At 33.5% G+C, this 115,343-nt stretch carries 93 protein-coding genes (2 of these 93 running past the window's edge); 38 read left to right on the top strand and 55 right to left on the bottom strand.

Going from position 1 to position 115,343, the window contains the following annotated elements:
- From OLM57_RS17475 to ychF, 4 genes are all read right to left on the bottom strand, one after another.
- Nucleotides 1-708: the 5' end (the start) of a DNA topoisomerase IV subunit B gene (locus OLM57_RS17475; RefSeq protein WP_264564971.1), read on the bottom strand. The gene continues 1,158 nt to the left of window position 1, outside the view; the window shows 708 of its 1,866 coding nt (coding positions 1-708); it begins with the start codon at nt 706-708; its stop codon lies off the left edge, out of view.
- A 153-nt stretch (nt 709-861) separates the two neighbouring features.
- Entirely contained in the window at nt 862-1,383 is a 522-nt protein-coding gene (locus tag OLM57_RS17480; protein ID WP_264564972.1) for an NADPH-dependent FMN reductase, read from the bottom strand.
- A gap of 11 nt (nt 1,384-1,394) precedes the next feature.
- Nucleotides 1,395-2,312 carry a YihY/virulence factor BrkB family protein gene (locus OLM57_RS17485; protein WP_264564973.1) on the bottom strand — a complete coding sequence of 306 codons (918 nt, stop codon included), beginning with the start codon at nt 2,310-2,312 and terminating at the stop codon, nt 1,395-1,397.
- A gap of 229 nt (nt 2,313-2,541) precedes the next feature.
- Nucleotides 2,542-3,636: a redox-regulated ATPase YchF gene (gene ychF / locus OLM57_RS17490; RefSeq protein WP_264564974.1), complete on the bottom strand. Its 1,095-nt coding sequence runs from the start codon at nt 3,634-3,636 to the stop codon at nt 2,542-2,544.
- 368 nt (nt 3,637-4,004) lie between these two features.
- On the opposite strand from ychF, the gene OLM57_RS17495 reads away from it, so the two are divergent.
- On the top strand, nt 4,005-4,751 hold the full coding sequence (locus tag OLM57_RS17495) for a class I SAM-dependent DNA methyltransferase (RefSeq protein ID WP_264564975.1): 747 nt from the start codon (nt 4,005-4,007) through the stop codon (nt 4,749-4,751).
- Nucleotides 4,752-4,804: 53 nt separating this feature from the next.
- On the opposite strand, the gene OLM57_RS17500 is transcribed toward OLM57_RS17495, so the two are convergent.
- Complete coding sequence (locus OLM57_RS17500) at nt 4,805-5,155, bottom strand: 4Fe-4S dicluster domain-containing protein (protein ID WP_264564976.1); 351 nt, start codon at nt 5,153-5,155, stop codon at nt 4,805-4,807.
- Nucleotides 5,156-5,301: 146 nt separating this feature from the next.
- Here OLM57_RS17500 and OLM57_RS17505 point away from each other — a divergent pair, with 146 nt between their 5' ends.
- The 7 genes from OLM57_RS17505 to OLM57_RS17535 all read left to right on the top strand — a co-directional run bounded on the left by OLM57_RS17505 (nt 5,302) and on the right by OLM57_RS17535 (nt 14,413).
- Entirely contained in the window at nt 5,302-6,360 is a 1,059-nt protein-coding gene (locus OLM57_RS17505; protein ID WP_264564977.1) for an acyl-CoA reductase, read from the top strand.
- A gap of 160 nt (nt 6,361-6,520) precedes the next feature.
- Entirely contained in the window at nt 6,521-7,591 is a 1,071-nt protein-coding gene (gene serC, locus OLM57_RS17510) for a 3-phosphoserine/phosphohydroxythreonine transaminase (protein ID WP_264564978.1), read from the top strand.
- A 118-nt stretch (nt 7,592-7,709) separates the two neighbouring features.
- Complete coding sequence (locus tag OLM57_RS17515) at nt 7,710-8,675, top strand: D-2-hydroxyacid dehydrogenase (protein WP_264564979.1); 966 nt, start codon at nt 7,710-7,712, stop codon at nt 8,673-8,675.
- Nucleotides 8,676-8,781: 106 nt separating this feature from the next.
- Entirely contained in the window at nt 8,782-9,339 is a 558-nt protein-coding gene (locus OLM57_RS17520) for a DUF937 domain-containing protein (protein ID WP_264564980.1), read from the top strand.
- A 272-nt stretch (nt 9,340-9,611) separates the two neighbouring features.
- The gene (locus tag OLM57_RS17525; RefSeq protein ID WP_264564981.1) at nt 9,612-11,732 is read left to right on the top strand and encodes a hybrid sensor histidine kinase/response regulator; all 2,121 of its coding nucleotides are present in this window, start codon (nt 9,612-9,614) and stop codon (nt 11,730-11,732) included.
- 167 nt (nt 11,733-11,899) lie between these two features.
- The gene (locus tag OLM57_RS17530; RefSeq protein ID WP_264564982.1) at nt 11,900-14,002 is read left to right on the top strand and encodes an ATP-binding protein; all 2,103 of its coding nucleotides are present in this window, start codon (nt 11,900-11,902) and stop codon (nt 14,000-14,002) included.
- A 108-nt stretch (nt 14,003-14,110) separates the two neighbouring features.
- A complete protein-coding gene (locus OLM57_RS17535; protein WP_264566924.1) occupies nt 14,111-14,413 on the top strand; it encodes a DUF6787 family protein in 303 nt (100 codons plus the stop codon).
- Nucleotides 14,414-14,431: 18 nt separating this feature from the next.
- Here OLM57_RS17535 and OLM57_RS17540 read toward each other — a convergent pair whose 3' ends face one another.
- Nucleotides 14,432-14,767: a hypothetical protein gene (locus tag OLM57_RS17540; RefSeq protein ID WP_264564983.1), complete on the bottom strand. Its 336-nt coding sequence runs from the start codon at nt 14,765-14,767 to the stop codon at nt 14,432-14,434.
- A 42-nt stretch (nt 14,768-14,809) separates the two neighbouring features.
- Nucleotides 14,810-15,481: a GTP cyclohydrolase I FolE gene (gene folE, locus OLM57_RS17545; protein ID WP_264564984.1), complete on the bottom strand. Its 672-nt coding sequence runs from the start codon at nt 15,479-15,481 to the stop codon at nt 14,810-14,812.
- Nucleotides 15,482-15,630: 149 nt separating this feature from the next.
- On the opposite strand from folE, the gene OLM57_RS17550 reads away from it, so the two are divergent.
- The 8 genes from OLM57_RS17550 (at nt 15,631) to OLM57_RS17585 (ending at nt 25,841) form a co-directional block, all read left to right on the top strand.
- Nucleotides 15,631-16,329, top strand: a complete 699-nt coding sequence (locus OLM57_RS17550; protein ID WP_264564985.1) for an ABC transporter ATP-binding protein — start codon at nt 15,631-15,633, stop codon at nt 16,327-16,329.
- A 65-nt stretch (nt 16,330-16,394) separates the two neighbouring features.
- Nucleotides 16,395-17,159 carry a TIGR02757 family protein gene (locus tag OLM57_RS17555; RefSeq protein ID WP_264564986.1) on the top strand — a complete coding sequence of 255 codons (765 nt, stop codon included), beginning with the start codon at nt 16,395-16,397 and terminating at the stop codon, nt 17,157-17,159.
- A 227-nt stretch (nt 17,160-17,386) separates the two neighbouring features.
- Nucleotides 17,387-18,451 (top strand): HEAT repeat domain-containing protein, encoded by a 1,065-nt coding sequence (locus OLM57_RS17560; protein ID WP_264564987.1) that lies wholly within the window; start codon nt 17,387-17,389, stop codon nt 18,449-18,451.
- A gap of 32 nt (nt 18,452-18,483) precedes the next feature.
- The gene (locus tag OLM57_RS17565; protein ID WP_264564988.1) at nt 18,484-19,872 is read left to right on the top strand and encodes a glycosyltransferase family 2 protein; all 1,389 of its coding nucleotides are present in this window, start codon (nt 18,484-18,486) and stop codon (nt 19,870-19,872) included.
- 60 nt (nt 19,873-19,932) lie between these two features.
- On the top strand, nt 19,933-21,204 hold the full coding sequence (locus OLM57_RS17570) for a YaiO family outer membrane beta-barrel protein (RefSeq protein ID WP_264564989.1): 1,272 nt from the start codon (nt 19,933-19,935) through the stop codon (nt 21,202-21,204).
- 69 nt (nt 21,205-21,273) lie between these two features.
- Nucleotides 21,274-23,433 (top strand): DUF4838 domain-containing protein, encoded by a 2,160-nt coding sequence (locus tag OLM57_RS17575; RefSeq protein WP_264564990.1) that lies wholly within the window; start codon nt 21,274-21,276, stop codon nt 23,431-23,433.
- Between the two features lie 442 nt (nt 23,434-23,875).
- The gene (locus OLM57_RS17580) at nt 23,876-24,298 is read left to right on the top strand and encodes a response regulator transcription factor (RefSeq protein WP_264564991.1); all 423 of its coding nucleotides are present in this window, start codon (nt 23,876-23,878) and stop codon (nt 24,296-24,298) included.
- Between the two features lie 190 nt (nt 24,299-24,488).
- Nucleotides 24,489-25,841 carry a DEAD/DEAH box helicase gene (locus OLM57_RS17585; RefSeq protein WP_264564992.1) on the top strand — a complete coding sequence of 451 codons (1,353 nt, stop codon included), beginning with the start codon at nt 24,489-24,491 and terminating at the stop codon, nt 25,839-25,841.
- Nucleotides 25,842-25,973: 132 nt separating this feature from the next.
- On the opposite strand, the gene OLM57_RS17590 is transcribed toward OLM57_RS17585, so the two are convergent.
- Nucleotides 25,974-27,083: a lactonase family protein gene (locus OLM57_RS17590; RefSeq protein WP_264564993.1), complete on the bottom strand. Its 1,110-nt coding sequence runs from the start codon at nt 27,081-27,083 to the stop codon at nt 25,974-25,976.
- Nucleotides 27,084-27,264: 181 nt separating this feature from the next.
- Here OLM57_RS17590 and OLM57_RS17595 point away from each other — a divergent pair, with 181 nt between their 5' ends.
- The 4 genes from OLM57_RS17595 to OLM57_RS17610 are packed head-to-tail and all read left to right on the top strand — an operon-like array spanning nt 27,265 to nt 31,503.
- Nucleotides 27,265-29,193 (top strand): vWA domain-containing protein, encoded by a 1,929-nt coding sequence (locus tag OLM57_RS17595; RefSeq protein ID WP_264564994.1) that lies wholly within the window; start codon nt 27,265-27,267, stop codon nt 29,191-29,193.
- 31 nt (nt 29,194-29,224) lie between these two features.
- Nucleotides 29,225-30,478: a dihydroorotase gene (locus tag OLM57_RS17600; protein ID WP_264564995.1), complete on the top strand. Its 1,254-nt coding sequence runs from the start codon at nt 29,225-29,227 to the stop codon at nt 30,476-30,478.
- Nucleotides 30,479-30,483: 5 nt separating this feature from the next.
- Nucleotides 30,484-30,810, top strand: coding sequence for a hypothetical protein (locus tag OLM57_RS17605; RefSeq protein WP_219316580.1), 327 nt, complete (start codon nt 30,484-30,486; stop codon nt 30,808-30,810).
- A gap of 45 nt (nt 30,811-30,855) precedes the next feature.
- Nucleotides 30,856-31,503: an alpha/beta hydrolase gene (locus OLM57_RS17610; RefSeq protein ID WP_264564996.1), complete on the top strand. Its 648-nt coding sequence runs from the start codon at nt 30,856-30,858 to the stop codon at nt 31,501-31,503.
- Between the two features lie 115 nt (nt 31,504-31,618).
- On the opposite strand, the gene OLM57_RS17615 is transcribed toward OLM57_RS17610, so the two are convergent.
- Together OLM57_RS17615 and OLM57_RS17620 are read right to left on the bottom strand one after the other, a co-directional pair.
- Nucleotides 31,619-32,119: a hypothetical protein gene (locus OLM57_RS17615; RefSeq protein ID WP_264564997.1), complete on the bottom strand. Its 501-nt coding sequence runs from the start codon at nt 32,117-32,119 to the stop codon at nt 31,619-31,621.
- 11 nt (nt 32,120-32,130) lie between these two features.
- Complete coding sequence (locus tag OLM57_RS17620) at nt 32,131-32,895, bottom strand: MBL fold metallo-hydrolase (protein WP_264564998.1); 765 nt, start codon at nt 32,893-32,895, stop codon at nt 32,131-32,133.
- A 99-nt stretch (nt 32,896-32,994) separates the two neighbouring features.
- Here OLM57_RS17620 and OLM57_RS17625 point away from each other — a divergent pair, with 99 nt between their 5' ends.
- Nucleotides 32,995-34,458: a TonB-dependent receptor gene (locus OLM57_RS17625; RefSeq protein WP_264564999.1), complete on the top strand. Its 1,464-nt coding sequence runs from the start codon at nt 32,995-32,997 to the stop codon at nt 34,456-34,458.
- A gap of 102 nt (nt 34,459-34,560) precedes the next feature.
- Here the strand turns inward: OLM57_RS17625 and bcp are convergent, their stop codons facing one another.
- Nucleotides 34,561-35,013: a thioredoxin-dependent thiol peroxidase gene (gene bcp, locus OLM57_RS17630; protein WP_264565000.1), complete on the bottom strand. Its 453-nt coding sequence runs from the start codon at nt 35,011-35,013 to the stop codon at nt 34,561-34,563.
- 107 nt (nt 35,014-35,120) lie between these two features.
- Here bcp and OLM57_RS17635 point away from each other — a divergent pair, with 107 nt between their 5' ends.
- Entirely contained in the window at nt 35,121-35,777 is a 657-nt protein-coding gene (locus OLM57_RS17635; protein WP_264566925.1) for an endonuclease III domain-containing protein, read from the top strand.
- A 102-nt stretch (nt 35,778-35,879) separates the two neighbouring features.
- On the opposite strand, the gene OLM57_RS17640 is transcribed toward OLM57_RS17635, so the two are convergent.
- From OLM57_RS17640 to OLM57_RS17700, 13 genes are all read right to left on the bottom strand, one after another.
- The gene (locus OLM57_RS17640; protein ID WP_264565001.1) at nt 35,880-36,023 is read right to left on the bottom strand and encodes a hypothetical protein; all 144 of its coding nucleotides are present in this window, start codon (nt 36,021-36,023) and stop codon (nt 35,880-35,882) included.
- A 52-nt stretch (nt 36,024-36,075) separates the two neighbouring features.
- Nucleotides 36,076-36,660 carry an RNA polymerase sigma factor gene (locus OLM57_RS17645; protein WP_264565002.1) on the bottom strand — a complete coding sequence of 195 codons (585 nt, stop codon included), beginning with the start codon at nt 36,658-36,660 and terminating at the stop codon, nt 36,076-36,078.
- A gap of 508 nt (nt 36,661-37,168) precedes the next feature.
- A complete protein-coding gene (locus tag OLM57_RS17650; RefSeq protein ID WP_264565003.1) occupies nt 37,169-38,620 on the bottom strand; it encodes an MFS transporter in 1,452 nt (483 codons plus the stop codon).
- Nucleotides 38,621-38,778: 158 nt separating this feature from the next.
- Nucleotides 38,779-40,053: a glycosyl hydrolase family 17 gene (locus tag OLM57_RS17655; protein ID WP_264565004.1), complete on the bottom strand. Its 1,275-nt coding sequence runs from the start codon at nt 40,051-40,053 to the stop codon at nt 38,779-38,781.
- 7 nt (nt 40,054-40,060) lie between these two features.
- On the bottom strand, nt 40,061-43,456 hold the full coding sequence (locus OLM57_RS17660; protein ID WP_264565005.1) for a hypothetical protein: 3,396 nt from the start codon (nt 43,454-43,456) through the stop codon (nt 40,061-40,063).
- 55 nt (nt 43,457-43,511) lie between these two features.
- On the bottom strand, nt 43,512-44,771 hold the full coding sequence (locus OLM57_RS17665) for a glycoside hydrolase family 2 TIM barrel-domain containing protein (protein WP_264565006.1): 1,260 nt from the start codon (nt 44,769-44,771) through the stop codon (nt 43,512-43,514).
- Nucleotides 44,772-45,037: 266 nt separating this feature from the next.
- On the bottom strand, nt 45,038-46,684 hold the full coding sequence (locus OLM57_RS17670; protein ID WP_264565007.1) for a glycoside hydrolase family 16 protein: 1,647 nt from the start codon (nt 46,682-46,684) through the stop codon (nt 45,038-45,040).
- A 12-nt stretch (nt 46,685-46,696) separates the two neighbouring features.
- Nucleotides 46,697-48,325 (bottom strand): hypothetical protein, encoded by a 1,629-nt coding sequence (locus tag OLM57_RS17675; RefSeq protein ID WP_264565008.1) that lies wholly within the window; start codon nt 48,323-48,325, stop codon nt 46,697-46,699.
- 12 nt (nt 48,326-48,337) lie between these two features.
- A complete protein-coding gene (locus OLM57_RS17680) occupies nt 48,338-49,816 on the bottom strand; it encodes a RagB/SusD family nutrient uptake outer membrane protein (protein WP_264565009.1) in 1,479 nt (492 codons plus the stop codon).
- A gap of 10 nt (nt 49,817-49,826) precedes the next feature.
- A complete protein-coding gene (locus tag OLM57_RS17685; RefSeq protein WP_264565010.1) occupies nt 49,827-52,871 on the bottom strand; it encodes a SusC/RagA family TonB-linked outer membrane protein in 3,045 nt (1,014 codons plus the stop codon).
- Nucleotides 52,872-53,115: 244 nt separating this feature from the next.
- Nucleotides 53,116-55,917 (bottom strand): triple tyrosine motif-containing protein, encoded by a 2,802-nt coding sequence (locus OLM57_RS17690; RefSeq protein ID WP_264565011.1) that lies wholly within the window; start codon nt 55,915-55,917, stop codon nt 53,116-53,118.
- Between the two features lie 254 nt (nt 55,918-56,171).
- Entirely contained in the window at nt 56,172-56,858 is a 687-nt protein-coding gene (locus OLM57_RS17695; protein WP_264565012.1) for a DUF4962 domain-containing protein, read from the bottom strand.
- Nucleotides 56,859-56,860: 2 nt separating this feature from the next.
- Nucleotides 56,861-63,664, bottom strand: a complete 6,804-nt coding sequence (locus tag OLM57_RS17700; protein WP_264565013.1) for a putative Ig domain-containing protein — start codon at nt 63,662-63,664, stop codon at nt 56,861-56,863.
- Between the two features lie 599 nt (nt 63,665-64,263).
- Between OLM57_RS17700 and uvrA the strand changes: the two genes are divergently transcribed.
- Nucleotides 64,264-67,059 (top strand): excinuclease ABC subunit UvrA, encoded by a 2,796-nt coding sequence (gene uvrA / locus OLM57_RS17705; protein WP_264565014.1) that lies wholly within the window; start codon nt 64,264-64,266, stop codon nt 67,057-67,059.
- Between the two features lie 89 nt (nt 67,060-67,148).
- On the opposite strand, the gene OLM57_RS17710 is transcribed toward uvrA, so the two are convergent.
- From OLM57_RS17710 to OLM57_RS17745, 8 genes are all read right to left on the bottom strand, one after another.
- Nucleotides 67,149-67,448 (bottom strand): hypothetical protein, encoded by a 300-nt coding sequence (locus tag OLM57_RS17710; protein WP_264565015.1) that lies wholly within the window; start codon nt 67,446-67,448, stop codon nt 67,149-67,151.
- Between the two features lie 272 nt (nt 67,449-67,720).
- The gene (locus OLM57_RS17715) at nt 67,721-69,409 is read right to left on the bottom strand and encodes a mechanosensitive ion channel family protein (protein ID WP_264565016.1); all 1,689 of its coding nucleotides are present in this window, start codon (nt 69,407-69,409) and stop codon (nt 67,721-67,723) included.
- Between the two features lie 132 nt (nt 69,410-69,541).
- Nucleotides 69,542-71,008 carry an oligosaccharide flippase family protein gene (locus tag OLM57_RS17720; protein WP_264565017.1) on the bottom strand — a complete coding sequence of 489 codons (1,467 nt, stop codon included), beginning with the start codon at nt 71,006-71,008 and terminating at the stop codon, nt 69,542-69,544.
- Between the two features lie 50 nt (nt 71,009-71,058).
- Nucleotides 71,059-72,351, bottom strand: a complete 1,293-nt coding sequence (locus tag OLM57_RS17725; RefSeq protein ID WP_264565018.1) for a glycosyltransferase family 4 protein — start codon at nt 72,349-72,351, stop codon at nt 71,059-71,061.
- Nucleotides 72,352-72,375: 24 nt separating this feature from the next.
- The gene (locus OLM57_RS17730; RefSeq protein ID WP_264565019.1) at nt 72,376-72,837 is read right to left on the bottom strand and encodes a nucleotidyltransferase; all 462 of its coding nucleotides are present in this window, start codon (nt 72,835-72,837) and stop codon (nt 72,376-72,378) included.
- A 9-nt stretch (nt 72,838-72,846) separates the two neighbouring features.
- Nucleotides 72,847-72,999 (bottom strand): hypothetical protein, encoded by a 153-nt coding sequence (locus OLM57_RS17735; protein ID WP_264565020.1) that lies wholly within the window; start codon nt 72,997-72,999, stop codon nt 72,847-72,849.
- A 146-nt stretch (nt 73,000-73,145) separates the two neighbouring features.
- Nucleotides 73,146-75,575 carry a YfhO family protein gene (locus tag OLM57_RS17740; RefSeq protein ID WP_264565021.1) on the bottom strand — a complete coding sequence of 810 codons (2,430 nt, stop codon included), beginning with the start codon at nt 75,573-75,575 and terminating at the stop codon, nt 73,146-73,148.
- Nucleotides 75,576-75,716: 141 nt separating this feature from the next.
- Nucleotides 75,717-75,998, bottom strand: a complete 282-nt coding sequence (locus OLM57_RS17745; RefSeq protein WP_264565022.1) for a DUF4834 family protein — start codon at nt 75,996-75,998, stop codon at nt 75,717-75,719.
- A 136-nt stretch (nt 75,999-76,134) separates the two neighbouring features.
- Here OLM57_RS17745 and OLM57_RS17750 point away from each other — a divergent pair, with 136 nt between their 5' ends.
- Nucleotides 76,135-77,088, top strand: a complete 954-nt coding sequence (locus OLM57_RS17750; protein ID WP_264565023.1) for a transporter — start codon at nt 76,135-76,137, stop codon at nt 77,086-77,088.
- A gap of 18 nt (nt 77,089-77,106) precedes the next feature.
- Complete coding sequence (locus tag OLM57_RS17755) at nt 77,107-78,225, top strand: GTP cyclohydrolase (RefSeq protein ID WP_264565024.1); 1,119 nt, start codon at nt 77,107-77,109, stop codon at nt 78,223-78,225.
- Between the two features lie 84 nt (nt 78,226-78,309).
- On the opposite strand, the gene OLM57_RS17760 is transcribed toward OLM57_RS17755, so the two are convergent.
- Complete coding sequence (locus tag OLM57_RS17760) at nt 78,310-78,690, bottom strand: PUR family DNA/RNA-binding protein (protein ID WP_264565025.1); 381 nt, start codon at nt 78,688-78,690, stop codon at nt 78,310-78,312.
- Nucleotides 78,691-78,757: 67 nt separating this feature from the next.
- Nucleotides 78,758-80,518 (bottom strand): ABC transporter ATP-binding protein, encoded by a 1,761-nt coding sequence (locus OLM57_RS17765; RefSeq protein ID WP_264565026.1) that lies wholly within the window; start codon nt 80,516-80,518, stop codon nt 78,758-78,760.
- Between the two features lie 199 nt (nt 80,519-80,717).
- Here OLM57_RS17765 and OLM57_RS17770 point away from each other — a divergent pair, with 199 nt between their 5' ends.
- From OLM57_RS17770 to yajC, 4 genes are all read left to right on the top strand, one after another.
- Nucleotides 80,718-81,824, top strand: coding sequence for a Glu/Leu/Phe/Val dehydrogenase (locus OLM57_RS17770; protein ID WP_319800255.1), 1,107 nt, complete (start codon nt 80,718-80,720; stop codon nt 81,822-81,824).
- Between the two features lie 232 nt (nt 81,825-82,056).
- Nucleotides 82,057-82,968 carry a transcription antitermination factor NusB gene (gene nusB / locus OLM57_RS17775; RefSeq protein ID WP_264566927.1) on the top strand — a complete coding sequence of 304 codons (912 nt, stop codon included), beginning with the start codon at nt 82,057-82,059 and terminating at the stop codon, nt 82,966-82,968.
- 9 nt (nt 82,969-82,977) lie between these two features.
- On the top strand, nt 82,978-83,403 hold the full coding sequence (locus tag OLM57_RS17780; protein ID WP_264565027.1) for a DUF1573 domain-containing protein: 426 nt from the start codon (nt 82,978-82,980) through the stop codon (nt 83,401-83,403).
- Nucleotides 83,404-83,434: 31 nt separating this feature from the next.
- Complete coding sequence (yajC, locus tag OLM57_RS17785) at nt 83,435-83,707, top strand: preprotein translocase subunit YajC (RefSeq protein WP_264565028.1); 273 nt, start codon at nt 83,435-83,437, stop codon at nt 83,705-83,707.
- Nucleotides 83,708-83,782: 75 nt separating this feature from the next.
- Here yajC and OLM57_RS17790 read toward each other — a convergent pair whose 3' ends face one another.
- The 5 genes from OLM57_RS17790 to OLM57_RS17810 form a co-directional block, all read right to left on the bottom strand.
- Complete coding sequence (locus OLM57_RS17790; RefSeq protein WP_264565029.1) at nt 83,783-84,337, bottom strand: hypothetical protein; 555 nt, start codon at nt 84,335-84,337, stop codon at nt 83,783-83,785.
- Nucleotides 84,338-84,616: 279 nt separating this feature from the next.
- Entirely contained in the window at nt 84,617-84,952 is a 336-nt protein-coding gene (locus OLM57_RS17795) for a DUF1801 domain-containing protein (protein ID WP_264565030.1), read from the bottom strand.
- 17 nt (nt 84,953-84,969) lie between these two features.
- Nucleotides 84,970-86,244 carry a peptidase T gene (gene pepT, locus OLM57_RS17800; RefSeq protein ID WP_264565031.1) on the bottom strand — a complete coding sequence of 425 codons (1,275 nt, stop codon included), beginning with the start codon at nt 86,242-86,244 and terminating at the stop codon, nt 84,970-84,972.
- 163 nt (nt 86,245-86,407) lie between these two features.
- Nucleotides 86,408-87,163 carry a hypothetical protein gene (locus OLM57_RS17805; protein ID WP_264565032.1) on the bottom strand — a complete coding sequence of 252 codons (756 nt, stop codon included), beginning with the start codon at nt 87,161-87,163 and terminating at the stop codon, nt 86,408-86,410.
- 290 nt (nt 87,164-87,453) lie between these two features.
- Nucleotides 87,454-89,367 (bottom strand): SPFH domain-containing protein, encoded by a 1,914-nt coding sequence (locus OLM57_RS17810; RefSeq protein ID WP_264565033.1) that lies wholly within the window; start codon nt 89,365-89,367, stop codon nt 87,454-87,456.
- Nucleotides 89,368-89,600: 233 nt separating this feature from the next.
- On the opposite strand from OLM57_RS17810, the gene OLM57_RS17815 reads away from it, so the two are divergent.
- Nucleotides 89,601-91,673 carry a CotH kinase family protein gene (locus OLM57_RS17815; protein ID WP_264565034.1) on the top strand — a complete coding sequence of 691 codons (2,073 nt, stop codon included), beginning with the start codon at nt 89,601-89,603 and terminating at the stop codon, nt 91,671-91,673.
- Nucleotides 91,674-91,688: 15 nt separating this feature from the next.
- Nucleotides 91,689-92,651 (top strand): ion channel, encoded by a 963-nt coding sequence (locus tag OLM57_RS17820; protein ID WP_264565035.1) that lies wholly within the window; start codon nt 91,689-91,691, stop codon nt 92,649-92,651.
- Here OLM57_RS17820 and OLM57_RS17825 read toward each other — a convergent pair.
- Nucleotides 92,641-93,333, bottom strand: coding sequence for an SIR2 family NAD-dependent protein deacylase (locus tag OLM57_RS17825; RefSeq protein ID WP_264565036.1), 693 nt, complete (start codon nt 93,331-93,333; stop codon nt 92,641-92,643). The two genes, OLM57_RS17820 and OLM57_RS17825, sit on opposite strands and share 11 nt — an antisense overlap.
- 63 nt (nt 93,334-93,396) lie before the next feature.
- Between OLM57_RS17825 and OLM57_RS17830 the strand changes: the two genes are divergently transcribed.
- The gene (locus OLM57_RS17830) at nt 93,397-94,056 is read left to right on the top strand and encodes a TrmH family RNA methyltransferase (RefSeq protein WP_264565037.1); all 660 of its coding nucleotides are present in this window, start codon (nt 93,397-93,399) and stop codon (nt 94,054-94,056) included.
- Nucleotides 94,057-94,083: 27 nt separating this feature from the next.
- Entirely contained in the window at nt 94,084-95,076 is a 993-nt protein-coding gene (locus OLM57_RS17835) for a phosphotransferase (RefSeq protein WP_264565038.1), read from the top strand.
- Between the two features lie 257 nt (nt 95,077-95,333).
- Here OLM57_RS17835 and OLM57_RS17840 read toward each other — a convergent pair whose 3' ends face one another.
- From OLM57_RS17840 to OLM57_RS17875, 8 genes are all read right to left on the bottom strand, one after another.
- Nucleotides 95,334-96,101, bottom strand: a complete 768-nt coding sequence (locus tag OLM57_RS17840) for a carboxypeptidase-like regulatory domain-containing protein (RefSeq protein ID WP_264565039.1) — start codon at nt 96,099-96,101, stop codon at nt 95,334-95,336.
- An 89-nt stretch (nt 96,102-96,190) separates the two neighbouring features.
- Entirely contained in the window at nt 96,191-98,131 is a 1,941-nt protein-coding gene (locus OLM57_RS17845) for a DEAD/DEAH box helicase (RefSeq protein ID WP_264565040.1), read from the bottom strand.
- Nucleotides 98,132-98,335: 204 nt separating this feature from the next.
- Nucleotides 98,336-98,914, bottom strand: coding sequence for a non-canonical purine NTP diphosphatase (locus OLM57_RS17850; protein WP_264565041.1), 579 nt, complete (start codon nt 98,912-98,914; stop codon nt 98,336-98,338).
- 408 nt (nt 98,915-99,322) lie between these two features.
- Entirely contained in the window at nt 99,323-100,831 is a 1,509-nt protein-coding gene (locus tag OLM57_RS17855; protein WP_264565042.1) for an FMN-binding glutamate synthase family protein, read from the bottom strand.
- A 55-nt stretch (nt 100,832-100,886) separates the two neighbouring features.
- On the bottom strand, nt 100,887-101,675 hold the full coding sequence (locus OLM57_RS17860; RefSeq protein ID WP_264565043.1) for an NYN domain-containing protein: 789 nt from the start codon (nt 101,673-101,675) through the stop codon (nt 100,887-100,889).
- Nucleotides 101,676-101,890: 215 nt separating this feature from the next.
- A complete protein-coding gene (locus tag OLM57_RS17865) occupies nt 101,891-102,289 on the bottom strand; it encodes a hypothetical protein (protein WP_264565044.1) in 399 nt (132 codons plus the stop codon).
- Between the two features lie 213 nt (nt 102,290-102,502).
- Nucleotides 102,503-103,105, bottom strand: coding sequence for a hypothetical protein (locus OLM57_RS17870; protein WP_264565045.1), 603 nt, complete (start codon nt 103,103-103,105; stop codon nt 102,503-102,505).
- 372 nt (nt 103,106-103,477) lie between these two features.
- Nucleotides 103,478-104,740: an aminotransferase class I/II-fold pyridoxal phosphate-dependent enzyme gene (locus OLM57_RS17875; RefSeq protein ID WP_264565046.1), complete on the bottom strand. Its 1,263-nt coding sequence runs from the start codon at nt 104,738-104,740 to the stop codon at nt 103,478-103,480.
- 329 nt (nt 104,741-105,069) lie between these two features.
- Between OLM57_RS17875 and OLM57_RS17880 the strand changes: the two genes are divergently transcribed.
- The 3 genes from OLM57_RS17880 to OLM57_RS17890 are packed head-to-tail and all read left to right on the top strand — an operon-like array spanning nt 105,070 to nt 107,265.
- Nucleotides 105,070-105,894: an alpha/beta hydrolase gene (locus OLM57_RS17880; RefSeq protein ID WP_264565047.1), complete on the top strand. Its 825-nt coding sequence runs from the start codon at nt 105,070-105,072 to the stop codon at nt 105,892-105,894.
- Nucleotides 105,895-105,896: 2 nt separating this feature from the next.
- On the top strand, nt 105,897-106,445 hold the full coding sequence (locus tag OLM57_RS17885) for an RBBP9/YdeN family alpha/beta hydrolase (RefSeq protein ID WP_264565048.1): 549 nt from the start codon (nt 105,897-105,899) through the stop codon (nt 106,443-106,445).
- Between the two features lies 1 nt (nt 106,446).
- Nucleotides 106,447-107,265: a sulfurtransferase gene (locus tag OLM57_RS17890; protein ID WP_264565049.1), complete on the top strand. Its 819-nt coding sequence runs from the start codon at nt 106,447-106,449 to the stop codon at nt 107,263-107,265.
- A gap of 48 nt (nt 107,266-107,313) precedes the next feature.
- On the opposite strand, the gene OLM57_RS17895 is transcribed toward OLM57_RS17890, so the two are convergent.
- Complete coding sequence (locus OLM57_RS17895) at nt 107,314-107,649, bottom strand: tRNA-binding protein (RefSeq protein WP_264565050.1); 336 nt, start codon at nt 107,647-107,649, stop codon at nt 107,314-107,316.
- 129 nt (nt 107,650-107,778) lie between these two features.
- Between OLM57_RS17895 and OLM57_RS17900 the strand changes: the two genes are divergently transcribed.
- The gene (locus OLM57_RS17900; protein WP_264565051.1) at nt 107,779-108,693 is read left to right on the top strand and encodes an alpha/beta fold hydrolase; all 915 of its coding nucleotides are present in this window, start codon (nt 107,779-107,781) and stop codon (nt 108,691-108,693) included.
- 91 nt (nt 108,694-108,784) lie between these two features.
- Here the strand turns inward: OLM57_RS17900 and OLM57_RS17905 are convergent, their stop codons facing one another.
- The 6 genes from OLM57_RS17905 to OLM57_RS17930 all read right to left on the bottom strand — a co-directional run bounded on the left by OLM57_RS17905 (nt 108,785) and on the right by OLM57_RS17930 (nt 114,939).
- Nucleotides 108,785-109,717 (bottom strand): peptidylprolyl isomerase, encoded by a 933-nt coding sequence (locus OLM57_RS17905; protein WP_264565052.1) that lies wholly within the window; start codon nt 109,715-109,717, stop codon nt 108,785-108,787.
- A gap of 129 nt (nt 109,718-109,846) precedes the next feature.
- Entirely contained in the window at nt 109,847-111,016 is a 1,170-nt protein-coding gene (locus tag OLM57_RS17910) for a dipeptidase (RefSeq protein ID WP_264565053.1), read from the bottom strand.
- 56 nt (nt 111,017-111,072) lie between these two features.
- The gene (locus OLM57_RS17915) at nt 111,073-111,606 is read right to left on the bottom strand and encodes a GNAT family N-acetyltransferase (RefSeq protein WP_264565054.1); all 534 of its coding nucleotides are present in this window, start codon (nt 111,604-111,606) and stop codon (nt 111,073-111,075) included.
- A gap of 76 nt (nt 111,607-111,682) precedes the next feature.
- The gene (locus tag OLM57_RS17920) at nt 111,683-112,534 is read right to left on the bottom strand and encodes an alpha/beta fold hydrolase (protein ID WP_264565055.1); all 852 of its coding nucleotides are present in this window, start codon (nt 112,532-112,534) and stop codon (nt 111,683-111,685) included.
- Nucleotides 112,535-112,929: 395 nt separating this feature from the next.
- Nucleotides 112,930-113,493 (bottom strand): DUF4256 domain-containing protein, encoded by a 564-nt coding sequence (locus OLM57_RS17925; RefSeq protein WP_264566928.1) that lies wholly within the window; start codon nt 113,491-113,493, stop codon nt 112,930-112,932.
- Between the two features lie 123 nt (nt 113,494-113,616).
- Nucleotides 113,617-114,939, bottom strand: a complete 1,323-nt coding sequence (locus tag OLM57_RS17930) for a metal-dependent hydrolase family protein (RefSeq protein ID WP_264565056.1) — start codon at nt 114,937-114,939, stop codon at nt 113,617-113,619.
- A gap of 321 nt (nt 114,940-115,260) precedes the next feature.
- On the opposite strand from OLM57_RS17930, the gene OLM57_RS17935 reads away from it, so the two are divergent.
- Nucleotides 115,261-115,343, top strand: the start of a protein-coding gene (locus OLM57_RS17935; protein ID WP_264565057.1) for a class I SAM-dependent methyltransferase. 745 nt of this gene lie beyond the right edge of the window; 83 of the gene's 828 nt are visible here — the first part of the coding sequence; its start codon is at nt 115,261-115,263; its stop codon lies beyond the right edge, outside the window.

Raw genomic sequence — 115,343 nt, forward strand, 5'->3', positions numbered from 1 at the left:
ATCATCCCCTTTGAGGTGAATAATCGGATACTCTAAATCATCAGCGTGTATGGTTTCTTCCAGTAAATCTTTTAACCCGTTTTCGGAATAATATTTTTCACCATTAAAAATTATCGTCAAACCATTGTTTAAGTAACAATAGTTTTTGAGCATTTTGATTACATACTCATACCTGAATTTATAGTTCTTAAAAATAGCTTCATCCGGTATAAAAGATACTTTAGTACCTTTTCTCTTTGTAGTTTCAATTACATCTTCTTCGAGAACTAAATTCCCGCCCGAAAACTCGGCCGCTTTTTGTTTGTCATCACGAACGGATTCCACACGAAAAAAATGAGACAATGCATTCACTGCTTTTGTCCCCACTCCATTCAAACCAACTGATTTCTTGAAGGCCAATGAATCGTATTTTCCACCGGTATTCATTTTGGAAACCACATCAATCACTTTCCCTAATGGAATTCCACGCCCATAATCACGAACAGTAACTGTTTTATCTTTAATGGTCACTTCGATGGTTTTACCAGCCCCCATTACAAATTCATCAATACAGTTGTCGAGAACCTCTTTTAATAAAATATAAATACCATCATCTGGTGAAGATCCGTCTCCGAGTTTTCCAATGTACATCCCAGGACGCATACGGATGTGTTCTTTCCAGTCGAGAGAACGGATATTATCTTCGGTGTATTGATTTTGATCTGACATTTTGGAATTTTATCGAATTTGCGCTAATGTAGTGTAATTCGATAAAATTTAAAAGAAGTAGTTCGCAAAGTTATTAAGAATGATATTGACAGCAGGAAATAAACTTTAGATTGCAGAATTTAGATTTTAGATTTTTTGAACTGACATTGCTATTTAAAAATTACAAACAATCTCTTTAAGTTGTTTATCTAATTCAACGTTTGAAATAACATTAGCTTCAATATCAAAATTAGCCTCAAAACTAGGCAATGAGAAAACAGCTTTAATATTGGCCGCAAATCGGGGAAAATTGTTTTTGGCAATCTCCAGAACACTTGCTCCACCTCTAGCACCAGGTGATGTAGCCATCAATAACATTGGTTTGTGTTGAAATAGTTTTCCGTTTATTCTAGAGCACCAATCCACTGTGTTTTTGAAAGCGGCGCTGTAATTTCCATTATTTTCGGCAAGAGAAACTACCAAAAGATCGGCAGTGGTTATTTTTTCAAGAAATGCTTTCGCCAATGGATGCTGACCTATTATTTCCTCTTTGTCAACGCTGAATAATGGCATTTCATAATCGTTTAAATCCAAAACCTCAACTTGACCATTTTCAAACAAACCCGCAGCATAAGTGGCCAATTTTTTATTGATGGACTTTTTGCTTGGACTTCCAGCAAAGGCTATGATTTTCATATATTCTTTTTTTAGGATTTATCTATTTCAAAAATTTCTTTTTTAATTTCAACCGAGTATTCGTTTGGAAAAATTTTACCTCCATACGTTTTTGCATACACTTTGGTAAATTCGGCTCCAAAGTAAAGAATTATAGACGAATAATACACCCAAACCAAAATAATTATTACCGATCCTGCAGCACCATATATTGAAGCAATCGTAGAATTCCCCAAATAATAACCAATGGCAAATTTTCCTATCATAAACAGTATTGCTGTACAAGAAGCTCCAAGACAAGCATCCCGCCACTTTATAATCCCATCCGGCAATGTTCTGAAAATAATTGCAAATAATAATGTGATTATAGAAAACACAATTACCGAGTTAATAACATAAAATAAGTAAATCGTACTTTCTGGAAAATATAATTTTAACCTAGAATTTGCTATATCCAATATGACATTGACCAATAAGCTTACTATCATCAAAAAACCTAATGAAACAATCATCGAAAAAGACATCAATCGGTTTTGAATGAACTTTTTAAATCCTTTATTGGGTTTTGCTCGTAAACCCCAAATATAATTGATAGAACTTTGAATCTCCGCAAAAACTCCTGAAGCACCAATTAATAACATAGTTACACCAAATATAGTGACAAAAACATTATTTCCAGAAAGTTCAACATTTTTTATAGCACCTTGAATCTGAATGGCGGCATCGCTACCAACCAAGGAATTAATTTGCCCATAAAGTTGTCCTGTTACTGCTTCTTCACCAAAGAAAAAACCACATATTGTGATAATAATGATTAAAAGTGGTGGTAAAGCAAAAATAGTATAATAAGCCAAGGCTGCGCTCAGTTTTATAGCATTATCATCGATAAATTCTAAAGTTGTAATTTTGAGCAAAAACCAAGATTTAGACAAAAAGTCCTTGTTTAGCATAATCTGTTTATTGAAAATTTAAACCAAAGTTATGCAATGCTTTTCTCAAAGTTTTATATAATTAATTTTTGTTTTTATAACTTTAAAATTTCTTTTTAGATTAAAATTCAATGTTAAATTAATTATTAATCTAACAGAAATCTATAAAAATTCTTCAATAAAAAACCTGCAAAATGGCTCTTGCAGGTTTCTTCGATTCTCTTTATTATTTTCTCTATTTTTTTAGAAACTATACATTAAATCTAAAGTGCATCACGTCTCCGTCTTTTACGATATATTCTTTTCCTTCTACTTTGAATTTTCCAGCCTCTTTACATTTTGCTTCTGATCCGTAGTGAACGAAATCTTCATACGAAATCACTTCGGCGCGGATGAAACCTTTTTCAAAATCGGTATGAATAACTCCTGCTGCTTGTGGTGCTGTCGCTCCGATATTTATGGTCCAAGCACGAACTTCTTTGACACCGCAGGTAAAATAAGTTTGTTGCTTCAATAATTTGTAAGCGGTACGAATCAAAACTGATGCTCCTGGCTCAGTAAGTCCCATATCTTCAAGAAAAACTTGACGCTCTTCGTAACTTTCTAATTCGGTAATATCTGCTTCGGCTCCAACAGAAAGAACGATAACTTCAGCATCTTCATCTTTTACCAATTCGCGAACCTGATCTACATATTTATTTCCGGTAACTGCAGAATTCTCATCCACATTACAAACGTACAATACCGGTTTTGCTGTAATCAATTGAAAACCTTCCAACAATACTTCCTCGTCATTATTTTGAGGAATTATGGTTCTGGCTGATTTTGCCTGCAACAGTGTTTCTCTGATTCTATCTAAAAGCGCTTTCTCGGTTTGTGCTTCTTTGTTACCGGTTTTGGCAGCACGATTTACCTTTTCCAAACGTTTTTCTACATTTTCAAGATCTTTCAATTGCAATTCGATATCAATGGTTTCTTTGTCACGAATAGGATTTACATTTCCGTCAACGTGAACAATATTATCATTATCAAAACAACGCAATACGTGAATGATAGCGTTACACTCTCTAATGTTTCCTAAAAATTGATTCCCTAAACCTTCACCTTTGCTAGCACCTTTTACCAATCCGGCGATATCAACGATATCAACCGTCGCCATCTGAACTCGTTCTGGTTTGACCAACAATTCTAATTTTTCAATTCTTGGATCGGGTACATTTACTACACCAATATTAGGTTCGATTGTACAAAAAGGAAAGTTGGCACTTTGCGCTTTTGCATTCGATAAACAATTGAATAATGTTGATTTTCCAACATTTGGTAACCCTACAATTCCTGCTTTCATGTTATATGTGTTTACAAATAACAGTTGCCCGCTATCTGCTTTTTAGTAATTCCTTTTTTAAAGTTTGCAAATATAAGATATAATGCTCGTAATTGACAAGTTTTCAGTCGGTGTTTTCGGTTGGTGTATTTATAAAATAATTAATATCAATTCTTCGGCCATCCTGTTCTATTTCTTAATAGATATCCTAAACTAAACTGTTATTATAAATAAGTAAGTGTATTAAGAAATTACTGTGGAGCATTTTATTATGCTCGATTAGGTTTTTCTTTCTAAAAAAATTAACCACAAAAAAAAAGGGCTATCGTTTTGATAGCTCTTTTTTTATTCCCTTTATTTTCCTAAATTTAAACTCTAATAACATTCTTATGGCAAATTTGTTTAAAGGAAAAATGGCAGCCATTTTTGATGCCATGTACCAAACCTTCATCGATTATGATGAAGAATATGAGTTCTATAATAGATTAATTCAAGAAAACAATTGCAATTCCATACTCGAAATAGGCAGTGGCACTGGTAATCTAGCCAAACGCTTTCAGGAAAACAATCACAATTATATTGGTCTGGATTATAGTCTAAGTATGATTGCCATAGCTCAGGAAAGAAATAAAGACAGCCACTTTATTCACGGTGATATGCGCGAATTCGAACTTGAAACTGCTGTCGATGCCATTTTGATTACTGGCCGTTCTACCAGCTATCTGATTAATAATGAAGACATAAACAACACTTTTACCTCACTTTATAAAAATTTAAACGATAATGGTGTCATTATTTTTGATTTCATAGATGCCAACCGTTTTATTCCTTTTATCAAAAAGAATGAAAACATAATACACGAAGCTTCATACGAAGGCGTAAATTATATTAGAGAAAGTCATTGGGACACAACTCCTTTAGAAAATTTTATGCTCGAATGGAGTGCCCAATACTACACATTAGTAAATGGTGAAAAGGAAATTATTTTAGATGATCTCTCGACTGTTCGCGTATTTACTTTAAATGAAATTGAATTGTTTTTGTATTTAAATAATTTCGAAATCATCAAAACTATTGATCGAAAAACCTATGCTTATGATACCTATGTAATTGTAGCAAGAAAAAAATTGACATAAAAAAAATCCTAAGCTTACTTAGGATTTTGTTTTTATTACTAATGCTTTTTAAACTATTCGTTATGCAAAAAAGCTTGTCTGTTCAATAAAGTCTCTTCAGATTCAACATGATTATCATCTGGTATACAACAATCTACAGGACATACGGCAGCACATTGTGGCTCATCATGAAATCCTTTACACTCTGTACATTTCCCTGGAACAATATAATATACTTCGTCTGAAATTGGTGTTTGGGCAGCCTCAGAATCTACTTCACTACCATCTGGCAAAATTACTTTCCCCTTTAGTTTTGTTCCGTCTTTATATCTCCAATCATCAGCTCCTTCATATATTGCTGTATTTGGGCACTCAGGTTCGCAAGCCCCACAATTAATGCATTCATCGGTTATTATAATTGCCATTCTTTGTCTAGTTTTAAGGTTGAAAGTTCAAAAGTCTAAAGTTCAATTAAACGAAATACGAATACTGAACCCAACTTTTGCCTAAAGCTTATAAAAAGCTTATTTTTGTGCAAAATTACAATCAAAACATTTCATAAACAAACATTATGACATTAGATACAAAAAAAAGCGCATTTGTTAAATTAGGGCAATTCCTGGCCCAGTTCAAAGAAGGGAACTGCACAAAGGATGAAACGGTATTTGGAAATGATGTGTTTTTTGAAAAATTTATCGCTTTAATTCAGCTTTCTCAGTCGCATAATGGTTGGTACACTCCAGAACAAGTCTATTTTTCTATTCAATCTTGGGCAGAAGCATTGACCGATGAAAATTTGTCCAAATGGCTTTCTAACTATGATTTTAGCGAAGTGAAACCAAAAAAAGTAGCTTTAATATTGGCCGGAAATATTCCGCTTGTTGGCTTTCATGATTTCTTATCGGTTTTGATTACGGGACATGATGTCCTGGTAAAAACATCTTCCAATGACCAACATCTTTTGCCATTCTTAGCCAATTATCTTATTGCTTGTGAGCCTGAATTCAAAAATAAAATCACATTTGTAGAAGGAAAATTAGAAAATTTTGATGCCGTTATTGCAACAGGAAGCAACAATACTGCGCGCTATTTTGAATATTATTTTAAAGAGAAACCTTCCATTATAAGAAAAAACAGAAATTCGATTGCCGTATTGAATGGAAAAGAATCCAAAGAACAATTAACTGCATTAGGTGAAGATATCTTTAGGTATTTTGGTTTAGGATGTCGAAATGTTTCCAAACTTTTTGTTCCGAAAGGCTATTCCTTTGAACCCTTTTTTGAAGCAATTTTTGAATACCAGGATGTGATTCATTACGAGAAATATGCCAATAATTACGATTACAATAAAGCCGTTTTTTTAATGAGTAATTTCAAATTGTTGGACAATGGTTTCCTGACTTTAAAAGAAGATTCAAGTCACGCCTCTCCAATTACCAGTGTATTTTATGAATTTTACGACGATATAAACGATTTACAAAATCGATTGGATTCAGAAAGCGAGCAAATTCAATGCATTGTAAGCAATAATCTTGTAAAAAACAGTATTCCTTTTGGACAATCACAATTGCCTAAATTATGGGATTACGCTGATAATATTGATACTATATCGTTTTTGTTAATAAGATAGCATCAAAAAAACATATTAATGCGAATAATTCAATGCTTTTTTATTAACTATTCCCGAAATTTGCAAACTTAAATTTTGACCAAAATACAGCATGAAATAGCTATAAAACGGAATAAAAATAGCTCAATACGTGTCACTTATTAAAAAAATTAACTACACCATGAAAAAACACAACTACAGCGCAGGACCATGTATTTTACCACAAGAAGTTTTCGAAAAATCAGCACAAGCCATTTTAAATTTTAACGATTCCGGCTTATCGCTTTTAGAAATTTCACATCGTAGTAAAGATTTTGTTGCTGTAATGGAAGAGGCCAGAGCATTGGTTTTAGAACTTTTAGATCTAAAAGGAAAAGGATATCAAGTCTTATTTTTAGGAGGTGGTGCCAGCTTAGAATTTTTAATGGTTCCTTATAATATTCTAAAAGAAGGTGGAAAAGCCGCCTACTTAGATACAGGTACTTGGGCGTCTGCAGCTATAAAAGAAGCACAAACGTTTGGCAACACAGTGGTTGTTGCTTCATCAAAAGAACAAAACTACAATCATATTCCAAAAGGATATGCTATACCTAATGATGCAGATTATTTTCACTGCACGAGCAACAATACTATTTTTGGAACTCAAATGAAAGAGTTTCCTTCAACAAATATACCTGTTGTATGCGATATGAGTTCAGATATTTTTTCTAGAAAATTGGACTTTTCAAAATTCGATATTATTTATGCTGGTGCTCAAAAAAATATGGGGCCAGCCGGTACAACTTTGGTAGTTATCAAAGAGGAAGTTCTTGGTAAAACAGGACGCACAATACCTAGTATGTTGGATTATGCCAAACATATCAAAGCAGAAAGCATGTACAACACACCTCCTGTTTTCCCCGTTTACGCATCACTATTGACCTTACAATGGTTGAAAAACTTAGGCGGAATTGAGGCTATCGAAAAAATAAATGATACCAAAGCAGCTTTGCTTTATAACGAAATTGACAGAAACCCATTATTCAGAGGAACGGCAGCCGTTGAAGACCGTTCTAATATGAATGCAACCTTTTTATTGAATGATGAATCACATACTGCCAAATTTGACGAATTATGGAAAGCAGCCGGGATTTCTGGACTGCCGGGACATCGTTCTGTTGGCGGTTACAGAGCATCAATGTACAATGCACTTCCATTAGAAAGCGTGCAAGTACTTGTTGATGTGATGAAAGCTTTGGAAAAAGAGATTTAAAAATTAAATATTGAATGATTGAAAAAAAATCAATTGTAAATCATTCTATTTCTCAATTTAAAAAAAACAGATTGAATCTTTAAATAATTAAATATTTCAATCTTTAAATAAAAAATTAATGAAAATATTAGCAAACGACGGAATTTCAAAAAGTGGTATTAATGCTTTAGAAAAAGCCGGTTTTGAAGTTATAACTACAAAAGTAGCACAGGAACAAGTAGCTAATTTTGTAAACAAAAATGACATAAGCGTTATATTGGTTCGTAGCGCCACAAAAGTTCGCAAAGATATAATTGATGCTTGCCCAAGCCTCAAAATCATTGGTCGCGGCGGAGTAGGAATGGACAATATTGATGTAGACTATGCTAAAAGCAAAGGAATTCATATTATAAATACCCCAGCTTCCTCATCAGAATCTGTGGCCGAATTGGTTTTTGCCCATTTATTTAGTGGAGTACGATTTTTGCATGATTCCAATAGAAATATGCCCCTTGAAGGTGATACCAACTTTAACGGTTTGAAAAAAGCGTATGCGGATGGTCTTGAGTTAAGAGGAAAAACTCTTGGAATTATCGGCATGGGCCGAATTGGAAAAGCTACCGCAAAAATAGCAATCGGACTCGGAATGAAAGTTATTTATAGTGATACCCATATCCCCAAGAAAGATATAAAAATTTCTTTTTTTGACGGACAAACGATCACCATATCAATTCATTCCCAATCCTTAGAATCTTTATTTAAAGAAGCAGATTTCATTTCGCTACACGTTCCAGCGCAAGACGGTTATGTCATTGGTAAAAAAGAATTGGACTTGATGAAAGACGGTGTAGGAATTGTAAACTGTGCTCGCGGTGGAGCTATCGATGAAGTTGCATTAATAAAAGCATTGGATAATGGAAAAGTTTTATTCGCCGGATTAGATGTTTATGAAAATGAACCAAATCCAGAAATAACTATTTTAATGAATCCGAAAATTTCATTGACACCACATATTGGCGCTGCTACTATAGAAGCACAAGATAGAATAGGCATTGAGCTTGCACATCAAATAATTAGTTTATTTAACAAATCACTAGTCAACTAAAACAACTAACTGATTTTAAACAACATAAGTGGTGATTTATTAATTGAAGTTAATAAATTACCACTTTTTTTTAATTAAATTTGATTTCACTTTTAATCAAAAGCCTATGTTTGAGCAATTAACACAATTAGTGCAACAATTTGGACAAGAAGCAGTTGTAAACAACAATGCAATTCCAAATGAAAATAATGAAGCGGTAATGGAAGAAGCGGGAAATTCTATTTTTTCCAGTTTGCAAAAAATGGCTTCCGACGGAGGTGTCGAGAAACTGGCTGGACTACTGCAAGGTAACAACGCTCAAAATCCTTCGAACCCAGCGGTTCAACAAATCACCGAGCAACTTACTGGAAGTTTGGGAGAAAAATTTGGTTTAAACAGTACTGCAGCAGCTGGAGTAGCCAATAGTATGATTCCTAAAATTCTAGGAGGATTAGTAAACAAAACCAATGATCCCAATGACAGTTTTCAATTAACAGATTTAATTGGAGCTATTTCGGGAGGCGGTGCCCAAACTTCCGGAATCATGGATACAATTTCAAAATACGGAACACAGTTTGGGTTAGACCAAAACGCAGATGGAAAATTAGATTTGAATGATGCTATAGCAGTATCCAAAAGTAGTGGTGGTATAAGTGGTTTTTTAGGGAAACTATTTGGAAAGTAACTTCAAAAATTAGCTTTTAAAAAAAGTCATTCACGAGTTGTGAATGACTTTTTTATATTTATTAAATACCTAATTGATTTGTAATCTACTTTTTTGGTATATTTAGAATAGATTTCAATTATTTAAAATGAGATACTAATTTAAAAAAACACTTCAAAATACAAATTACGGCACACTATTTGACTATGAGACAAGAAAACTATTCTTATTTTGATTAAAAGCCAATAACAGGACCCAGTTTTTTTTAATAAAATCTTTTTGATATTTTTTTTATGAAAAAAGTAGAATCCAAAAAATCAAATCCAAAAATAATATTGCTTGTGATAGCAATGAATGTTTTTGCGATAGTTTTATTAATCGCTTTTTTATTTTATGTCCAAAATATAAAAAGAATAATCTATACCAATTTTAATACTCAATTTCAAGATGAAATAACTCGTATGATAGATCTTGAATCCAAACAGATTATTACTGCAATGGAAAGCGATGCCAGTTGGAATGATTTTGTGGATTATACTAAAACTAAAGATAAAAATTGGTTTTTTGAAATGTACTCAAATCCTAAAACTTACAAATCAGATTACATTGGAGTCTATGGTATTGACAACAAAATCATTGATCATTCTAATGATTCTAAAATAAAAGTTCCTGATTTTATTCCCGAAAAAGCATTACTCTTTTTAAAAAAGGTAAAAAAAGCCCGGTTTTATTTAAAAACCAACGATGGATTAGTTGAAGTTTTTGGTGCTACAATAACTGGCGCAAGCGACAGTAAAAAATTAAAACCAGCTGGTTACTTTATTTTGGCCCGATTAATTGATAATCAATTAAAACAAAGTGTAGAAAAAATAACCAATTCAAAGATTTCATTTTCTACAAATCCAAGCCTACAAAAAAAACAGGAGTATCAACTTTATTTCAATGCAGATTTAAAAGATTACCAAGGAAAATTCATCACCCGTATAAATTTCGAAAGACCTTTTGGACTATTTATTAAAACCATTTTTAATACTCTATTTGGGATGCTTTTTGTTGTATTAGTATTTTTTACAATAGGAATAATCTACACAAAAAAATGGGTATACAACCCAATAAAATCTATTACTAAAGCCTTAGAAACTGGAGATAAAAAATCTATTGAGACATTAAAAAACACTGAAGGTGATTTTAAAAATATTGGTCAACTTTTCGAAGAAAGTTCTAGACAAAAAAAAGAGCTTGTAAATGCTAAATTAAAAGCCGAAGAAAGCGATAAGCTGAAATCCTCATTTTTAGCCAATTTATCACATGAGATACGAACTCCTATGAATGCCATTGTTGGTTTTACCGATTTATTATTGCATACTGAAGTTCCCAAAGAAGAACAACAGGAATATCTTAGCGTAATTGACAAAAGCGGAAAAAATTTAATTTCGATTATTGATGATCTAATTGAAATGTCAAAAATTGAATCCCAAAAAATTATTCCCAATTACACCGCAGTTAATATAGAAACGTGCATTCATGATTTATATGAAAGCATACAAATAGCTATTAAAAAAACAAAAAAAATAGATTTCAAGATAATCGAAACTAAGAATCCCGCACGACATCCTATAAAAACGGATGAAGTTAAACTGAAACAAATAATAGTAAACCTGGTTACCAATGCAATCAAATTTACAGAGAAAGGTTCTGTCTCATTCGGTTATGAGATTGATGAACTAAACAAAGCAATCAAATTTAGTGTCAAAGACACCGGATTTGGTATAGAAGAAAAAAATCAGAAATACATATTTGACCGCTTTAGAAGAGTTGGTGGTGACCAATCTATAAAAGCAGGAGGTTTGGGATTGGGTCTAGCTATATCAAAAGCGTATGTCGAAATGCTAAATGGTACAATAGAACTAGACTCAAAATTGAATCAAGGGTCAGTTTTTACTTTTACGATTCCTTTAGAATATATAAAAACTAAAAAAATAACAGTTCAATCCATAAATCAAATCAAGGCTCACAAAGGAGCTGAAGAAGGTACAATTTTGATTGCCGAAGATGATAATATTAATTTTTTGCTATTTCAAAAAATCATGAAAACAAAAAATTTTAAAATAATTCGTGCAGAAAATGGTCAAGTGGCGGTAGATATTTGTTTAAGTAATCCAAATATTGATTTAGTTCTTATGGACATAAAAATGCCCATTATGGACGGCTATGAAGCTTTTGACAAAATACACCCAATAAGGCCTAATCTTCCTATAATAGCACAAACTGCATTTTCATCTAATGAGGATAAAGAGAAAATTTACAAAGTTGGATTCAATAATTACATTACAAAACCCATCAATCGAGAAAAATTGTTTGAAATTATTGACGAAATTTATAAAAACAAAAAAACTAACCGTCTTGAATTCTAATAATAAAGACAGAATTTAGATTAAATTTTGTAACAAAAAAACATAATATTGATAGCAAATGATGCTCACAATATGATACATTACCTAGTACAAATGTTTTCAACTTTTTTATGAATTACAAAACTCCTATTTGAAACATTTATCAAAAAATAGTAAAACATTTTATAATGAAAAAAGCAAAAAGTCTTAACGTACATACCAAATTATTAATTGTAATTGCTGTAATTGCAGTTCTCTTTGCATTATTTCATGCCCAACTCTACTATCAAATCTATTTAAACAAAAAAGAAATCCATAAAAACAACACTGAAACTTTCATCAAAGAAGTGAATTCTATAATGGATCAAAACACAAAAGAAAATTTTGAATATCTGACCGCTATATCACAAACTGATGGAATTATTGATTTTGTAAAAAAACCTAACAAAGACTGGTTTGTAAAAAAAGTAGAGAACCTTTATGAAGACAATACATTTGAACGAATCGAATTTTTTGACAGAAATCACAAATCTATTTCCGTAACAAATTATCCCTCAACACTTCCAGAAAATTTAATCTCAGATGAAGCTATAAATAACCTTTCAAGAACTAAATTCATTCATTTTTATACCAACAGTCCCAAAGGAATTGTTGAAATATTTGGAACCACTATTCAATCCGAAAACAGCAAAAATTCACAGGCTTTAGGAACTGTTTTTATCACTAGATTATTAGATAAAAAATACATATCTTTTTTAAAGAAAACTACACAATCGGATACAATTCGAATTCAGACAAATAACCAAAAAAATGAAAATAACACATTAATAACTGCTACACTAAATTTAAAAAATTGGAAAGGAGTTTCCCAATCACAACTTATATTTGCAAGAAAAAATTTATTAGAACTAAAAAGCATCAAACAAACTGTAGATTTAAGTGCTGTTGCATTGACATTAAGCATTTTAATCTGTCTGTATTTTAGCAAAAAATGGTTTTATACACCACTTCTAACAATTACAAGGATCCTTGAAACGGGCAACAAAAAATACATTAAAGATTTAAAAAAATCAACAGGAGAATTTAAATATATTGGAGCCATTTTTGAAGATAAAAGCAAAAGAGAAACGGAGTTGGTCACTGCCAAATTAAAGGCCGAAGAGAGCGATCGTCTTAAAACCTCATTTTTATCTAATTTATCACACGAAATTCGAACTCCAATGAATGCAATCGTTGGTTTCACAGACTTACTTTTGAATACTGAAGTTGATAAAGTTGAGCAAATTGAATATTTATCGGTAATTGAAAAAAGTGGTAAAAATCTAATCTCAATTATTGATGATCTTATAGAAATGTCAAAAATAGATTCTCAACAAATCAAACCAAACTTCAATGCAGTAAATCTAGAATCTTGCATTAATGAATTGTACGATACCATAAAAATCACAATAAAAAAATCTAAAAAAATTGATTTTTACATATTGAAAAACAATGAACCTGCAAAATTCAACATCAAAACAGATGAAGTCAAACTGAAACAAATCATTGTCAATTTAGTCAATAATGCTATTAAATTTACTGATGATGGTTATGTAGCTTTTGGTTACGAAATTGACGAACAAAACACTACAATTAAATTTACTGTAAAAGATACAGGCTTTGGAATAGAGAAAAAAAGCCAGCCTTATATTTTTGATCGTTTTAGAAGAGTTGGTGGCGAAAAATCTATTAAAGCCGGAGGATTAGGATTGGGGTTATCCATATCCAAAGCTTATGTAGAAATGCTTGGTGGCCAAATAGAATTGAAATCAGAAATAGGTAAAGGTTCCATATTTACTTTTACAATCCCTTTACAATATATTGATAGTAAAAACATTACAGTTAAGCAAGTCATCAAACCAATTGGATTAAAAAAAGGCGAAGAAGAAGGAACTATATTGATTGCGGAAGATGACAACATAAACTTTTTGTTGTTTCAAAAAATTATGAAAACCAAGAATTACAAAATTATTCGAGCGGTAAATGGACAAGAAGCAGTAGATATTTGCTTAAATAATCCAAATATTGATTTGGTTCTAATGGATATAAAAATGCCCATTATGGATGGTTTCGAAGCGTTAGAAAAAATACAGCCTTTTCGCCCAGATTTACCCATTGTAGCACAAACTGCATTCTCATCGAATGCGGATAAGAAAAAAATATTCAAAATGGGATTTAATGATTATATAACAAAACCAATCAATAGAGAAAATTTATTTGAAATAATTGACCGTGTTTTTAATAAACCATAATTTTTTTTAAATGAAATAGTAATTCCATAAAATAGGAAAACAACACTCTAAAAATACAAGTTCAACCATTAAAACCTGTTATATTTGCAAAAAAGCAATAAATTAAAAATCATGGGATTAAAACAACGTTGGGGACTTACATCCAATTGGCAATTGGCCATTATTTTTGTTGTTTTTGCCATTACAGGATCAGCTTCAGCTTATTTATCCAGACCTTTTTGTGTGTGGTTGGGAATTGCTAAAGACGAATTGGGACACTGGTACACTCCTATTCGACTGCTTTTAATTTTTCCTATTTATCAAGTTTTATTGGTTGCAATAGGTTTTCTTTTTGGTCAATTTAAATTCTTTTGGGCTTTTGAAAAAAAAATGCTTAAAAGTATGGGATTGGGATTTTTATTTAAAGAATAGAAGAAGTTTTAAGTTCTTTTATTTTTTATTTTCTATTTTCTTATTGCCGTTTTTAAAACTGACATTATTGACCTTGCTTTTTATCCAATAGGTATAAACCCAAGTCAATGTAAAGGAAGGAATAACATCGGTAAACGGCAAAATTTCTTCAACAAAAGTCAAAACACCCGCTACTCTACCTACCCTGCCTTCGTACATTTTGGTCATTAAAAATCCCGCTAACGGCGCCCAAACCACATCCGAAAAATCACCAATAACGGGGATAGTAAACGACAACATTCCAATAGCATCAAACAAAATACCTAAAATTAGCTTTCTGTTTTTAGTATTTTTATCTTCTATTTCGTTTTCCATTTTCAAAAATTAGATTTGCCTAAATATACAAATCTAATCGTTTCATTTTTCAAATTTTATCATATTAAAAAAATCATTTCTATTTTCCTTTTGGTCAAATATTCCTCCATATTGAATAGTAGATGTAAAACTGGATTCATCTTTAATGCCTCTACTCGATACACACAGATGTTTTGCTTCCATAATAACAATGACATTATCGGTCTCTAAAACGGTTTTCAGTTCATTAAAAATTTGCATAATCAATCGTTCCTGAACTTGCGGTCTTCTCGAATAATAATCAACAATTCTATTCAGCTTGGACAAACCAATAACTTTGCCGCTGGAAACATAACCAATATGTGCTTTCCCTATTATAGGCAAAAAGTGATGTTCACAAGTTGAATTAAAACTAATATTGGCTTCGACCAACATTTTATCATAATTGTAGCTATTCTCAAAAACGGAAATTTTAGGTTTATTTTTTGGATTCAATCCTGAAAATATTTCCTGAATAAACATTTTTGCAACTCTATGAGGTGTTCCCTGCAAACTATCATCAGTCATATCCATACCCATTTCTTCCATGATTCCATGAAAAAGCTTCTCGATGGATTGCATTTTTTGCTCATCAGATTTATCAAAAGCATCAGTTCGCATTGGTGTATCGGCAGACGTCATTTGATGATTATCTCCAATCAAATCGTAAATTTCTTTTTCTAATAGCATGGACATGATTATTTATTTTTTTGTTTAACAAATTTACTATTTAATTAAACAAAAAATACATGTTAACATTAATTTATAATTTATTACATTATAAAAAAATTCTATGACAAGAATAATCAACAAAATACTTTGTTTCTTTGTAAAAACAGATTGAAATGATACACGCAAAAAACATCCATAAATATTACGATCAATTAGAGGTATTAAAAGGAGTAGATTTACACATTGAAAAAGGCGAAATTGTTTCGATTGTAGGAGCTTCGGGCGCTGGAAAAACAACACTCTTGCAAATTCTTGGAACATTAGATAAACCAAGTAGCCCTCTAACCCAAAAAAGGGAAATAAAAATCAGTGAGAACGAAGCATCTTTAACTATCAATGGAGAAGATATTTTAAAAATGAATGATAAATTATTATCGAAGTTCAGAAACCTAAATCTTGGATTCATATTTCAATTTCACCAGTTATTGCCTGAGTTTACTGCATTAGAAAATGTTTGCATACCGGCTTTCATAGCTAATAAATCCAAAGCTGAAACCGAAAAAGATGCCCGAAAATTATTAGAATATTTAGGCTTGTCCCATAGAATTAATCACAAACCCAATGAACTTTCGGGAGGAGAACAACAACGAGTAGCTGTTGCGAGAGCATTGATCAACAAACCCGATGTTATATTTGCAGATGAACCTTCTGGAAATCTGGACACCCACTCTGCCGAAAATTTGCATCAATTGTTTTTTCAGCTTCGAGATGAATTTGGACAAACATTTGTAATTGTAACACACAACGAAGAATTGGCTAATATGGCTGATAGAAAATTGGTTATGGTAGATGGACAAATTAGCGGTCAATAATCGGATTGTCGTTGTAAAAAAGCACATCAAAATTGGATTAAATCTATCTTATCAATTTTCAAATCATGACATTTGCCGAACTCAAATCCTTCCTTGACGAAAAAGTCATACAATACAATACACTAGATTTTATAGACAGTGATCCCGTACAAATTCCGCATTTATTTACTCAAAAGGAAGATATTGAAATTGCAGGATTCTTGAGTGCTACAATTTCATGGGGGAATCGAAAAATGATAATCAAGAACGCTCATAAAATGATGGATTTAATGGGTAATGCACCATATGATTTTGTAATGTCACATCAAGCAACTGACTTAGAGCGATTAGACACTTTTGTACACAGAACCTTCAACGGACAAGATTTTATGGGGTTCATAAAAGGATTGAAACACATTTACACCACCCATGGCGGTTTGGAAAACGTGTTTACAACAAGCATTGAAGAAGGCAATTTGCAAAAAAGTATACATGAATTCAAAAAAACATTTTTTGAAACTCCCCATCTTTATCGAACCCAAAAACATATTTCGGATCCGTTAAAAGGATCCGCAGCCAAAAGAATTAACATGTACCTAAGATGGATGGTTCGCCAAGACAATAAAGGAGTAGACTTAGGAATTTGGAAATCCATTTCACCCTCAATTCTATCTTGTCCACTGGATGTGCACTCAGGAAACGTTGCTCGAAAACTAGGTTTGTTGGAAAGAAAACAAAATGATGGAAAAGCATTGGCCGAATTGGATGCAAAACTTAGAAACCTAGATCCATTAGACCCTGTAAAATATGATTTTGCTTTATTTGGTTTGGGCGTGTTTGAAGGTTTTTAGTCAAAATATCGAAAGTTATTTTAAATTGATTTCAACAAATCCATATTATTTTATTAGTAAAAAAATGAATAAACACTGCAATTTTCATATGGAATGAATTATCTTTATGTTATGCTTATTTTTCTGTAACAAATAGACAATAAGACAAATAAAACTTATCTTACCAAAAGATCAGATTTTATTTCGTAACATTTCCAAAATACCACAACATAATTAATTCTTTTTGAATGGACGTATTTATTAATTATTTTATCGTCATAGTATTACCTATATTAATAGTTGTTTTTATACTATTGATTATAATTTTAGTACTAAATAGATTTAAATACGATTTATTTAAACCCAAATTAGAAAATGCCAAAAGTAAAATTGATAGTTTTTTAACTAATTTAATTTTTTCTCCCTTCGACGAAAAAGTCTTTGATATAGAAATCAAACATTTCAAAAAAGAAATTCCTTTTGAAAAAACCTGGTGCAAAAAATTATTGCTAAATGAAATCGTTTTTTTAAAATTAAACTTAAAAGGAGATGTTACCCATACTTTTCATTTTTTATACGAAAAATTCGATTTGTTTGAATACACCAAAAGACTTTTAAATAGTAATCGCTATTATTTTAAATCTCTTGGGATGTACCAGCTGGAAGCATTGGAATATAAAAAAGGAAAAAAATACGTCACACCTTTATTAAATCATAAAAACAGAAGTGTAAAATCAAGTGCTTTTTTGACCTTAATTTCTTTAGAACCGGATCAACTTGAAACTTTAATTGATTTTTCGGATCAAATTACTATTGCCGAAGAAATAAATATTATGGACATTTTACATCAGAAAAAAACAAAAATGCCGACTAATTTAAGCAAATTGATTGTCTCTGAAAACACTTCCATAATAAAATTAGGTCTAAAATTAATGGTTTTTTACAATTATACAAATGAGAATGAAACCATTATTGAATTGTTAAAACACCCCGACACGACTGTCCGTTTTGAAGCTATTTTGGCTGTTAAGTTTTTGTTTATTTATGAAGCTGAACCTTTTTTGATTGAACAATTTAAGTATGAAGATACCGAAAATAAATTAGAAATTTTCAATACCCTTTCTGGAATAGGAACGACAGACTCCGAGAATTTTATTGCTAATTTATTAGAAAACAAATCAGACGAAAATATAAAACTTGATGCGGTATATTGCTTAAATAAAATAAATCCAGATTATTTTAAAAATCATTTTGTTGATAATGAAGATGTACGAAAAATGGTGAAACACGTTAATACTCCTTATTTGAAATGATAGAAAACATTATAGAAATTTACACGAAATTTATGGGTTTATTTTCAGTAACCTATATACTATTCTATTGCACATTGGCAATGTTATCCTATTATGCTATAAAAAAACACTTAAATACAAAGTATTTTATCCCAAACAATGTCATCTTAAAATCCAATTACTTGCCCGGTGTTTCTGTTGTTGCTCCAGCATTTAATGAAGGAGCCACTGTGGTGTATAACGTCAAATCATTGCTCTCCCTAACATATCCAAAATTTGAAGTAGTATTAGTCAATGATGGCAGCACAGACGATACTTTACAAAAATTGATAGATGAATTTGAATTGGTAAAAGTTGACTTTTATTATCAGGAAAAAATCAAAACAAAAACAGTAAGGGGGCATTACAAATCAAAAAACCCACTATATTCTAAGTTACTTGTTGTTGACAAAGAAAATGCCAAAAGCAAGGCTGATGCTGCCAATGCTGGAATAAATTCAACAAAATATCCATTGTTTTTGTGTACCGATGTGGATTGTATTTTAAAAAACGACACGATAATAAAATTGGCTAAACCCTTTATAGAAAGCAAATCGAAAAGAGTAATTGCAACTGGCGCAGGAATTCGAATTTCAAATTCTTGTGAAGTAAAAGATGGTTTTTTAGTTAAAATACACTTCCCAAAAGAATGGTATCCGAGATTTCAGGAACTCGAATATGTTCGTGCATTTCTTTTTGGCAGAATGGCATGGAGTCAAATCAATGGTTTGCTATTGGTTTCTGGAGGCCTAGGTATGTTTGACAAAGAGATTGCTGTAGCAGCAGGTGGATATTGGCACAAATCATTAGGAGAAGACATGGAACTTATCACCCGAATGAGAAAATACATGTACGATCACAAACTTCCTTTTTCGATAAAATATATCCCAGAATCGCTATGTTGGACAGAAGTACCCGCGACAAGAGACGTGTTAATTAGGCAACGGGTACGTTGGGCAAGAGGATTGGTACAAACGCTGTATTTACATAAAAATATCTTTTTTAACCCAAAATACGGTAAAACAGGATTCTTAATATTTCCCTATTTCTTTTTCTTTGAGTTTTTGATTCCTATTATAGAATTGATGGGGGTTTTGGTACTGATAGCAGGCCTTTTTTTAATTAATGTCAATTATATAAATTTTCTTTATCTTTCATTGACAGTCTATGTTTTCTATCTCATTATTACTCTTGTTTCAATTTTAATAGATGAAATAATTTATAAAAATTATGCAAATACAAAGGAAGTTGCAGTATTAATTCTGATGGCAATCATAGAGCCTTTTTACTATCACCCAGTAAACGTATATGCATCACTAAAAGGATATTATAATTTTTTTAGACAAAAAGAACAATCTTGGGGAAATATGCAACGTCAAGGTTTTAATACAACACCAAAATGAGTATTCTGTTTAAAAAATTATACTTTTTAGACAGTAAATAACAGATAAAAACAGATTGAAATGAGATACAGAAATTACATAAAAACCCTTTTTATTCTTTTTCTAATACTTGGAATGTCAATAAATAATACTGTTTGGGCCCAAAAAATAGATGTTGACAGCCTATTAAATGTTGCCATCCGCGAAGTCAATAAAGATAAAAACTATGAATCGGCTTTGAAGAAAACAGAGCTTGGAATAAAGCTTGCCCCAGATTATTTGGATTTTTATTTGCTGAAAGGCAGAATATATCAATTGACAAAAGTAACTGATAGTGCTAGATACTATTATAATTATGTAATTGACAAAAATCCAGTTTATGAAGATGCTTTCAATTATCTGATCAATATGGATATCGATGAAAAAAACTATACCGATGCCGAAATTGTCGTTAATAAAGCCATAAAAGCGCATCCAGAGAAAAGAGAATTTCGATACAAAAAACTTATCATATACGAATTACAAGGAGATACAAACAAAAAAGATGAGTATCTAAAAGAAATGCAAGCTATGTATCCAAAGGATTCCGATTTTAAACTTCATTATTTTATAGTGGACACCCGTTTAAAATCAGACAGGATAGGAGTCAATTACAATTATACCACTTTTGACCGTTCTGGATACGGTCCCTGGAATTACGGAAGTTTACAATATATCCGAGAAAGGAAATGGGGTTCTGTAATTGGCAGGATAAATTTTGCCAATCGATTAGCAGCAGATGTCAGCTCCACAAACGGAATACAATATGAAGTGGAATCATATATATTCAATGGCAAAAAAAGTTATTCTTATATAGGTGCCGGTTACAGTCCTGAACCCGTTTTTCCTGAATGGAGACTTGGTTATTCCTTTTTTCATAACTTTGAGAAAGGTTGGGAAATTGATTTGGGGGCACGATACTTACAGACAGAAAATACCGATTTTGCTACTGCAGTTGTTGGAGTCGGAAAATATTTGGGCAACTATTGGATAAATCTCAGATCTTATTTTCAATTTGACAACAGCACCGTTTATCCTGCATTTACTTTGACGAGTCGTTATTATTTCAATACCCGATTTGATTACTTAACACTTATTGCTGGTTATGGAACCTCTCCAGATGAGCGAACAACAATTGGACAAATTCAACAACGCCTAGCTCTTGATTCCTATAGAATCGGTGGAGGATATTATAAACTATTTGGAGACCATTATATAACGGGTGCTCAGATTTCTTATAACAATCAAGAATACACTCTGGGCTTAAAGCAAAACGAAATCGAATTTGCTTTGATGTTCCAATATAAATTGTAAAAAAATGACTCTAAAACATTTATATACTTTAACTACTGTTTTTTTTTGTTCCATTTTAATATTAAAATCATGGCGCAATCCACTCTTTATTTCTACAATGCAACAGGACAAGAAAATAACATAATTGTCTCTAATCAGGAGACACGAAAAACTGCAATACTTTTAAAATCATATTTGGATCAAGCTTTTGAGAACTCTTTTCGAATTGAATCAGAAAATAAAACCAACAATAATCCAAAAATAATTCTCACAATCACAGCAAATCAAAATGAAGAAAATGATAATGCTTTTGTAATTAAGAGTGACGAAAACAATCTGTATCTGATTGCTTCAAGTGAAAAAAATCTGCGATACGCGGTGTATACATTACTGGAAACTTGGGGCTTTAGAAAATATACTGCAAAAGAAAGCTTTATTCCTAAGTTAACTCAGGCGACGTTTCCAAAAAACACGACTCAAGTCCACAAACCTTCATTTGAATATCGGGTGTTATTTTATCCGGATTCTTATGATGAAGCTTTCAGGGATTGGCATAAACTCGACTGGCATATTGATGATTTTGGCCTTTGGGGACATTCCTTTTATAAATTAGTAAGTGCTAAAGAATATTTCAAAACAAATCCTGAATTTTTTGCTTATTACGAAGGAAACCGAAACAGCGAATCTTTGTGTATGTCAAATGATACGGTGGTTGACATCATTTCTGAAAAGATGAAGCAACTCATCCTCGAAAACCCAAAAGCCAAATTCTTTTCCGTAAGTCAAAATGATGATGTTATATATTGCGAATGCGACCGATGTAAAGTTCTAAACAAAAAATATGGTGGTCCTCAAGGCTCTTTTTATTATTTTCTAAATAAAATTGCAGCCCGATTTCCAGATACAAAAATCACCACATTAGCTTATCTTCATACGTATCGCGCTCCAGTAAATTTAAAAATTGAACCCAATATTTATACGCTTTTCTGCCCCATCGAAATGAATCGCGGCAAATCCATTATAGAAGCACCAAACAACAAAGCTTTTCTTAGTATACTCAGTAATTGGAGTGCAACCTCACCACATTTATACTTATGGGACTATACGGTAGAATTTACAAACTACCTCTCCCCTTTTCCGAATTTTCAAACTTTTTCAAAAAACTACAAACTCTTTGAGCAAAATCAGGTCAAAGGACTTTTTGTACAAGGATATGCAGATGTTCCTGGTGATTTGTACGAATTAAGGCAATACATTTTAGCCAAAATAATATGGGATACCCAAACTGATGTTGATGCTGTAACCACTGATTTTCTAAATGGTTTTTATGGAAATGCTGCACCTTTCGTTAAAAAATATATTGATTTGCTTTCCCAATATCAGGAAAAAACAAATCGGTATCTAGATATATATTCAGATCCTATACAAAGTAGAAATTCCTTTCTGACTCCTGAAGCTATGGATCAATACGATCAAATAATTGATCAAGCTGAAAAGGCTGTCAATAAAAATCCTGTTCTGACCAAACGCATTTTAAAACTAAGACTAGCCCTTGAATATGTATATTTTGAGCAATCCAAGTTTTATGGTAAAGACAAACATGGAATGTTTGCAGGAAAAAACAAAGACGATGGCGGCAAAAAGCTAAGAGAACGGGTTTTAAACTTTACAAAGAATTGTAACGAATTTGGAATATATGAGCTCAGCGAAGGTGGGCTGACTCCTGATCAATATTATGAAGAATGGCTGAGTATTGAAAAAAACAACTGCAATCATTTAGGAGAAAATCTCGAAGTCCGTTTTTTGACTCCCCCAGCAGAAGAATACAAAGGCAAAGGAAGTTATGGATTGGTTGACGGTGTAAGAGGATACAAAAATCCTGCAATAAACTGGATTGGTTGGTATGGCATTAATCCAGAAATTGGACTATATGTCCAAAAATTGGATTTTAACACCATTATAATCAATTCCTTGAGCGATCAAAGACATTGGATTTTTACACCCAAAACAATTAGCCTCTATGGACTTAAAAAAAACAAATGGGAACTTATAACCCAGTTGAAAAGTGGAAAACTTACAGAAAATACGGAAGTAAATATAAAAAAATGGGAATTTAAATCAGAGAACTTCATCCAATACGAAGTCCTAAAAATTGAAGTCGAAAACCAAAAAGAATTGCCTTATTGGAGAAAACGAAAAAACAAAAAGCCAATGGTAATGATCGATGAAATTGAGCTTTATAAAAAATAGCGAATTAAATTTATGATTCTAAATTCAAACCAAATCCCAATGACAGCAAGCAATAAAGCTCTTTTTTAGAGTTTTATTATTCAATAAAAAAGTAAAAACATACAACTTACAAAATCGTTTTTACGAAGAGTTACATCCAACGTAAGCATAGCAAACTGACAAAAAAAATAAAACACATTGTTTTATTTTTTTACAATTAATCGTAATTAATTATTCTTTTTGCGCCCCCAAGCAAAACTTTTATTTTTTTCACTTCGCCCTTAAAAAATTTGAGAATAAATTAAGATTCTTTAGCAAAATTTTATGCTTTTTAAAAATCCCACAAAAAATCTTGGCACAGTTGTTGGTAGTACAGTAGAAATGTATTTTAACAGATTTAAATGCATTTTATCGAAGTTATGAAAATAGTGAATCAACTGAAGGACAATAAAAAATAAAAAACATGAATAATTCAAATTTTAAAATATTAATAGCAGAGGACGATGTTCTAATGGTTAAAATCTTGGAGTTCATTCTAAAAAAAGAAGGGTACCAAGTAACATCATGCAAAGATGGTTTGAGCGCAATTGAAAAAATTCCGATACTCATACCCGATTTGATTATTACCGATATAATGCTACCATTTCGTTCTGGATTAGAAATTATTGGTTATACGAAAGAAAATTTTGAAAGCATTCCTGTAATTGTTGTCTCTTCACTAGGAGAAGAAGAAGGAACAGTTGTAGAAGCCTTTAATCTTGGTGCTGATGATTTTGTTTCAAAACCATTTAACCCCAACGAACTATTGCTTAGAGTTAAAAGATTATTTGCAAAAAAGAATTACAGTTTAAAACCTAAAGAATTCGAAGTTAGCATTAGTGCTTAGCAATAACATGTTATTGTTTTGAAACCTCTAATTATTATTTCCCCAAGTAATTTTTTAGAGGTTTTCTCTTTATAAATGCCTTCTAATTAATTGAAAGAGTAACATCTAAAAACCTTCTTCGGGCAAAATTGATAGATCATTTTCTTGCTTACTTTCAAAAAACCTATCTTTGCACAAAATTAAAACACAAATGAGCACTTTCGAACAATTCAATCTTCCTAAATCAGTCCAAAAAGCAATAGACGATTTAGGTTTTACGTCCCCAACTCCTATTCAGGAAAAAACTTTTTCTGTGATAATGTCTGGTCGTGATATGATGGGAATTGCACAAACAGGTACCGGTAAAACATTTGCCTATTTATTACCTTTATTAAAATTATACAAATTTACTCCAGGTCATACTCCAAAAATAGTAATCCTCGTTCCAACCCGTGAACTAGTAGTTCAGGTTGTTGAAGAAGTGGAGAAACTAACAAAATACATGTCGGTTCGTACTGTTGGTATTTTTGGTGGAGTAAACATCAATACCCAAAAAACAACAGTTTATCAAGGTTGTGATATCTTGGTGGGAACTCCCGGAAGAATCATGGATTTAACATTAGACAATGTAATCCGTTTTGAAGAAATGCAAAAATTGGTTATCGATGAGTTTGACGAAATGTTGAATTTAGGTTTCCGTACCCAATTGACAGCGATTTTGGCTATGATGCCAAAAAAACGTCAAAACATATTATTCTCTGCAACAATGACCGATGAAGTAGATGCCATTTTGAATGATTATTTTGATTATCCAGAAGAAGTTACGCTATCAGCATCAGGAACTCCTTTGGAAAATATTGCACAGATTTCTTATCAAGCACCAAATTTCAATACCAAAATCAATCTTTTAAAGCATTTATTGGAAACCAACGAATACATGAGTCGTGTTTTGGTTTTTGTGAATAACAAAAAGATATCGGATATGGTTCACGAACGCATCGAAGAAGATTTTGAAGGTCAATTTGGGGTAATTCACTCCAACAAATCCCAAAATTACCGTTTGAGTACAATGGCCTCCTTTCAGGAAGGGACTCTTCGTGGTTTGATTACTACCGATATCATGGCAAGAGGTTTGGATATCTCGAATATTACACACGTAATCAACTTCGAAATGCCCGAATTACCCGAATTATATATGCACCGTATTGGTAGAACAGGACGTGCCGATGCTACAGGAACGGCAATCAGTTTTATTGCACCTAGAGAAGAAGAATCAAAAGTAGCTATTGAAATTTTAATGAATACTGAACTTGTTGTTGAAACTTTTCCTGAAGAAGTAGAAGTTTCTGCAAAATTAATCGAACCTGAAAAAGACAGACAGCCGATAAAGTTTTTGATGAAAAAACAAAAACTGGAAGGTGATGGTGCTTTTCAGGAAAAAAGCAAAAAGAACAAGAAAGTCAATTTGGGTGGACCAGGAGTAACCAAGAAAAAAACACATGGATCTGTAAATAGAAACATGTTGAAAACAAGAGACAAAAAAAGGAAAGACAAAAACAAATAGAAGACAGTGAGCAGTATTCAGTAATAAGTCTATTAAACAAATAGCCCATGTTTGAACATGGGCTATTTGTTTTTTAAGAGTAAAATTAAAACCTAACTTGATTTATTGCGATTAGCAAAACTCACAACAGATTTACTTTGCAAACACCAAACAAACCGGTGAACATAATTCTATTTTTTTTCCGGTGTCCGTAAGAGCTCCCGTCAATTTATCAATTTTAAAAATTATAATATCACTGGTGTATTGATGTGCTACCAAAAGAAATTTTCCTGTGGGGTCAATCGCAAAATTTCTCGGTCCTTTACCCAAAGTGCTCGTTTGCCCTTTTGCTTCCAATTTTCCATTTTTTAAAATTTTAAAAATAGAAATAGTATTAGCTTCCCCTCTGTTGGTCGCATACAAAAATCTACCATCAGGAGAAATATGGATGTCGGCAGAACTAAAAGTGCCGGTAAAACCATCGGCCAAAATAGTGTTATCAGCTACTTTTTTTAAGGCTCCATTGGCATAACTAAAAGTAGTCAATGACCCATCTAGTTCATGCAATAAATACACGAATTTGCCATCATTACTAAATATTAAATGTCGTGGTCCACTCCCTGGAGTTACTGCAACACTGTCTTTTATTTTTAAAATTTCGCTTGAAGAATTTGGAAAATAACTATACAAATAGACTTTATCATTCCCCAAATCATTAGCCAAAACATATTTTTTGTCTGGCGAAAAATAAACCATGTGAACATGTGGCTTTTCTTGTCTTTGCTCATTTATCCCTTTACCATAATGCTGAATTACCTGCTTAGCTTCCGTTAAACTTCCATCAGATTTTTTACCAAAAACAGAAATATTACCTCCAGAATAATTAGCAACTATCACATTCTTATCATCATTGATAAGATAACATGGGTCGGCACCTTTGGAACTTTCTTTATTAATGAAACTAATTTTTCCACTTTTGGATTCAAATCCAAAAGAACTTACAGTACTTTCCCCTCCGTTTTCATTTACTGCATATATAAATTTCTCATCTTTTGAAAGCGACAAATAACTAGGATTTACAGAGCTTTCTGAAGTACTTTTAAGTTTAATTTCTGCAGTATTGGTATCAAAATCAAACACATAAATCCCTTTACTTTCGCAAGGTTTGGTATATGTACCTACAAGAAGATTAATTTTATTGTTTTGTGCTTGCATCGAAGTTACCGTAGCGATTAATAGGAGAAAAAGATGGGATTTTTTCATGTTTTTATATTTTTCAGAACAGCTAAATTACTTATTAAATTCTTAACTACCCTTATTTGCTTTCAATTTTGAAAAATTATAACAACATTATAATAAACTGTCAACAAATTTGTATTTTTGACTCTCAAAATTCAATGAACTCCATTGTTATAAAATCCTGTGAAGCAAACAAAATCTCAGAATGCACTTTAAACAACCCGAAATTCTATACTTTCTATTCTTACTGATTGTTCCAATTTTGGTGCATTTATTTCAATTAAGACGTTTCAAAAAAGAATATTTTACCAATGTACGATTCCTAAAAGCACTTTCGATTCAAACCCGGAAAAGCTCCAAAATCAAAAAATGGTTGCTTTTAGCTTGTAGAATGCTATTGCTAACCTGCATTATTCTTGCCTTTGCCCAGCCTTTTTTTGAGTCAAAAGACAACAAAAATGCCAACAATGAAATGTACATTATTCTTGACAATTCTTTTAGTATGCAAGCCAAAGGAAAGAAAGGAGAATTGTTAAAACGTGCGATTCAAGAATTATTGGAGGAAACTCCTGAAAATGTCAATTTCTCTTTATTGACCAATACTGATAATTACTGGAATACAGACATAAAAACCATTCGAAGTGAATTGCAAAATTTAAAATACAGTGCAACTCCTTTTCTATTGGACAACATTATAGCCAAAGTTAAAGCCCATAAATCAGCTTTCAAAAAAGACATTGTAATTATTACAGATGCGGTGGGCCTAACTCCAAATCAATTGAAAAATATTGGCACCGAAAATATTCCGTATTTTATTATTCCAAAAGCAGAGCAAAAAAACAACGTAGCTATTGACAGTGTTTTTATTCGTCAGACATTAGATGATTTTTACGAACTGAGTGTCACTACCACAAATTACAGTACAGACTTCAAACCCGTTCCTGTTGCTTTGTACAATCAAAACAAACTGATTGCCAAAACTATCATTAATTTTAAAAACAAAAAAGAAACCATCAATTTCACCATTCCGAAGCAAGCTTTTCATGGCTATGTTTCCATAGAAGACAACGATTTAGCTTACGACAACAAGTTATTTTTTAGCATTTCAAAAATAAAAAAGGTAAATGTTGTCAGTATTGGAACCGCAGAAAAAAGCAATTTCCTAGCTCGAATTTACACAAATGATGAATTTAATTATCAAAATTACACTTTAGGAACTTTGGATTACAACAGCATTGACCAACAAGATGCAATTGTTTTGAACGAACTGGATGAAATCCCTCAAGCATTACAAACTACTTTAAAATCTTTTGTAAACAAAGGCGGAAACCTCATTGTAATTCCGTCCGAAAAGGCTTCAATTTCTGATTTAAATGCATTACTGAATCAATTTGGCTCCACACAATTCCAATCGTTAGAATCGAATGAAAAATTAATTACCAAAATCAATTTTAGTCATCCATTATTCGCCGGTGTTTTCGAAAATAAAATCAATAATTTTCAATATCCAAAGACCAAAAAAGATTTTACTATTTCTAATAGCAGTCCGGCAATTTTAAATTTTGAGGATCAATCCCCATTTTTAATAGGGGTACGAAATGCTGTTTCCTCAGTTTATGTGTTTTCGGCACCATTAAACACTTTGAATTCAAACTTTCAACAGTCTCCGTTGATTGTTCCTGTATTTTACAAAATGGCTTTAAGCAAGCAAAACAGTGGTATTAATGCCAATACTATTGGGAATAACACTTCCTATCTTGTTCCTGTTTTGTTGTCTAAAGATGAAATTCTAACGGTAAAAAATACAGAAGAACAATTCATTCCGGTGCAGCAACAATTAAACAATAAAGTTCAATTATTTTTTAATGATCTGCCAGAAAAAGCAGGTAATTACACGATTTATGATTCCAAAAAACCAATAGAAAACCTCAGTTTTAATTATTCTAGAACCGAGAGCAATCTGGATCAAGACAACGAAAATATATTATCCGATTATAAAACAAGTGATTCCATCGCAACCATTTTTGATACGTTACAAACCAGCCGAAGTGACAATCAAATTTGGAAATGGTTTATTATCTTTGCGCTACTCTTCCTTGCATTGGAAATGGCAATTATCAAATTTGTGAAATAAAAATTCAGTTTCTAAAAACGACACCAAACACATGAAAATAATCATCCGAAGCGCCAAAATTATCGATTCAAAAAGTCCTTTTCACAATCAGACTATAGATCTTTTAATTGTTGATGGTTTTATAAAAAAAATTGGAAAATCACTTCCCAATCCAGATAAAATCGAAGAACTAAAGCTAGACAATCTTCATGTTTCGCAAGGATGGTTTGACAGCAGTGTTTCCCTTGGAGAACCTGGTTTTGAAGACCGGGAAACCATAGCAAATGGACTGGAAGTTGCTGCCAAAAGCGGTTTTACAGCTATTGCATTGCAACCCAACTCTTTTCCAATCATAGATAACCAAGCACAGGTTAATTTTGTAAAAAACAAAGCCAATGGTTTTGCTACACAACTTTTTCCAATTGGAGCTTTAACCAAAGAAAGTGATGGTAAAGACATGGCTGAATTGTTCGATATGAAAAATTCTGGAGCAGTAGCTTTTGGCGATTACACCAAAAATTTGGACAATGCCAATTTGCTAAAAATAGCTTTGCAATACGTACAAGATTTTGACGGATTGGTAATCGCTTTTGCTCAAGATGACAAAATAAAAGGAAATGGAGTTGCTAACGAAGGGGTAGTTTCCACTCGATTGGGTCTAAAAGGCATTCCAGATTTGGCCGAAGAAATACAAATTGCCAGAAACTTGTTTTTGTTGGAATACACGGGAGGTAAAATGCATATTCCAACTATTTCTTCAGCAAAATCAGTGCAATTGATTAAAGAAGCTAAAGCGAAAGGATTGAATGTTACTTGTAGCGCAACCGTTCATCATTTGGTATTGACAGATGAGAAATTAGAAGGATTTGACACCCGTTATAAAGTCACTCCCCCATTAAAAACAGAAAGTGATAGACAAGCATTGATCAATGGAATTTTGGACGGAACCATCGATTTAATCACGTCCGATCATAATCCGATCGACATAGAACACAAAAAAATGGAATTTGATTTGGCAAAAAATGGAACAATCGGACTCGAAAGTGCATTTGGCGCTTTGATGACTGTACTTCCATTAGAAACGATAATCGATAAATTTACTATTGGAAAAGCTATTTTCAGTATCTCAAATCCAATTATTAGCGAAGGCGAAATTGCCAATATTACTTTATTCAATCCTGAAGGCGCTAGTGTTTTTACTAAAGAAAATATACTTTCTAAATCAAAAAATTCAGCATTTTTAGGCACCAATCTAAAAGGAAAAGTGTATGGTATTTTTAATCAGGGAAAATTAATTTTAGGATAAAAATAATGAACAACACAATAGAAGCTGGAAAAACTGCAGCCATTACAAGTTATATTTTAGGAATTGGTGTATTTATCGCTATGTCTATGAATAGTGAAGACAAAAATGAATTTGCTTCCTTTCATATCCGTCAGGGATTGGGGCTTACGCTTACCTTTATATCTTTAGGACTTATCATTAGCAATTTTGACAGTTTGATGATTTCAGCACCAATGTGGATTTTTATTTCGGTCTTATGGTCTTACGGAATTTTTAGTGCCATAAAAGGCGAGACAAAACCGGTTCCATTACTTGGGGAATATTATCAAAAATGGCTTAAAAGCATTTCTTAAATAAAAAAATCTGAATTCTAAAATTCGAATTCTAAAATATAAAAAATGAATCTATCCCTAGAATATAAAATAAGAGAACCCAAAGTTATTCTTGACAAGTATCCATTATTATTATTACTTCATGGTTATGGCAGCAACGAAGCCGATTTGTTTTCGTTTGCACCAGAATTACCAGAGGAATATTATATTGTATCAGCCCGCGCACCTTACGATCTTCAGTACGGAAGTTATGCTTGGTACGCCATCAATTTTGATGCTGACCAAAACAAATTTTCAGACAACGATCAAGCGCGTATTTCAAAAGACAAAATTGCAAATTTTATTGACGAATTGATTGCAAATTATCCTATTGATGCCGATGATGTCAACTTGATTGGTTTCAGTCAAGGTTCAATTTTGAGTTATGCAGTGGCACTTTCATATCCAGAAAAAATCAATAAAGTAGTAGCGATGAGCGGTTATCTCAATTTGGAAATTGCATCCGAAGATTACTTAAAAAACAATCTCAGCAAACTTAAAATATTTGCATCCCACGGTACTGTAGACCAAGTTATACCTGTGGATTGGGCCAGAAAAACACCTGCAATTTTAGAAAAATTAGGCATTGCAATCACCTACAAAGAATACCCTGTCGGTCACGGTGTAGCTCCGCAAAATTTTTATGATTTAAAGAATTGGCTTATTGAAAAATAGTGTTAAGTGTTCAGTTTTTAATATTCAGTTCTTTACATACGCAAAAACTAAAAAATAATCTTTTTTTTACAAAGCCTTTATAAACTGAACACTAAAAACTGAACACCGAACACTCCTATTTCTGATATATAACAGACTGATTTACTTCAAAAGAAACGCTTTCGTCTTCGTTGATAAAATATTTCAATAATACTTCGCCCCAATATTCTCCATCACTAAAATCAGCAATAATCCAACGGTGATTCAGCACTTTTACTTTGTTGATTGAAAATTTAGTGGCTCCCAATTGGACTTGTCCGGTATATGGGTTCCCTTTTGGATTAGCATTCAAATCCAATAACTGACCTGTAACGTATGGAATTAAGGTAGCATAATTCCTGATTTTATCAGACTTAGCCGACTCAAAATAATTTTGGGCATTTTCATTTTTTTCCAATGAAAAATAATCAACGTCAGACAATTGATTGGTCAGTGATTTTATACTGTCTCTTAATTTTGTTGTCGTCTTTTTATACTTTTCCTGTTCAAAATTGACTTCTTTGCTCAAAAACATATAGGTATAGACATTAAAAACCAAAGACAAAATTAATGCATACAGAAGGAGTGATTTTTTCATTTATTATAAAATTATATTGAGATTTCTAAATTATCGTAAGCTAAATATACATTTTCTGGCAAGTTTTTTTGAACCACCTCGTGAAACCCCAGCATATGACTGATGTGTGTAAGATAGGCTTTATCGGGTTTTAGCAAAGCTATAAAATCTAGTGCTTCCTGCAAATTAAAATGCGTATTGTGAGGTTGTTCCCTTAATGCGTTTACCACCAGTACTTTTAAATTTTTCAACTTTAATATTTCAGCATTTTCAATAGTCTTTACATCCGTCAAATAAGCAAAATCATCAATTCTAAATCCAAAAACCTGTAGATCACCATGCATTACATTTATAGGAATAGCAATTTTATTGCCAATAGGAAAAGGAACATTATTTTTAATTTCAATGGTTTTTACAGAGGGCGCACCGGGATATTTATTGACTGTTTCAAATATGTAATCAAATCGTTTTTCGATATTGACAAGTACCCTTTTGTGAGCGTATATAGGAATTGCTCCCTGTCTAAAATTAAACGGACGAATATCATCCAGACCTGCGGTATGATCGGCATGTTCGTGAGTAAATAAGATTCCGTCTACTTTTCTACAATTGGAAGCCAACATTTGTTGTCTAAAATCAGGTCCGCAATCGATAACGTAAGAATGGTCTTTCCATGAAATCCAAACCGAAACTCGGAGCCTTTTGTCCTTAGAATCAGCACTTTTACATACTTCATGATCACTCCCAATAATCGGAATCCCTTGGGATGTACCTGTACCTAAAAAATATACCTTCAATTGCGTTTCTTTTTTTTACAAAAATAGGATTAATTCTCTTTCATTAGAAGCCGAATTAATTAACTTTGTAACATAATCGCCGAATTTAAACCAAAAAAAATGGAAGCCCAAAAGATAAAACTAAAAGGAGACAAAGTTATCGAGCAAATTCCTTCTATCAAGGACAAAGCACTTCGTATTAATTTGAACGAAAATATCTATGGAACATTTGCTGAAATTGGAGCTGGTCAAGAAACAGTAAGACATTTTTTTAGATCAGGCGGTTCGTCCGGAACAATTGCAAAAGCAATGTCTGCCTATGATAAAGACTTTAGTGATGCAGTTTATGGCATAGAAGAAGACGGCCGTTATGTTACCGAAAGCCGTCTTAAAAAGATGCTTACTTTTGAAGGGGAATTGATTGAAGAACGATTAAGCAGAACCAAGCATCCCAACAAAATGTTTTTCAGTTATGCCAATACTGTTGCAACGATTGACTTTGCCAAGCAGTTCAAAGGTCATGGTTGGGTAGGCATTCGATACCAATTGGACCCAACAGAAGCTTATAACGAAATTATTATACACATACGTTTCAAAGAAACCGATTCCAGATTACAACAAGAAACTTTGGGTGTATTGGGAGTTAATTTAATTTATGGTGCTTTTTATAAATACAATGACCCTAAAAAATTATTGCGTTACTTATACGATCACTTAGACAAAGACCAACTGGAAATTGACACAATTAATTTCTCAGGTCCACGTTTTGCTGATGTAGACAACCGATTAATGAGTTTACAATTGGTAAAAAATGGCATGACCGATGCGGTAATGTTCAATCCTGAAGGCAAAAACATACTTCCTGCGGCTATTTTATATAAGAAAAATATACTCGCTTTTAGAGGTAGCTTCCGTCCGGTTACCAAAGTAAACATGGATATGTACAAGGAATCCCTAAAAATGTTTTTGGAGGAAAATAAAGTCGAGAAAGAAAACACCTTAGTGATTTTTGAAATTACATTATCCAATTTACGCTCGGATGGAGAGATTGATGAAAGAGATTTTATGGATCGGGCTGAATTACTATGCTCTTTGGGGCAAACAGTTATGATTTCCAATTTCCAAGAATATTATAAAGTGGTTGAATACTTCTCTAATTATACCAAAGCCCGAATGGGTCTTGCTATGGGAGTAAACAATCTGGTTGATATTTTTGACGAAAAATATTACCGCCATTTGAGTGGTGGAATCCTAGAAGCTTTTGGAAAATTATTCTATCGAGATATGAAAGTTTTCCTATATCCAATGCTAGGCGAAGATGGCGAAACCATAACTTCAGAAAATCTAAAAGTACATCCTAGAATGAAAGAATTATACAAATTCTTTAAATTCAATGGGAAAGTTGTTGATATTGAAGATTATAACCCAGAGATTCTAGAAGTTTTCTCCCGCGAAGTCTTAAAAATGATCAGTGAAGGAAAACCAGGCTGGGAACCGATGTTACCACCAGGTGTACCGGAAATCATTAAAGAAAAATGCCTTTTTGGATATCAAGCCAACCCGCTTTTAGAAGCTAGCAAGTAATAGCATTTATGCCAAGAAAGGTGATATTAAAAAAAATCCAGAAAAGACAAATTCTCTTTTCTGGATTTTTTGTTTTTGAAACATATTAGAAATCTATTTAGCTTACTTTAATATCTGATCAGCATGTGCTTTGGTTTTTACTTCTGAAATAACATCGATTATGATCCCGTTTTCATCTATTACAAAGGTGGTTCTGTGAATACCATCATATTCTCTTCCCATAAACTTTTTTGGGCCCCAAACTCCGAACGCTGTAATAACCGACTTGTCTTCATCTGCCAGTAATGGAAAAGGGAAATCATATTTATCTTTGAATTTGGCTTGCGCTTTGGCACTATCGGCACTTACACCCAGAAGCGCATAATTGTTGCTTTGAAAACGTTCGAAATTATCTCTTAAATCACAGGCTTCGGCGGTACAACCTGGTGTAGATGCCTTTGGATAAAAGAAAACAACTAATTTTTTACCTTTATAATCAGATAATTGATGTGATTTTCCGTCTTGGTCAATTCCTGAAAATTGAGGTGCTTGATCTCCTATTTTTAATGTAGTCATGTTTTTTATATTTTGAATTATTAGATTCTTTGACTTTTTGACTTTTAAATTTTGCCATTGTCATTGTAATTGAAATTGCTTTTCTTTACATCTCAAATCTAATGAAAATGACCAAACAGCAACGCGTAACATTTGTTATAAATACGTTAAAAGAAATATATCCTACAATCCCTATTCCGTTGAACCATAAAGATCCTTACACTTTACTAATTGCGGTTTTACTTTCGGCTCAATGTACTGATGTTCGTGTCAATCAAATTACGCCATTGCTTTTTGCCAAGGCCGATAATCCGTATGATATGATTAAAATGTCTGTGGAGGAAATCAAAGAAATCATTCGCCCTTGTGGATTATCTCCAATGAAATCGAAGGGAATTCATGGATTGTCACAAATTTTGATTGAGAAACACAATGGTCAAGTGCCCCAAAGTTTTGAATATCTGGAAGAATTACCTGCAGTAGGTCACAAAACGGCAAGTGTTGTGATGTCGCAAGCTTTTGGTGTTCCGGCATTTCCTGTAGATACCCATATTCATCGATTGATGTACCGCTGGAATTTGACGAATGGCAAAAACGTAGTTCAAACTGAAAAAGATGCCAAACGCATTTTCCCTGAAGAATTATGGAATGATTTACACCTTCAAATTATTTGGTACGGACGGGAGTATTCGCCTGCTCGTGGTTGGGATTTGGAGAAAGATATTATCACCAGGACTATCGGTAGAAAATCGGTTTTGGAAACTTATGCAAGAAAACGAATCTGATATAAACAGTAAATTTCACTAATCTTCTTATGAAAATTAGTGAAATTTGTTGTTGAAGTAAAGCATTTACAAACTTTAAATTACTTTTATAAAGAAGTGCAATTAATTGACTATAATTTCAAAAAACTTTTCCTCTGTTTTTACAATTTTCAATGCTTTAGAGTAGTTTAATAAAAAAGACACCACTTCTTTATCTGGTTTCATTTTTTTAGTAATTTTCAACGCTTTTGAGTAATTCTTTTCCATATGAAGTATAAAATTTATTTTATATTACAACGGAAGAATTTTCTATTTATTATTAATTCGTCAAAACAATTTGATGCTTGTCAATAATTTTACGCATATTCATTAATGCATATCTCATTCTACCCAATGCAGTATTGATACTTACACCTGTCAATTCAGAAATTTCTTTAAAACTCATATCTTGATACATGCGCATTACCAAAACTTCTTTTTGGTCAGCTGGTAAACCTTCGATAATTTTTCTGATATCAATTTCTACCTGATCTGCAATAATTTTATTTTCGATGGTAAGAGAATCATCAGACATTACAGAAAAGATAGAAAATTCTTCTGTCTCTCTATATAACGGCATTTTTTTTGATTTTCGAAAATGATCTATTATTAGATTATGAGCTATTCTCATAATCCAAGGTAAAAACTTACCTTCCTCGTTATACGAACTGGTTTTTAAAGTTTTTATCACTTTAATAAATGTATCCTGAAAGATATCATTAGAGATGTCCTTATCTGAAATTTTTGAATAAATAAATCCATAAATTTTAGATTCATGTCTCTTGATTAGTGTAGCCAATGCACTTTCGTCACCGGCAACATAATCCTTTACCAACAAAGCGTCTGATTTTTGTAAATTAGCCATAACAATTCCTTTTAGATTTAATTAGGTTTGGGGGAAATCTTCTAAAAAGTAATTTTAATGTATAGGCTTTTGTTTTTTATAGGTTTATTAATTGCCAAATTTAACAATAATTTATAATGCAGCAAGAAAAAAGTTCATAAATATCATTTTGTTTTTAAACTTCAATAAAAAACCTCTAAAAATGATTCAACTTTTAGCTTCCTTCGAATATTCATCTCTTTTACTCCTTTAATAGCAATAATCAAGGTAAAGCATGAGTTCTTTTTGCCATAGTCTCCTCATGCTCTTACATTTATTTTTTATTTTTATATACATCCAATTAGAAAAAACATATCGTTTCTATTTTTTGAAAAACTAAAATTACTGCTTAATTCTTTAAATAGCAGCATTTTGTCAAATTGTTTCATCTAAGTAAAATCATTAGAGTACCCGAACTTTTTTAAGTTTGCATAATAGTACTGATTTAATAAAAACAACATTCCTTGTAGCTAAAAATTAAGATATAAACCTACAAAATAGCAGAAACAACCACTAGATTTTCCTCTTTTCGGGTGGCTAATTCAACTTTAATTTGCTTAGCTTTTTCTTCAGTTAAGTCATAATTTCTCATTATCCACATGGCAATCAAAGTACCTAAAATTGGTATTCCCGAATAAAAAAGCCTCAAACCAGTAATTGCACCTTCTGATTGAGTTGCAGCATCTGTATTGAACCCAACCAAAGACATAATAACTCCTGTTAATAATCCCGCAATAGCAAAGCCAAACTTTACCATCCACCAGTAAATGGCTCCAAAGATTCCTTCTCTTCGTTTTCCTGAAGTCAACTCATCCATATCGCAAACATCTGCGGTCATAGACATCATCAGTGTAAACAAGCTACCAATACCAAAAGAAAAGAAAGGCAATGCGAATAAAAACATATAAGGTTTACCTGGTATGAATAGAAACCATAACAATATGTAGCCAAAAACAGATATTCCCTGACAGATTAAAAAAGCATTCTTCTTACCTAATTTTTTAGACATTCTAGCCACTATCGGTATTACTAAAAATGTAGTTGACAAAGCTCCAACACAGCCAAAAAGCGTTGGCCAAATACCTGCAGCTTCTGTACTTCCATTAAAAAGATAATAAACAACGATAAAAAATGAAAAGGCAGCAACGGTATTAAAAGCATTAAAAATCAAGAAAGTGGCAATACAAAGTTTTCTAAAAGGTTTACTGCTAAAAGCCTCTTTGAAACTTTTAAAAATTTCTTTTAAACTACCTCCTATTGTACTAAATGTTAATGGAGCAAAACTATTTTCACCTTTTGTTGATTTACTGGTAATAAAAATTGCAGGAATCATAGCCAATATCATACACGAAACCCCTACCCAAACTGCCAAAGTTCTAGTTGCTGTATCTGCATTTGGAAACCAACTTGGGTCATACATAACCACCCAAAACCAAGGAGCGATTACCCACGCCCATTGCCCAATCCATTGTGAAATTGCCATAATATTGGTTCTCTCATGAAAATCATCACTCATTTCATACCCCATGGCTACATAAGGAACACTAAAAATGGACAAGCCTAAATAAAATACAAAAGACCAAAAAAGAAAGAATATAAAATTATAATCCAATCCATTTTCTCTATATAATTGCCACATTACAACAAAGGAAACCCCCATAATAATGGCTCCAATAAAAACATAATGACGTCTTCTTCCCCATTTAGAGCGGGTATTGTCTGATATAAATCCCATAATCGGATCAATAAAAGCATCAAATATTCTAGGCAGAAAAAACAAAATTCCCCACATCCAAGCTGGAAAACCTAAATCCTGCACCAATACTACCATAAAAATACCGAGAGCTGCAGGAAACATTTGATTCGCTAACATGCCTAATCCAAAGGCAATTTTTTGACCCATTGGAACCATTTTTTTGGGATTTACATTAATACTTTCCATATTTTGAGAATTTTGGTTATTATAATTATTATTTATTTTTTAAAAACTAGAGATTACAATTTTTTGTATTTTTTTGATCGGGTCTATTTATTTTAGCACAATTATGAATTTTGTTTTTGTGTTTTGTACTAAAAATAAATAGCAAAAATTATTATGAATTAAAACTTATCATTATTAGTTACTTTTTTTAATACTGCAGCAGGAGTTTTAACATCCAACCACAACAATTCTTCGTTTCCATTATATGTTTTTGTAATTGGTTTTCCGTCACGAGTTAAACCTTTAAAAATGCCTTTGTCAACCATTTCCCAAAGCGCATATTTTGCCCGAACTTGAAGATTGATTAAACCAAAATGATTTTCAGAACCCAATATATTTTTATCTTTCCACTGCTCATCAAAAGCCTCGAAGTAGAAAAGAGACATTTTCTCTTTGTTTGTCCATTCTCTCATGAGTTTATAATAAACTGCCGATTTGTATTCGTCTGTTGCTTTTGAACCTGATTCTCCGTAAAACTCATTAGATTCAGTAGCCCAGCCAGTTTCACCAATGTGAATGGGCTTATTTACACCCAAAGATTTCATGTAATTCAAAACACCATTGTATTGAGCAATGCTATAATCTCTTGCTCGAATCATTGCTGCATTAACTTTTTCACGTTCTGACAGCTGTGATTCATCTTCTAAAATCCCCCAAAATTGAGGGTTGTAATGCGTGTCATGCATAGGATACGAATGCATTGAAATATAATCGACTGCTTTTATGAGTTGATTCAAATCTTCAACATGGTATTCATTGCTCCCACCACCCCAAGAAGCAAAATTATCGGAGCTTGTTATCCATACCTCTTTGCCTAATTTTTGCTGTTTCTTTAAATCTTGCAAATAATTTACCCATTTCAATATAATACTTGGTTCGACATAATACGCCCATGCCCATTTTACCATTGCTTCATTTCCGACAGAAATAATCTTTACGATATCAGGATATTCATTTGCTAATTTTACAGCTTCGGCAATTTCTATTGGATTGCGTTCACTGTCTTCATTTCGGATAAGCGGATTTGATGTCCAAGAATTTTTACAATCAATCCATACTCCTAACATTACATACATTTCAAAATTTGGATTCTCTTTCTTTACTATTCTTATCGCTTTCAATAAATTAGAAATTTCAGTATGATGCACATTATAAGTTCGAAGCACTTTGATATTCATTGCCGAAAGGATTCTTAAATCATCTGTTATTTGAGAAACGGTAGGTTCAATATCCCTGGTTTTGTCTCTATAGCCTCCATAGCACATGGCCAGATAATTGGGATTTCCTAAAATTTTCTCGGCAGTTATTTCGGCAGGCACGGAATTCATGCTCTTGCAATTGCTAAACAAAACAGACATTAGCAATAGTACCAATAAGACTTTGATTTTCTTCATCTTACTATCAATTAATAGAAACTGTTACTTGAGTGATTTCCCCTGTACGGTTGAATATTTTTTGACTGTTTTCATGATTCAAAGTCAAAGTGGAAACAGTTTCGGTTTTACCATCTTTGTATTTCACTTCAACTTGATTCGCATTTCCTTTTTTATAAACAATTGGCACCTGAGAAACTGTAAATGCTAGACTTCCTCTATCTAAAGTTATTGAATAAGGTTTGTTGCCAAAATCAATAAAACTCACGATTTCCTCTTGTTGCAAAAATTGATTTTCATTTAGTAAAGTAGGCTCAAATGAAAGTTGACCATTTTTTATTTTCACACCCAATTCGCCTTTTCGAGTTAAAACATCTTCTTTAACTTGTCCCGTCATTCCTGGCTGTTGCGCGCCTCTATGCGAAGGAGTATGCGAGTAGGGATCCGTTGGAAATGCACCATATACTTCTGGAGATTTATGTACGCCAATACCGTCACCAATTGCAGCATAATGTTTAGACAATTCTAGAATTACAGTATCATCAGCATTATCTGCATGCGCTTTTTCGATTACTTCTTGTACTGCCAAATGCAGTTTGGAAACCATGTGCCAGTAAATAGAACCTAAGCCCTCATAACCAAAGAATGTCCCGGATCTTCCTGTAAAAGCCTTGTGATTGAATACATCTTCAAATATTTGAAGAATTTCATCTGCTTCTTTTTTGGCTAAAACTTGATATTCTTCTTCATTTTCAAGTTGAACCAAAGCCGCTTTTAAGTCATTTGCATTGTGGAAGTTTCCATTAAAATGATAATCTCCTTTTACATCTCTATTTATAATTGCATTATTTGAAGTCGCAATTAATTTTGTCAATAAAATAGATTTTTCAACACTTGCTTTAGGAATATTATTTTTTTCTAAGAATTTTGGCAATTCTTTGTTTGGATACAAAATATAACTATTTTGATCTGGACGATACAAAGCACTATTTCTTAAAGCATCTATTATTTCCAATGAAGCTTTTGCATCCAAATATCCTGAACTCAAAACAGCTACCTGACCTTCGAGCATTTCACTCAGGTACGAAACAATTACTCCATCATTGTCAACAGACATTAAATTATAAGCGTGATACAATTTATCTGGTCTTTGATTGGCTTGAATTGAATGATCAATGTACGCTAAACTTACTTTTGCAAATTGTTTCAAACTATCAATTGACAAAGCTCTCTTTTTGTCTGAGAATCCATTTTTATAAATATTCAATCTGTATTCTGAAGCTGCTAAGCCTAATTGATCTAGAATCTTCTTGCGTCTTTTATCGTCTATTTTACCCGAAAGCACACTCTCATTTCCTAACAAACATTCTCGGATACTATGGTAAAAACCAACCATTTCGGTCGAAATACTTACATTCTCTAATGTAGAATTTTCCAGTATATTTTGAAAAGTTTTTAAAAACCTGCGCAAATAATAAAGTGTAACCATAGACACTCCATTTCCTACCAAAGCATTATTGGCATCATTCCATTCTGGTCTTTGGGTGTTCATCCAAATCCCGCCTTCTGGGATAAAGTTTGACATTTTGGCCAAAACTGTTGCTAAAATTTTTTCGATAAAATTTACATGATAAATTTCATTGTTTGCATTAACGATCAATGCGCCATCAGCACCAATTTTGGCTCTCTGTTCATTTATTTTTTTCTCCCAAACATAATTGTATTCTATAGTATCTTTTGGATTTTTCAAGATCTCTTGATACGCTTTTATAGTGTAAGGAACAGCAGCATACACAAAACAATCTTTATCAAAATAAGAATTTAGCTTCCCAGGATAGTACTTTTCTATAAATTCTAAAAACTTCAATAAGTAAACAATTTGATGATCTCCCCAATAGCCAATATACGACCATGGATTATCATGTTCTATTGCTTCCCAATCAAAACCGCCTTTTGTTACGCGGTATGGGTTATAGCCATCAAACGTTGAAGCATTCAGGAATTTAGAAATCATTCCTTCAATAAAATTGGGATAAGCATAAGCTAAGGCTTCCCAGTTTTGAAAAATATCTCTCCAGTTTCCTTCGTAATCCAAAATTTTAGAATCGTCTATTTCACTACGAGTATTGATCGAAAATTTATTCCAAGGACGACTTGGATCTCCGTGTCTGCGACTAAACTTTAATGGCAAATATTCGGTACACAATCTTACTAAATCATTATCCGCTTCCTTTTCGATTAATTGAAGCAACTCGATATAAGAGAACTTCTCTTTTAAATTTTCGAAAAATACTTGATTTTTTTCAAACACCTCAGAATTTGCTTTGGCTACATATTGTGCAAAATCTTTTTTACCAATTTGATAATTTTCGTCAAAAATACCTCCACGCATTATATTGAAAAGCGTATTAGCAAAATGGCGAGTATCGATTAATTTATCAGCCGTAAATTGCAAACCATCAGCCCCTGCATTCAATGCAATTAAGTTTTGTTTGCCTAATTCTACATCATCAATAAGTTGTTTTTCCAGCGTTTTATCATGGAGTATTGACTGACACAACTGAATCACTTGAGATTGATTTTGATTAACATTGGCAATAATTTTCCAATCTTTAGAAGTGTTTTGAGGCAAATGCAACTCATTCGAAATAAAATAAGCACCTTTTTCGCCTTTTATATCCGTTTCTCCAGTTATTTTTTGCAACTTTCTAAAAGCAGGAAGTTGTTTTGAAGACAATAAATGAGTTGGATTATTCATTCCCAATGACCAAACAATATTAGCCTTTAGTGCTTCACTTGGCTCTGCTCTATCAACGATTATGGCGCTCAGAGCAAATATTCCCAAACCACTTTCAGTTTGCAATTCGCTTCTTTTATAGGCATCAACTAGATTACTGGTACTATTTTGTAAATCACTGCCTACTCCGTGTGGTATTATATTTTGTATGCCGTCTAAAACTGTAATATCATAGTCTTTATTAGCATTGTTTATAATCTCCGATTTTTTGACAAATCCAAAAAGGTTGCTAGAACTCCATTGGTATCTGAAAGTCAGTTGCAAATCGTTATGAATTTCTTCGAAGATGACTTTATTTCCGTAAAAGTTTTTATATAAATTTCTAGTTAAGTTATAATTTTCATTAAAACGTTCCGAAAAAGGTTCCCAAACCAATACTTTGTCTTCTAAATGAATTTGAAATATCGATTTACTTCCAGTAATATCTGCAAATTCGGTTATTTTATCATCTGTATAGTAAGGAAAAAGAGCAAATTCTGCGTTTTTTCTACCTGCTGTAAGTCCTCCATTACTTGAAATAAACAACCAATGATTGGAATCACTAACGATGCTCATAAAAAAAGGTCTTATTGAATCGTGGTTTTCGATTTTATAATATTTCTCTCCTTCTAATTCGACTATCTTCATGTTTTTATGCTTTTATATATTTTTATTTCGTGTTTTACAATTACTGTATTCTGCCTTATTTTGAAGTTTCAATTACTTTAATTTTATCAAAATTATTTTTTAGTTTCTCTAATGAATTGCTGTTAGTATATGGATTAAGCTGATGTACTTTTTTCAATATATAATAGGCCGATCTTGGTTGTAATTCATACATTCCGTTTTCTGTTGTTGGTCTTTTGGCACAAATGCCGAACCATTCTTCATTCATGTTATTTTTTCCTTTTTTAAAATCAAAAATGTAACCTCCGTTACCCCAAGATGCACTAGTATCATGGATGTCAAGATTTATAGTTTGTCCCGTTTTCCACCAACCATCGCTAAATTGAAAGGTAAAACCACCAATACAATTTCCGCTTTTGCCAACACCCGCAGCATTTTCATAAATTTCTTGCCAGTTTCCTTTTAGAATAGTTGCTTGTGCATTTTGATCTTCATTATTAGTTATGGCATTAAAAGCATCCGAACCAAATTCAGTAAACAAAATAGGTTTTGCATATTCTTTTTTCACCCTTTCAAACATATTGCCAAAAGAAATTCCGCGATACACATTGATTCCAAAAACATCAACATCTGGGCACTCTTTTGCTATCAGATCCAGAAAAAGAAGATCACCATTACAAATTGCAATTGGATGCGAATTATCTATTGTTTTCATGACAACGGCAGACTCATTTAACAATTGATACAAACCTTGAGCACGGGCAGTAGATTTTCGGTCTTGCACTGGAATATTCTCAGTTTCTGCGCCTTCCCAAAACAAACCGTAGTTGTTTTCATTACCCAATAAGAACAATAGCAACCCTTTGGTGTTTTTATAATCTGAGGCTAATTGTTTAACCTCTTTTAATAGTAATTCACGAGTACTAGGGTTTGAATATTCAGTATTAGCAACCCAAGCTCCGTTTATTAACAAACCATATCGTCCAAATGAATGATTGAGCATCGTATAAATGCCGTACTTATTATAAATATATTCAATCCATTTTTTGGGAATACCCGTGTAAACTCGAATGGTATTTACCCCCATATTTTTTAACAATGGCATTTCATTATCCAATGCTTTTTTGATCATTTCCTCTGGCTGTTCCCAAAGGATATAAGTGTAATTTTTGCCAATAGGGAAATAATCCCAATTCATGCCATTGACAATAAAATCTTGTCCGTTAACCTTGAGTTTAAATCCAGATTTATTTTGATCTATAGTAACCTTATCTGCTTGAGAATAAATAGTGGATGTACAATTCCAAAAGAGAAGTAAAAAAATAATTTTTCGCATATTTATATACTTAATTTGAACGTTTTTTAAAAATGAAAATCAGAATCTAAAAAACATTAAAATTTGTTTAATTGAGTGTTTAGAAAAAATATTAGTGTAGAATTCTATGGTTTTATACAATCTTAAATCTTTCTTGAAAATTAGAACTGAGGTTCGATAATTTCGTATTTTGGACTATAAATTGAGATTAACTTTATAAATACAATCAATGTGCAAGTAAGTTAGCCGGAGCCAACCTACTTACAATTGATGCATTTTATTATTTATTATTGATATACTTTTACATAATCAACCTCCATAGAAGATTGTGTAAAAGCAGGATCGATAGTCCCTCCAAGAGAACCTCCCATAGCTACATTCAAAATCATAAAGAAATTATTGTGAAATGGCAATGTAGTATCCGAATTGTCAAAAGTGAAGTACAAAGCACCGTCTAAATAGAATCGAATCGTTTTTGGTGACCAAATGGTTTTATAGATATGAAATTCGCTATTTGCGTTAGCGATTACTGTTGTTTTAACTGGAGCATCTCCTCCCGAATGACCAGAGTAGTGCAAAGCAGATTGTGTTTGCAGTGGTTTTGCACCAATAAATTCCATAAAATCAATTTCACCATTTGCTGGCCAAGCAACTGCTGCAGTACCTAATGCCCAAAAAGCAGGCCATGTTCCTGCCCCAGTTGGCATTTTGGCTTTCATTTCGATAGTACCGTATTTAAAATCATATAATCCTTGTGTTTTAATACGAGCCGAAGAATATTCAGCACCACCAGAAGCTTCTTTAATAGCAGTGATTATAAGGCTTCCTCCTTGAACTTTAACGTTTTTTGCAAGATTGGTGTAATTTTGTTTTTCATTATTACCCCAACCATTAGCACCAAGATCATACGTCCATTTTGTAGCATCAGGAGCTCCATCAGTATTAAATTCATCCGACCAAACTAGGTTGGTATAAACCGTATCATCTGCTGCAACAGGAGGTGAAGTAGTAAATATTTGATACCAAGCCAAACCAGCATTATTACCTTGTACAAAACGAACTACCATTCGGTTTTCTGTAATTGACAAAATCTCATATTGAGTAGCACCGGCATAATAACCCATAAAACCTCCGTCAGAAAAGTTCATTACTGTTCCTGTAGTTTCTTTTGCAGCATCAGGATTTTTGGAAACAAAGGATGTTGAAGGGCTTAAAGCTACTGTTTTGATTCCTGCAGTACTGTAAGGTAAGCATTGATCATCACCACCATTTGTGCCACCACCAACACTTTTGTAGGAATTTTGAAAAAAGGTATTTCCTTTGTTATCTTGTTTGTATTCTATTTTACCGTTTACCAAAGCAAAAGTATAAGTACCATCATAGAAACAAGAGGCCGATTTTTCAAAAGGGGCTGCTTGATAATAATTAGCATAATAATTTTTAGTAGGATCATTATCATTTTGTCCTACACCTAAATGTCCTTTTTCTGCAGCAGCAACATACCATATTTTACCAGTTGCAGTTCCGCCTGTAAGTAATGCAGTCGATTTTTCATCACTAAAATTACTCAGTACAGTCACATCTACAGTTGTATTGGTTGTAATACCGCCTCTTCCGGATGCAATAACAGTTACCGTATACGTATTGACACCTACAGTTGTAAAAAGATGTTCTGAAACACCACCAGGAGAATTCTCTGTAATTCCATCACCAAAAATGTATTTATACGAAATAGCATTATCTGCAGTGGTTGTAAATTTTACTTTCCCAGAACCATCTCCATTTGGAGTTTGATCTGTTTTTCCTATTACATCAACAGTTATTTTAAGATTAGAAGGCGCATCTAATGCCCCGAAAGAATAATTATCTTCCTGACAATTCACCATTAGCAGTAAACTAAAAATGGTTATTATATTTAAAACTATTTTTTTCATGTTCCTTTAATTTTAGAATTGTTTAATATCATCAAAATAATAAGTAGAACCAGTTCCAGCTACTCCAAAATCTGGGAATAATATTACTCTGTCATACGAATTTGCGGTATTGAAAGAAGCTGAACTGGTAAGATCGAAGGTCAATACTTCCCATGCATTGGCGACTGTTGAAGTTGCCTCTACTTCTACATTAATAGTTGGATTACCATTCCCGTCTTTAGGTGAAGTTGAATCTTCCATTTTGTACAAAATCTTAGCTCCAACTTTTGGAGACCAAACAGTAACTTTTACTTTGGTTCCTTTTGAAAAGTCTACTTTAGCATCTAAATTCAAACTTGCACCAGCCCATACTTGAGCACCTGAAAGTTTATCGATTTTTACCACTTTATTGGACACATTCAACCCAGTTTTATCAGGATTAACCACTACTGCTGCTGGAATTGGCCCAAAACTTGCATTACCAAAACCGGTCCAAGCATAAGTCAAAGTACTGGATTCAAAATCTAGAGGCAATTGAATAGTTTGTGCAGCAGAAGGTGTTTTATAGAAATAAATATTATCGATAAATACTGATCCGCCAGCCCATGGGGTGCCTACAAATTTCAATTGAAAAATATCGGCAACTGTTAATCCTTGACTTGTAAATGCCGAAATTGGAATATCAATACTCGTCCATTGATTGGCAGTAAGATCTTTTACAACTGGTTTTTCTCCATTGGTTTTACTAATCAAAGACGTTTCTATTTTTGCCAAATCGGCTGTCCAAACATCCATGTGAATGAATTCCATATTAGAAACATCAATAGTTGTGCCGTCTGCCAATGCAATTCCTTGGTAGCTCAAGTTAATATAATTCAACATTTTGTCACCATTCAAATCAAATTCAGCCCAACTACTGCCTTGACCTCCCTGTCCCCAATCCGGGAAATAATTAGTTCCGGGAACGTTTGTGTATTTTGATCCATAAATAGAAATCACATCAGCCGCTTGTCTGTTTGGAGGCGTTGGAGCCGAAGCGCTTGGCTTATTAACCAGCGTCACTGTAAAATCTTCCGTGTATTCGGTTGTTTTAATAGCAGCACTTTTGGAAACTACTCTGATTTTATATACTCCTGCCGCTTCATAAACATAAGAAACCGATGCTCCATTGTTTGCCGAAATAGGGTCTGGTTTACCTGCTTCTCCAAAATAAACATCATAGAATAACGCAAAATCGGCAGTTGCAGTAACCGTTACTTTTTTGGATACGGCTAGGTCATTTGTAATAACTACTTTTAAATTCTCTGGAGACTTAAATGAAACAACCACTTCTTGTGTTACTTCTGTGCTTTTTCCATTTAATGTCATTCCTATAATTTTTGCTTGGTAAACACCCTCGGCATATTTATGAGAAGTTGTTTGACCAGGCGCAACATTTGCAGGTTCTGTGGTACCATCTCCAAAATAGATTTGATATTGAGAGACACCTTCCCCTTTTGGCAAAAATGTCACATTACCTGTATTGTCCTGAGTTACGGTTGTTAATGCTGATATATTTGTTGGAGCTGCTATGGCATCCAAATCTACCGTGCTATTGTCTTCTGAACAACCCAATGCGATTGCCAGAACAAAAAGACTTATAATAAAATGTAATTTCTTCATAATAATAGTTTTTTAATATCCAGGGTTTTGACTCCAATTACCATTTGAAAATTGAATTTCCACTAAAGGTATTGGGAATAATTCATTTTTACCCACCACAAATCCATTGATTGCAGCAGCAGCTTTACCAGTGCGAACTAAATCGAAGAAACGAAATCCTTCTCCAACTAATTCTACTCTTCTTTCATTCCAAATCACATCAGTCAATGCAGCACCAACTGCAGTAACTCTATGATTAGTGTCACCAAAAGCTCGATCTCTCACTTGGTTCAAATACCCTAATGCTCTTACATCATTGATAGCACCACGATTAAGCGCCTCAGCAGCCATTAACAAAACATCGGCATAACGAATCGCTCTATAATTGTTTGGATTGGTTAAATTCAAATCACCTGCAGCCTGACCACTTCTTATTCTTGGAAGATACTTTTGATTAAAAAATCCTGTATCTTCATTTCCTTTGCCATATGTTGCATTATTTGCTGCAGCCCAAGTTGCGATATCCAATAAAGATGCCGGCAATCTCGTGTCTCCAACTTCAAAAGCATTATAAGTTTCCTGAGTGGGCACATTAAAACTAAAACCAGAAGTATATTTTGGTCCCGTATAATTTCTTACGCCACTGAATCCTACTGCTACGTTTCCTTCGCTACATTGCAAGCAACCAAAACCAGCTCCCTCAACATCGGTATATTGCACTTCGAAAATAGATTCTGGTCCATTTTCTCCCGCCATTTCAAAGATGGATGCATAGTCTGGAACCAAAGAATATTTTGAAGAAGCAATTACTTGTTCTAAGGCAGCAGCCGCTTCTGGAAACTTCCTTTGATACAAATAGGCTTTCCCTAATAAAGCAAGAGCAGCACCTTTGGTAGCTCTACCTGTTTGGGAAGCTGTAGGGGATAAATTTTCAGAAGCATAAATCAAGTCGGCTTCAATAGAGGCATATACCTCTGGAATAGAAGCACGAGGCACTGAAGTCTCATCACCAGGGGCAAATCTTTTATCTCCATTCAATGGAATTCCTCCAAACCATTTTACTAATTCAAAATGATAGTAGGCTCTAAGAAAACGTGTTTCTGCAATGACTTGTGTTTTTCCTGCAAAGTCAGTTTTGTCTTTAAATTCCAATATGTAATTTGCTCTTTGAACCCCTGCAAACATCCAATCCCACAAATTTTTAAGTTGATCGTTTGTTGGCGTTTGGGTCATATCGTCAATTTGCTGAAAGCCGATAACATCCGTAGGACTTTCTCCCCCTGCTAAGGTATTATCCGATGCTATTTCTCCCATTAAAACATTGATATAAGTAGATTGAAGTAAATCATAGGCTCCAATCAATGCTTTATCATAATCTGCTTCGGAATTGAAATAATTTTCGGAGTCTATAGAATATGCTATATCACGTTCCGTAAAATTATCGCTACATGAAACGAAAATTGCCGAGAACAGTGCGATACTTGCTACTGTAATAAATATATACTTTTTCATTTTTTACTAATTAAAAATTAACGTTTAAACCTAACAAATACGTTCTGGGGATTGGGTAGAAACCATAATCGATTCCGCCACCAATAGGAGCTCCACTAGAAGCACCTGGATCAAATCCTTTGTATTTTGTAAATGTGTATAGATTATTGGCTCCTATATAAACTCTTAGCTTAGTTAAACCAGCTTTAGCAAAATAATTAGGATCTACAGAATAACCTATTTGCATGTTTTGAATACGAACAAAAGAAGCATCTTCTACATAATAATCAGAGAAAACATTATTTGATGTTGCACTAGTTGTAACTCTTGGCACTGTATTGCTTGTTCCTTCACCAGTCCATCGATCCAGAACATAATCTAGACGATTTACATCTGAAAGCGTTCTTTCGTAATTTCTAACCATGTCATTTCCAATTGATGCATACGTAAATGCAACGAAATCGAAGTTTTTATAATCCAATTGAATATTAAAACCCATCGTAGTTGCCGCGATTGGACTACCAATATCGGTTCTGTCTGAAGTATTGATCACACCATCCCCGTTGATATCTACATAACGAATATCACCCGCTTGAGCAGCTGCGCCTAGTGCTACTTGAGATGGAGCAGCATCAACTTCGGCTTGATTTTGAAAAATACCATCCGTTTTATATCCATAGAAATATCCTATTGGTTTACCAACCTGCATTCTTGCCGGAGCTGGCTGCCCCACACTAAAAGCACCTCCTTCAATATAACCTGTCCCGTTATTTACAGCTGTAACTTCATTTTGAATAAAAGTAACATTATAACCCAAACTTAAAGTAAGATCATTAGAAAAAGTATTTTTATAATCTATTGCAAACTCAAAACCTGAGTTTTTAACATCCCCTGCGTTTATAGTTGGTGCACTTGCTCCCGGAGCAGCTGTACCAATAATACCGGAAACCGGAATGTTTGGAATCAATAAATCGGCTCTGGTATCAATAAAATAATCGGCTACAATATTGATTTTGCTGTCAAACATTTTCATATCCAAACCAACATCAAATTTCTGGGCTTCTTCCCATTTTAAATTTGGATTTGGAATTTGTCCCGTTGCTGTACCGTTTACAAGTGCACCATTAAAAACGTATGCTGCCTCACCAGTCAATAGTGAAACATATCCATTATTTGGAATTTGATCGTTTCCTAAAACACCGTAACTTCCTCTTAATTTCAAGAAATTTACAATTCCTGTGTCACCTCCAAAGAAACCTTCATCCGAAATAATCCAACCAGCAGTAGCCGATGGAAAATAAGCTATTCTATTATTTGGTCCAAATTTAGTAGATGAATCACGTCTCAACATGGCCGACAAAAGGTATTTTCCTTTATAATCGTATTGTGCTCTAGCAAAATAAGAAAGTCTTCTTTCGTCATAACTATACGAATTGTTTGGAGCTGTTGTTGGCATTCCATTCGCCAAATGAATATCGGCATAATCCCAAGAATTATAAGGAACATCAAAACCTGTAGCAAATAATCCGTTTCCAAATTCTTTAAAGACTGTTGTTCCCAACGTTCCAACAATATTATGATCGCCTATTTTTTTTGAATAAGTCCCGTATAAATCGAAAGAATAATTATTATCAAAAACAGCACTTTGAGTAACCGAACTTCTTAAAACATCAAATACTTTACCTCCGTAAGAAATTTGTTTGGCAAAATTTCTGGATTGTCCGCTTTGAGTATTAAAACCAAAAGCACCTGAAAGCACAAAAGCATTAGTAAACTTATAATCCAATCCTAAGTTTCCATTAAATTTTCTTAATTCATAATCATTGTATGTATTAGCAATTTGGGCTAATGGGTTAATAATTTCGATACCCAAACCTACGGTGCTCGGTACCAAAGAGTAATCTCCGGCACTGTCATACGGCAATTGAGTGGAAGGCACATTTAACGCATTAAACAAAACCGATCCCAAACCATTATCATTCAAAGTTTTTCTGGTTTGAAGTGTATAAATTACATTGGTTTTTAGTTTTAATTTATCCGTAACATCTGCACCCAAAGCTATTCTTCCTGTATTTCTAGAAAAACCAGATTTATCACCACCTACTATTCCTTGTTGATCCAAATGTGATCCACTAACAGAGTACGATATTTTTTCAGATCCTCCAGAGATAGATAAATCATAATTGATTATTGGGGCTTCTTGGAAAATTTCCTTTTGCCAATTCGTTCCATTTCCTAGTCCAGAAACGTTTGGATAAGGAAGTGCCTTTCCTCCATTTGCGTAGCTTTCATTAAGCAATAAAGCATATTCTGTTGCATTCAATAACGGTATAGTTCTACTTGTTTCTTGAATTCCGGTTGATGAATTAAAAGATATTTTGGCTTTAGAATTTCTTTTTCCCGATTTGGTGGTTACCAATATAATTCCGTTTGCACCAATAGTACCATAAATAGCTGCTTGGGCATCTTTAAGAACGGTAAGGGATTCTATATCACTTGGATTTAATGTACTCAAATCACCTTGATACCCATCAATAATTGCAGTTGGTTTGTTTTCGCCGTTGGTCGCAATACCACGAATTCGAACACTAATATCTGCTCCTGGAGCACCGCCAACAGTTGTTACTGTAACCCCAGTTACAGTCCCCTGTAAAGCTTGTTCAATTTTTATCGGTTGCAGTATTTCAATGGTTTTACTATTTACCACACTCACGGCACCAGTAACTTGTTTTTTCTTTACGTTTCCATATCCAATTACAACTACTTCGTTCAAAGTTTTTGCTTCGTCGTCCAATATTATAACAACATTAGTTTCTGCAGAGGTAACCTTATACTCTTGAGTTTTATATCCAACGTAAGTAAATACGAGTGTGGTTCCAGATGAAATACCTTTAATGGTAAATTTACCATCAAAATCGGTTGACATCGTATTGCCAGTATTCTTATCCTGAACATTTACACCATACAAGGGTAAACCCGAACCTTTTTCCTTTACAATTCCTTCAACATTGATTTTTTGGGCAAATCCAAAAGTTGAAAAAAGCAAAAAGATAATTAATAAATGATTTGACTTCATAATTCATAAGTTTTAGTTAGTGAATTACAAACTTATGAGGAAGCAACGACGATTGTATAAAAACAACCACAACAAAAAATATACAATTCAAAAAAACCAATATTAAATTATCAATATCACATTAAATACCAACAAATAAAGAGAAATTGAAAATAAAATCTTTTTTGGCCAAGCATAAAAAAACCACAACTATCACGTTAATGTTGTGGTAATGTATAGGTGATTTATAAAAATAGCAACCGACCTATACCTCCATGATATACTCAACAAGTCCTTGCTCATGTGATAAATCCATTTTTTTACGCAAACGATATCTTTTTATCTCTACGCTTCGAACCGATATATTAAATAAAGGAGCAACTTCCTTAGATGAAAGGTTCAGTCTGAGGTAAGCACAAAGTCTCAAATCGTTTGGCGTTAAGGTTGGATGTGCCTGTTTTATCCTTTTCAGAAAGTCTTTGTCTGCATTGTCAAAAGCTTCTTTAAAGACACTCCAGGAATCTTCTTCGGTAATGTTTTTATTAATGGTACTTATTACGGATTTGATATTCGAATTGCCATTTTCATTCGTTTTTTTCAAGTCCTCTTTTATAAAAGCCAGTAATTCATTCTTACTATTTAAACTCATTGTTGAAACAGCCAACTCTCGGTTCTTTGAATCAACATCAAGAGAGAGTTGTTCGTTTCTAAGCTTCATTAATTGCTGTTCATTCTCCAATTCCTGAATTTCCAATAATAAATTATTTTCTTCAATTAGTTTTTCTCTTTGTTTTCGATAGTAATTTAAGTACGCTTTGTTTATGAAATGAACTATTATAAGAAACATGATTAAGTAAATGAAAACAGCAAAATTTGTATTGTACCAGGGTTTTAAAACAGTAAAAGAATAAATAGCGTTATTTTGCAATGTCTCGTTAGCAAATTTAGCTCTCACTTTAAAAACATAACTTCCAGGTGGTAAATTTTTAAAATTTACAGTTGATTTTGCGGACCAATCACTCCAAGTATCCTGAAATCCTTCTAATAAATACTGATATTCAGCATTAATATATTTATTGTATTCAGGTACAGTATAACCAAAAGTGATGTTATTATCGTCATATTTAAAACTCCCCTCAGTATTTATGTCGCTATTTACCAAATTCTCATTTAGTTTATTAGAAGTTACACTGGTTATTGATACCGAATAGTTTTTAAAACTCATATCGTTTATATTCATCGTATAAAAACCATCTGTAGCTCCAATAAGGTATTCTGAGTTTGATATTTGGGTAATATTTTCAAAACCCAACATAGAGTTTGTCAAAGAAGCTGGTATTGGAATTACATTTTTTTTAAGCTGATTGCTCATTTTGCTCAGGGAGAAATAATGAATGTAATTTTTGGAAAATAGCCAAAATTTATTCGAATTGTCCACGATCAATTTACCCGATGTATATTCGTCTTTCTCAAAAACAGAACTCAACAAATCATCTTTTTCAAATTGTTTTGTTTTGGGATTCAATTTAAAAATTCCTTCTTTGTAAGCATAATAAATGTCACTATTATACTTTATCAAACTGGAATTTTTGCCTTTGGTTGGCGAAGAATATGTAATAAACGGACTCGCTTTGAGCAATCCTTTATCCAATTGAAATCTAAAAACCCCTTTGTATTCATGACTTACATAAACTTCCAATGAATTTGTAATTTCGAAATATCGGGAAGAATAATCAAACCCTTTTATCTTATTTCTAAAAACCCATTGATTGTTCACCCTCTCCAAAACAGATATTCCATAATAATTGCCCTGAAGCAACAAATTTTCATGATAAGGGACTGTTTCAAACTTCCATGTGCCAGACTGTGAAAAAATATTTTTGGCAATCCCATTTTCAATAGTAAAAGTCCCAGAATCGTGTCCGCAAAATAAAGTTCCTTTGTATTCAAACAAAGACCAAACTTGACCTTTGGTTCCATTTATAAATTTAAAATCTTCTTTACTGTTGTAATTTTTATAAAATAATCCCTGATTGGTTCCTACATACAATTTACCATTAAATAATTTCGAAGTATAAACGGTCCCCAATACTCCAGTATCATCTGTAAAACTTTGAATAGGCGATTGCAAATTGATACAATTAATACCATTGTCAAGCCCTACCCAAAGATTATTATCTACATCTTCAAACAATGACAATGCGGTATTGTTACTTAAACCTTTATTTTGGGAAATATGGAATTTGATCTTCCCTTCTTTGGTCAAGACAAAAACACCATTCGATACAGTCCCTATGGCATAACTCCCATCTGAAAGTATTAAACTGCTGTACACACTACTGGTTTCTATTTGAGAATCGGCTTCGGTAGCAAATTTTGTAACAATTGTTCCAACTAGTTTATAAAATCCATTCAATTGGGTTTGAATGAGAAGTCCTTCATTTATGGAAAAAACATTGATAATTCTGTTGTTTTTTAAAGCAGGGCTGTCTGAAACCAAATGTGCTTTTCCACTTTGCAATTCAAATAATCCTTCATTTACCGTTTGAAAATAAATAGAAGAATTTGTTTCGTACGATTTTGTAATTGTACTTTTAGGAGTGATAATCTTGAAAGTACCCAGTTTTGTATCATAAATATATATTCTGTCCAACGATTGAAAAATAACCCATTGATCATAATTTAAAACATTCCAAAATTGTTCATCATCCAGAATTTTATTTTTTATGGCTTTACTTAGTGAAGTGTACTTTAGCCTTCCATTGGGTTGTCTGGTCCAAAAACCAAATTCCATATAACAGCCTGTATAAATGCGGTTATTAATAACTTTTACAGATCGAATAATGGTTTCGTTTGGCGAAGGATATAATTGCCAATTTGAGCCGTTAAACTCAAGAAGACCCTCATTATTTGCGAAGAAAACGAATTGATTTTGTGATTGTGAAATCATCCAATTTTGATTACCGGCTCCATAAAAATTGGGCGAATATTTAATAATTGGAGGAAGCTCTTGAGAAAAAGCTATTGAGAATATAAAAAATAACAGAAAAGTAGTTTTTGTTTTCAAAGGTGATATGGTATTAAAAAATTAGAGAATATCAGATGGGGAAAAAGTCCATCAATATCAGGTTGTAAAATAATAATTTTGCACTAACTAAATTATTATTAAAAATACAAATCGTAAAACAAAAATAGCGTAAAAAACCAAGTTTTGCATCTAATCCTTAAGTATTTCTTAAAGTAAGATTATTGCAATAAAACAAAAAAAGCGTCTCGGATTTCCGAGACGCTTTTTACAATTCTAAAAATAATTATAAAAAATTAATTTGTTCTAAAGCTCCAAATTTGGCCAATTGACTCTCCACCCTTATCATCTTTTACAACAACTTTCCAAAAGTATTGTTTTGAAGCCATTACATTTACATCAAGAGTAGGAGTTACTTGATTTACACCAACTTTTTCCGTTGGTGGATTTGTAGTTCCAAAATACACATCATAAACAAGCTTATCCTTCGTATCAACATCATTTGCTGTCCATTTGAGTGTTGCCGTGTTGGTACTCATAACAGAATTTAATTCAGGAGAAACAAGTTCTGGAGAAAAGGGTAAATAATTAATTACACCATCTCCCGCTGTATAAAAACTAAAAGTAGCGGAATAGGTACTGGATAAATCTTCATTATCCGTTGATTTTACTCTCCAATAGTAAGCAGTTGCTTTTTCTAAAGTAAAGTTTTGATAGGTTGCAGAACTCTCCGCTGTCATTACAATATGTGCAAAATCCTTATCTTTCGCAACTTGTATTTGATAGATTATAGGATCATTATTAGAATCTACGGCAGCATCCCATTGAAAACTTACTGCATTATTGGCACACAATTTATTGTTTACCGGAGAAAGCAATGTTGGCGTTGTAGGCGCTACATTTGCAGACTCTGAAGGTGCATCTTCATTTCCGCAGGAGATTAGGAAAACACTAATGATAGATAAATATATAAATTTTTTCATCTTTATTTTTTTATGATTTTTAAATAGGACGGAGTTTCTAAATACACTTTTGCGATATAAATTCCATCTGTCTGACCTTCAAGACTTAACTTTACTGTTCCATTTTCCAAAGGATATGAGTTGCTTGAAATAAACACCGAATTCAAAGAGTATAAATCGATAACAACTTCTTTTCTATTTGTTGGAATTGCAATTTCGAAACTACCTGAAGTTGGGTTTGGAAAGGCAGCAGAAGAATCCAAAATACCTTCAATTTTTTTAGTATATGTTCCTTCGCATATTTTAGCTGTTTTTACTTCTAACAGACTTTCCTTGTTTACATCCAAAGTAAAAGTTGAAAAAGGAGTTTCAAATTGTTCTTCCCCATCTAAGTAAACTTTGTAAGGAGCAGTTCCTTCAGTCATAACAACAGTCAGTTTATTAAAAGATGACTTATTAATTTTCCCTGTTATTGTTGACCCTTTTGGAACCTCAGCCGTAAAGCTTTGCACGTAAGAATCTCCTTTAACCGAAATAGAAATAGTATACACTCCAGGAGCTAAATTAAACACTCTTAAACTGTTTGTAGTAAACTCATAACTTTTGTCATTTATAATTGCCACATAAGTATGAGATTCTAAAGCTTTAATGTTTATTTCTCCATTTTTCTCACCCAAACACGTTTCACCAGTTGTTTCAATGGTAAAGTTATTTGATTTTAAATCACGAGCAACTGCAATACTTATAGTAGTACTGGCACTTCCTGAACTATTAGCACCTGTTACAGTAAACGTCGTTGCTGAACTCAATGCTGTTGGAGTACCACTAATACCCGCTGTTGAAGTATCAAAATTTAATCCTGCTGGTAAAGCCGGACTAATGCTATACCCGCTCGCTGGTACTAATCCGCCACTATTAATAATTGCCAATGGATAAATTGCTTTTCCTACTAGATAGGTTTGACTAGTAACACCATAACTCAATACAGGTTCCAAAGCTACTTCTACCATCTTTACATCATCAAAGTAATAGATTTTTTCAGTTCCAGTAGAACCAAATCCGAAGAAAACAGTCGCTTTATCATAGTTATAGGCAAGATTAATAGCAGAAGTTCCAGAAACAGGTTTAGCAAAATCAAACTCAACTGTTTCCCATCCTTTTGCTGTTGTAACAGTACTTTCTGTTTCTATAGTATGGTTTTTATCAGCATGATCTTCTACTTTTAATCGAACGATTGTTCCTGCATCTGGAGACCAAATACGAACACTCATTTTGGTTACAGTTGAAGAAAAAGGAATTTTATTTTTAAATCCTAAACCAGAAGCTGCAGAAATGGTGGTTCCAGCCCAAGTCTCTGAAACAGCAGGTTTCACCACTTTAGCCACTTTGTTTGTAGCCAAAGTTGGATCTGTTACAATGGTAGAGCCTTCTGCACCACCAAATCCTAATAATGAATAATCTACATTAGCGTCATCAAAAGTAACTGGTAAATCCATTTGTGCTAACACAGCAGATGCATCTTTCCAGAAGTAAAAATTATCTAAGAATACATTTGATCCTTGTTTTTCAGAAGTTAACTTCATTTGAAACACTTTAGCCAAATCAACACCTGGTACAGTGGTAGAATTTAAATCAAAATCAAAACTATTCCATCCTGCTTGAGTAGGTGTGAATTTAAGCGCAGCTTCTACACTTCCGCCTGGCGTTTGCTGTACTAATGCAAGACTAACCGATTTTGCATCATTAAACCATAAATCAATATGGATTTTATTCATATCCGACACATTGAAAACTTCTCCGTCAGGAAGTGTAATTCCTTGATAAGTAAAGTCTTTTAATAATCGTGCATTATCACCTGAAACAATAACTACATCAGAAACAACAGTAGATTGTCCCCAACATTGACACCAGTTCCCTGCTTTGTAAACAGCATAGACATCACTAAAAATAGATTTAACATCTGCAGCATTACGTACAGGTGGTGTTGTAGCTGAAACAGTAGGATTTTCTACTGGAGGAGCAACGTAGTCAGGCTCAAATAGTTTTTTGGCCGAAAATTTAATATCGTCAAAATACAAAACTACATCTGAGCTTCTAACTGGATCTGTATCTGATCTGAAATCTGGAAAAACAACAAATTTGTTAATCATTGTTGCATCACCACTTTTAATAAATGGAGAAATATCAAAAGTCATTAACTCCCATTCATTAATTTTTGTGTTATTCTTTTTGATTTCAAAAGTGGTACCGTTGAACTTGGTAGCCATTTTAATTCCAACTGGACTAATAACTGACTTGTAAACCATCATGGTAACAGTAGTAGATGTTGCATCTAGTTCCCATGTACCTATAGATCCACTAGCAGTTTCACATCCAGCCCAACGTTGTCCTGTTGGAACAGCTGTAAATTTACCCACCTTGTCTGAAGTATTAATTCCAGTTTTTGAAGGATTGTTTGCAAATTCAAATCCAGTTTGACCCGGATTTTCAAATGAATTCCAACTACCAATCACACTACCTGTTTCAAAAGAAACTAAATAATTAGTAGATGGCGCAACAGGAATCGACGCTTGTTTAACATCATCAAAATAATAAGTAGAATTGGCACTTCCGTCTCCTACAGTTCCAAAATCAAACATGAAAACCATAAAATCGGCAGCATTATTAGTAGCTACTTTTGTAAAATCAAAAGTTAATTCTTCCCAAGTATTTGCTGCAGTAACCCCTGTAGATTCTTGTTCAAAATTTCCAGCAGTACCTTCAAATTTTAATAAAAGTTTTTTACCCGCAACTGGAGACCACACTTTTACTTTAAACAATTTGTCAGTTGTAAAATCAACAGGAGTAGCCATTTTAATTTTGCTACCTGCCCACGTTGCTCCAGCACCTTTTACCATTTTGGCCACATTGGCACTTGTATTTACTCCGTTACTTTGAGGATTAGCAATTTTTGTTGTTACACCACCATCAAAATCAACAAAAGCATAAGTAGCTGCTTCAAAATCCAACGGAAGTATTGCTCCAGTAACCGGAACCGAACCTGCTGATTGAGTGATCTCGTCAAAAAGATAGGTTGAATTAGCACTGCCATCTCCTGCGGTTCCTAAATCAAATATGAAAACCATATCTGAAGCTGCATTATTTGTACTCACATTTGTAAAATCAAACGTAAGTTCTTCCCAAGTATTGGCAGTAGTTACTCCAACAGACTCTTTTTCAAAATTACCATTTGCACCTTCAAATTTTAATAATAGTTTTTTACCAGCAACTGGCGACCAAACTTTTACTTTGAATATTTTTTTAGTAGAAAAATCAACTGCTGAAGCCATTTTTAATTTACTTCCGGCCCATGGTTGACCTGCTCCTTTTACCATTTGGGCAACAGTCGCTGTAGTGTTTATTCCCGTTTTATTTGGATTAGCAACTGTAGTAACTGCACCTCCGTCAAAATCTACAAAAGCAAACGTTCCAGTCTCAAAATCTAATGGAAGCGCTGGTCCTGTAACCACTGGAGGAGTACTTCCTGGTTGTGTAATTTCGTCAAAATAATAAGTAGAATTAGCACTTCCGTCTCCTACAGTTCCTAAATCAAATATGAAAACCATATTATCATTAAGGTTGTTTACTCCCGCAACGCCTGTATAATCAAAAGTTAATTCTTCCCAAGTATTGGCAACTGTTGTAGCAACTTCTTTTTCGAATGCTGCTCCAGCTCCTTCAAATTTTAATAATAGTTTTTTACCGGCAACTGGTGACCAAACTTTTACTTTGAATATTTTTTTAGTCGAAAAATCAACTGGTGAAGCCATTTTAAGTTTACTTCCAGCCCATTGTGCCCCTGCTCCTTTTACCATTTTGGCAACTGTAGCAGTAGTATTAATACCCGTTTTATCTGGATTAGCAATTGTAGTAACCGCACCTCCGTCAAAATCTACAAAAGCAAACGTTCCAGTTTCAAAATCTAATGGAAGCGTTGGTCCTGTTACCACTGGAGGAGTACTTCCAGGTTGCGTAATTTCGTCAAAATAATAAGTAGAATTAGCACTTCCGTCTCCAACAGTTCCTAAATCAAATATAAAAACCATATAATCATTTAGGTTGTTTACTCCTGCAACTCCTGTATAATCAAAAGTTAATTCTTCCCAAGTATTGGCAACTGTTGTAGCAACTTCTTTTTCGAATGCTGCTCCAGCTCCTTCAAATTTTAATAATAGTTTTTTACCGGCAACTGGTGACCAAACTTTTACTTTGAATATTTTTTTAGTCGAAAAATCAACTGGTGAAGCCATTTTAAGTTTACTTCCAGCCCATTGTGCCCCTGCTCCTTTTACCATTTTGGCAACTGTAGCAGTAGTATTAATACCCGTTTTATCTGGATTAGCAATTGTAGTAACCGCACCTCCGTCAAAATCTACAAAAGCAAACGTTCCAGTTTCAAAATCTAATGGAAGCGTTGGTCCTGTTACCACTGGAGGAGTACTTCCAGGTTGCGTAATTTCGTCAAAATAATAAGTAGAATTAGCACTTCCGTCTCCAACAGTTCCTAAATCAAATATAAAAACCATATAATCATTTAGGTTGTTTACTCCTGCAACTCCTGTATAATCAAAAGTTAATTCTTCCCAAGCATTGGCAACTGTTGTAGCCACTTCTTTTTCGAATGCTGCCCCAGCTCCTTCAAACTTTAATAATAGTTTTTTACCAGCAACTGGTGACCAAACTTTTACTTTAAGTATTTTATTAGTAGAAAAATTTATTGGAGAAGCCATTTTTAATTTACTTCCAGCCCATTGAGCTCCAGCTCCTTTTACCATTTTGGCAACAGTAGCTGTAGTGTTTATTCCACTTTTGTCAGGATTAGCAATTGTAGTAACTGCACCTCCGTCAAAATCTACAAAAGCAAACGTTCCTGTTTCAAAATCTAATGGAAGCGTCGGTCCTGTGACCACTGGTGGTGTGCCACTACAAGTGGTTCCTACTTCATATTTAATGTATTTAGTAACCGATTGACCTCCTGCATAAGCAAATTTACATGCATAACTAATCAAAGAACCCGCTTTTTGATTGGTCAATTTTGCCTTGAATATTTTACTTCCAACTGGATCATTAACTATTGCAGTCTCTTCAAAAGGACTTTCTTTCCATAAACCAGCAACAAGCCCATCTCTTTGATCTAATAATTCAAAAGTAATGTTTACGTCTGTACCTACAGTTTCAAAATTTGCTTTATAACCTGTTGTAAAAGAACCCTGACTTGCCTCAGTCAAAACCGCATCACAAACTTGAACAGGTGATGGAACCGAAGTTTTCGAGAAAGTAATATTATCAAAGTAAGATACATTTTCAGTAGCTCTTGCTTGATAATCCAATGAGATATTCATTGTCACTATATCGGTTGATTCCAGTTTTCCTATTTGATTGTAAAACTCAAATGTTAACTCTTCCCATTCATTAATTTTAGTGTTTTTTACTTTAATCTCACCAAGGGATCCTCCGCCAGCTACTGCAAATTTTAATGCAACATCACTGATAACGGTTTTGTAAACCATAATTTTCACCAAAGAGTTTTTAGTGTCTAACGTAAATTTACCTATATCATTTGTTTTACATCCTGCCCATGTAGCACCTGCAACAGTAGCTGTAAATTTACCAACAGTTGCTGATGTATTAATACCAGTTGCAAAAGGATTAGCCACTTTTTCGTACCCTTCAGTTCCTGTGCCATTATCAAAATTTGTAAATGCCCAAGATGCACCATGCTCTCCTGTTTCAAAAGTAACAGGGGCATTCATTGCCATCGAAGCATCCACTTCTTTTACAAAATAAATATTATCCAGGTAAACAGTTGTTCCAGCGGTTACTGATTCAAATTTTAATTCTTTTATACTTGTTAAATCTAAATTTGTGTAATCCGCTAAAGTAATATCAAATGAATTCCAACCTGATAAGGTAGGATTCACAGTAATACTTTTTTCTGTCCCAGTTGTAGGAACCAAAAAAACTTTCAAAGCAGTACAATCTGGAGACCATACATCCAAATGTAGTTTTGTCTTATTAGAAGCATCTACTGGAGTTTGCAGTACTACTCCCTGATAATTGAAGTTAGCGTATTTTTTGGTAGCATTTCCAGAAACAAGAACCTCTTCGTATACGGTAGATTGTCCCCAATTTGGATTCCAATTGGTTCCTGCTAAATCAGTATAAGTACCACCACTAAAAAGCGAAATCACGTTAGGTGCAGCAGCTGTTGGTGTAGGCGCAGCAGCTGTTGGAGCTGTTGGTAAAGGTATCCCCGTGAATTTTACATTATCAAAATAACATACATTTTCCGTTGTTCTTGCTTGGAAATCCAAAAAGAATATGATTTTTTCAATATCTATTGATTCTGCTTTTCCAATGTTTGCGGAACAGTCAAAAGTCAATTCTTCCCATTCATTAATTTTAGTATTTTTTACTTTAATTTCTGGTTGAGCGCCTCCATTTGCAATTGAAAATTTCAATCCAACATCACTAATTACTGATTTGTAAACCATAATTTTGACAATACTATTGGAAGCATTTAATGTAAACTTCCCAATACCTGTAGACTCACAGCCTGCCCAAGGTGCCCCGGCAACAAGAGCTGTAAATTTTCCAACTGTTGCCGAAGTATTCAGTCCTGTAACAAAAGGATTTGCTACTTTTTCATATCCGATACCAATTGAATTTTCAAAAGATGCAAAAGTCCAATCGGCTCCTTGCTGTCCCGTTTCAAAGGTAATAGGCGCATTTTGTGAAAATCCCAATGCAAATAGCATTAAAAAAATCAACAAAGTAATTTTTTTCATAAAGTTAATTTTTAAAGTTTCTCAAATTTAGGAATGAAACAAAAGAACACTTAAAAAAACTACTATGTAAAAACTATACCAAATAATAAAAAAACAAAAAGCTAAAAAAGTCTCATGTAATTATGCATCTAAACCAATTATAAAACCACTAATTGAATCAATACTAAAATGAATTTTCTATCCAATAAGCATAAATGTTGTGGTAATGTATAGGTAATTACGAAAACGATGTATTAAAAATAATTTAAAATTATAACAAGATAAAAATAGTATTATCATATTTAAGCACTTTATTTTAAATTATAACTATTATTTACTGCTATTAAAGTTACCTTTTAAAATGAAAAAATAATAGTTCAAGTAAAAAACACAATAAATTTGTCTTATCCATCTATTTTATTCGTATACAAAATGGTGCATTAGACTTAATAATTAAATAACTTCTTAAGCAACATTCCACCAAAGATGAATATAAACCCACAATAATATTTTAAAGCACGAACCCTATTATAAAAAAGGCTAATAAACCAAGTTTTGAATATCATTCTTCAACCATTCGCAAATTAAAATTGAGTACTTTTGTGCAAATACATTTTTTTATGCCAGCTGACATTTCCAAACTCGATCCGAAGAAAAACATCATTATAAAAGGAGCACAAGTACATAATTTAAAAAATGTAGATGTGGCTATTCCCAGAAACAAACTTGTGGTAATTACAGGACTTTCAGGATCTGGAAAATCCAGTTTGGCTTTCGATACTTTGTACGCCGAGGGACAACGCCGTTATGTAGAAAGTTTGTCTTCGTATGCCAGACAATTTTTGGGACGATTGGACAAACCAAAAGTAGAATACATCAAAGGAATTGCACCTGCAATTGCCATAGAACAAAAAGTAAACACGACAAATGCCCGTTCTACAGTTGGAACCTCAACCGAAATTTACGATTATATAAAGCTATTGTTTGCCCGTATAGGCAGGACCTATTCCCCAATTTCTGGAAAAGAAGTCAAAAAAAATACCGTAACAGATGTAGTCTCCGAAGTTAAAAATTTCGAACTTGACAGTAAATGGCTACTCCTTGCACCTATTCACCTTGAAGAAGGTCGTCAACTCGAAGACAAACTAAAAGTATTATTGCAACAGGGATTTGCCAGAGTTTTGGTCAATAATGAAATGGTTCGTTTGGACGATTTCACCACTGCAGAGCAACACACTCTAGATCACAAAGACATTTTACTTGTCATTGATAGAATTATAGTCAAAGAGGAAGAAGAATTCTACAATCGACTTTCAGATGCGGTGCAAACTGCTTTTTTTGAGGGAAAAGGCATTTGCTATTTGCAAGAATTAAATTCCGACAAAAAACTTTCTTTTTCGAATAATTTTGAATTGGATGGAATTACTTTTTTAGAACCCAACGTTCATTTATTTAGCTTTAATAATCCATACGGTGCTTGTCCAGTTTGCGAAGGTTACGGAAATATTATAGGAATCGATGCCGAATTGGTCGTTCCCAATACTTCCCTTTCCGTTTTTGAAAACGCTATATTTCCTTGGCGTGGCGAAAGCATGGGTTGGTTTCGAGATGAATTGGTTAACAACGCCTATAAATTTGATTTTCCCATTCACAAACCTTATTTTCAACTAACCGAAGATCAAAAAGATTTAATTTGGATAGGTAACAAATACTTCCAGGGCCTAAATGCTTTTTTCAAAGAGCTCGAAGAGAAAAATTATAAAATTCAAAATCGGGTTATGCTTTCCCGTTATAGAGGCAAAACCAAATGCCATGCCTGTAAAGGAAAACGCTTGAGAATTGAAGCTTCGTATGTGAAAATTAATGGCAAAACCGTATCCGATTTGGTGGATTTACCTATTCAGCATTTGGTTACTTTCTTCAAAAATATTGATTTGGATGTTTATGAAAAACAAATTGCCAAGCGTTTATTGATAGAAATTAACAATCGCCTTTCTTTTTTAACCGAAGTAGGTTTGAATTATTTGACTTTAAATAGAAATTCATCTACGCTTTCTGGTGGAGAATCACAGCGTATCAATTTGGCCACTTCACTTGGAAGTAGTCTTGTAGGTTCAATGTATATTCTCGATGAGCCAAGTATTGGCTTGCACCCAAAAGATACCGAACGTTTAATCAAAGTTCTATTATCACTCAGAGACTTGGGCAATACCGTGATTGTAGTAGAACATGATGAAGATATTATGAAAGCCGCCGATATGATTATAGATATTGGACCAGAAGCAGGAACTCTGGGCGGTAATCTCGTCGCACAAGGCACTTATGAGGAAATACTGCAGTCAACATCATTAACAGCTAAATATCTGAACGGAGATCTTGAAATAAGTGTCCCCAAAAAACGACGCACTTTCAAAAATTTTATAGAAATAAAAGGCGCCAGAGAAAACAATTTACAAAATATAGACGTTACATTTCCACTGGATGTTTTAACGGTTATCACTGGAGTTTCAGGAAGTGGAAAAAGTACACTTGTCAAGAAAATTCTTTTTCCTGCCATGCAAAAAAAACTAGATAATGTAGGAGAAAAAGCAGGGCAGTTTAGCGAAATAACTGGTTCTTTTTCACAAATCAAAAATATTGAGTACGTAGATCAAAATCCGATTGGGAGAAGCTCTCGTTCGAATCCTGTAACCTATATAAAAGCCTACGATGATATTCGAGAATTGTATGCCAAAGAAAAATTATCTAAAATAAGAGGCTATCAAGCCAAACATTTTTCTTTTAATGTCGATGGTGGTCGATGTGAAACCTGCAAAGGAGAAGGCTCAATAAATGTCGAAATGGTATTCATGGCCGATGTGCAATTGCCCTGTGAAACCTGCAACGGAAAACGTTTCAAAAAAGAAGTTCTTGAGGTTGCATTTGACAACAAAAATATTCATGATATTCTAACGATGACTATTGATGATTCCATCGCCTTTTTCGAAAAAAATAAACAAACAAAAATCACCCAAAAGCTACAGCCATTGCAAGATGTTGGTTTAGGTTATGTACAGTTGGGACAATCATCATCAACTCTTTCTGGAGGAGAAGCGCAACGTATAAAACTTGCTTCGTTTTTAGTTAAAGGATCAACAAAAGAAAAAGCACTTTTTGTTTTTGACGAACCTACAACAGGATTGCATTTTCATGACATCAAAAAACTATTAAAATCCTTTGATGCTTTGATAGAGAAAGGTCATTCTATATTGGTAATCGAGCACAATCTTGATTTAATAAAATGTGCCGATTGGGTAATCGATTTAGGTCCAGAAGGTGGCGAAAATGGAGGGTTACTATTGGCAGTAGGAACTCCTGAAGAAATAGTAAAAAACAAAAATTCGATTACTGCAAAGTATTTGAAAGATAAACTGTAAAAATTATTTAAAAAAAAAAACAAAGAAGCCATGACTCAATTCAGAAAGAGTCATGGCTTTTATATAATCTTTTTTATTTTAAAAATCTCTTAACCCATATAGCAATTTTCTTCAAAAATATAACCATCCTCATCAATTGCAACTAATATTTTTTTTGATTTAGCCGAAACTTGAGATAAATACAGCCAAGGCAACGACCACATTCCGAGTGTTGCACAACAAATTAAAAAATTAAAAGCATGATTGACTTTCTTCCCTTCTTTTACTAAAACAGTAAATGGCATTTTATCATTTCTTTCTACAATTACAAACCCATTTTGAACTTTATTCGCTATAGTATTCGTAAACTGATTCAATTTTTCTTGATTAATAAATTGACTTTTCATCATTTGAATATTTAATTAATTAAGGTTACATCACATCGTTGAGAATGTTACAAACTTAAACACTTTTAACGAAAGGTACAATACCCACTTTTAGTGATGTTTAAAAAAAACAAATGCAAACTACTGTAAATCAATCTTTTGAATAATTAGCTGAATTTAAAAAGCAAGAATACTCGTTACAAAACCAAAATCAAAAATATTAACAGATTTTATCATACAAAATAAATTAAGCATTTGAAAGTATTGTACTATAAAAACGTAATTAAATAAAAAAATTATTTTTTTACATTTATATTAAAGGGAGGAACAGCGTAATCCTGCTTCAGATAATCATCGGGTGTGGTAGTTTTATTTCCGTCACGTAATGCATTAAAGTGCGGAGACATGATTTCAAGTCCTGCTTCATTAAAACAATCTTGTATATTTTGATGCAAATTAGAATAAATAGCAGGTTGTTGTGTAGGTTTTTTTGTATAAACATTAATTTCATACGAAACATAAAAATCATCCAAACTTGTTTGCAACACAAATGGAGGAGGAATTTTCTCTACAAGATCTGTTCTTAACGCTGCATTAATAAGTGCTTTATGAATATCAACCCAAGGCAATTCATATCCGATCGTTACGGTGGTGTGAATTAATAATCCGTTGGAATTCTCGTTTGTGTTTGCCGAATAATTAATAGAAGAACTAGACAAAACAGTAGCATTTGGAATAGTAATATCCTCAAATTTCTGTGTTCTAACCCTAGTCACTAATGCTGTTTTTTCAAGAACAGTTCCGCTGATTTCACCAATTTTTATAAAATCGCCCACTTTAAAAGGACGCATATATGTTATTACCAGACCCGCAATCATATTGGCAATGGCATTTGATGATCCCAATGAAAACAAAACACCAACAAACACGGATACACCCTGAAAAATAGGAGAATTAGATCCTGGTAAATAGGGGAAAATGATAACTACCATAAAAGCATACATTAACACTTTTACAATATTAAAAGTTGGTTTGGCCCAATCACTGTAAAATCCATCAATTTGAATTTGCCCTTCCTGAATTTCATCAACAAAAAACTTTATTAATTTTATAGCATATCGAAAAAGAAATACTATTACCACTATAGAAAACAAATTGGGCAAGAAATGAACAAACCCCATTAAAGCCAATTTAGCCGGTGAAAAAATCCAATTCAAAAGCGTTGCAGCATATTCTTTAGTCGAAGGAAAAACACTAAACAGTACTGGCAAAGAAAAATATAAGGTAAAAACCAAGACGAAAATCCGAATGATAGCTAAAAATCGCAACGCAAATTCCATTTGTTTTTCAGGTGAGAAAACATAAGACTCTTTAACCTTAAATCCATGAAAATAGCGCTCCCGTTTTTTTACAAGAAAGGCCTTAATCCATCTGAACAATTTGTTTATTAAGAGCACAATTAATGCAATCAACGACATAAGCAAAAGTGACTTACCAATGCGTTTTAACCAATTCATTTCAGAATTGCTTTCCTGTTGAAAAACTACTGTTTTATTAATAATGCCAAGATTCTCTTTAGCCAAAGCCAAATTATTTTTACCGATAATTTTGGCATCTGCATCTGTAATAGACATAATAACAAAATCCTTATTGTAAACAATGTCAATGCTAATATCCGATTTACTCAGACTCAACGAATCTGGTTTAAAAAAAGGATCATCATAAAGCACCTTTATTCGACTCGATATGGCAACGGCACGATTTTGAGCACTAAAAGAACCTATTTTATTGTATATAAAAAAAAGAGTATCTCCAAATGGGTTCACGGGATAACCTTTCAAGTTGGTGTCTATTTTGGGCTGTTGAAGAATTGCTTCCTTTTGAGAAGAATTACCATTTTTTTTCGCATCATTTGATTGAGAAAGTAGAATTCCAGAACAAAAAAGGAATAAAACAAGTAGTCCTAAATTTTTAAACTTTATCATCTCCAAATATTATTTACAATAAATTGATTAGGCTATTTCATTAAATGCAAAGAAACTATACCTACAAATATAAAAAAAATAAGCGATAAATTTTACAATTAAGCCTAAGCAAAATCGAACTCGTGAACAGAATTATTTGCTTTTTAACTTAACAAGCAATTTATCCAGTACCGCGTTAATTTCTGGAGATACAACCATTTTATAATTCAAATAAATATAAACAATGGTAACCAAAACAGACTTCAAAGCAATAGCAATTAAAGGATTCATTGGGAACTGCCAAAAATAAAACAGTAAAAACACAACAAAAGTCAACCCAATGGAATGCAATGTTTGAATCGTAAATGGATATAAATGCATGCGTTTTACCACAAAAAGAAGTTTAGCCAGACTATAAAAAGTAATTGACAATAAAGTAGCAAAAGCCGAACCAATAATACCAAATAAAGGGATGAAAATCATATTTAGAACCACAGTCAAAATAACCAAACCTACTCCTAAAAACAGTACTGCCCGGTAATATTTCGAATTAAAAATAATAGCATTATTATTCCCCAAAATCAAGTCAAAATATTTAGACAGACCAATCATAAATACCACAACAATTCCACCACTATATTCTTTTGGAACCATTTCGTACAATTGATTAATATTCACAAAAATGCAAAGCATTACAAACCCACCCACTATTTGTAAATTAATAGATGTCTTTTTATATAAAGAATTAAGCTCATCGTGTTTGTTTTCATGCATTAATTTTGCTGTAATAGGATACACAATTTGGTGCATCGCGCGACTTGGAACCGAAATAACCAAAGCAATATATGTCGCTACAGAATAGTAGGCAATATTTTCAATTTTCATATATTGATTCAACATTATTTTATCACCATCCAACAATAAATTGGCAACGCTTCCTGACAAAATAATATAAAAAGTATACTCTAATATCCCTTTTACATTTTCGGGTATTACAAATTGAAAAACCGGTTTTTTGATATAAAAAGCATAAAACATAGTGACAACCAATGCCAAAAAGTAAATGCCAGCCGTAACATAAACAAACTGCACTACAGTAATCCAATGAAAATAGACTCCAATCAAAGTGAATAACGAAAACAAACGCAAACCTACTTCTTTAATAAAATTGCCAAAAACCGAGTGCATGTGAACTCTTGCCCAAGCATAAAATATTTCGAAATAAGCCATACACAAAGCCGTAAACGGAATAAGCAACACAAATGTTCTGACGATCGGGTTTTTTTTGGAAACAAAAATTAAAATGTCATCATAAAAGAACAAACCTAAAATCGCCAAAGGAATACACATCAATAGCGGAAATAGCACTGTAAATGACAAAAACTGCGACCGTTCGTCTTCGGTTTTATACTGTGCATAGAATTTTACAAGCGTGTTTTGCATCCCAATAGCAAACAAAGGCATAATTACATTGGCTGCTGACAGAATATAATTCGTTAATGCATAATAAGTAGCGCCAAGAAAAATGGGATATAAATAAAGAGTATTTATGGCACCAATTCCAAAACCAATGTAGGTTATTATTGTATTCTTTAAAGACTGATTTAATACTATGCCCATTAAATGGAGTTTAAAAGTTTAAGGTTTAAAAAGTTTAAAGTCGAAAAATCCTAAACTTTTGAATGAATCAATTGTACCAATTCCTTGGTCAGATTTTTTCTGGAATATTTTTGCAAACCTACACCATACGATTGTAAATTTCCTTGTAAAAATTGATTATAATATTCTAATATCAAATTTTTTAGTTTCGTTTTCTCTGAATATTCGAAGAAAACACCTGTATTGGTCTCTTTAATAATTTCAGCAAAATCAGAATCTTTTGGACCAATTGCAATAATCGGTCTGTTTGAAACCATATATTCAAATAATTTCCCCGGAATAATGCTTTTGGTTTCCTCAGAATTGATTTCGATAAGCAATAAAACTTGCGAATTTCTTTGATGTGCTATAGCTTCGGAATGAGAAACATAACCTAAATTCTTAACATACGAATCCAAATTAAATTGTGAAATCGTTTCCAAAACTTCCTGACTCACCGCTCCTATCAATTTTATCTCCAAATGCGTTTTAAAATCTGGAATTTCCTGAAGCAATTCTGCCAAACTATCCCATAGAATCATTGGATTCCTTTCAGATAGAAAAGAACCAATATGTGCCAGACTGAATTTAGTATCGAGAATTACTTTGGTTGTGGGTTCGGTATCATAACCATTGGTAATAACTACAATAGGCTTATTGGTAATATCTTCAAATTCAGTTTTAGTGGTTTTGCTGGTCACGATAATTGTGTCGGCAATATTCAAAACCTGATATTCTAGTGCCTTGTGTTTTCTTGCGGCTCTTGTCGAAAGTTTCAATGATTTGTGATACCCAATAGTTGTCCACGGATCTCTAAAATCAGCCAACCAAGTTATATTTAATTTTTGTTTTAAAGTCAAACCGATCAAATGCAAACTATGTGGCGGACCAGAAGTAACAATAGTATCAATATTATTTTCCAAAATGTATTTTTCCAAAAAAGAAACAGAGGGTTTTACCCAATACACTCTAGCATCTGGAATAAATAAATTTCCTCGAATCCATAACAACATTTTATCGAGAAAAGATTGTTTTTTCTGGTTGGGAATGATACCCGAACTGATTTTTTTAGTTTTATTTTTAGAAAAAAAAGAAGCCAATTGATAAGGTTCAAATATTGGTCTTTTTATAATAATGGCACTGTCCGAAACTTCTTTTTCTAAATTTACATCAACAATAGGATAAGTAGGATTCTCCGGGATATAAACAATCGGCTGAATATCAAAATCGGGTAAATATTTGACAAACTTAAGCCAACGCTGCACGCCTGGTCCACCTGCCGGCGGCCAATAATAGGTTATGATGAGGATTTTTTTTGAGTTCAATTTTAATGGTTTTGTGATATTGGATTATAAATTTCTATTTAATTTCTCAAGCTCTTCTATATCTAGCAAATCTTTTGGCCGATTTGCAGCTTTCTTGGCAATGATCAAATTTTCATAATCTATAAAATAAACTGGAATATCACTAATTTCTGCTATGTATGCTTTTTCTAAAAGTTGTTCAAACTTGGTATTTTCTAGACCTTTTACGGAGGTCATAATATCTAATCGCAAATTAAAATTCAATGTAATATCAGTACATCCTGGTATAAATTGCATTGTATTTAAATTTTCAAAATTCCCTATTCCCGCTTGTTTTAAGGCTTCTCTTAAATTTTCTCTATTCTCGATTGAATCTTCTATAAAAATATCTATGTCACCCGTATTTCGTCCATAGCCATAGATATTCACTGCAAACCCGCCTATAGTCAAATATTTAACTTTATTTAAAGAAAAGTATTTCCAAATTTCTACTATTTGACTATTCATTGAATTAATTTATTGTTTTTTTACAGTATTCAAAAGATAAGAAATTTCTATAATAGCCATCAGTTTTTCAAAACGTTGTTGTGGTGTCATTTTTTTTATCTCTTCGATATACCTTGCTTCCATTATAGAAGGATGAGCATGATTTAATATAGTTGCTTTCATAATTTTTAAAATAACTAAGTCAAATTTACAAAATTAACTTTATCTATTTTCTTATCGTCGCATATCATAAATTCGTAACCTCTTTTTGGTGTTAGTCAAAAACGAATATGGAAACTTTTAGCTTGACTTGAGAACTAAAAGACATTTTACTTGTAACTTTTAGCTATTTCAATTCCTTTCTTCCTTTCAAAGTAAATCCCTCCAACCAACAAAAACAACATTCCAATACAACTTACAAGTGTAATCAGACCTCCCGTTTTCACAACCTGAGGATCAAACTTAAACTCAATGCTATGCTTCCCTGCTGGAACTACAATGGCTCTCAAAGTATAATCTGCTCGCACAATCGAGGTTTCTTTTCCGTCTATAAAGGCTTTCCAGCCTTTTTCATAATACATTTCAGAGAAAACTGCCAATCCATCTTTTGAATTATTTGAAGTATATTTTAAATCGTTCGGTTTATACGAATCTAAAGTAATTGTCGCCGAACTGTCTTTGGCGAAAGCCTTATTTTTTATATCCCCAAACTCTTTTTCATTAATAATCGCAACTTGTTTAGAATTTAATTTATTCAATCCCTTCATCTCCTCATCCGTATTTTTAACCCATTTTACTTGACTAACAAACCAGGCATTTCCATTGGCATCCGGATTGATAATTGGATATTCTTTACCTTCTTTGTCGGTTTGGATAACGTATTTGACATTCAGCATATTCAGAACTTCGGTATTGTTTTTGGCAATTTGGTAATCAAACAATTGTTGCATTCTTTTGGGTCTCACCGCGCTATACCCGCCTATCGCTTTGTGAAAATAAGATGTTCTTCCCTGCATTAATCCTTGTACATCAAACACACGGTAGATAGTAGGATCCTGCAAAATTTGAGCATCGGTAGGTGTTTCCTGAAAAGGAACTTCGACTTCTCTGGAACTTATAAAATCTTTGTTTGAAACATAATTTTTATCAACAAAAAACAAATCGGAAACCATAAATAATCCAACCAAAATAATGGCGGTGTTTTGCGCAATTCTATTTTTTATAAACAACCATAAAACACCCGCTGATATCAGAATAAAAAATCCTGACCGCAATAAATCGGCACTGTATAATGATTTACGATCAGCTTTAAGAGCATCTACAAAACTAGGCCCGTAACTTTCTAGGAAATAACTGTCGCTGGCTCCTGAAAAATTGAACAAGCTTTTAGACAAAAACAAAAGTATAATCAGCCCTAAACCTACAGCTCCTGATTGCAATAATGGTTTCAGTTGTTTCTCTTTCTCAACTTTAAAGAACGATTGTAAACCCATTATAGCAAGAATAGGAAAACATAATTCCAAAATGACTTGAATAGAAGAAACCGCTCTAAACTTATTATACATCGGGATATAATCAATACAAAAATCGGTCAAGGCAGGAAAATTTTTCCCCCAAGAAAGAATTAAGGATACAAAAGCGCCTCCTAGGAATGCATACTTAATTTTTCTTTCATCAATAAACAAAGCCAAAATTGCCAAAAAGAAAACAACTGCTCCTATATAAGCTGGCGCCGATACTATGGGTTGATCACCCCAATACGTTGGCATTGCTGAAACAAAATCAGTAGCTTGGGTTTCTGGAACTCCTTGCGAAATCATAAACTCAAACATACTGCTGTCTGTACCGATATTTTCATTATTAGAGCCTCCAAAAAGCCTAGGAGCTATCAAATTAAAACTTTCGGCAATCCCATAGCTGTATTCTGTAATATAATCACGAGTCATGGCACCATCACTAGTACTTTTCGACCCATCAGGATTAAATGTTAAATCACTTTTTCCTCGAATACTAAAATCGGCATATTCTTTCGTTGCCAATAAATTTCCGGCATTGGCCCCAATGGCAAATATTCCTGCGCCAATTAGTGTTCCTACAGAATACAGTAATGATTTATACTCCTTTGTTTTAATTCCCTCATAAATAAAATACCCTGAAAGAATCAATAATAATATCAATAAATAAAAAGTCATTTGAAAGTGATTGGCATTCAATTCCAGCGCCAACGCAAACATCGCCAGCAAACCGCCCCAAATATATTTTCGCTGAAAAACAATTACAAAACCTGCAACCACAAGTGGCATAAAAGCAATAGCGTGTGCTTTGGCATTATGCCCCACTCCCAATATTATAATCAAATAGGTAGAAAAACCAAATGCCAATGCTCCAAAAAAAGCTTTGAGCGGATCTGCCTTCATTACTAACATCAAAATATAAAAGCTCAGAAAATATAAAAATAAATAATCTGCTGGGCGTGGCAAAAAGCGCAATAAATCATCTATTTTCCCAATATAATCGTGTGGATAATTGGCTCCTAATTGGTATGTTGGCATTCCTCCAAAGGCTGAATTGGTCCAGTAAGGCTCGGCATGTTCTGTGGCTCTAAAATCATTTTGTTCTTTGGCGATACCCGTATATTGTGCAATATCAGATTGAAAAATTTGCTTTCCTTGTACAACAGGGAAAAAATAAAGTACAGAAATAAGTACAAAACCAAGAATGGCTAGCGCGTGCGGAAAGAACTTTTGAAGTTGCTTCATTAATATGATTTTAGATTTTAGAATTAGGATTTTAGAGTCTAATATTACAACAAAAAAATACTAAATACTCAATATTGGAATTTGGAATTTTATTTTTTGAATTTAACTTGCTTTTACTATTCCCCTTTAAGGACCAAGGCACTAATCAATCTCTTCGTAATCTACATAATCTCCAACTTTTTTAGTTTCGCGGGGATTTTTGTCATTTGCGGTATTGATTATTATTTCGTCGTTATTGGGTGTTTTTTTCCAAGTTGTATTCTGGGCATGTTGCTGCTGTTGCTGAAAATTTTGCCCCGCTTTTTCCACTACCTTTTTTACTAATAAAGGCAAAAACAATTTGGCCAAAAATTTAAAAATATAATAGAAAGCAATGATATAAAATAATGTTTCTATAAAACCTGTAAAAGAGGCTGTTTGCATATTCAAATGATTTTTTTGCAAAATTAATAAATCCAACTCGAAGTTTCGAGGCAAAATAAAAATATCATTCTTAAATAAATGATAAAATATAGTACATTTGAAATGCGTTATATCCATTTAACTCAAATATTTTAGTATGTTCAAAATCAAAAAAATACTTATTGCCTTTATTTTCTTAATTCCAACCATTCATTATGGACAACACACGGACGAAATCAATTCGAACAGACCAGGTGAATCCATGTCAGCTTTTGCTGTTGGAAAAACTGTTTTCCAGGTAGAAACTGGTGTTTTTGGCATTCAGGAAAGCCATAGTTTATCAAAATATGATGCCAACGGATTTGGTTTTGATATGGAATTAAGATACGGAGCCTTTCTTGAAAATTTAGAATTCATCGCTGATATTCAATATGTAAACGAAACGTTCGACTACCCGATGAACACGGTAGATAAATCCGATTTTAAACAAACCGTTTTGGGAGCAAAGTACTTAATTTATGACCCCAATAAAGGTTACAAAAGACAAGTTGATTTGTATAGCTGGAAAAACAATCATAAATTCAATTGGCATCAGGTAATTCCTGCTGTCGCCATTTTTGCCGGAGCAAATTTTACGGGTGCTGACAATCCGTATTCCTTTTCTCCAGAATCGAGTATTTCTCCAAAAATAGTTTTGATTTTACAAAACCATTTAGGTGATGGATCTTGGGTTTTTGTTACCAATATTATTTCCAATTATATGACAACCGATTATCCTAGCTTGAGTTATATCTTGACATTGACCAAAGGAATTAATGAAAGATGGTCGGCTTTTATAGAAAATCAGGGAATAAAAAGTGATTTTTACAGTGACGAAGTAATAAGAGGAGGAGCTGCATTTTTAATAAATAAAAACATGCAGGTAGATGCCTCCATAAGTACCAATTTTAAAGATACGCCCTCTATCGTTTATGGCGGAGTTGGAATGTCTTGGCGCTGGGACGGTCACTACAAAGAAGTGCACCTTTTGACAAAAGAAGAAGAAGCCGCCGAAAAAATGGCCAAAAAAAGTAAGACTACCAGAGGATTTAAAAAATCAAAGAAGAAATAAAATATCACTTAGAACAGAATGATAACCATACAAGAAGCCAAGTCCAAAAACGAATTAATCGAATTCATAAAATTCCCTTTCACTTTATACAAAGACAATACATATTGGGTTCCGCCTATTATTGCTGATGAACTGGAAACGTTTGACAAAACCAAAAATCCTGCTTTTGAAAGTGCCGAAGCTTTCTTTTTTATAGCTCTAAAAAACGAAAAAATAGTTGGCAGAATCGCTGCTATAATCAACTGGGATGAAGTCAATAACCAACAAAAAAAGAAAGTCCGTTTTGGCTGGTTTGACGTTATAGATGATATCGAAGTAACCAAAGCATTACTCGAAAAAGTATATGAGTTGGGTAAAGCTAACAATCTCGAATATGTAGAAGGCCCCATGGGATTCTCTAATCTAGACAAAGTAGGCGTGCTTACGGAAGGTTTTGATGAATTGGGTACTATGATCACTTGGTACAATTATCCTTATTATGCGAGTCATTTTGAAAAACTTGGATATGTAACAGAGAAAGAATATCTGGAACACAAGTTCCCATTTGCCAATGCAAAACCTGAATTTTTCGAAAAAATAAATGAGTTAGTCAAAAAAAGATACCAACTAAAGCCCATTAATTTTAAATCTACCAAAGACGTTATGCCATATGTAGATAAAATGTTTGATTTGTTTAACGAATCTTACGCGAGTTTATCCTCATTTGTTGCTATAACAGATATTCAAAAAGAATATTTCAAGAAAAAATACATCAGTTTTATCAATCCGGAATATATAAAATATGTAGAAGACAAAGATGGAAATCTAGTTGCTTTTGCCATCGTAATGCCTAGTTTTTCCAAGTCCTTGCAAAAAGCCAACGGCAAATTATTCCCTTTTGGGTTTCTTCATTTATTAAACGCCAGACGCAACAGTAAAGATGTAGTTTTTTACCTTATTGGAGTTCATCCAGAATATCAGAACAAAGGAGTCACTGCCATCATTTTTAATGAATACCACAAAACCTTTACCAAAAAAGGAATTGAAAATTGTTTCAGGACACCAGAATTAGCAGATAATCTAGCAATACAATTGATTTGGAAAAATTTTAATCCAGTGGTGCATTGCAGAAGAAAAACATATAGAAAAGAATTGTAAAAAGAAATTAAACTATTAAATATAAAAAGCCGAAAATCATTATATTTTCGGCTTTTATATTTAAGTAAGTAATCGTTGTAATAATTAAATATCATCAAATTCGATATCCGTAAAACTGGAAACATTCGGGATGATATCTTCGTCAGTTTTCTCCAAAACGTATTCTTTTTTGAAGTCTCTTTGGTGTCTTTCAGATATAACTTCTTCGCCTTTGTGGTTCAAAACATAGGAAGTCATTTCTTCTAAAATTTCTGCAAAAGCGGTAAAATCTTCTTTATACAAATAGATTTTATGTTTTTTGAAATGAAAAGAACCATCTTCTTCGGTAAACTTTTTACTTTCAGTAATGGTAATATAATAATCATCTGCCTTGGTTGCTCTCACATCAAAGAAATAAGTTCTTCGTCCGGCTCTTAAAACTTTTGAAAATATTTCTTCTTTTTCTAACATGTCATTTTCTCTCATAATCGTATCGTCATTTTTTTATTTAATAGCAATCAAAAATCTTAAAAATTTATGTATTATCCAACAATTAAAGCAATTCTTTTTCTGAAAGTTGCTTCAAATAAAGAGCAGAATAGTGTCCTTTTTCATTTATCAGTTGATTATGAGTACCTTGTTGAATAATTTTACCGTCTTCGAGAATAATAATTTTATCAGCATTCTTTGCCGATGAAACGCGATGACTTACGATTATAGTAGTTTTGTTTTTACAAATTTCGTGAAGATTATTTAATATAGCTTCTTCGGTTTCAGTATCAACTGCAGACAAACAATCATCAAAAAGCAAGATCTGTGGATTTTTTATGATGGCACGCGCAATAGAAACCCTTTGTTTTTGCCCCCCCGACAAGGTGATGCCTCTTTCTCCAAGAATGGTATCGTATTGTTTATTAAAACCTACAATATTGTCATGCACTACAGCACTTTTCGCAGCAGCTTCCACTTCCAGATCCGTTGCGTCTTCTTTTCCAAATTTGATATTATTCTTGATACTATCCGAAAAGAGAAACGCATCCTGAGGCACTACTCCAATACTGTTACGCAGGTCAAATAAATTGAGTTGACTGATTTCTTTGTTATCAATGGTAATTTGGCCACTGGTTACATCATAAAGTCTCGAAATCAAAGAAACAATAGTTGATTTTCCTGATCCAGTTTTGCCCAATATTGCCAAGGTTTCTCCTTTTTGGACCGTGAAAGATACATTCTGCAATGCTTTTATATGGGTATCTTCATAGGTATAACTCACATTGTCAAAAGTGATACTGCCTTCGATTTTCGAGTGGCTCAGATTTTTGTTTTTTATATCAGGTACGATTTTTAAGAATTCATTGAGCCTTTTTTGGGAGGCCTCAGCTTCCTGAACCATCGAAGAAACCCAACCCAAAGAAGCAACTGGCCAAGTAAGCATGTTTACATACAAAATGAATTCGGCAATAGTACCAATGTTTTTTATAGTCCCATCTATGTACATTAACCCTCCAAAATAAATCACAATCAAGTTACTCACTCCAATAAGAGCGAGCATTAATGGTCCAAACAACGATTGCACTTTGGCCAAACTCAGACTCTTGCTTTTGCTTTCATTGGCCAGATCCGACATAATAACCTGATTTTGATCTTCCAACGAATAGGCTTTTATTACTCTTATTCCAGAGAAAACTTCTTGGGTATAGCTTGAGACTTTGGATAAATATTGTTGAAAAGTGGTGCTTCTTTTGTTGATTTCAGAACTCAATTTAAAAATACAATACGATAATATAGGCAATGGCAATATTGTATATAAAGTGAGTCGAGGAGATACATTATACATATAACCAATTACGATAGCAAAACGAATAAAAGTGTTGATAGTGTACATTACAGCTGGCCCAACGTACATTCTTACTTTAGACACATCTTCGCTGATGCGATTCATTAAATCTCCAGTACGATTTTGTTTGTAGAAATTTTGCGATAGATTTTCGTACTGACGGAACACTTCATTTTTCAAATCAAATTCAATGTGGCGCGACATAACAATCAACGTTTGACGCATTAAGAAAGTCAAAAAACCTGCAATGATGGTAGTAGCTATAATCAGTAAAATATTTGAAATTAACTGCTGACTTATAATACTGGTATCAACGGCTTTACTTTTAGAAAAAGCTTCAATTTCATTAAATGATTTACTGATCAGCTTTGGTGTAAACAAAGAAAATATTTGTGCGATTATAGTGATAAATATCCCAAGTAAAAAACTGTATTTGTACTTAATGAAATATTTATTTAAATAGCGTAATTCTTTCATATTTTAAGATATTCGATATTGAATTGTTTTTGTTTTTTATTTAATGTTTAAATTTTAACAATTGTTATAAAAATTTGTCTGTTGCAAAAAATTGCTGAATATTTATTTTAAGATAAATTTAATGCTGTATATTTATTTATTATGTATGTTTGAGACATCATTTTAATAAATTCGTAATTTTTAACTAAAAAATAATACTATGAATGCTACTGTTACTACTGGAAAAGAACTTCAAAAAATGGATCCTGTTTTTGGACAATTGTCTTTTAACGATCACGAGCAAATTGTTTTTTGTAACGACAAAGATACAGGATTAAAAGCAATTATTGGTATTCATAATTCGGTTATGGGGCCTGCATTGGGCGGAACCCGTATGTTTAATTATGCCAATGAATGGGAAGCTTTGAATGATGTTTTGCGTCTTTCCAGAGGGATGACTTATAAAGCAGCAATTACAGGATTGAATATTGGTGGTGGAAAAGCGGTTATTATTGGTGATGCCAAAACCCAAAAAACTCCCGAATTGATGCGTAAATTTGGAGAATTTGTACATTCGTTAAGCGGAAGATATATTACGGCTGAAGATGTAGGAATGGAAACTGCCGACATGGATCTTGTGAGAGACGTAACACCTTATGTTACGGGAATCTCTGAAGAAAGAGGTGGAGCAGGTAATCCGTCTCCGGTTACAGCTTTTGGAGTTTACATGGGAATGAAAGCGGCTGCTAAACAACAATTTGGTTCAGAAAAATTAGAAGGCAAAAAAATATTGGTTCAAGGTATTGGACATGTGGGTGAAACTTTGGTTGAATATTTGACAAAAGAAGGAGCTCAAGTTTTTATTGCTGATATCAATGAAGAAAAATTGTATCAAGTAGCGGCAAAATATAATGCACAAGTATTTACAGGAGACGATTTGTACAGTGCCGATGTCGATATTTATGCACCTTGTGCTATGGGAGCCACAATTAATGATAACACGGTAAACAAAATAAAAGCCAAAGTAATTGCAGGTGCTGCCAACAATCAATTGGCAAACGAAAATACACACGGGTTGATTTTGCAAGAAAGAGGAATTCTTTATGCTCCGGATTTCTTGATTAATGCAGGAGGAATCATCAACGTTTATGCTGAATTGGCTCATTATGACAAAGCAGAAATCATGCGTAAAACCGAAAATATTTACAATACAACATTGGAGATATTTGACTATGCTGTTGCCAATGCAATAACAACACATCAGGCTGCCTTGACTATTGCACAAAATCGTATTGATTTAAGAAAGATAGAAAACAGTAAGAAATAGTTTTAAGTATACAAATTTAAGTCTCAGTTTTTCAGTCCCGCTTTGGGCTGAAAACTGAGATTTCTATTTTCAGTTGACCACAAAACTACAACAGCGACTGAAAACTGCAATTAAAATTTATCAAATAAAACGGTTATAATTTTCATTTAAGGGATGAAATTCTTATTTTTGCAGACTAATTTTAAAAAGTTCTTACAAGGTGGTAAACAGAAGACACATTCGAGTTAAAGTCATGCAATCTATTTATGCAATGCATCAAAATGGTTCTGACAATCTAGAAAAAGAAGAAAAATTTCTTTTTTACAGCATTGATGCCATTCAGGATTTATACCTTATAATGCTATCGTCTTTGATAGAAATTTGTAAAAAAGAAACGGTTTTTTTACACCTGTCGAGCCAAAAACACTTAGCTACTAAAGAAGAACGCAATCCGAACGAAAAATTCATCAAAAACAGTATTTTTCAAATTCTTGCCGAAAACAATTCCCTTAGTATTGCTTTAGAAAATCGTTCCATCAACAATTGGACATTAAACGATGATTATATTATTCTATTGCTTAATGCCATAAAAGAAAGCTATTTGTATGCTAAATATATGAGCAATACAATAAATACTTTTGAAGAAGACAAAGAATTCATAATTAATATATTCACAGATGTAATTGTTCCTAACGAAAAATTATACGAATATATTGAAGATGATAAATTGACCTGGATTGATGATATCCCGTTGGTAAATACCCATATCATCAAACAACTAAAAGCCATCAAACAAGGTGAGGATGACAACTTTAGAGTTCCAAAATTATACAAAGACAACGAAGATAAAGCTTACGTAAAAGATTTATTTAGAAAAACTGTTTTAAACGAAGCGGAACTGGCCAAAGAATATGTAGACAAAACTCCCAATTGGGATAGCGACAGAATCGCTGAAATTGACACTATCATTCTAAAAATGGCAATTTGCGAATTTTTAAAATTCCCTTCAATTCCCGTAAAAGTAACATTGAATGAATATTTAGAATTGGCAAAAGAATACTCTACACCAAAAAGCAGTATTTTTATCAACGGAATTTTAGACAATTTGGTAAAAGAACTTGAGGCAAATAAAAAAATTGTCAAAATCGGAAGAGGTTTGATGTAATTTTTCGTAATGAATAAAAAAGCAATACATATACTATTAGTTTTGGTAACGATTTTACTATCGTCCTGCAAAAACAATACTGACTCTGCAAAGAATGACGGAAAATTTCCAGAAATAACTTTTTCAAAAAAAACATATGATTTTGGCTCAGTTAATCAAGGAGATATTGTAGAAACCGAATTCGAATTTACAAATTCAGGAAATAAGGACTTGTTAATAACACAGGCAACAGGATCTTGTGGTTGTACCATACCCGATTTTCCCAAAAGAGCCATTCAACCTGGTGAAAGTGAAAAAATTAAGGTTTCGTTTAATTCAACAGGAAAAAGCGGAATGCAAAACAAAACTGTAACAATTGAATCGAATACAAAAGCAGGCATTGAAACAGTAAACATAACAGCAAATGTAATTCCAAGGACTGGAATCGCACAATAATTCTTTAAAACAAAAACTAAATATTTAAATTATGGGACAATTAACTCAATTTGCACCGTTTCTATTAATGTTTGTAGTGATCTATTTCTTTATGATCAGACCACAACAAAAAAGAGCCAAAAACGAAAAAGAATTCGAAAGCGCATTGAAAGTAGGTGACAAAATCATCACAAAAAGTGGACTTCACGGTAAAATTGCTGAGCTTGCAGATACTACAGTTGTTATTGAAACAATGTCAGGAAAGTTAAAAATGGAACGTTCTGCTATTTCTATGGAAATGAGTGCTTCATTGGCAAAAAAATAATTATTCTAGCTCATAAAAAAATCCCAAATTCAGTTTATTTGAATTTGGGATTTTTTAGTTTAAAAAAGGATTTTATTATTTTTTACTCTTTTTTCCTTTTTTAGATTTTTTTGCTTTTGCTTTAGCTTTTTTCTCTTTAGCTTTAGCTTTTAACTTTGCTTTTTTGGCTTTATCCTTTTTGGCTTTCTTTGCTTTTTTGGCTTTTGCTTTTGCTTTTTCTTTAGCTTTCGCTTTTTTGGCTTTTTCTTTTTCTTTTTCGCTCATTTTTACTTTGTTTTTTTTCTTTTTCTTATCTCCGTTTTTTTCTTTCGGAATTAGTACTCCTTCTTCAACTTTAATTTCTTCTTTTACAATGGCAACCATCTCAGCTTTTGGAGCTGGAACAGCTACTTTTGCTCTACTTGGTCTAGTTCTTGTAGCTGTAGAAACAGATTTTACAGTAGCCGGTTTTACAGTCATAGGTTTAACAACAACTGGCTTTGGAGTAGCAGGCTTTACTACAGCACGTTTTACAATCGCAGCAGTTGAAGCAGCAGGTTTTGTAACAACTGGTTTTACCTCTTTTGGCAACTCATTAGTTCCTGATAATGTTGCATCAGGAATAACATTTTCTTCTTTTTTTTCTATCATAATAGTATTTATTTTAATATGTGATTTGTTCTATTAATGCTATAGATGAAATGGGGTCTCTTTAAAAAAATCTTCAATGTTAAATAATTGTTAGATTTATATTAACAAATATAATGAATAATAACACAGCCTAATGTTAAGCTTTTGCGAATTTAAAAAAAAATTCTAAGGATTTTTCTTGGTTTTAAATCAAAACGAATCAAAATATTTTAAACTTCAGGAAGTGAAAGTTTGCAATTTGAAAAAAAAATCCCAAAAACAAATTTTGGGATTTTAGAATTATTTTATGCCTTGTTTTTCAATTTCAATTGCTTCTGCAATATAACTCAAAATGGTTTCTTCATCGATCTCTTCTTTTGAAGTAAATCTCCATTGTCGCATTGATTTTGTTATTCCTTCTTGGGCATTTACTAATTTTTTATTTGGGTCTTTTAGATGAACTCCTTTAAAAAACCATATTGCAAAGAAATGTTTGAAGCCTGCAATACCAATCACATTTTTAGCATTAAAAACATAAACTGGTCCGCCCCACTTGGTTGTTTCTACCAATTCGGTTTTGGCAATCATCGACTTCAGAAGATCCAATTCAGTTTTCCAAATATTTGTTTTATCCATGTATTTAGGATATAGAATTATTTTTTCTTCGGATTTTCTCCTATTTTTAAATAGTCCCCTTTTGCAGTCAACTCTGCAATTCTCACAATCACTTCTACCGCTTTTTGCATACTTTCAACAGGAACATATTCATATTTTCCGTGAAAGTTATGTCCCCCAGCAAAGATATTAGGACAAGGCAAGCCCTTGTAGGATAATTGACATCCATCTGTACCGCCACGAATGGGTTTGATTAATGGTCGGATTCCGAGTTCTCTCATCGCTTTTTCGACAATAAAAACAATATGTTTTACAGGAAGCACCTTCTCTTTCATATTGTAATATTGATCCTTTACTTCGGCAATGACAATATCTTCCCCAAATTTTTTCGCAAATCGTCTATTGATTTTTTTAGTGATTTTAGCAATTAGTTCTTTGCGTTTTTCGAATTTCAATTTATTATGGTCTCTAATAATTAATTCCAAAACTGTTTCCTCAATACTGCCTGTTAAGTGATGGACATGAAAAAAACCTTCGTATCCTTTGGTTTCTTGAGGTGTTTCGTCTTTTGGCAATTCATTTATAAATTCATTGGCAATAAGCATTGAATTGATCATTTTCCCTTTGGCATAGCCAGGATGCACACTTTTTCCTTTGAAAGTAATTTTGGCACCAGCGGCATTAAAATTTTCATATTCTAATTCGCCTACTTGGCTACCATCCATTGTATAAGCCCAATCGGCTCCAAATTTATCAACATCAAAATGATGAGCTCCACGACCTATTTCTTCGTCCGGAGTAAATGCTATTCTAATTTTTCCATGTTTGATTTCAGGGTGATTCACAAGGAATTCCATAGCTGTAACTATTTCGGTAATTCCGGCTTTGTCATCAGCTCCCAATAAAGTAGTACCATCTGTTGTGATTAAGGTTTGCCCTTTGTACTGTAATAAATCTTTGAAATAAGAGGGTGATAAGACGATATTTTGTTCTGCATTCAAAACAATATCCTTGCCATCATAATTGGAAACTATTTGTGGTTTTACATTAGCTCCGCAAAAATCAGGGGAAGTGTCAAAATGAGAAATAAAACCAATAGTAGGAACTTCTTCTGTTATATTACTTGGCAATGTCGCCATTATATAAGCCTTATCGTCGATAGTAATATCTTCTAGTCCAATTTGTTTTAATTCTTCTACAAGTTTGTTGGCCAAATCCCATTGTTTGTGAGTGCTTGGTGTTGATTCTGAACTCGAATCAGATTCTGTATCAATTGTTACATAACTAATAAAGCGATCTATAATATGTTGCATGGTATTTATTTTTAACAAAGATAAACATTTTTAAAAAAGAGATTGTCTGATTTTATTAGAGTTGCAGTCCTATTGGACAAAAAAAAAATCCGCTAAAGCGGATTTTCAAAATAAATTGGTTTTAGTTTTGTTTTAGTAAAGATAGATATTTAAAGATAGATATTTATTGTTTCGCGGCTTTTTCGGCTGCTATTTTAGCTTCAGCTGCTGCTTTTTTCTCAGCTTCAGCTGTAGCTTTTGCAATTTGCTCTTCTAATAGTGTTGATTTTTGCAAAGCTTCTTTTGCTGATTCAGCTAATTTTGCATCTGCTTCAGCTTTTTCTTTTTTGAGTTTTTCGACATCTTTTGATAATTTTTCTTGAGCATCTTTAGCTTTTTCAGCTTCTTTCTCATATGAAGCTATTTTTTCTTTGGAAATTTTTTCAGCTTCTTCTGCTGCTTTTTTATCAGCTTCCGCTTTTGCTTTGGCAGCAACAGCAGCTTCTTTGGCAGCTTTTGCATCAGCTTCGGCTTTTGCTTTAGCCTCTATGGCTGCTACTCTTGCAGCTTCCTTAGATTCAGCTGCTCCTTTTGCATCCGCTTCCGCTTTTGCTTTTGCAGCAATTGCAGCTTCTTTTGCCGCAGCTATTTTGGCTTGCTCTGCCGCTTTTTTGTCAGCCTCCGCTTTTGCTTTTGCAGCTTTTTCTTCTGCCACTTTGGCTTCGGCAAGTGCTTTTTTTTCAGTTTCAATTTTTGCTAAATATGCTTTTTCTTGATCTTTTAAATCTTGCATTTGTTTTTTAAAATCAATTGGAGCAGTTGTCGTCACGGTTTCTTTTGTAATAACTTCGGAAGTAGTTTCAGTACTACTGGACTCTTGGGCAAAGAAAACTGGAGTTACAAATAGAAAAGCAATAATAAAACATATTTTTAATTTCATGATTTAGTGGTATTTGGTTTGACATTTATAATTTTGGTTGAAACAAATATAACTTTTTTTTCATTTTTCTGTATTTTTATTCATAAATTTTTTCTAAATTTTTCTAACAATCGTAATTTTTTTTCGTAATGAATTGTTTTTAGAAAGAAAACCTATGAAAATTTTTCTATATATGTTATTTTACTGTACAAACTAATAAATATTTTTTAAAGCCTCCTTTAACAACAAAAAAAAATGCAAAAAAAAATCTACCAACTTTGATAGATTTTTTTTAATACTTAAAACACAAATTATTTTTCTTTTTTTGGTATTTCTTTACTTTTATCGGTGTCCATCATTTCCATGAGTTTCAAACCAAGTAGTCCACTCATAGAACCATCTGTCCCATTTGTGCCAGAAATAAGGACATCGGGAATCACTTTGATTTTTCCTTTGCCTATTTCTTCGGTTATTTTGTATTTTGTAAAATTATCACCACCCATTGCAGAAACTTGTAGTTGGTATGCCTCAGCAGTTGACTTACCAATTGCCATAATCTTCTCTGCTTCGGCAAGACCTGTTTTAGATATTCTTTCGGCTTCGGCACTTGCAGTAAGTTTAGTTGCTTCGGCTTGTGCGCCTGCTCTTGCTTTGGTAGCTTCGGCTTCAGCATTGGCACGCATTTTAGTGGCCTCAGCTTCGGCATTTACATTTAGTTTCAAACTTGTAGCATCTCCTTCAGCTTTTTTGACGGTTGCATCAGCAGTACGCTGTGCGATTTCAACACTTTGTGATGCTTTTACAATTTCTTTTTGCATATCAGCAATGGCAGTTTCTTTTTCCATTCCTTGGCGTTGTTCTTGTGCCATTTTTTGAGTTTGATAGGTTTTTTGCTCTTCTTCGGCAATTTTTCTATCTGTTAATGTCTTCATCAGTGATTCTGGCGGAACAATGTCTCCTATTAAGGTATCAACAGCATTAACATTGTACTCGTCTAATACGACTTTGATATGGTTTTTGGCCGATTCTTGGCGTTCTTTTCTGGTGGAAAGAAATGAAATCACATCACTTTCTTGAGCAGAGTTTCTAAAATAATTTCCGATGGTTGGTTCCAAAACTTGAGAAACTAGGTTGTTCATGCTTCCAAAGCGGGCAATTACCTTTGGTGCTTCATTGGCAGGAACGTGAATAATTTGAGACACATCCAAATTGAAAGGAAAACCATCTTTGGAACGAACCGTAATCGTAGATAGATTTTGGTCTAGATTATGTGATTCGCTCCTGGCATCGGCCCAGTTCAAAACCAAGTTGGTTGTAGGGACGGGTTCTAATTTTGTAGTGTATTTATTAAGTGCATATTTCCCTGGTCCAAAAGGTTCCATCCAAACGCCTCGTTGTCCTTTTGAAACTATATTTCCATGTTTGAACGTATCTCCGGTTACATCTTGTCCGTCTTCTCCGATATAAGAAATTACAACACCTACATAACCAATAGGTACGTCTGTCATAGGAGTTTGTTCGATTTGTATCGCCCAAGAGTTGATGTAATATGATCCTGCAAGCATCACTTGAGGTTGTAATCCACGATTTCCTCCTTTTTTTAGGAATTGATCAAAATCTTGAAAATTATTGTGACCTTCAACAAATTTACCGGCAATTTGTCCAATCGGAATGGGTTCTCCGTCCATGGCAGTTACAATCCCTACCATATTTTCAGAAATTACAATTTGAGGAGAAATCACGACTTCAAACAAATGCGTATTAATACGGTATGATCCTGTTGTAATAAAAGCAGATTGCCTTCCTTTTTGGCCTCCATTATCAAGGAATAAAGTAGCGTCCTGAAAATTATCCGAACTCACCTTTTGAGCCAGAATGCGTCCAGTTGGAATTTCGGCACCATCTTTGCTTAATAACAATCCTATATTTCCTTCTGGTATAATGGTAAAGGATGCCATGTCAATTCCATATTGCCAAGGCCACATAGCCCAATACAATCCTGGAGCAAGGGTTTTGGCTTGGTAACCAGCTTCTCCTTTTGTAGCGATAATTCTGCCGTCTGGTAAAGATTTATCAGCGCCAAAAAGAACAAATTTCTTGGTAACCAATCCGATTTTGTTTTCTGGAACGATTACCATTCCAAAGAAAACACGTAAAACAAATTTGTAAAAAAGTAAGGATAAAACGATTAAGAATATCCACCAATAGGTAAGAAAAAATAGCATAGCGGTTAAGGTTTAGATTACAAACATAATTTAAATTTTCTTTAGTTTCATTCTAAATTTCAAAATAAAATATTCCATTTTTTTTCATTAACAAGGCAATTATTTAGTTCAAAACAATCTATTTTTTTGGCTATTCTAATTCAAAGAATTATACTTAAATAAACGTCGTTTTCTCTATGTCGTTTTACTTTTTCTTATTAACTATTTGGTATATTTGGGAAAATAAATAAAAAATGAAAAAAAAATACTTTTTAAACGCAAATTTGGTTTCAAAAATCTTTCTGGTTTTTGTTTTGATAATTTCAGTGAATGCAAATTCTCAGACTTTTACAGATAGCAACCTTCCTATTGTCCTTATAACAACAGATACTGATCCAAATACTGGACAACCACTTGAGATTCTAGACGATCCCAGAATTCTGGCCAGTATGAAAATAATTAAACATCCAGATGGAAGCAGAAATTATTTGACCGATAGCAATAGCGCTGCATACTTAAATTATAATGGTAGAATTAATATTGAAATACGGGGATCTAGCTCACAGACGCTTCCTAAAAAACCTTATGGACTAACTACCCTAAAATCAGACAATATAAGCAATAATAATGTTAGTTTATTAGGCATGCCAAGTGAGAACGATTGGATTTTGAATTCACTTGCTTTTGACCCATCTTTGATAAGAGATTATTTGTCTTATAATTTATCCAATAACATGGGAGATTATGCATCAAGGACAGCTTACTGTGAAGTTGTAATAAATAGCGTCTATGCAGGTTTGTATCTTTTGCAGGAAAAAATAAAATCAAATTCAAGCAGGGTTAATGTTTTAAAAATAGGAACTTCGGATATAGCCTTTCCTAATGTAACTGGTGGATATATTACAAAAACCGACAAGACTACAGGCGGCGATCCAATTGCATGGACTATGAGTTCTTATCATGAAAATGCCAGTTTTATTCACGAATTGCCAAAACCCGCATCGGTTACTTCGGATCAAAATACATATATTCATGATCAATTTTTAAAATTAGAAACTACTGCAAGTGACAGCGACCCTAACTTAATTACAGGTTACCCATCTGTTATTGATGTACCTTCTTTTGTTGATTTCATGTTAATTAATGAATTGGCTTCAAACGTAGACGCCTATCAATACAGTACTTATTATCATAAGGATAAAGGTGGGAAATTAAGAGCAGGTCCCATTTGGGATTTTAATTTGACTTATGGCAATGATTTGTTTCAATGGGGTTTTGATAGAAGCAAAACAAACGTATGGCAGTTTTCTAATGGAGATAATGAAGGCGCAAAATTCTGGACAGATTTGTTCAATAATACCACTTATAAATGCTATATGGCAAAAAGATGGAATGATTTAATTCAATCCGGACACCCCTTCAATGAGACACAAATTTCGAATTTTATTGATCAAACGGTAAATTATATTAGTGAAGCTACCATCAGGGAAAATCAAAGATGGTCTACAATCCCTAACCATGCCCAAGAAATAATTGGTATTAAGAGTTTTATTTCGAGTAGAATTTCTTGGATGAATACTAATTTAGGATCTTTTTCAGGATGTAACTCAGTAGTAAAACCGGCACTTGTTATTTCTAAAATTAATTATAATCCAAGTATTTCAACAAGTTTTCCGATTAGCAATGATTTGGAATTTATTGAAATTACCAATATGGAAAACACAACGGTGGATTTGACGGGAGTCTATTTCAAAGAATTAGGACTGACGTATCAATTTCCTGCAAACTCTCAAATTCTGGCCAACTCAAGTATCTATCTTACAAGCAATATGACCAGCTTTAATGCAAAATATGATCAAACCGCTTTTGGGCAATTTACCAGAAATTTATCGAATTCTTCCCAAAAAATTGTATTGGCAGATGGTTTTGGAAACACAATTGATACTGTTGAATATTTTGATGCTGCTCCTTGGGCGACACAAGCAGATGGTAATGGAAGTTATCTCAAACTTATAGATACTGCATTAGACAACAATTTGGCTTCAAGCTGGGTGGCAATTTCTGATGCAACTTTATCGACTTCGTCATTTGAAGTCTCGAATTCATTATCCGTTTATCCAAATCCTGTAACAAATGTTTTAAATATTGAATCCAAAAAACCAATTATTGGAATAAAAGTATTCAACATTTTGGGAACTTTGATTAATGAAAAAAAAGGAAATTCAGAAATTAAAAATTATGACTTGACCAATTATTCTAGTGGCGTTTATTTTATAACATTATATAATGATGAAGGCTTTGTGACAAAAAAAATAATAAAGAAATAATATAGGATATTTATTATGGCATTATTTGATCGATTGAATTTAAAAGCCAAATCGCTTGTCAATACAGGATTTGGTAGCAGTGCATCCAGTTATGGAGGGAGGTTCATCAATAAAGATGGCTCTGTAAATTCGGTTAAAAAAGGAATTGGATTTCTGGATAGAATCAGTTGGTATCATACCATGCTAGATATGTCTTCTTGGAAATTCCTTTCTATTCTGTTGTTGTTTTATGTTACTATTAATTTTGTATTTGCTTTACTCTATTTTGGCATTGGAATTGAGCATCTCAATGGAATTGCAACTACAGACGATGTTTGGGTACAATTTGGACAGGCTTATTTCTTTAGTGCACAGACCTTTACCACAGTAGGATATGGACATATAAGCCCAACCGGTTTTTACACTAGTGCATTATCTTCGGCAGAAGCACTAATTGGTTTGTTGAGTTTTGCTATTGCCACTGGTCTTTTTTTTGGTAGGTTCAGTAAGCCTTCTATTTTTTTGAAATTTTCGCATAATGCAATCATTGCTCCTTTTAATGATGGAAAAGCATTAATGTTTCGGCTTGCTCCTTATAAAAACACCAACTATATTGATGCCGAAGTGAATGTGACTCTTGGAATGCGAATTGAAGAAAATGGAGTTATGACTAATAAATTTTACACTTTGGATTTGGAATATCAAAGAATAAATTCGCTGGCGCTGAGTTGGACTTTGGTTCATCCGATTACCAGTGAAAGTCCTTTGTGGGAATTGGCTGCATCTGATTATGATTCGATTTTAGGTGAAATCATTGTGATTATTAAAACTTTTGATGATATGTTTAGTACCACGGTCGCAACTCGCACTTCCTATACTTTTGAAGAAGTGGTTTATGGAGCTAAATTTAAGCCGATGTATACTCGAAGCGAAAATAACAAAAGCACCATTCTGGATTTGGGGCTGTTAAATTCGTTTGATAAAATTGTTATGGATTAGCGAGTAGTTTTTCTTTTAAAATACGAACACCATCAGAAGCGATATTCGGGATTACGTGAAGAGGGTTTCTAAGATTTGGAATTTTTATGGGTTTTGGATCAATATAATAGATTGGAATTTCTTTTCGGGTAAAATCTATTAATCCAGCAGCAGGATAAACTTGTAAAGAAGTACCAATTACTGCAAAATAATCAGCTTGTTCTGTTATTTCTATCGCTTCTTCCAAAGCGGGTACTTGTTCTCCAAACCATACTATATGAGGACGAAGCTGATTTCCTTGTTGGTCAACGTCACCAAAATTCAAATCGTTGGGCCAATCTAGGATATAATTTTCATTTTTGGAACTTCGTACTTTTAATAATTCGCCATGCAAATGAGTAATTTTTGTACTTCCTGCTCGTTCATGCAAATCATCCACATTTTGGGTGATGATGTAAACATCAAAATCTTTTTCCAATTCGGCCAAAATCTGATGCCCAAAATTGGGTTGTACATTTTTTAATTGCTGGCGTCTTTGGTTGTAAAAATCAAGTACCAAAGCAGGATTTTTATACCAGCCTTCGGGAGTTGCGACATCCATTACGTTATGGCCTTCCCATAAACCATCGCTGTCACGGAATGTTTTGATTCCGCTCTCGGCACTAATTCCTGCCCCGGTAAGAACAACTAATTTCTTTTTCATCTGTAAACACATTAGATTATAAAGCTACTCTTTTTTAGTATTTTTGCCAAAAAATAATCTACAATGATTGATCTCGATTACCTTACTTTTCTTGAAAATATTTTAACAGACAACAGGAAGGAAAAATTTTTGAAAGTTTTGAAAGATAGAACCAAACATTTTACCATTGCGGTTGAAGATGTTTTTCAAATGCATAATGCCAGTGCGGTGATGCGAAGTTGTGAGGTTTTTGGAATTCAGGAATTACATGTTATCGAAGAACGTTACGGTAAACGAATCGATAAAGAAATCGCGATGGGAGCCCAAAAATGGGTTGATATTTCGACTTATGACAATGTTACGAATTGTATTGACACTTTGAAGAATAAAGGATATCAAATTATTGCCACCACGCCACACGAGAACGATTGTTTGATGGAGGATTTTGATATTTCAAAACCCAGTGCCTTATTTTTCGGAACCGAGAGAGACGGACTATCAGAGGAGATTTTAACGAGAGCGGATGGTTTTCTTAAAATTCCGATGGTTGGTTTTACGGAGAGTTTGAATATCTCAGTTTCGGCGGCTATTATTATTCAGAATCTAACGAATCGTTTGCGCAATTCGGATATTGACTGGCAATTGACAGAAGAAGAGATTTTGGTCAAAAGATTGGATTGGGCTAAGAAGTCTATCAAGGATATAAAGAGGATTGAAGAAAGGTATTATAGCAATGAAAAGTAATTAGATTACAGAAAAAAACCGAAACAAATGACAACAGAATTTCCAGTAACAAACTCTACACTCTCAGCAAAAGAACTTAGTGAATTTATTCAGCGGAAGTATAATTTAAGTGAAGGCACCGAATGCAAACTTTTCAGAGCTGGAATGAATCACGTTTATATAGTTACGGATATGAAAGAAAAATATGTTTTTCGCGTCTATACTTTTGATTGGAGAACAAAAACAGAAATAGCAGAGGAATTAAGATTGTTAATTCATTTAAAGGAAAATAAAACTCCAGTTTCATTCCCAATAGCGGATAATTTAAATGAGTATATTCAAGAATTTAATGCTCCTGAAGGAAAAAGATTTGGTGTATTATTTTCGTTTGCAGAAGGCACAAAATCAGCAAAATTCACTGCTGAAACAAGTTTTTTTATTGGGCAGGCATTAGCAAAAATTCATAAGTCTGCTGAGAATTTTCCATTAAACAGAATTGTATATAATAATAAAGTTTTGCTTTTTGATTCCCTTGAGCGAACACGAAAATTCTTTAAAAAAGAAACGGATGAAATAAAATTTTTAGAAAGAACTGCCAATTTTCTTCATACTAAATTTAATGAAATTGAGAAAGAGCAAATCAGATATGGGGCAGTTCACCTTGATGTGTGGTTTGATAATATGCATTTTAATGAAGAAAATAAAGTAACCCTTTTTGATTTTGATTTCTGTGGTAACGGATGGTTGTGCTTGGATATTTCGTACTTTTTGTTTCAGTTATTCAGCACAAATTTAGACGAGAATGATTATCAGATAAAAGCAGAAAGTTTTCTAAAAGGATACGAAATTATAACTCCAATCACTAAAGAAGAAAGACGAATTTTGCCCTTTGTTTGTCTCGGAATTATGACATATTATATAAGTATACAATGTGACAGGTATGATAATTGGACAAACATTTTTTTAAATGAAGACCATTTAAAAAGATTTGTTGGTACTTTGAAACGATGGATTGTTTATAATGAAATCGAAATTGAATAAACTAAGTTTAGTTCTAAATTACTTTTAGCAAGTAAATGAAGTAAACAGCTTTTCAGATGAAATATTTTTCCTGATTCAATGCTAAAGTTTCTTGATTGCAGAAATGATGCGTGAGGGATAGAAGCTAGCTACCGAAGTAGCGCGAATAGCCCGACAGCATAAAAAGAAGGGACCGACTAATTAGTGTGATTAGTTGGTCCCTTATTTTTATGGTGGCACGCCCGCATGATGTTAAAAACTGTGATTGAAAACGAAATTTACTTTTTCTTCAAAACTTTGTATTGTTCATAGCAACCGCTTATGGCATCCATGATTTGAAGGTCATTGGCTGTTTTTATAAATGCTTCTGAGTAACTGCAACGGCTTAATATTTCGGCAATTTCGTCTTGATTTACACCAAGCAGTAATGAAATCGTTTCCCTGTCGTATTTGGTTTCCAGAAGATTCCTAACAGTGTCATCCTTTCGCATTTCCTTAAGTCGTTTGAGCTGTTTTGGGTTTTTACCAAAAAAATTATAAAGCATATCGGCGGGATTGAAAATGGATCCCAAGACTTTTCCAAAAGCGCCTGGTGCATATTGACCACCTTCGTAACCTTGACCCAATCCAGAAATGCTATAGCGATAATCTTCTTTTATAGGAATCAACTTAGAGTCAATTTCGAGATAACCCGTAAGGTAATAAGGACTAATGACAACCTCATCGAGAGGAATCGCTTTTTGAGTTATTTGAATGGTTGTTTTTTTATTTTTAATCCAGTCATTGGTTACTCTGACACGTAATGATTGGTAACCAAGAAGTGTAATATGAAGTGTATCGCTTTGTGTTACTGCCAATTCAAAATTTCCTTTTGAATCTGTAGTAGTACCGGTAACTTGATTGATGTTGATGATATTTACATTGGCTAATGGGGTGCCGGTGTTGTCGCTGATTATAGTACCAGAGACTTTTTGAGGGGCTTCAACTGTTTGGGCAATTGAATTTATAGACGCAACTAAAAACAAAAAAACTACAAAATATTTCATAAACTGATTTAAAACTTTAAAAGTAGTAAAACAGGATTAAATATTTTGTAGTTCCAGTATAATTATAAGAAAATTAACAAAATGAATTGTTAGTCTCTTCTTGGTCTTCTTGGTCTTGGTGCGTCACCAAAACTTTCAGAACGTCTTGGAGCTCTGTCTGATGAACCTTCAGATCTTGGCGCTCTGTCTGATGAGAAACCACCTTCTCTTCTTGGAGCTGAACTTCTTGATTCGCTTCTTGGTCCAAAACCACCTTCTCTAGGAGCCGAACTTCTGTCGCTTCTAAATCCGCCTGATCCTTCTCTTCTTGGAGCAAAACTTCCTTCTCTTCTTGGAGCTGAGCTTCTGCTTCCACCGAATCCACCACCTGAGCTTCTTCCATTGTGATCACGTCTTCCGCCACCGTCATTTTTAGAAATTTCAACATTGATACGACGTCCTTCTAATTGTACGTTGTTCAATATTTCCATTACTTTATCAGTGTGTTCTGGATCTGTGTTGAAGAAAGAGAAACCTTCTTTTACATCTACTTTGAAAACGTCATCACGACCTAAGTCTAATGTTTCTTTCAAGTAATCTTTTAATGACATCCAATCGAAATTGTCTCTAGAACCGATGTTTACAAAGTATCTTGTAGCACCTCCATTATTATTTTCTCTTGGAGCTCCGTCTCTATCGTCACGGTCACGTCTTTCAGAACCAGAAGATTGATTAGAAATGTCTCTGTTTTTCTTATAGTAAGTAATAAAACGGTTAAATTCTACTGATACCATTTTCTTGATTAGTTCTTCTTTCGACAAACCTTCAAGTACACTGTTAATTGCTGGTAAGTAGTTGTCAATTTCATGATCAACTTCAGTATCTTTAATCTTATTGGCTAAGTGCAATAATTGAATTTCGCAGATTTCAATTCCAGAAGGGATTGTTTTTTCTTCGAATTTTTGTTTGATGATTCTTTCGATAGAAGAAATTTTACGCAATTCGCTTTTTGTAACGATTACGATAGAAGTTCCTAATTTACCTGCACGACCTGTACGACCTGAACGGTGATTGTACGTTTCGATTTCGTCAGGAAGTTGGTAATTTACTACGTGAGTAATATTGTCAACGTCAATTCCACGAGCAGCAACGTCAGTCGCAACAAGCATTTGGATTTGTCTTCCTCTAAAAGATTTCATTACACCATCACGTTGCGCTTGGGATAAATCTCCGTGCAATGCAGCAGCGCTGTATCCGTCTTCGATTAATTTTTCGGCAACCGCTTGTGTATCACGTTTTGTTCTACAGAAAACTACAGAGAAAATGTCTGGATTAGCATCGGCCAAACGTTTCAAAGCTTCGTAACGATCACGAGCATTTACTAAGTAAAATTCGTGAGATACGGTAGCTGAACCAGAGTTTTTAGTACCAACTGTAATTTCAATAGGGTCAGTCATGAATTGTTTTCCAATTCGTGCTACCTCTGCAGGCATAGTTGCAGAAAACAACCATGTGCTTTTTTCGTCAGGCGTAGTAGAAAGGATGTTTACGATATCTTCGTAGAAACCCATATTCAACATTTCGTCTGCTTCGTCAAGGATACAATAGTTAATTTGAGAAATGTTTACCAATCCTCTGTTTATCATATCTTGCATTCTACCAGGAGTCGCCACAATAATCTGTGCGCCTCTTTTAATGTCTCTCGCTTGTTCTGTAATGCTAGCCCCGCCGTAAACTGCTACCACATTAATACCTTTTTCGTATTTTGAGTAGTTTTTAATTTCGTTGGTAATCTGCAAACACAATTCACGTGTTGGAGATAAAATCAATGCTTGTGTATTTCTATTGTTGGCATCAATTTTCTGAATGACTGGAAAACCAAAAGCTGCCGTTTTCCCTGTCCCTGTCTGAGCCAACGCAACTAAATCTGTGTCTTTTTCCAATAATAGGGGAATCGCTTTCTCCTGTACTTCGGTCGGATTCTCAAATCCTAGATCTAAAATCGCCTTCAGTAACGATTCACTCAATCCTAATTGTTCAAATTTATTCATATATATTTTTAAAATAGGGTGCAAAATTACTGTTTATAATCCATATAAACTAATGCAATTTTAAGATTTAATGTTTTATTAGTATTTGATAATCAGAAAGTTGAATTTCAAATTTGAATTTTGAATTTTTGAATTCTAAATTTTATTACAAAAAAACGCCCTGAAATTTAAATTTTAGAGCGTAAATTGTTGTATTTCGAACAATTATTTTTGCTTTTGCAAAAAGGCAATTAATTCTTGTGTTGCAATTCCCCTGTGGCTAATTTTATTTTTGGTTTCTAATGACAATTGCGCAAATGTTTCCTCGTAATTTTCAGGTCTAAAAATGGGATCGTAACCAAAACCTTGATTGCCCATTTTTGTCAAGGTGATTTCGCCTCGGGCAATTCCCGTAAAAAGATATTGCTCTCCTTTTAGATTTAAAGCAATTACAGTTTTAAATTGGGCACCCCTATCTTTTTTATTTTCAAGATTCAAAAGTAGTTTATCCATATTGTCTTCAGACGAGCGTTGCTCTCCCGCATAACGAGCAGAATAAACTCCCGGAGCACCATTTAAAGAATCCACTTCAAGTCCGGTATCATCAGCAAAACAATCATAACCGTATTTCAGGGTTACATAATTGGCTTTCATGATCGCATTCCCCTCAATTGTATCTGCCGTTTCTGGAATTTCTTCATGGCAGCCAATACTTTTTAGACTGATGATTTCAATACTTTGGGGCATCATGCTTTGTATTTCCTTAAATTTATTTTCGTTATTGGTAGCAAAGACAATTTTCATTTTTGAGTGTTTTATGATTAAGGAAATAACAGCCAAAGTTACAATGTTTTGTTCAAAATACAGCCTGTACTGAAGCTTTACTGGACTCAAAAATTTAAAATAAAACAATCTTATACTACCAATATCTTACTTTTAATAATTTAAGATTAGTCCTTTTTTTAATAAAATAAAAATGAGTTAAAATAGAGTTAAAACACTTGTTTTCAGTATTTTAAACATAAATAAATTGTAAATTTGAATGTGGTTCTGATTAATTACTTGAGCATATAATATCACAAATATTCAATATTAGAAAAAGTATTCTCAATAGTCAGCTATACCGAATTTAAGTATAAGTTAGATAATGATAAATCAGAACTTACAAAATTGGAGAGTCTTGAAAAGCTCTCCTTTTTTTGTGTGATGTACCTAATGTATGCTTACGTTTGTTAGGTTATCGGGAAAATAATGATTGGCAAGATTAGAGAACTCATCACCGCGCATAAAAATATTAATATCAACTTCGGAATAACTGGTTTTTCCAGCTGCAGCCAAAAGTTCATTAGCGGCATGCAAAGTATTTTTATGAAAAAGATACACACGCTCTGATTTGTCTGTAACTACCAAACCTTTCATCAACATTTTGTCTTGGGTTGCAACTCCCGTTGGACATTGATTGTTATGACAACGCAAAGCCTGAATGCATCCCAACGAGAACATAAAACCTCTTGCGCTATTACACATATCTGCTCCCAAGGCTATAGCATGCAAAATAGAATAACCCGAAATGATTTTTCCGCTACCTATAATTCTTATTTTGTCCCGAATGTTTAATTCTATTAATGTTTTGTTGACAAAAATCAATGCGGGTTCAAATGGAACGCCTACACCATCTGAAAATTCTAGTGGTGCAGCTCCGGTTCCTCCTTCGGCTCCATCGACAGTTATAAAATCCGGATAACAATCAGCGGCAATCATTTCGTGGCAAATAGTTTCGAACTCAGAAGTATTACCGATACAAAGTTTAAAACCAATTGGTTTCCCCCCCGATAATTCGCGGAGTTTTGCAATAAATTCAACCAAGCCTTTGGCATCCGAAAAAGCACTATGTGAAGGCGGAGACAAAATTAATGTATTTGCCAATACGCCTCTTATTTTTGCAATTTGTTCGGTATTTTTGGCAGCTGGTAGCACTCCCCCATGACCCGGTTTTGCTCCTTGCGAAAGTTTGATTTCAATCATTTTTACCTGTGGAAGTTTGGCTTTTTCTGTAAATTTTCCGCCATCAAAACCACCTCTGTCATCACGGCAACCAAAATACCCTGTTCCAATTTGCCACGTGACATCTCCCCCTTGCAGGTGAAACTCGGTAAGCCCGCCCTCACCAGTGTTGTGGTAAAAGCTTCCCATTTGAGCACCTCTGTTTAAGGCTCGAATGGCATTTTCGCTCAACGACCCAAAACTCATTGCAGAAATATTGAATAAAGATGCCGAATAAGGCTGTGTGCAAGCAGGCCCTCCAACCATTACTCTTGGTAAATTATCGTTGACTTTGGCAGGAAAAATTGAATGTTTAATTCCTTCGTAATCGATAGTATTAATATTTAATTGGGTTCCAAAAGGAGTATTGGCATCTATATTTTTGGCTCTTTGGTAAACAAGAGAACGTTGGTTTCTTGAGAATGGTTTTCCATCGGTGCTGCGTTCTATAAAGTATTGCTGAATTTCGGGTGCTATCATTTCAAACAAATAACGAAAATAGCCCAAAACTGGAAAATTTCTAAGAATGGTATGTTTCTTTTGAATGGTATTAAAAAATCCAATAATTATCAAAAGTATCATTACTGCCGAAAATACAAATCCTGTTTTCAGATAATAATTAAATAATAGAGATATAAGTAATAGCGACATACCAATTGCAAACAATTTTTTTCTCATATTTGAACCATTTTAAATTTAGCATTGAGTTAATCTTTTGATATAAAAAAACTGACTACGTATAACGCAATCGAACATACACATGTTTGATTCCTTTTTTGTCTGAATCCCTTTCGTCTATTTCAAGAATATCGGTGAGGGATTTCAGCATAGGTGTCAGTTTTGAAAACCCATAACTTCTGGGATCAAACTCGGGTTTCTTCTTTACGATTAGGTTACCCACATCACCAAGAAAAGCCCATCCATCATCATCACCAATGGCATCAATAGTGTCTTCTATCAACTCTATGGTTTTATTGTCGACTTTTATTGTGACTTCTTTTTCAACCACTTTTTTGGTGTCTTTGGTATCTGCAACCGGTGTTGAAGTGGTTGTTTTTGGTTTTTTCTTTTTGATGGCTCCATCCAAAACTTCGATGTAAATAAATCGGTCACAGGCAACAATAAAAGAATTGGGTGTTTTTTTCTCTCCTATCCCGATGACTTTCATGCCCGATTCTCTCAATCGAATGGCCAATCTGGTAAAGTCACTATCGCTCGAAACGATACAAAAACCATCCACTTTATCCGAATACAATAAATCCATTGCGTCTATAATCATCGCCGAGTCGGAAGAGTTTTTCCCTACGGTATAACTGTATTGCTGAATGGGTGTAATGGCGTGTTCCAGTAAAACACTTTTCCAACCGCCGGCGTTGGGTTTGGTCCAATCGGCATAAATGCGTTTGGTTGTTGGGGTGCCAAACTTGGCAATTTCTTCCATCATTCCTTTTACATTGCTGTAAGGAACATTGTCGGCATCAATAAGTACGGCAAGTTTTAGTTCTTTTGTAATTTGAGACATCTTTCAATTTTGATTTTAGACTTTAGATTAGTAAGGATTGTGGAATTCCCATATTGCAATTGATATTGATATTGCAAGCTGATTCAAATATACGTTTTTTATTAAAGAAAGTTATTATTACAACTTTGCCTGATGGTTTTGTTTTTTATTAAGCCAATTGCTCAAATCATATGTATCTGGCAGATGGTTATTTTACTTTTGATTTTCTTCTAAAATTATTCTTCAATACTGAATCCTGATTTTTTTATTAAATCAACATTAGTTATTCGCACCTTAGGATTTACAATTATTATTTTGGGATATTTTGAAATATGTTTTGCAAAATAATAAGCGTTTAGCTTTAAACTAGCAATAATTTTTGTTTCATTTTCAGAATTAAAGACACTACAATTAATTCCAGAATTTGAAGTAACAATTAACGAATCGTTTAAATAATATGAAAAATAAAAATTTGTTGTTTTTGGTAATTCTTCTTTTTTAATAAATTTTACAACAATAATTTTACCGCTTTCACTTACTTGATTCTTTAACCAAAAATCTCTACATATTAATGCCAAAAGAATTAACACCAAAACGAGAACCAAAATTTTCCCTAAATTTAATTTAGTTTTCAATTAATACGATTTTTTAATATTTAGCTTTTTTCTTCTGTTAAGACTATAATGACTGTCTGCTTAACGTTCCACCACTAGAGCAGTTTTCGGACCAAATTAAGCCATTATTCGGATTTGCCACCAGAGCGATCGCGAACAGGCGAAACAAATCTCTCAAATACAAAACCATTAAGCCAATTGCCCAAATCCGTTTTAGTACATGTTAAGAAACGTTTATTTTGTAAATCCTATGACATTCTTTTCGAAATTAAATAGGGAATTTAATTCTTCTCGCTTTTTCTCAAATTCGACTTTTTTAATTGCCTCGATTTTTTTTAGCCATTGCAAATTGTTTAATTGTTTTTCATAAGAAACGTTACGGTTTAATTCTGAATAAGTTTCTCTTAAATATTTATTCCTTGTATCGAAAAGTGACTGAATAAAACTGTTGACTTCATCCTTATCTGGAACATTTTTAAATATAAAAAGATAAGTGTTGTTTTGAACTTTTATTTTCCACAAATTTTCTCTTGTAATAAAATAAAAAATTGCACCAACAATAAAGCTTAAAGTCCAAAACTTCCATATATCTGGATCAAAATCTTTATCACTTCTGTAAATTATTGAAACAAGCGAAAAAAGAAGAAGAGTGGCTGAAATTAATGAAACGTAAAAATTTGAGATTATATGTGATTCTTTAAAATTAGTTAATTCTTCAAAAGGTATATTGATTTCACTTTCATTTCCAAATTTTGATGATTTGTAGAACACTTTATTTTCATGAATTATTATTTTACGAATTGTAAAAAATCTCTTTTGATGTAATTCTAATTCCATAGTTTCTGTTAAATGTTACCTAACTTAAATATACCCAAAACAAAGCTTCATATAAGCATCTGCTAGTTGGAGAGATTGGCGAAGATTTATTTCCTTTGAATGCTTTTCAAATATAGAAAATAATAATCATAATCCTGCAAAGTACGATTTCTATTCTATTGCATTCTTCATGCCATTCGAATAGCTTGTCATTGCGTCGAAGTAATAAATTTTAATTTACATTTCATTATTTCGAAATAATTTGTAGTGTTAAAAAACGAACTTTTTCTTTCCAGCTAATGGGCTTATTAAATTTTAAAACAAAAAAAATCCATTCGCAATAACGAATGGATTTTTAAGCTAAGCAAAGCCTATTGTGACTAATTATATCTACTAAGCGTCGTGATCGACTTTTGTTCTGCTTGCAATTTCTTTGTACGTTCCGTTTACCAATTTCTCACGAATCGCTTCAAAAGCAGTTAGCGTTTCGGCAATGTCGCTTAATGTGTGAGAAGCAGTTGGAATAACGCGCAATAAAATCATTCCTTTTGGAATAACCGGATAAATTACTATCGACAAGAAAATACCATAATTTTCTCTTAAGTCATTTACCATTACCATTGCTTCAGGTACGCTTCCTTCCAGATAAACTGGCGTAACACAAGTATTGGTATCACCAATATTAAATCCTTTGTTTCTCAAACCACTTTGCAAAGCATTTACATTTTCCCATAATTTGTCTTTCAATCCTGGGTTATCACGCAACAACTGCAAACGTTTTAACGAACCAATAGTTTGGATCATCGGCAATGCTTTGGCAAACATCTGAGAACGCAAGTTGTATTTTAAATAATCGATAATGTCTTTGTCTGCTGCTACAAAAGCACCAATGTTAGCCATTGATTTGGCAAACGTAGAGAAGTATACATCAATTCCGTCTTGACAATTTTGCTCTTCACCAGCTCCGGCACCTGTTTTTCCAAGTGTACCAAAACCGTGTGCATCATCAACTAGCAAACGAAAATTGTATTTCTCTTTCATCGCTACAATCTCTTTCAGCTTTCCTTGCTGACCGCGCATTCCAAAAACACCTTCGGTAATAAACAAGATGCCACCTCCAGTAGTTTCGGCTAGTTTTGTAGCACGATCCAAGTTTTTCTCCATGCTTTCGATGTCGTTGTGCTTGTATGTAAAACGTTTTCCGCTGTGTAAACGAACCCCGTCAATAATACAGGCGTGAGCATCTACATCATACACAATCACATCGTTTCTAGTAACCAAAGCATCAATGATAGACACCATTCCTTGGTAACCAAAATTCAATAAATAAGCTGATTCTTTCATTACAAAAGCAGCCAATTCATTTTCTAATTGTTCGTGATATTTAGTGTGACCGCTCATCATACGCGCACCCATTGGGGCAGCAGCACCATATTCGATAGCCGCATCTGCATCTGCTTTACGTACTTCTGGATGGTTTGCAAGACCTAAATAGTCATTCAAACTCCAGTTCAAAACCTCTTTTCCTTGAAATTTCATTCTCGGTCCTAAGTCTCCTTCTAATTTTGGGAATACAAAATAACCTTCTGCTTGCGATGCCCATTTTCCTAATGGACCTTTATTGTTTTGAATTCTTTCGAATAAATCTTTTACCATAATATATAATATGTACTACTATTAATTTTAAGAAGTCGCAAAAATAATTATTTATAATGTATTAGCACCTTGAAAATATATTTATTTTTTTAAATTCAAACCATTATAAATAGCAATCCTGTCATCCTGAGCCAAGTCGAATGTAGGAATCACTGTTTTGACAACAGGATTTATTCTTGCCTCCACTGGTTGTTGCAAGCTTGCGGCTATAGTGCTTTGTTATTGATTTTTTTTCAAAAGAGTCGTTTTAACACTTTATATTTTAATAAAAAGCTGTACTACCAAAGTGTAAAAAATCTGTACTTTTATGGTTCGAAAATAAAATGAAAATGAAAAAAATATTTCTTTCGTTACTGTTGTTGCTTTCTGTAACATTCATTGCTGCCCAAAAAACAAAATACAACACAATTAGTAATATTCCTTATTACAATGAGGCTACCGCCAATGCCGATACATATATAAAAGAGCGTTGTGTGCTCGATATTTATTACCCAAAAAATACCAAAGGGTTTACTACTGTGATTTGGTTTCACGGAGGTGGTTTAAGCTCCGGCAACAAAGAACTACCAGAAGGACTAATGGACAAAGGATTTTGTGTAGTTTCGGTAAATTATCGACTGTCCCCAAAAGTAAAAGTGCAAAAATGCATTGAAGATGCCGCAGCAGCCGTTGCTTGGACTTTCAAGAATATCGTCACTTACGGCGGAGACAATTCCTTGATTATCGTTTCTGGACATTCTGCGGGAGGTTATTTGGCATTAATGATTGCACTGGACAAAAAATGGTTGAAAGCTGCCGGAATAGAGGCCAATTCCATTGCAGGATTGATTCCGCTGAGTGGGCAAACCATTACCCATTTTGAAATTCGAAAAGAAAGAGGCATTCCGGATACTCAACCTGTAGTAGATGAGTTTGCCCCGTTGTATCACGTTCGTGCCGATGCACCACCCTTATTATTGATTACTGGCGACAGAGAGTTAGAAATGTTGGGGCGCTATGAAGAAAATGCCTATATGATGCGAATGATGAAAATTGCAGGTCACAAACAAACAACTTTGTATGAATTACAAGGTTTTGGACACAATATGACCGAACCCGCTTTTCCATTGGTGGTCAAAGAAATTCAAAGAATTACAGCTTTAAAAACAAAATAAAAATGAACCCGCACTTATTGATCATACCAGGACTTGGTGATTCTGGCGAAAAACACTGGCAAAGTTTTTGGTTGCAAAAATTTACTAATTCGACCAAAGTCATCCAAGATAATTGGGATGAACCTCAACTGAAGGAGTGGCTGGACCGCCTTGACAAAAACATTCAAAAATTAGAAGAACCAACAATTTTGGTGGCTCATAGTCTGGCTGTTTCCCTAGTGATGCATTGGGTTTCGCAAAACAGCAATCCAAACATTGTCGGAGCAATGCTTGTCGCTCCCGCCGATGTGGATTCGCCTGAACATACGCCCGCTTTTTTAAGACACTTTTCCCCCATTCCAACCCAAGCGGTTCCATTTCCGACGCTGGTTGTAGGGACCGAAAACGATACGTATATGTCGTTGAAAAGAGCCAAAGAATTGGCCAATTACTGGGGAAGTGATTTTATAAACGTTGGTTATAAAGGCCACATCAACTCCGATTCTAATTTGGAGTACTGGGAAGAAGGGCAAGTTTTTTTACAGCAATTAATTGCAAAAACAAATATCTAAAATGACAAATCCACTTGTATCAGCAACCTGGCTTCAAGAACATTTGAATGATTCAAATCTAATAGTACTTGAGGCAAGACTAGACCAAAATCAATCCAATCTGGAGAATCAAAATCCCGATTTACAAATAAAAGGCGCCCGTTTATTTGATATCAAAAATAATTTTAGCGATACCGGCAATCCGTTGCCCAACACTTTTCCTTCAGAAGAGCGATTCACCACTGAAAGCCAAAAATTAGGCATTAACCAAAACAGTACAATTGTCGTTTACGATACTTTAGGAATTTATTCGAGCCCAAGAGCCTGGTGGATGTTCAAGGCTATGGGACATTCGACTATTTTTGTATTGGATGGCGGACTTCCAGAATGGATTAAAGAAGGACTTCCAACTGAAAAACAACAGGAGGTTACTTTCCCAAAAGGTGATTTTGAAGCGAAATTCCAACCTGAATTAATCAAAAACAAAAAACAAATTCTGGAAAACATCACTACCAAAAAAGCAGTATTGATGGATGCCAGATCGGCAGACCGTTTTTACGCCTCACTCGAAGAACCAAGAGCTGGTTTAAGAAGTGGACACATTCCAGGTTCTATCAACATTCCTTTTACTGAATTGCAGCAAGACGGAAAATACAAATCAAAAGAAGAGTTAGCAGAAATATTAAAACTAAATGACCAGCCTTTATTTTTTACCTGTGGTTCGGGAATTACCGCTTGTATTGTTTTATTGGCCTGCGAATTGATTTCGGACAATCCGAAAGCGGTTTATGATGGTTCTTGGACAGAATGGGGTTCCAGTGATTTGCCTATTGAGAAATAAAATCAAAATATTGGATTGCTTTAAGAATGGGTAGTTTGTTTTATATAGCTACCCAATTCGCAATCCGTTTTCGATTTTAAAATCGGGTGCCAATAAAATCACATCTCCCTCCTCGCCTACAGCACCAAGCACTAGACATTCACTCATGAATTTTCCAATTTGTTTTTTAGGAAAATTGACAACCGCCACAATTTGCCTTCCCACTAAAACTTCTTTGGTATAGCGTTGGGTAATTTGCGCTGATGTTTTTCGGATTCCGATAGCAGTTCCAAAATCGATAGTGAGTTGAAAAGCTGGCTTTCGGGCTTCGGGAAAATCATTGACTTCGAGTATGGTTCCCACTCGCATCTCTACTCTTTCAAATTCTGACCAGCTTAAATCCATGATTATATAATTGAGTTTTAATAGAAACAAACATATCAATTTTACAACTATAGAACCAAATTATATAACTTTTTTTTGAAAGTACATTCTAATTTTACACCAGAATAATTACTCTTTTAAATTTAAAACATGGAAAATATTCAGCTCAAACCCAGCGAGTTCATAAAAGAACCTAATGATTCTCTTTTTGTCCTTAACACCGATAAATATATTGAAACGGCTCCGAATGTAAAGCTTTATCTTAAAGACTATGGAGAAGGCAAACCTGTTATTTTGATTCATGGCTGGCCGCTTTCAAATGAAATGTGGGAATATCAAATAGCCACATTAGTCGAAAATAATTTTAGGGTTATTGCTTATGACCGTCGTGGCTTTGGTAAATCGTCACAACCTTGGGACAGTTATAATTATGATACATTGACAGATGATTTACAGTCAATAATTGAACAATTGGAATTGAAAGAAGTTTCACTGGTAGGATTCTCCATGGGAGGAGGAGAAGTTGTTCGGTATTTTAGCCGCTACGCCGGAAAAGAAGTTGTAAAAGCAGTTTTGATTTCTTCTATAATCCCGTTTTTATTACAAACAAAAGACAATCCCGAAGGCAATCCAAAAGAAAAAAACGAAGCTACTGCAACGAAAATAAAAGACGACAGAATTGGTTTTATTGATAATTTCGGTAAAATGTTTTTTGGAGTCAACATTCCGACCAAACCAATTGACATTGCAAACAAGCCAATAGATACTCCATTACTTGAATATTATAGAATGTTATGTTCGTTTGCCTCTCCACGTGCCACCTTGGAATGTGCAAAATCTTTTTCGACAACAGATTTTAGAGACGAACTACATACCGTAAATGTGCCCACGCTAATCATACATGGAAGCGCAGACGAAATTGTTCCAATCGAAATATCTTCAGATAAAACATCGAAACTAATAAAAGACAACAAATATCTGATCTATGAAGATGCTCCACACGGATTATTTTACACAGCAAAAGAGAAATTAAATAAAGATCTGGTTGCCTTTTTAAAATCATAGTATTAATACAAAGAAATAATTGATTTAAATTAAAAAAACCCAAAACGGTATCGTTTTGGGTTTCCTATTTATTACTAATAATTTCTGAATATTATTTTACATCCATCAATTCTACGTCAAAAATCAAAGTCGCATTTGGCGGAATAACGCCTCCTGCTCCTGCTGGTCCATATCCTAAATCAGATGGGATCACAAAACGGGCTTTATCTCCCACTTGCAACAAAGCAATACCTTCGTCCCAACCTTCGATTACCTGGCCTTGTCCCAATCTGAATTCGATTGGTTTTTTTCTTGGGTAAGAAGAATCAAATACTTTTCCGTTTTCCAATGAACCTTCATAGTGAACAGCAACCGTTTTACCACTTTCTGCTTTTTTACCAGAACCTCTTTGGATAAATTGGTAACGCAAACCGCTTTCTGTTTTTTCAAAACCAGCCGCCAGTTTTTCCATTTTCGCTTCAGATTCTGCTTTCAAGGCTGCTTGTTTTTTCAAACGAGCTCCTTTCAAACCAACAAAAGCTTCAATAGCATTCCATTTTTGAGCTTCTTCACCAACTCTGATGATTTTAACAGATTCCAAAGCATCTCCTTGAGCAATAGTATCTACAACATCTTGTCCTTCTACTACATTTCCAAAAACCGTATGTTTGTCATCTAACCAAGGTGTTGCAATATGTGTGATAAAAAACTGAGACCCATTAGAACCTGGACCTGAATTTGCCATTGACAAAACACCAGGTGCATCGTGACGCAAATCTTGATGAAACTCATCGTCAAATTTGTATCCTGGATCTCCTGTTCCTGTTCCTAGTGGACATCCTCCCTGAATCATAAAATCAGGAATCACTCTGTGAAAATTTAAGCCATCATAGAATTTTTGTCCTTGAGGTTTAATTTTATTTTCCATGTTTCCCTCGGCAAGGGCAACAAAGTTCCCAACTGTTCCAGGAGTCAAATCGTGTGTTAGTTTTACCAAAATCGCGCCTTTTGCGGTATTGAATTTAGCGTATATTCCGTTTTCCATTGTGTTTGTTTTTTATTGAGGTGCAAATTTACGAATAAATTTAGAGAATGAGAAAATTTGAGGATTTGAATACAATATAATAGAATCCAGATTTGTTTTATCCCATTTTCCAAATCGCTTTGGCCTATCCTATTTTAGTTCATTTGCTTTTAAAACCCTTAAAAAATTACCGCCCAAAATTTTATTCAAATCTTGTTTACTATATCCTTTTTCCAATAATGCTTTTGTAATGAGAGGGTATTTTGTCACATCATCCATTTCTAAAGGAGGTGACTCAATACCGTCAAAATCCGATCCTATGCCAACATAATCAACACCAACCAACTTTATAATGTACTCAATATTATCTATTAGTACCGAAAAAGGAACCCGTAACGGCTCTACCTCATTTTTATATTTATCAAACAAAAAGGCTTCTCTTATGTCTTCTGTCATACCCGTTTTTGCAAGGGAATCATTTTCGACTGCATGTTTCTCCATAAAGACATCTTTGCCTTTCATATACTTATTATCCAAAAACCCAGAATAAAAATTGACTTGAATCACTCCTCCGTTTTTGGCAATGGCTTTTATCTGTTCATCGTTTAAATTGCGCTGATGCTGACATAGAGCATAAACAGAACTGTGCGAAGCAATCACAGGTTTGGTAGTAGTTTGCATAACATCCCAAAAAGTTTGAACTCCGACATGACTGACATCGACCAACATTCCTAAATTATTCATTTTTTTTACCACCTGTTTTCCAAAATCAGTCAGCCCTTTATGTGTCAACTCGGTGTTGAAAGTCTCATCATAAGCACTTGTCGCCCATGGCGTAGAATTATTCCAAGTAAGCGTCATGTATCTGGCACCACGTTGGTAGAAATAACTCAATTTATCCAAATCATTTTCGATCATGTGGCCACCTTCTACACCAAACATCGCCGCTATTTTATGTTGCTTTATGGCGTTATACAACTCTTTACTATTGGCGACTTTTACAATTTTATCCGGATTGCGTTTCAGGACTGCATCCAAAGAATCCATTTGGCGATTGGCAAAGGCATAAGGCTCTTTTTTATCCCCATCACAAAACACCGAAAAAAGTTGCACGTCAACGCCTCCTAGCTTCAATCGTGCCAAGTCACTGTGGGTTTTTCCAGTCAAATCGGTGTCGAAAACATACCCATAATCTGTTGTTTTCGAAAGAAAATCATTGTGTGTATCTACCATAATGGCATCGAAATGGATTTTCTCATAAGACTGTGCCACGAGTTGCTGTACTAATAAAATGCCAATTATTGTAGTTTTGATTTGCATTGTGATTATTTTAATTATTACATTTTAAAACGAAGCGATTATGATGAAATAAATTATCAAACTTCTGATTTTAAAAGCGAATACAAATTCAGGTCGATGAATCTGTCATACAGCAATTCGCCTTGTCGGATCACGCCTTCTTTGGTAAAGTTTAACTTTTCGGGAATGGCTTTACTCTTGAAATTTTCTGTACCGCATTTAATTTCGATTCTATTCAATTCTAATTCTGAAAAACAAAAATCGATTAGGGCTTGACACGATTTGGTAACGATTCCTTTGCCTTGAAAACCTTCAATAATCCAATACCCAATTTCTCCAATTTTGTTTTGACCATCGATTTTATACACGCCTATTCGACCAATTACTGTCGAGTTTTCGACAATAACAAAGGCATATTCATTTCCGTCACTATTGCGGTGCATACAGCCCTTTACAAAATTTTCAGCAAATTCAACGGTTTGCATTCGATCTACGAAAGGCAACCACGGTCGCAAATGAGTTCTATTAGCATCGACCATATCAAAAATAGGTTGGGCATGATTCTCGGTAATTAATTCTAGTTTAAGCGCATGATTTATAATAATTGTCATAAGTTTTTAAGTATTCATTTTATTTATTGGTGTTTTTACAATACCTAAACTGAAAAAAATAGATAATTTTGAGTTATTAGTTAAACCGATCTAGACCATCTATAGTTCTAAATGGTTTTTCAAAAAAATCATAAATCGTTTTATTGAATTGATCTTTATAAAAAATAGGTGTTGAATGTCCTGAGTTTGGAATTATCCATAAATATGATTTTGGAATGGATTGAGCAATCAACAAGGTGTGTATAGGAAGAATCACATCATGATCACCCCCGATAACAAGAGTCGGACATTTAATTGTATTTAATTGCTCCAATGAAATATGTGGTTCATTAATTAATAGATTCATTAATTTCTTTGCGTGTTTAGTCTCAGCTGTTGGACTTAATTTGGACAAAGAATCTTGTTGTTTTACAACATAATCTATGACTTTGGAGTCTACAGCCGACGCATCTGGCCATAAATTGGCTCCAGTAATAGCCAGTTTTTTTACTTTCTCAGGATGCCTAATCGCTAAAAGCAAACCATTTATTCCTCCATCGCTCCACCCAATGACATCACAAGAATTTATATGAAGCGAATCCAGTAATGCATTTAGGTCATCTGCCATCATCTCATAGCTTAAGGAATCACCTGTGTCAATTGATTTTCCTTGCGCTCTACTATCAGCGACAATTACTTTATAATGTTTTGCAAAATAGGGAATCTGGTATATAAAATTATTAATCGAACCTCCATTTCCATGAATAATAAGCAAAGGTTCTCCTTCTCCATACGTTTCATAATACATATTGAACCCATTGATTTTGGCATAATGCCCAGCTTTGGGATTTCTACCGTATATACTCTTTGCAAAATCATCTGCTGATTGCGAATAAGACAAACCTACAATTAGCATTAATACAATTGAAATAAACAATCTCTTTGTCATTTTGTTTTAGTTTAAGAATTTAATTGAATGAGGATTTAAACTTTTGCTTATAATTGAAGTTCGGCCTAAGTTAAAAAACTTCAAATTGAACTTTTCTCATAATCGGAAAGTAAATATAATGGATTTTTACTACACTAGAAATAATACATCAAAAAAACCTATTGCTTGTAGCGTACAAAAATATGCTCCGAACAAATCTATTTGATTGTAATTGCGCTTTGAGTAGACCAAAGACTTTACTATTTCTGTAGAATGATATATAAACAATCTTTCGTAGTGAAAAGCACTGCAAAGGTGACTAGTAGTTTTTTTGACAAAAAGCAACCTCGTTTAAACGAATTTAAACGAGGTTACTTTTATTTGTAGTATAATTTCAAAGAATCATTAATTGCTTTTTAAACCCTAAGCAATCCACGAAATCCTCTTACCGCATAGTACGAAGATGCACCGTTGTGGTAAATGAACACATTGTTATAACGGAAATCAGCAAAGATTGCGCCACCGAGTTTCCGAATCTCGGGAGGTGTTTTCAGCCAGCTCGATGTTTTGGTATCAAAATTTCCAAATTGCTGCAATTCCCGATATTGTTCTTCAGTCAGAAGTTCAACACCCATGGCAGTTGCCATATCAATGGCATTATTTTCTGGCTTAAACTCTTTTCTCGAATCTAGCGCTTCACGATCATAACAAAGGCTTCTGCGGCCTTTTGGCGTTTCTGCCGAACAATCATAAAAAAAGTATTCACCTGTCTTTTCATCAAGGGTAAAAACATCAGGTTCACCACCGGTTCTTTCCATTTCATAGAGCGACCACAGCTTTTCGGGATGTGCTTGCAGTTTTGTTTGCACTTTTTCCCATTCGAGGTTTTTATGACGATTTTTATCTTTTTCAAAACGTGTTTTTAATACGCCAATTAATTCGTCATGTTGTTCTGGTGACAACTCTTTTTTAGTTTTCATTGCCATAATGTGTTATTTTTTTAAAAAGGTAATACAATAAAACAAATATTTAAAATTAAGACAATTTTTTAAAAAACAACAGTAGCTATTTTATGTATAAAGCAAACCCAATAAATATTGATTTCAATTCTGAAGTTTATTTTTAAAAACAACTCCATTTTTTACAATCAACAATAAAGAATTATCATAATCTTCCAATATTTTCAAATCTTTAAGAGGATTTCCATCCACTACCAATACATCTGCATAAGCGCCTTCTTCAATCACACCCAATTTATTCGGGTAAGGATTTCGGGGGCCGCTCATAGCAAGTAATTCGGCATTCGTTGCAGTTGCCATTTTTAAAATTTCATAAGGTGTGTACCATTTTAATAATTTTACCAGGTCAGCCGCTCTTGAGGCTGAATGTTTTGGTTGAAATAAACAATCGGTACCAAATGCCGTTTTGATATTGTATTTTTTTGCAAAATTGTAAGCTATATCTGTTCCGCTCATCATTGTTTGTTGTTTTATACGATTGGGTGAACCTTCGGCATAAATGCTTTGGCCATCATCAACAAAAGGTTGCAAACTTAGCCATACTTTTTTGTCTGCAACCATTTTGGCAGTTGCCTCATCAATAAGTTGCGCATGGTCAATACAACGGACACCTGCCCGCAATGCGGTTTGAATCGCTCTGGGTGTATATGCATGTACCGTTACGTAAGTGCCCCAATTTTCGGCTGCATCTACTGCGGCTTTCATTTCGGCTTCTGTAAACTCTGTTACATCCAAAGGATCATAAGTAGAAGAAACACCGCCGCCTGCAGCAAGTTTTATTTGAGTTGCACCAAGACGCAGTTGCTCTCTTGTACGTTTCAACACTTCGTCGGGACCGTCAGCTAAAATGCCAAAATTAAATCGTTCTGTAAAATCCAGACTTGCTAAAGCGTCTCTTGGAACGGCGTTTACAGAAAGAAAATCGCCGTGTCCACCCGTTTGAGAAATCATTGCTCCAGAGGGATAAATCCTTGGACCAATAATTAATCCCTTATCGATTGCTTTTTGCAGACCAAAAGAAGGTCCTGAAAGATCCCTGAAAGTGGTAAAACCCTGCATAAGATCTTTCTCGGCAGACACAACAGCGTTTACGGTAATGTATTCAATATCATTATTCATAAGCTCCATGATATTCAAAGACTCCATCATGATATGGGTGTGGGCATCGATCAAGCCAGGCATCAGGAATTTTCCTTTACCATCAATTATTTTTGTTTCGCCACTTTTATTAGTTGGAATTGGGCTTGACGAAATTTTGCTGATGAGATTGTCAACAATAAGAACATTGCCAAGCATTGTCTTTTCGTTTTTCCCATTAAAAATTTGAACATTATTTATAAGAATAGTCTTTTGCCCCAAGGCAAAAAAAGTACTTATTAAAAATAACTTTGTAAAAATTGATTTCATAATTTTTAAAATTTTATTAGACCTCCATTTTCGGCTTTCGGCATCCCCGTTACTTGTAACAAAATTGAGTCGCTTTTATTAGCTATGCTGATCATTATTGCATCCGACCTCTGTAAATATATTAAAATTTCCCTTACATAACTTTAAAAAAACATGTTTAGCGCTTTTTAATTCCTCAAAAGCCTAACCTTAATTGTCTACTTGCATTGGAATGATTAATTTCATGAATTAAATAATCTTTTTTTTTATAAATAATTGATTTTTAGTACTTTTGATTGAATTGATTTAAAATAAAGAGATATTAATATATTCAATATAAATATGAGAGACCAAATAAAAAGCGCAATTGGCAATGTACTGATAACTCTTTTTCCTAAAAAAGCTGAGAGTCTAGAGAAAAGAGG

The organism is Flavobacterium sp. N3904 (assembly GCF_025947305.1).
In the GTDB taxonomy this organism is placed as follows: domain Bacteria; phylum Bacteroidota; class Bacteroidia; order Flavobacteriales; family Flavobacteriaceae; genus Flavobacterium.

Excerpts from the sequence above, each read along its gene's own strand:
- OLM57_RS17480 (WP_264564972.1), bottom strand. The coding sequence starts at position 1,383 with ATGAAAATCATAGCCTTTGCTGGAAGTCCAAGCAAAAAGTCCATCAAT.
- OLM57_RS17485 (WP_264564973.1), bottom strand. The coding sequence starts at position 2,312 with ATGCTAAACAAGGACTTTTTGTCTAAATCTTGGTTTTTGCTCAAAATT.
- ychF (WP_264564974.1), bottom strand. The coding sequence starts at position 3,636 with ATGAAAGCAGGAATTGTAGGGTTACCAAATGTTGGAAAATCAACATTA.
- OLM57_RS17495 (WP_264564975.1), top strand. The coding sequence starts at position 4,005 with ATGGCAAATTTGTTTAAAGGAAAAATGGCAGCCATTTTTGATGCCATG.
- OLM57_RS17500 (WP_264564976.1), bottom strand. The coding sequence starts at position 5,155 with ATGGCAATTATAATAACCGATGAATGCATTAATTGTGGGGCTTGCGAA.
- OLM57_RS17505 (WP_264564977.1), top strand. The coding sequence starts at position 5,302 with ATGACATTAGATACAAAAAAAAGCGCATTTGTTAAATTAGGGCAATTC.
- serC (WP_264564978.1), top strand. The coding sequence starts at position 6,521 with ATGAAAAAACACAACTACAGCGCAGGACCATGTATTTTACCACAAGAA.
- OLM57_RS17515 (WP_264564979.1), top strand. The coding sequence starts at position 7,710 with ATGAAAATATTAGCAAACGACGGAATTTCAAAAAGTGGTATTAATGCT.
- OLM57_RS17520 (WP_264564980.1), top strand. The coding sequence starts at position 8,782 with ATGTTTGAGCAATTAACACAATTAGTGCAACAATTTGGACAAGAAGCA.
- OLM57_RS17525 (WP_264564981.1), top strand. The coding sequence starts at position 9,612 with ATGAAAAAAGTAGAATCCAAAAAATCAAATCCAAAAATAATATTGCTT.
- OLM57_RS17530 (WP_264564982.1), top strand. The coding sequence starts at position 11,900 with ATGAAAAAAGCAAAAAGTCTTAACGTACATACCAAATTATTAATTGTA.
- OLM57_RS17540 (WP_264564983.1), bottom strand. The coding sequence starts at position 14,767 with ATGGAAAACGAAATAGAAGATAAAAATACTAAAAACAGAAAGCTAATT.
- folE (WP_264564984.1), bottom strand. The coding sequence starts at position 15,481 with ATGTCCATGCTATTAGAAAAAGAAATTTACGATTTGATTGGAGATAAT.
- OLM57_RS17550 (WP_264564985.1), top strand. The coding sequence starts at position 15,631 with ATGATACACGCAAAAAACATCCATAAATATTACGATCAATTAGAGGTA.
- OLM57_RS17555 (WP_264564986.1), top strand. The coding sequence starts at position 16,395 with ATGACATTTGCCGAACTCAAATCCTTCCTTGACGAAAAAGTCATACAA.
- OLM57_RS17560 (WP_264564987.1), top strand. The coding sequence starts at position 17,387 with ATGGACGTATTTATTAATTATTTTATCGTCATAGTATTACCTATATTA.
- OLM57_RS17565 (WP_264564988.1), top strand. The coding sequence starts at position 18,484 with ATGGGTTTATTTTCAGTAACCTATATACTATTCTATTGCACATTGGCA.
- OLM57_RS17570 (WP_264564989.1), top strand. The coding sequence starts at position 19,933 with ATGAGATACAGAAATTACATAAAAACCCTTTTTATTCTTTTTCTAATA.
- OLM57_RS17575 (WP_264564990.1), top strand. The coding sequence starts at position 21,274 with ATGGCGCAATCCACTCTTTATTTCTACAATGCAACAGGACAAGAAAAT.
- OLM57_RS17580 (WP_264564991.1), top strand. The coding sequence starts at position 23,876 with ATGAATAATTCAAATTTTAAAATATTAATAGCAGAGGACGATGTTCTA.
- OLM57_RS17585 (WP_264564992.1), top strand. The coding sequence starts at position 24,489 with ATGAGCACTTTCGAACAATTCAATCTTCCTAAATCAGTCCAAAAAGCA.
- OLM57_RS17590 (WP_264564993.1), bottom strand. The coding sequence starts at position 27,083 with ATGAAAAAATCCCATCTTTTTCTCCTATTAATCGCTACGGTAACTTCG.
- OLM57_RS17595 (WP_264564994.1), top strand. The coding sequence starts at position 27,265 with ATGCACTTTAAACAACCCGAAATTCTATACTTTCTATTCTTACTGATT.
- OLM57_RS17600 (WP_264564995.1), top strand. The coding sequence starts at position 29,225 with ATGAAAATAATCATCCGAAGCGCCAAAATTATCGATTCAAAAAGTCCT.
- OLM57_RS17605 (WP_219316580.1), top strand. The coding sequence starts at position 30,484 with ATGAACAACACAATAGAAGCTGGAAAAACTGCAGCCATTACAAGTTAT.
- OLM57_RS17610 (WP_264564996.1), top strand. The coding sequence starts at position 30,856 with ATGAATCTATCCCTAGAATATAAAATAAGAGAACCCAAAGTTATTCTT.
- OLM57_RS17615 (WP_264564997.1), bottom strand. The coding sequence starts at position 32,119 with ATGAAAAAATCACTCCTTCTGTATGCATTAATTTTGTCTTTGGTTTTT.
- OLM57_RS17625 (WP_264564999.1), top strand. The coding sequence starts at position 32,995 with ATGGAAGCCCAAAAGATAAAACTAAAAGGAGACAAAGTTATCGAGCAA.
- bcp (WP_264565000.1), bottom strand. The coding sequence starts at position 35,013 with ATGACTACATTAAAAATAGGAGATCAAGCACCTCAATTTTCAGGAATT.
- OLM57_RS17635 (WP_264566925.1), top strand. The coding sequence starts at position 35,121 with ATGACCAAACAGCAACGCGTAACATTTGTTATAAATACGTTAAAAGAA.
- OLM57_RS17640 (WP_264565001.1), bottom strand. The coding sequence starts at position 36,023 with ATGGAAAAGAATTACTCAAAAGCGTTGAAAATTACTAAAAAAATGAAA.
- OLM57_RS17645 (WP_264565002.1), bottom strand. The coding sequence starts at position 36,660 with ATGGCTAATTTACAAAAATCAGACGCTTTGTTGGTAAAGGATTATGTT.
- OLM57_RS17650 (WP_264565003.1), bottom strand. The coding sequence starts at position 38,620 with ATGGAAAGTATTAATGTAAATCCCAAAAAAATGGTTCCAATGGGTCAA.
- OLM57_RS17655 (WP_264565004.1), bottom strand. The coding sequence starts at position 40,053 with ATGAAGAAAATCAAAGTCTTATTGGTACTATTGCTAATGTCTGTTTTG.
- OLM57_RS17660 (WP_264565005.1), bottom strand. The coding sequence starts at position 43,456 with ATGAAGATAGTCGAATTAGAAGGAGAGAAATATTATAAAATCGAAAAC.
- OLM57_RS17665 (WP_264565006.1), bottom strand. The coding sequence starts at position 44,771 with ATGCGAAAAATTATTTTTTTACTTCTCTTTTGGAATTGTACATCCACT.
- OLM57_RS17670 (WP_264565007.1), bottom strand. The coding sequence starts at position 46,684 with ATGAAAAAAATAGTTTTAAATATAATAACCATTTTTAGTTTACTGCTA.
- OLM57_RS17675 (WP_264565008.1), bottom strand. The coding sequence starts at position 48,325 with ATGAAGAAATTACATTTTATTATAAGTCTTTTTGTTCTGGCAATCGCA.
- OLM57_RS17680 (WP_264565009.1), bottom strand. The coding sequence starts at position 49,816 with ATGAAAAAGTATATATTTATTACAGTAGCAAGTATCGCACTGTTCTCG.
- OLM57_RS17685 (WP_264565010.1), bottom strand. The coding sequence starts at position 52,871 with ATGAAGTCAAATCATTTATTAATTATCTTTTTGCTTTTTTCAACTTTT.
- OLM57_RS17695 (WP_264565012.1), bottom strand. The coding sequence starts at position 56,858 with ATGAAAAAATTTATATATTTATCTATCATTAGTGTTTTCCTAATCTCC.
- OLM57_RS17700 (WP_264565013.1), bottom strand. The coding sequence starts at position 63,664 with ATGAAAAAAATTACTTTGTTGATTTTTTTAATGCTATTTGCATTGGGA.
- uvrA (WP_264565014.1), top strand. The coding sequence starts at position 64,264 with ATGCCAGCTGACATTTCCAAACTCGATCCGAAGAAAAACATCATTATA.
- OLM57_RS17710 (WP_264565015.1), bottom strand. The coding sequence starts at position 67,448 with ATGATGAAAAGTCAATTTATTAATCAAGAAAAATTGAATCAGTTTACG.
- OLM57_RS17715 (WP_264565016.1), bottom strand. The coding sequence starts at position 69,409 with ATGATAAAGTTTAAAAATTTAGGACTACTTGTTTTATTCCTTTTTTGT.
- OLM57_RS17720 (WP_264565017.1), bottom strand. The coding sequence starts at position 71,008 with ATGGGCATAGTATTAAATCAGTCTTTAAAGAATACAATAATAACCTAC.
- OLM57_RS17730 (WP_264565019.1), bottom strand. The coding sequence starts at position 72,837 with ATGAATAGTCAAATAGTAGAAATTTGGAAATACTTTTCTTTAAATAAA.
- OLM57_RS17735 (WP_264565020.1), bottom strand. The coding sequence starts at position 72,999 with ATGAAAGCAACTATATTAAATCATGCTCATCCTTCTATAATGGAAGCA.
- OLM57_RS17740 (WP_264565021.1), bottom strand. The coding sequence starts at position 75,575 with ATGAAGCAACTTCAAAAGTTCTTTCCGCACGCGCTAGCCATTCTTGGT.
- OLM57_RS17745 (WP_264565022.1), bottom strand. The coding sequence starts at position 75,998 with ATGCAAACAGCCTCTTTTACAGGTTTTATAGAAACATTATTTTATATC.
- OLM57_RS17750 (WP_264565023.1), top strand. The coding sequence starts at position 76,135 with ATGTTCAAAATCAAAAAAATACTTATTGCCTTTATTTTCTTAATTCCA.
- OLM57_RS17755 (WP_264565024.1), top strand. The coding sequence starts at position 77,107 with ATGATAACCATACAAGAAGCCAAGTCCAAAAACGAATTAATCGAATTC.
- OLM57_RS17760 (WP_264565025.1), bottom strand. The coding sequence starts at position 78,690 with ATGAGAGAAAATGACATGTTAGAAAAAGAAGAAATATTTTCAAAAGTT.
- OLM57_RS17765 (WP_264565026.1), bottom strand. The coding sequence starts at position 80,518 with ATGAAAGAATTACGCTATTTAAATAAATATTTCATTAAGTACAAATAC.
- OLM57_RS17770 (WP_319800255.1), top strand. The coding sequence starts at position 80,718 with ATGAATGCTACTGTTACTACTGGAAAAGAACTTCAAAAAATGGATCCT.
- nusB (WP_264566927.1), top strand. The coding sequence starts at position 82,057 with ATGCAATCTATTTATGCAATGCATCAAAATGGTTCTGACAATCTAGAA.
- OLM57_RS17780 (WP_264565027.1), top strand. The coding sequence starts at position 82,978 with ATGAATAAAAAAGCAATACATATACTATTAGTTTTGGTAACGATTTTA.
- yajC (WP_264565028.1), top strand. The coding sequence starts at position 83,435 with ATGGGACAATTAACTCAATTTGCACCGTTTCTATTAATGTTTGTAGTG.
- OLM57_RS17790 (WP_264565029.1), bottom strand. The coding sequence starts at position 84,337 with ATGATAGAAAAAAAAGAAGAAAATGTTATTCCTGATGCAACATTATCA.
- OLM57_RS17795 (WP_264565030.1), bottom strand. The coding sequence starts at position 84,952 with ATGGATAAAACAAATATTTGGAAAACTGAATTGGATCTTCTGAAGTCG.
- pepT (WP_264565031.1), bottom strand. The coding sequence starts at position 86,244 with ATGCAACATATTATAGATCGCTTTATTAGTTATGTAACAATTGATACA.
- OLM57_RS17805 (WP_264565032.1), bottom strand. The coding sequence starts at position 87,163 with ATGAAATTAAAAATATGTTTTATTATTGCTTTTCTATTTGTAACTCCA.
- OLM57_RS17810 (WP_264565033.1), bottom strand. The coding sequence starts at position 89,367 with ATGCTATTTTTTCTTACCTATTGGTGGATATTCTTAATCGTTTTATCC.
- OLM57_RS17815 (WP_264565034.1), top strand. The coding sequence starts at position 89,601 with ATGAAAAAAAAATACTTTTTAAACGCAAATTTGGTTTCAAAAATCTTT.
- OLM57_RS17820 (WP_264565035.1), top strand. The coding sequence starts at position 91,689 with ATGGCATTATTTGATCGATTGAATTTAAAAGCCAAATCGCTTGTCAAT.
- OLM57_RS17825 (WP_264565036.1), bottom strand. The coding sequence starts at position 93,333 with ATGAAAAAGAAATTAGTTGTTCTTACCGGGGCAGGAATTAGTGCCGAG.
- OLM57_RS17830 (WP_264565037.1), top strand. The coding sequence starts at position 93,397 with ATGATTGATCTCGATTACCTTACTTTTCTTGAAAATATTTTAACAGAC.
- OLM57_RS17835 (WP_264565038.1), top strand. The coding sequence starts at position 94,084 with ATGACAACAGAATTTCCAGTAACAAACTCTACACTCTCAGCAAAAGAA.
- OLM57_RS17840 (WP_264565039.1), bottom strand. The coding sequence starts at position 96,101 with ATGAAATATTTTGTAGTTTTTTTGTTTTTAGTTGCGTCTATAAATTCA.
- OLM57_RS17845 (WP_264565040.1), bottom strand. The coding sequence starts at position 98,131 with ATGAATAAATTTGAACAATTAGGATTGAGTGAATCGTTACTGAAGGCG.
- OLM57_RS17850 (WP_264565041.1), bottom strand. The coding sequence starts at position 98,914 with ATGAAAATTGTCTTTGCTACCAATAACGAAAATAAATTTAAGGAAATA.
- OLM57_RS17855 (WP_264565042.1), bottom strand. The coding sequence starts at position 100,831 with ATGAGAAAAAAATTGTTTGCAATTGGTATGTCGCTATTACTTATATCT.
- OLM57_RS17860 (WP_264565043.1), bottom strand. The coding sequence starts at position 101,675 with ATGTCTCAAATTACAAAAGAACTAAAACTTGCCGTACTTATTGATGCC.
- OLM57_RS17870 (WP_264565045.1), bottom strand. The coding sequence starts at position 103,105 with ATGGAATTAGAATTACATCAAAAGAGATTTTTTACAATTCGTAAAATA.
- OLM57_RS17875 (WP_264565046.1), bottom strand. The coding sequence starts at position 104,740 with ATGGTAAAAGATTTATTCGAAAGAATTCAAAACAATAAAGGTCCATTA.
- OLM57_RS17880 (WP_264565047.1), top strand. The coding sequence starts at position 105,070 with ATGAAAAAAATATTTCTTTCGTTACTGTTGTTGCTTTCTGTAACATTC.
- OLM57_RS17885 (WP_264565048.1), top strand. The coding sequence starts at position 105,897 with ATGAACCCGCACTTATTGATCATACCAGGACTTGGTGATTCTGGCGAA.
- OLM57_RS17890 (WP_264565049.1), top strand. The coding sequence starts at position 106,447 with ATGACAAATCCACTTGTATCAGCAACCTGGCTTCAAGAACATTTGAAT.
- OLM57_RS17895 (WP_264565050.1), bottom strand. The coding sequence starts at position 107,649 with ATGGATTTAAGCTGGTCAGAATTTGAAAGAGTAGAGATGCGAGTGGGA.
- OLM57_RS17900 (WP_264565051.1), top strand. The coding sequence starts at position 107,779 with ATGGAAAATATTCAGCTCAAACCCAGCGAGTTCATAAAAGAACCTAAT.
- OLM57_RS17905 (WP_264565052.1), bottom strand. The coding sequence starts at position 109,717 with ATGGAAAACGGAATATACGCTAAATTCAATACCGCAAAAGGCGCGATT.
- OLM57_RS17910 (WP_264565053.1), bottom strand. The coding sequence starts at position 111,016 with ATGCAAATCAAAACTACAATAATTGGCATTTTATTAGTACAGCAACTC.
- OLM57_RS17915 (WP_264565054.1), bottom strand. The coding sequence starts at position 111,606 with ATGACAATTATTATAAATCATGCGCTTAAACTAGAATTAATTACCGAG.
- OLM57_RS17920 (WP_264565055.1), bottom strand. The coding sequence starts at position 112,534 with ATGACAAAGAGATTGTTTATTTCAATTGTATTAATGCTAATTGTAGGT.
- OLM57_RS17925 (WP_264566928.1), bottom strand. The coding sequence starts at position 113,493 with ATGAAAACTAAAAAAGAGTTGTCACCAGAACAACATGACGAATTAATT.
- OLM57_RS17930 (WP_264565056.1), bottom strand. The coding sequence starts at position 114,939 with ATGAAATCAATTTTTACAAAGTTATTTTTAATAAGTACTTTTTTTGCC.